Source organism: Winogradskya consettensis (assembly GCF_018332715.1).
GTDB classification, from domain to species: domain Bacteria; phylum Actinomycetota; class Actinomycetes; order Mycobacteriales; family Micromonosporaceae; genus Actinoplanes; species Actinoplanes consettensis.
Genome location: NZ_BOQP01000004.1, coordinates 169935 through 285277, shown reverse-complemented (window position 1 = coordinate 285277; position 115343 = coordinate 169935). Strand labels below are relative to the sequence as shown.

Genomic DNA, 115343 nt, shown 5'->3' with positions numbered 1-115343 from the left:
TGCGCAACCCGCTGTACCTGATGTTCGCGGCGATGAGCCCGATGATGGTGTTCGCCAACTGGTTCACCAGCCGCCGCCAGGGCCACCGCGGTCATCGCGAGCAGCTGAACGAATACCGGCGGCGCACCGCCGCGGTGGAGGCCGAGATCACCGAGGCGCTCGTCCTCGAACGCCTCGACCGCCGGATCGACGCGCCCGACCCCGCCGAGTTGCTGATCGTCGCGACCGGCCCGCGGGCCCGCCTCTGGGAACGCCGCCGCACCGACCCCGACCACCTCGTCGTCCGGGTGGGCACCGCCGACCTGCCCAGCACGATCACGGTCGAGGAGGCCGGCGTCGTCGAGCGTCGCGCCGAGCCACGCCGGCTGCGCGACGTCCCGGTTGCTGTCTCCCTCGCGCAGGCTGGTGTCGTCGGCGTCGCCGGGCGCGACGACTGGCCCCGGCGTCTCGTACGCTGGATGGCCGGTCAGCTGGCCGTCGTGCAGAGCCCCCGCGACGTGCAGCTGTACGTGCTCACCGACCCGGCGGCCGGACCGTTGTGGGAATGGGCCGCCTGGCTGCCGCACACCCGCCCGGCCCTCGGGCAACAGGCGCTCAACCTCGTCGGCACGGACGCCGAGACGACCGCCCACCGCATCGCCGAGCTGATCGAGCTGATCGGGGCGCGGCAGCGGGACCGCGCCAACGCCGGTCCCCGGGCGGTGTTCACCGAACCCGACGTGGTGGTGGTGCTGGACGGTGCCCGGCGGCTGCGTGCCCTGCCCGGCGTCGTCTCCATCCTGCTGGCCGGCCCGGCGGTCGGTGTCTACTTCATCTGCGTCGACATCGACGAGCGCACGCTGCCGGAGGAGTGCACGACCGTGGTGGCCGGCGGGGACGGGCTGCGGACGACCGTACGCCGGCAGCGCGCGGAGCAGGTCGACGATGTGCGTGTCGACCAGGTGATCGACGACTGGTTCGCCATCACCGGGCGGCGCCTCGCGCCGGTGCGCGACGTCAGCGACAGCCACGGCGAAGCCGCCCTGCCGGCATCCGCGCGCCTGCTCGAGGTGCTGAACCTGACGGACCCGTCACCGGCGGCGCTCGCCGGCCGGTGGACCGCCGCCCCGCGCAGCACCCGGGCCGTCGTCGGCTACACGATGGACGGCCCGTTCGCGCTCGACCTCGTCCAGCACGGGCCGCACGGACTCGTCGCCGGCACCACCGGTTCCGGCAAGTCCGAGTTCCTGCAGACCGTGGTCGCGTCGCTCGCCGTCGCGAACCGTCCCGACGCCATGAACTTCGTCCTGGTCGACTACAAGGGCGGCGCGGCGTTCAAGGACTGCGTCGACCTCCCGCACACCGTCGGCATGGTCACCGACCTCGACACCCACCTGGTGGAACGCGCACTGACCTCGCTGGGGGCGGAGCTGATCCACCGTGAGCACCTGCTCGCCGCGGTCGGTGCCAAGGATCTGGAGGACTATCTCGACTACGCGACCCGGCGTCCGGTGCCGGAGCCGATCCCGCGATTGCTCATCGTCATCGACGAGTTCGCGTCGATGGCCCGGGAGCTGCCCGACTTCGTCACCGGCCTGGTCAACATCGCGCAGCGGGGTCGCTCGCTGGGTATCCACCTCATCCTGGCCACGCAGCGCCCGTCCGGCGTGGTGTCGGCGGAGATCCGGGCGAACACGAACCTGCGGGTGGCCCTGCGGGTGACCGACGCGGGGGAGAGCACCGACGTCATCGACGCCCGGGAGGCGGCGAGCATTTCCGCCGCGAATCCGGGACGTGCGTACGCCCGCCTCGGCCACAGCTCGCTCATCCCGTTCCAGACCGGCCGGGTGGGTGGTCGCCGCCCGCGCAGCACCGCCGACCGTACGCCCGCCGCGCCGTTCCTGCGCCAGGTGAGCTGGCAGGACCGCGGCCGCCCGGCGCCACAGCCACCCCGACCGGCCGCCGAGACCGACGAGGCCACCGACCTGTCCGTGCTCGTGGCGGCGATCCGGCAGGCCAACACCCTGCTCGGCGTCGCGGCACAGCGCCGACCGTGGCTGCCCGCGTTGCCGTCGGCGACCGTCGTTGATCTGCCTGCCGAGCGGGACCCGGCCGAGCGGGGCCGCGACGAGCGGGGCGAGCCGTCGTTCGCCTGGGCCGTGCAGGACCTGCCGCGCAGCCAGCGGCAGGAGCCGATGACGATCGACCTGTCCACGTTCGGCCACCTGCACATCGCCGGCGCACCCCGCTCCGGCCGGTCGCAGGCGCTGCGCACGATCGCCACCGCCGCGGCCTCCGCGACCAGCGTGGCGGATCTGCACCTGTTCGCGCTCGACTGCGGCAACGGCGCACTGCTGCCGATCAGCCGCTTCCCGCACTGCGGGGCGGTGGTGCAGCGTTCCGACACCGAACGCGCCGTGCGCCTGCTCACCCGGCTGCACGCCGAGGTGCAGCGCCGGCAGCGGTTGCTGGGCGAGGGCGGGTTCGCCGACCTGACCGAACAGCGCACGACCGTCCCGGTGGCCGAGCGGCTGCCGCACATCCTGCTGCTGCTCGACCGCTGGGAGGGGTTCATGGGGACCCTCAGCGAACACGACGGCGGGGCGCTGACCGAGCTGATCTACACGCTGCTGCGCGAGGGGGCGAGCGCGGGCGTCCATCTGCTCATCACCGGCGACCACACGCTGCTCAGCGGCCGGATCAGCTCGTTGTGCGAGGAGAAGGTCGTGCTGCGCCTCGCCGACCGGACCGACGCCACCATGGCCGGGCTGAATCCCCGCAAGATCCCGGAGAATCTGCCGCCGGGACGCGGGTACCGTGCCGTCAGCGCGATCGAGGTGCAGGTCGCGCTCGTGGCCGCGGACCCGTCCGGTCCCGCGCAGGTCGCCGCGATGCAGACGCTCGCGGGCCGGCTCACCGAACGCGAGGCCGGCGTACCGAAGGCGCTGCGCCCCGGCCGGATCGCCGTGATGCCCGCCCAGCTGACGTACGACCAGGCCTGGGCAGCCGTCGACCAGCCCCGCCCCGGCTGGGCGCTGATCGGCGTCGGTGGCGACGAGCTCGAAGCGGTCGGCATGGACCTGCTCGGGGACCAGCCGACGTTCCTGATCGCCGGCCCGTCGAGGTCCGGGCGCAGCACCGCGCTCGGGGTCATGGCGGAGTCGTTGCTGCGGTGCGGGACGGAGCTCGTGATCGGTGCCCCGCTGCGCTCGCCGTTGCGGGAGCTGGCCGGGCGGCCCGGCGTACGGGGAATCGTCACCGACGACAACCCGGACGCGGACACGCTCGCCGCGTTGGTGGATCCGGGCGCCGGACCCGTCGCGCTCCTGATCGACGACGCCGAGGGGTGGCGCGACTGCGCCGCCCGCGACTGGCTGCGCCAGCTCATCCGGCAGGCCGCCGGCCGGAACCGGGCCGTGATCCTCGCCGGGGAGATCGCCGCGGTCGCGATGGGCTTCTCCGGCTGGCAGGTCGAGGTCAAGAAGAACCGGCGCGGTGCGCTGCTCTCCCCGGCGACCCTGGGCGCCGGCGACCTGATCGGCGTGCGGCTGACCCGGGCGAACCTGGCCGAGCGCGTCGTACCCGGCATCGCCCGCGTGCACCTGGGCGACGGCACCCTGCGAACCGTCCAGATCCCCCTGCTGGAGCCGGCCGTGGCCGGCCGGCCTTGATCCCCCTGCTGGAGCCGGCCGTGGCCGGCCGGTGAACCCGACGACAAGTGAAGCGGTGATGTGATGCCCGACCTCGTGGTCAAGGACCTGGACGGGCTGGTCAGCAGCCTCAACGAGCTGATCGGCCAGTTCGAGGGCGCGCTGGACTTCCAGGACGACGAGAAGGACCAGTGGGGCCAGTTGAACGCGAATCTGTCCATGGGTGACTTCGCGGACAACTGGACCGTGCACCGCAACAAGCTGGTCGAGGAGATGAAGAAGTTCCGCGACAAGGTCAAGGAACTCGACGAGACCTGGACCGAGGCGGAGAAACAGATGCGAGAGAGCATGGATCAGAAGTGAGCGACGGCCGCATCAAGACCCTCAAGCGCGCCGACGTCGCCGAGATGGACGCGGCGCAGAAGCGCTATCAGCACATCTCGCAGACCATCGACGACGCGGTGCAGGGGCTGCAGAAGATCGTCGACAGGGGCAGCGAAGGCCTGGTGGGCCAGTGGGTCGAACCGCTCAGGACCGACGCGACGTCCATCAAGGACAGTCTGAGCAAGGTCGCCGTGCGCTACCACGACGTCGCCAACGAGATCGAGCGGTACGAGCCCGAGCTGCAGCACGCGATGGACGAGGTCACCGCCGCCGAGAACGACGCGGAGGACGGCAAATCGGCCAACTACAAGGCGCTGGGGATGCCGGACCCGCAGGAGGGCCCGGACGGCACGGTCTCGCCGGAGGAGCAGCAGAAGGCCACCGACAAGCAGCGCGCGGTGGACGAGGCGTCAGGTCAGCTCAAAGCGGCCACGAACCGGCTGACCGCCGCACTGGACGCCCTCGACGTGGCAGGTAAACGCTTTGGCGACGCGGTGAACAGCAAGATCTACGACGACGGGCTGAGCGACTCCCGCAACGACAAGATCATGGCCGTGTTCAAGAAGATCAGTGACATCTTCGCGATCATCGCCCTGGTGCTGACCGTGCTCGCGTTTGTCATACCCGGGCTGAACGGGGTCGCGATGGCCGCGCTGGTCGCCGGGGCCGTCCTGTTGGTCTCCGACTCCGTGCTGCTCGCCAATCACGAGGGCGAGGTGCTCAGCGTGGCTCTCGACGCGATCGGGCTCGGCATCGGTGGCCTGGGCGCACGCCTCACCAAAGCCGGCAGGGCCGTCGACGACTACAAGAACATGCTCCGCGGCAAGGTTCCGCCCATCGGCAAGCCGCGTGGGGAACCGGGTGGCGATTCGGGGCGTTCCGGTCCCAGGTCCTCGCCGTTCAAACCGCCGAAGATCGGACCTCCCGGCAAACCGCCGGAGATCACGGGGCCCTCGGGACTGCGGCCACCGCCCCTGCCGAAGGGCCTCGGACAGCTCCCCAAGGTGGTGGAGGTCATGGGTCGCACGTTCGACATCGGTGTCGGCCTGGTCCTCGGGGCCATCCAGGCGACGCACAACCCCGTGGTCGGTGGTCACTGATGCCGGAGCAGACCCTGACGGTGTCCTGGTGGTGGGACTGGGTGCCGGCCGCGGGCGGCGACACCGATGAGCGTACGGCGTGGACCGCCGCCCTGTCGGCCCTCCTGGACGGCTGGGCGGGCGACGGGACGAGCGCGGTGCTGGCCGCCGACCTGCTCGCCCGCGCCGATCAACTGGCACCGCACTGCCGCCTGGTCTGGGGCATGGGGTTCCTCGGCGACGACATCCGCTGGATGCCCGTGATCGCGCTCGTGGAATTCCGCGAGGCGTTTCCCGGCGACTCCGCGTACCTGATGGGTGCGGTCGGCGCGGAGGGCTTCGCCGACGACGTGCGTGAGCCGAACGTCGAATACGTGTCCACCCGCCACGGGGACGGCGTACGCGTGATCGCCCTGGCCCGCACCGAGGAGAACGGGCTGCACGGCCGGGTCGACGCGGCACTGCGCCTCGAACGTGCGACGGGCGACCTCGACATCCTGGTGACCACGCGCGTCAACGGGCTGAGCCGGCTCGCGGTGATCGGCGACGGGATCGACGCGCTGCTGAACGTGATCGCCGACGATTCGCCGGCCCTCGCGGCGGGGGTGCTGTGATCGACATCGAGCTCGTGCTGCCCGCGGGATGGGCGTACATCCCGACCGCTCCCGGCCTGGCCCGGCTGCGGGAGCGCGCGATCAACGGCATCGTCCGGCACGCCCTGCCCGACACGCTGCCGCGGGACAAGGCCGGACCGTGGCGGCGGGTCCTGCGCGCCGACCTCACCCGGGCGACCGACGAGGCCGAACGGCAGGGGGCCCGGGCGGTGGTGCTGCCGGTCACGGAGATGTACGGCATGCGCCTGCCCGGCACGCTGGTGCTGTCGGTGATCGAGGACGAGGGCGACGACGTACGCGACCCGCGGCAGGTCCTCGACGGCATCCTCGCCGACGCCGGAACCGACGGGACGGCGCTGGAGGTCGGCGGCTGCCCGGCCGCGCGGATCAGCCAGGTGATGGACAGCGATGCGATCGGGCGCAGAGCCCCATCCGTACGCGTCAGCTACTTCGTCGCCGCCCCCGGAGCCCCGGGCACCTGGGGGTTGCTGACGTTCACGGTGCTCAGCGACGGCGATGTCGAGGCCGATCCGGTGCGGGCGATCGTGCTGCTGTTCGACATGGCCGTGAGCACCCTGCGCTGGTCCGATCGGGTCGACGTCCCGACCGAGGACGAGTTGCTCGCCAACCTATGAGAGGAACGTTTGTGGCCCGTCCCCCAAGAAGGAACCGGTGGGCGTGGGTGTTGCTGGGTGCTGGCCTGGCGCTCGCCTGCGTGCTGGCCGCCGGTGGGTTCGTGGCACGGCAGGCAGCCGGTGCCACGCCGCCCCTGGCGGGCGCCCGGCTCTCCGCGCCCGACCTGAGGATCGTCGTCAGCGCGTCGGCGTCGTGCCCGGCACTCACCCCCGCCCGGCTGGCCGGTCAGGTCATGGCCGCATCGGGCTTCGGCATCCGCCCGGTGACCGGGATGCGTGCCGGTGGCCGCACCGGGGTCGCCGCGCTGACGCCCGCGCAATGGCAGCAGAACAAGCCGTGGCCGGATGCCGATCCGGCCGACCGCGAGGCGGGGATCACCGCGCTGGCCCACCTGACCTGCCAGGAGATCGGCAAGGTACGCGCAGCGCGAACCGCCGGCGACCCGTGGCGTCTCGCGCTCGCCGCGCAGCATGTCGACGGCGACTACGTGGAAACCGTTGAACGGTACGCCGCCTGGTATGCGCTGCAGCCCGTGCTGGAACGTCGTGCCGTGCCGCCCGTACCGGCCATCGCCGTCCCGGAGCAGGACGTGGCAGCCGTCGTCACTGCGGGCTCTGTCTGCCCGGACCTGTCACCGGCCCGGATCGCGGCGCAGATCATGGCGACGTCCGGTTTCGACGCCGCCAAGGTCGGCGCGACCGGTGAACAGGGCATCGCGCAGTTCCTGCCGCAGGTCTGGGCGGCGAACGCGGGGGAGCAGGACTCACCCTGGACGCCGTCCGTGGCGATCCCCGTGCTCGGCCGGACGATGTGCAAGCTCATGCAGGACGCGGGCGGACAGTACGGTCCGGCGCTCGCGGCCTTCACCGGCGGCACCGGCGCCATGGCGGCCGCGCTGCTGGACGACGTGACGACAGCGGAGAAGGAGTATGCCAAGGACAAGCGCCTGAGCGCGCCGGCGTCCCCGGCTCCCGTGGAGACCGAGACGCTGCGGCCGATCGCTCCCGCGCCGGCCACGACCGCACCGGCTACGACTGCACCGGCTACGACTGGGCCGGTCACGACTTCCCCGGGGCAGCAGGATCAGCAAGCGGGCGGGACACAGGGCGACCAGCCGGCCGTCAAGGACGTCGACGGCGGTCCCGGCGGCGACTTCGGGCCGTACCACGTCCGCAACCTCACCACCCGTGACTGCATCGCCGTGCCCGGCAACGGCACGCGGGACGGCCCGGTGATCCAGATCGGGTGTTCGAATGCGGACGACTGGACGTTCGAGCCGCGCGGCACCGATGGCGACGGCTACGAGCTCTACTGGATCCGTAACGCGCAGGACCATTTCTGCGTCGACCCGCCCGGTGCCGGGAAGGTCGCGTCGAGCACCTCGCTCAACGAGACCGGCTGCTCCGACAAGGACAACCAGTTCTTCCGGCTGGAACCACAGGTCGCCGTGGCCGGGACTCAGTACTACTGGCTGCGCGACGCGGCCGCCGACATGTGCGTCGACGTTCCCGGCGCGGGCACCGGTGGTGCCGGCGCGCGGCTGGCGCTCGTCCCGTGCAAATCCGGCGACGACCACGAGTGGGCACTCCTGGAGAAAGCGCAATGGTGAGATGACCGTACGCAGAACAATGCTGATCGCCGTGCTCGCGCTGGCGATGACCGGGGTGGCAGCGGTCCCCGCCGGCGCCGCACCGCCCTCCGGCGAAGCCGTGAACCAGATTTCCTACACGGTCGGCGAGGCTTTCCCGGGCGAGCCCGAGAACCTCTGGCAGATCGCGGAGCGCTTCCTGGGTGACGGTAACCGCGCCGGAGAGATCCTCGCCCTCAACGCCGGCCGGATCCAGCGCGACGGTGGCCGGCTGACGGATCCGAGCCGGTTGCACACGGGGTGGGAGCTCGTCCTGCCGTGGGACGCGGCCGGCGAGGGGCTGCACTCCGGCGCGCTGACGGCGTACCCCTCGGATTCTGATTGTGGTCAGGCCGTGGACGGGACGCAGCTCACGCCCCCACTGAGCCAGGCCTGGGAGAAGTCGGACGGCGCGGGCGTCACGGTCGCGCTTCTGGGATCCGGTGTGGACGGTGCGGCTGCTGGGCTGGCCGGCCGGGTCACCCCCGGAGCCGACGTCGTCGCGGGCACCGGTCGCGGCGACACCGCTTGTGAAGGCTCCGGCACCACGCTCGCCGGGATCGTCGCCGGCGACCGGTCCGGCGTGGCACCGCAGGCCCGGATCATGCCGATCAGGGCGGGCGACGACGTCATCACCTCGGACCGGGCGGCGACGGCCATCGCCGTCGCTGCCCGGTCCGGCGCACAGGTCATTCTCGTGGGTGCCGACATCGACGGGGCCGACCCGGGGGTGCGCGCCGCGGTCGGTGCCGCGATCGCCCGGGATGCCGTCGTCGTGGTGCCCGCCACGGTGCGACTCGAACCGGCCGACGGACTTCTGAGCGTGGGTGCGGACGGCGGCGACCCACCCAGCGACTCGTCGGAGCTGCTGGCCCCCGGTGCCGGCCCGGCGGCGTTCGTGGCGGGCACGGTCGCGCTGGTCCGCTCGGCCCACCCCGAACTGCATGCCGCCGAGGTGACCCGCCAGGTGCGGGCCACGGCCGCCGGCGGGGTGGTGAACCCGGATGCGGCCGTCACCGCGCCGCTGCCCGCCGGGGTGGGCGTGAACGCGCCGTGGAAGACGTCGTCCGGTGTGCTTCCGGCGCTGAGCGGCGTACTGCTCGGGGCGGGTGCGTTCCTGGCGGTGGTCGTGGTGCTGGGATTCGTGCTGTATCTGCTGCTGGGCGCGAGTTTGAGCCGCCGCCGCGCCGACCGGCGGGCGATGGCTGCCCGTGCCCGGCTGACCGGCGACGGCGACGACCCGTTCTGGCAGCCGCCGGGTCCCGCCCGGCAGGGATGACCGGCCCACGGGCGCCGGTCGCCATCGAGACCCGCGATCTCGTCAGTGGTCACGGGCTGGCCCAGGCTCTCTCGCAGGCGCCACAGGTGCAGCTGACGGACTGGGCTCAGTGCGACGTCCTGATCCTGCTCACCGACCGGGCCGACGAACGGCTGCTCGCCCTGATGCGGGAGCGTTTCGCGGCCCGGTCCGGGGAGATCAGCTGCATCGTCATAGCGGACGAGATCACCGGGGAACAGCTGTCGGTGGCGGCGGCCCTCGGCCTGATCGCCCTGCTGCACCGGGCCGCGGCCGACCCCGATCGGGTCCTCGAGGCCATCGCGCTGACCCGGTCGGTGCGGCCACCCCTGCCGGCCGTGACCCTGCCGCTGCTCCTGCAGCGGTTCGAGGCAGCCGCCACAAGTCCCCTGGGCGACCTTGAGACAAAGGTGCTGCTCCTCTACGCCGACGGGCTGAGCAGTGCCGAGGTGAGCCGGCGGCTCGGTCTGCCCCGGTCGCGGGTCACCAAGATCGTGCTCGAGGTACGGGGCCGGCTCAACCTCCGCAGCCGTACGCACGCCGTCGCGTACGCGGTCCGCAGTGAGCTCTCCCGGTGAGGCTTGCAATCTAGTAGACCAGTCGTCTACTGTTCGGGACGTGGCCAACGCGGCTCATAAGTGAGCGAAGGGGTTCTGAGATGAACGTTCTGCTGGTTCTGACCTCGCACGACGAGCTGGGCACCACGGGCCGCAAGACCGGCTTCTGGCTGGAGGAGCTCGCGGCGCCGTACTACCGGCTCAAGCAGGCCGGCGCCACGATCACGCTGGCCTCGCCGAAGGGTGGCCGCCCGCCGCTCGACCCGAAGAGCAACGAGCCCGGCTCCCAGACCGACGACACCCGCCGGTTCGAGGCCGACCCCGAGGCGGAGGCCGCGCTGGACTCGACCGTTGTGCTGAGCACGGTCGACCCCGCCGACTACGACGCGGTGTTCTACCCGGGCGGGCACGGCCCGCTGTGGGACCTGGCCGAGGACACCGACTCGGTCGCGCTCATCGAGACCACGCTGCGGACCGGTAAGCCGGTCGCGCTGGTCTGCCACGCGCCGGGGGTGCTGCGTCACGTCACCAACGCCGACGGCACCCCGCTGGTCCAGGGGCGCCCGGTCACCGGGTTCACCAACAGCGAGGAGGACGGCGTCGGCCTGACCGACATCGTGCCGTTCCTCGTCGAGGACGAGCTCAAGGCCAAGGGCGGCGTCTACTCCAAGGGCGCCGACTGGGGCTCCTACGTCGTCCGCGACGGACTGCTGATCACCGGCCAGAACCCCGCCTCGTCCGCCGAGGCCGCCGACGTCCTGCTCACCGTGCTCGCCTCCGCCTGATCATCCCGCTCGAGACAAAGGAAACCACCATGCCCTACATCGCTGTCAGCAACGGCGTCGAGCTGCACTACGAGGACTTCGGCACCGGTGACCCGGTCGTGCTCATCCACGGCTGGCCGCTGTCGGGCCGCAGCTGGGAGGCCCAGATCGCGCCACTGGTCGCGGCCGGCAAACGCGTCATCACGTACGACCGCCGCGGCTTCGGCCAGAGCAGCCAGCCCTGGGACGGCTACGACTACGACACGTTCGCCGCCGACCTCGACGGACTGCTCACCACGCTCGACCTGACCGGCGTCACCCTCGTCGGATTCTCCATGGGCGGCGGCGAGGTCGCCCGTTACCTCGGCAGCTACGGCAGCGCCCGGATCGCCCGCGCGGTGTTCGCCGGTGCCGTCCCGCCGTATCTCCACAAGAGCGACGACAACCCCGGCGGCGGTCTCGACGACGCCACCATCAAGGGCTTTCAGGACGGCGTCATCGCCGACCGGATCGCCTTCGTCGACGGCTTCGCGCAGAACTTCTTCACCGCCGGCGGCAAGCAGAAGGTCAGCGACGCCCAGCTGCGCTACGCCCAGGAGCTCGCCCACGTCGCATCCGCCAAGGGCACCCTCGACAGCATCGCCGCGTTCAGCTACACGGACTTCCGTCCCGACCTTGCCAAGATTGACATCCCGACCCTGGTCATCCATGGCGACAGTGACGCCATCGTCCCGATCGAGGTCAGCGGCGCCCGCACCGCGCAGGCCATCCCCGGCGCGAAGCTGGTCGTCATCAAGGACGGCCCGCACGGCATCAACGCCAGCCACCCCGCCGAGTTCAACGAGGCCCTGATCGGTTTCCTGAACAGCTGAGGCTCTCAGGAACGCGAACTCCGCGGGGCAGGGCGGCTGCCCGAAGGTCCTGCGCACCGGACTGCGGAACCTACAGTTACGTCCGCACCGGGAATGTGTCCACGGGCGAGACCGAGTCGCCGTTCGCCTACTTCTTCACCATCACGGACCCCGGCCCGGTCGAGCTCTGCCTGGACGGCCCGGACGGCTCGGACATCGGTCTCGTCCTGACCCGCCTCGACCCTGCGGGCTCGACGCCGGTGGCGACCGCACCGTCCGCCGGTTCCGACAAGACGTTGACGTACTCAGGACCGATCGCGGCGTATCAGGCGCTGGTCACCGGCGTCACCGGTGGCGGCTCCTACACCCTGGGGCTGAACCTGCCCTGATCGGCAGGTCATGAGCGGGACCGCTGGGGAGTTCCCCGGCGGTCCCGCTCATGGGTGGCTGCCTGCGCGACGATCATTCCGGCGTTGCGGGATTCTGCCTGGAGCCAGGCACGCGCGGCGGGTCCCATGTCGAGGGCCAGCGGTGACGGTGTGAACGTGCCGCTCGTGGCGAGGGCGGACATCGTCGCAAAATAGCCGGCGGTCCGGCGCAGGACCGCGTCGCGGGTCCGCTGCTCGTCGGACTCCAGCGACCAGCGCCGGCAGGTGAATCTGATGAGGTCCAGAAGACGGTAGCGGCCCGGGCCGTTCTCCTCGACGAGGTGCACCTCGCGGAGCTGGGTCATGAGGTGACGGGCCCGGTTGTGGGACACGTCCAGGGCGTGGGCCACCGTGTCGAGCGACATGTCGCGCAGGTCGAGACCGGCGAGGAGCCGGATCGCCTGCTGGGTGCCGGGCTGCAGCTGCGTGTACGGCCTGCGGATGAGCCGTTCGACCTCGGCGAAGTCCCCGCCGTCACCGAACTCGTGGCGGAACCGGCGTTCGGCGTCGGCCGCTGTCGTCCGGGGATCGGCGGCCAGACTGCCCGCGACGATACCGAGCGCCGCCGGATGGCCCGAGAACAGGGCGATGAGCCGGTTGACCGGTTGCGGATCCCGGCTGAGCCGCCCTGCCTGCGTGGACTGTTCGAGGAACCGCCACGCCTCATCCGGCGGGAAGACGCCCACGGTGGTCGTGTGCAGCCCGGGGATGCCGTCGAGCCTGCGCCAGCCGGTGATGATCGCCGCGCTACCGGGGCTGTCCGGCAGCAGCAGCTCGACCTGGGCGCTGCTGGCGGCGTCGTCGAGGACGACCAGGACGCGCCGCTGTGCCAGCAGGTTGCGCCACAGCTGGGTGCGGCAGCTCGTCTGCGGGGGAACGGCGCCTTCCTGAACGCCGAAGTGGCTGATCAGGTGCTGGAGCGCGGTGGCGGGGTCGATGGGCCGGTCCCCGCTCCCGCCGAGGTCGATGAAGATCTGCCCGTCCGGGTAGTCGTCGCGCACCAGCGTGCTCACGTGGACCGCCAGTGCCGTCTTTCCCGTACCGGCGAGGCCTTCGATACCGATCAGGACGGGCTTGTCAGGGCTTCGCAGCAGGCCGGTCAGCTCGGCCACCAGTGCCTCACGGCCGACGAAGGCCGGGGTCTGCGGTGGCAACTGCCGTGGCTCGGCCTCCGGCGCCGGTAGCTGCTGCGCCGGTGTCAGGGTGGGATCGCCCTCCAGCATGCGCTGGTGCAGTTGCTGCAGCTCCGGCATGGGTGCGACACCGAGCTCGTCGTCGAGCAGTTCGAGGACGGTGCGGTACGCGGCGAAGGCCTCGGCTCGTAGCCCGGACTGGTAGAGAGCGAGGATGTGGAGCTCGCGCAGGCGTTCGCGGAAGGGGAATTCCTTGATGGCGCCGGTGATCTCGGCGATGACGTCGGTGTGGTGGCCCGAGTCGAGCTCGGCGGCGAACCGCGTCTCCAGAGCCGCGGCGCGCAGATAGGTGAGCCGGGCTCGCTGGGTCTCGGCCCAGGCACCGGTGAGACCGGCCAGCGGTTCGCCACGGAAGAGTTTGAGGGCCTGGCGTGCCTGCTCCGTCCGGTCACCGACGGGTGCGGTGACCAGTGTGTGGAAGCGTGCGAGGTCCAGCGTCTGCGGGCTGGTGCGCAGCAGATAGCCGCCGGCTGCCGTTTCGATGGCGGCACCGGCGGGCTCCAGCACGGCGCGCAGCCGGGAGACGTACGTGCGGACCGTCTTGGTGGCTCCCGCGGGTGGTTCGCCATCCCACAGCGCCTCCACGATCTCGTCGGTGGAGGTGACCCGGCCCTCGTTGAGCAGAATCACGGCGAGCACGGCGCGTTGCTGTGGCGTACCCAGATGCAGTGGCTGGTCCCAGGCCCAGGCTTCCACGGGACCGAGAACGCCGAACGACACATTGCTTGCCATGCACGGAGTATGACCTCGCACAACGGCGGTGCCGGAGACAGCCGATCGCTTGTGGTGCCGGACACCCGACGGTTGTCATCCCCGCATCCGACGGGCGACATCCGCGCGGTGGTGTAGTCGTCGCGTCATGGAACGGGCAATCGAAGCAGGAATCTTGAGCAATCAGCGCACCGCGCCCACCAGGGCGACACACGTCGGCAGTCTGCTGCGTCCCGCGGAGCTCCTCCGTGCCCGGCAGGACCACGCCGCCGGCCGGATCGACGCCCAGACGCTGACCGCGGCCGAGGACACCGCCATCCAGGTGATCCTGGACGTGCAGCGCGACAGCGGCATCGGCCCGTACACCGATGGGGAATACCGCCGTAACGACTTCATGAGCCAGCTCACCGGGGGCACGGACGGCTTTGTCGCGCAGGCCCCGACCCTCGACTGGAACGCGGCCGGGGACGAGCGGCACCCCGACGACGCGATCCTCAATCTCATCGGCGGCAAACTGCTGCACCGGGACCGTTTCGCCGAGCGTGAGGCCACGTTCCTCGCCCGGCACGCACCGGGACCGTTCAAGGTCACCATTCCCGAGGTGACGAACTTCGTGGTGGCCAACTGGCAGGCGGGCGTGAGCGACGAGGCCTACCCGACCCGCGCGGACCTCGTGGACGACCTCGCCGCGGTCCTGCAGAGCGAGGTCGAGGCGCTGGTCCGCGATGGCGTGCGGCACATCCAGATCGATGCTCCCTGCTTCACCAGTTTCGTCAACGACAAGCTCATCGCCGTTTTCGAGGCCGAGGGACTCGACCCGCGGGACCTGCTGCGGCGCTGTGTCGAGGCCGACGCCCGCATCGTCGCCGGGCTCCGCGAGCAGGGAGTGACCGTCGGCATGCACATCTGCCGGGGCAACTACCGTGGACAGTGGTTCAACGAGGGCACGTACGACGGCATCGCCGAGGACGTCTTCGGCGGTATCCCCGTCGACCACTGGCTCCTGGAGTACGACACCGACCGGGCCGGCAGTTTCGCCCCGATCCGGCACGTGCCGGCGGGCACCACCGTCGTCCTGGGTCTGGTCACCACGAAAACCGGTGCCCTCGAGAACCCCGATGACCTGGTGCGCCGCATCGATGAGGCGAGCCGTCACCTGCCGTTGGACGCCCTCGCCCTCAGCCCGCAGTGCGGTTTCGCCTCGGAGGTCCAGGGCAACCCGCTCACCTGGGACGACCAGCGGCGCAAGCTCGACCTGGTCGTCAGCACCGCCCAGCGTGTCTGGGGCTGAGCATGAGCATTTCCCTGGTCATCGAATCAGGCGGGTACAGCCTGACAACGGCGGACGGTGCCGGGGTGACGCAGGCGCAGCGGCTGCGCCACGATGTGTTCGCCGCGGAATACGGCACCCGGTTGCCCAGCCTGAGAAATGGGCTCGACGTCGATGAATACGACCAGCACTGCGACCATATCGTCGTACGCCACGACGCGAGCAACACCGTCGTCGGCACCTATCGCATGATGACGGCGGAATGCGCGGCTCTCGTGGGCCGGCGTTACGGGGAGCGGACTTTCGATCTGGGCCCGCTGCGCCCGCTCGACGCCGACCTCGTGGAGACCGGCCGGGCCGCGGTGCACCCGGAGCACCGCAACGGGGCGGTCATCGGCCTGATGTGGGCCGGCATCGCCAAATATCTGAGCCTGACGGGCCGGCGATGGCTCGGCGGATGCGCCTGGGTGCCCGGCGGCGAGGACGCGGGGGAGCGCGCCGCCGCGATCTGGGCGGCCACCCGCGACAGGTATCTCGCCCCGCCCGGGCAGCGGGTCGAACCCCGGCTGCGGGCGCTGGAGCACGGCCGGGCCCCGGGGGCCCCGGGGGCGCCGTCCGCGGTTCCGCCGTTGCTCCGCGGCTATCTGCGGCTCGGTTCATGGATCTGCGGGGAACCCGCGTACGACGCCGAAGCCGGGATCTACACGTTCTACGTCCTGCTGTCGGTCGACCAAATGAACCCGCGCTACCGCCGGCACTTCTTCGGCGACCAGCTTTCCGCATAACTCGTACAGGAGAACAGTTGTCCATCTGGAACATGCTCACCGGGCGGCCGGCCAGGACCGTCGCCGGGGGAGCGCTCGTGGTCGACGGCCTGATCGGCATCGACACCCCCGGTCGTAAGCGGGGCGGTCTGCTCGGCTCGTTGCTCGCGGGTCTGATCGGGATTCTGTTCGTGGGACTCGGTTTCTACATTCAGCACCGGTCACAGCCGTACGCGGACGGGACGACGGTCACCGGCCAGGTCGCCTCCGTCAAGGCCAGCACCGACGACAAGGGCAAGCAGATGTATTTGCGCGTCGTGCGGTTCGCGTCGGGTGACGGCCGGCAGGTGGAATTCGCGGAGCAGGGCTCGAGCAGCAGGCGCGCCGAGGTCGGTGACCCGGTGAAGGTCTCGTACCGTGCCGCTGACCCGTCGCAGGCGCGCATCATCGGCGAGGATTCCTGGATCCCGCTGACCATCATGGGGGTGGGCGCACTGGTCGCGATCGTCGGCATTCTGACCTTCATCGTGCGGCTGGTGACCCTGATCGCGGGTATCGTCCTGCTGGCCAAGCGGTAGGGCGCTGTCCATCGGTGGCGAGGGCCCGGCTCAACTCCGCCCGGAGCTGGGCCGCGTGCGGGCCGGCCGCCTCGGCGACGAGCGACAACGCCTCCCGGTAGACCCCGGGCGCCTCGCCGCCCCGGCCGGCGCGCTCCAGCATGGTGGCGAACGACTGCAGGGACTCCGCTGCCAGGACCGGGGCGCCGTTGCGGCGGTAGAGCTCAACGGCCCGGCGGTAACTGTGCTCACCCTCGGCGGTCTCCCCACCTCCGAAGTGGGCGTGGCCGAGGGTGTCCCAGATGGCCGCCAGCCGGGTCGGATTCAGGTGCGGGGCCATGGCGAGAGCCGCCCGGGCGTCGGCCACCGCGTCGGCGTACCTGCCCAGTTTCGCGTTGGCCCAACTGGTCGCGTTGAGTGCACCGGCCCGCTCGGCGGGGTCGGCGCCGGGCCCGCTGAGCGCGAGCGTCAGCCGGTAGTGGTCGAGGGCGGCCGCCCAGTCGCCCTGTTCGGAGAGCGCGAACGCGGTCAGGACGTGGGTGCGCACCACGGCTTCCCGGTCGCCGGCCGTCTCGAAGATGGACAGGGCGCACCGCAGCCAGATGTGCGCCTGCGGGTAGCGGCCCAGTTTCGACTCGGCGATGGCCAGCCCCCACATGGACCGCGCCTGGGCGACCGGTTCGCCACCGCGGACCGCGGCGGCGTGCCCGGCCTCCTGCGACGTCTGCAGGTGATGCCAGAGGCCCTGCCGGTTGAGGTAGTCGCGGATCACCCAGGACAGTTGCCAGGCGTGCCGGTCGAAGCCGTGCAGGGCGGCCGCTTGCAGCGCGGCCAGCAGGGCGGGATGTTCGGCGTCGAACCACGCGACCGGATCGGCGTCCGGGTCGATCACGCCGGGTGCGGGCTGCTCCGGGACTATGGGCTCCTGCCGCCTGAAGAGCCGCGAGTTCGCGTTCCGGGCGGCGTACAGGTAGTGGTCGAGCATGCGGTGGAGGGTCGCCTGTCGCTGCTGCGGGGGGTCGAGGGCGATGGCCACCTCGTTGCCGTACGCCCGCACGAGGTCGTGGGTGGTCCAGCGGCCCGGCCGGTCCTCGGTCAGCAGTGCCGCGGCGACCAGCTCGGCGAGCAGCCCGCGGGTCCCGGGCACCGGTCGCGCCAGCATGCTGGCGGCCGCGTCGGCGCTGAGGTGCGGCCCGGGGTGCAGACAGAGCCGCCGGAACGCTTCGGCGGCGTCATCACCGAGCGAGCGATAGGACCAGGAGAGTACGGCGGCCACGTCGAACGCCGCGTCCGGCTGGCGGAAAGCGGACAGCGTGCCGGACGTGGCGCGGAGGTCGTCGGCGATCGCGGACAGCGGCAGGTGGGTGCTCGCGGCGGCCCGGGCGGCGACCACTGCCAGCGCGAGCGGCAACCGGCCGCTGAGATCGAGGATGTCCCGGGCAGCGGCGGGCTCGGCGCGGACCCGGTCGGCGCCGGCCCGGGCGGCGAACAGGGCGAGCGCCTCCTCGTGCTCCGGTGGCCGCAGCACGAGCATCGCCGCGCCGGTCCGGACGACCAGGTCGGGCACGGTTCCCCGGCTCGTCACGATCACGAGGGAGTTTCCGGTGCCGGGCAGCAGATCCAGGACCTGGTCCGCGGTGGCCGCGTTGTCCAGCAGGATCAGCATCCGCAGGTCCGCCAGCAGGCTCCGGAACAGTGCGGCGCGGGCCGCGAGCTGCCCCGGGATCTTCGCCGCCGTCACCCCGAGCGCCTGCAGGAAGCCGTCGAGCACGTCGGCCGGCGACAACGGCTCCCCGTGCGGGACGTAACCGCGCAGATCCGCGTAGAGCTGGCCTTCTGTGTGCCGGGAGGCGAGCCGGTGGGCCCAGTGCAGGGCTGTCGACGTCTTGCCGACGCCGCCCATGCCCGCGATGACCACGATCGCCGGCCCCGTCCCGAACGCCGCGAGCAGCTCGTCGGCGCGGCGCAGCTCGCTGTCCCGGCCGTTGAAGACGGCGGGTGCGGGAGGCAGCTGGGCGGGGCGGGCCGGCCACCCAGGCTCGGGCGGGGCCTCGCCGTCGGGTCGGGGGAGATCCTCGGGGTCGGGTGCGAGGGACGGGTCGTTCTGCAACATGCGGCGGTGCAGTTCCTGCAGCGCGGGCATCGGTTCGATGCCGAGTTCCTGGGCGAGCAGCCGTTCCACGGCGCGGTAGGCGGCGAGCGCCTCGGCGCGTAGCCCGGTCTGGTGCAGGGCGAGAACGTGGAGCTCGTGGAGCCGCTCGCGGAGCGGGAACTGCCTGATGGCCGCGGGGAGCCCGGCGATGGCCGCGGCGTGGTTGCCGGCGTCGAGCTCGGCCGTGAACAGCGTTTCGTAGGCCGCGGCTCGCAGGTAGGACAGCTGGGCCCGATGTGTCTCGGCCCAGACGCCGTTGAGCCCGGCCAGCGGTTCGCCGCGGAAGGTCTTCAGGGCCTGTCGTGCCCGGTCGGCCCGGTCGGCGGGCGAGGCGGGCGCGGGGAGCGGGGCGGTCAGGTTCCGAAAGCGCGCCAGGTCGAAGGACTCCGGGCCGGTTCGCAGGAGGTATCCGCGGGCCACCGACTCGATGGTGACGCCCGCCGGGGTCAGCACGGTGCGCAGGCGGGAGACGTAGGTGCGGACCGTCTTGACGGCTGCGGCCGGGGACTTCTCGGCCCACAGCGCCTCGATCAGCTCGTCGGTCGACGTCACCGCTCCCTCGTTCAGCAGGATCGCCGCGAGCACGGTGCGTTGCTGCGGGGGCCCGAGCCGGAGCGCGTGTCCGCCGGTCCAGGCCTCGACCGGCCCGAGAACGCCGAAGGACACTTTCGTAACCATGGCGCAGAGTATGACTCGGTCATGCCAGTGCGACCATGGCACCTGCGTAGGTAGACGACTGGTCTACTGAGTGTTAGAGTCGCGCTCATGCCAGCCGCCCGGGAAGACACTCGTCACCGCATCCTCGACAGCGCGCGGCGGATCGTCGCGAGCAAGGGCTATGCCGCGGTGGGCATCAACGAGATCCTCGGCGACGCGAGGGTGCCGAAGGGCTCGTTCTACCACTTCTTCGAGTCGAAGGACGCCTTCGGCCGGGCGATGCTCGACGACTACTTCGTCGAATACCTGGCGGAGATGGATGGTTTTCTGGCCGGACCCGGCCTGACGACGGCCCAGCGCCTGATGAACTACTGGGCCAGTTGGTACGACAACCAGAGCTTCAACGACTGCCAGGGCAAGTGTCTCGCGGTAAAACTGGGCGCCGAGGTCCCCGACCTGTCCGAGCCGATGCGCCTGTCGCTCGAGGCCGGGACGGGCGAGATCATCAACCGGCTGGAGGGCGCGATCGCCGCGGGCGTCGGGGACGGCTCGGTCACGGTGGTCAACGACCCCCGCGCGACAGCCCAGATGCTCTACGACATGTGGATGGGCGCGAGCGTGATGGCCAAGATCCGCCGCGACCGCGTCCATTTCGACTCCGCCCTGACTGCCACCCGGCAGATCCTGCACATCGCCTGAGACGTCAGCGGAAGACGAGCCCGCCGCCCACTTCGAGCACCTGCCCGGTGAGCGCACCCGAGCCGTCCGACGCGAGCAACCGGACGGTGGCCACCAGATCTTCCGGGATCAGCTCCCGCGGAACCGCCTGGGTCGCCACCAGATCGGTCCGGCCCCGCCCCGCCGCGCGATCGGACTCCTCCAGCTCGTCCTCTCCCTCGGTGCGGATAGCGCCGGGGGAGAGCGCGTTGACGGTGACACCGCGCGGACCGAGAGCCCGCGCCAGCGACCGGGTCAGGCCGATCAGCGCGGCCTTGCTCGACACGTACGCCGGCCCGGACGGCCCGCCGAGCAGCACCGTCGGCGACACGACGTTGATGATCCGCCCCCACCCGCGACCGGCCATCCCCGCACCGAGCGTCTGCGCGAGCAGCATCGACGCCGTGACGTTGACCGCGAACGTGGCCAGCCACTCGTCGATGCTCAGCTGATCGATCGGCACGTTCGAGGCCCGGGCCGCATTATTGATCAGTACGTCCACCGCGCCGGCCTCACCCGCCAGCTCGCCCACCGCGGCGGGATCGCCCAGGTCGGCGTCGAGTGTCCGGGTCTGCGCCCCCAGCACGCGGCACAGCCGGGCCACCCCCTCGGTCTGCTCAGCGGCACCGAAATGGTGCAGCAACAGGGTCACGCCGGGCCGGGCAAGACCGATGGCGAGGGCGGCCCCGATTCCCCGCCGGGCTCCGGTGACAAGAATGCGCTGATCCATCTCCCCATCGTCACCGAAACCCGCCGGGTCCGCCTCAGATCAGGTCGAAGGATTCCCGGGGCCCGATCGCCGTCCGATTGGCGATGAGAGCGTCGGCGCCGGCGTTCTCCGCGCACGCCGAGGCCCTCAGCGGTGACCATGGCCGAGCCGCCGGACTTCATACAGGTTTGAGAAAAAGTCGCCGGCGGTTGTTGCTCGGGCACTGTGACATGTCATGTAATACCGCGGTGAGAGTTCTGATCGTGCGGCGGGCGGCCGGGGCGCGTTCGTTGCTGGGTGCCGCGGCCGCGGTGGCGTTGCTTGCTACCGTGCTGCTGACCGGGCTTGTCGCGTACGGCCGGGAGGTCGTGGTCGCGGGCGCCGCCGACACCATAACGTCGGGCGGCCCGGAGCGGAGTTCCGTGCTGGTTCGCGGGGCGGGGTTCACCGCGCACGACCCGGCGGTCCGGGCTCGGCTGGCGCCCGGGTTCGCGGGCCGGGACGTCCGGGTCTCGGCGGCCGCGTACGCCTCCGGGTTCGCCCTGGCCGGCGGGACCGGCGCCGCGGTGCCGGACCAGGCCGGGGTGGTGTTCGCCGACGTCGTCCAGCTCGATGACCTGCCCGGGCACGCGGACCTGGTCGCCGGATCCTGGCCGCGGCCGGGGGCGACGCCGGTCGAGACAGTGGTCGGGGTGGCCGCGGCCGAGGTGCTCGGTGTCGGGCCCGGCGGGCGGATGCCGGTTGTGGACCGGCGTACCGGCCGGGTGACGCCGCTGGTGGTCAGCGGGGTGTGGCGGCCCCGGGACCTCGCGGATCCGTTCTGGCGGCTCACCCCCGACGTCACGTCCGGGGTGGTGCCCGGCTCGGCGACCTACGGGCCGCTGGTCGTGGATCGGGCCGGCTTCACGAGCCGCTTCGCTTCGGACGCGTCGGGGGCCTGGCTGGCCGCGATCGACCTCGACGGCGCCGGGCCCGCAACCGTACGCGAGGTCGCCGCAGCCGTCGGCGCCGAGCGGGACGTGCTTCCGGAAGAGACCGGGCTCGGCACTTCCGCGAGTGTGGAGAGTGGCATCGACACCCTCGCCGACGCCCTCCTCCGCGCGGACCTCGTGGGCAGATCCGCGCTGGTCACCCCGATGCTGCTGACCGGGCTCCTCAGCGGGCTGGCGCTGGTGCTGGTCGCGGTCCTGCTCGTCGAGCACCGGCGCCCCGACTCGGCGCTGCTGCGAGCCCGTGGTGCCGGCACCGCTCAGCTCGCCGGGCTGGCCGCCGCGGAAGCCACGGCACTCGTGCTGCCCTCCGCGCTGCTGGCGCCCCCGGCCGCCGCCGCAGCGGTGCACGTGGCGGGCGCGTACGGGTATCTCGGTCTGCACGGCGCGGGTGGCATGCGGCCGGCCGGCGTGCTGTGGCTGGTGGCCGGGCTCGCCGCACTGGGCTGCGTGGCGGCGATGACGGTTCCGGTCCTGCGCCGCGGTACGTACACGAGCGAGCGCCCGCCCCACCGCTCGATGCTGCACCGCTCCGGGGCCGACGTCGCGCTGTTCGTGCTGGCCCTGCTCGCGTGGCTGCAGCTGCGGCAATACGCGTCCCCGCTGTTCTCCGGCGCCGGCGGCCTCGGTATCGACCCGTTGCTGGCCGCGGCGCCGACCCTGAGCATCCTCGCCGGTGCCACGCTGGCGCTGCGGTTGCTGGCCCCGGCCACCCGGCTCGCCCAACGCCTGCTGGGCCGCGAGCCGGGGTTCGGTTCCGTGCTGGGCATGTGGCAGGTGAGCCGCCGCCCGCACGCAGGCCCGGTGTTCCTGCTGGCTCTCGCGGTCGCCGCGGGCACGGCGGGCTGGTGCCTGGCAGCCACCGCGGCCCGATCGGTCACCGACCAGGCGGACCACGCCGTCGGCGCGGACCTGCGGCTCGAGGAGATCACCGGGACCGCTCCGGCCGGCCGCGAGCGGCAGCTGGCCGTGCTGCCCGGCGCCCGTACGGTGCTGCCCGGCTGGCGCGAGAGCGTCCGGCCCACCACCGGTGACGAGTCGGCCGCGCTGGTCGCGGTGGACGGTGCCGAGGCCGGAAAGGCGATCACCGTCCGGGACGACCTGTACGACGGCGGCGCCGATGCGCTCGCGTCCACGCTGACCGCCCGCCGGGCCGATGCCCCCGCCGTGGCGCTGCCACCGGGCCGGCGGTTGACCGGGCGGCTCACGCTGACCGGGATCTCGGGCAAGCCGCTGCTGTCGGCCGTGCTGATGGACGACGCCGGGACATTCGTGCCGGTGCCGCTGTCCGAAGGCGACTTCAGCGTGCCGCTTCCGGACAACAAGGGGCTGCGGCTCGCGGGGTTCACCGGCACCACGGACGCGGTCAGCGGCGCGAAGGTCGGCTGGCGGATGTCCGGCCTGGCGGTCGACGGCGCCGCGGTCGCGCTGGACGGCGGGTGGGCCCGGGCCGGAAGCCGGAGCTCGCGGAGCACGGGCCGCGGTGGCAGTCTCGCCGTCACCGTGCCGGCGGCGTACTCCGGGCGCACCGGGTTTGCCCTGGTCCGGCCCGTGACGCCGGTAGCCGTCCCGGTGGTGACCACCGAGGAGGCCCGCCGCCGGCTCCAACTTGACCGGGGGAGCTTCGCCACGCTGCGTATCAGTGGCGGGGAGGTCCGCGTCCGGCTGGCCGGCACCATCACCACGGTGCCGGGCAGCGACGACCCGGCCGCGTTCCTCGCGGACCTGCCGACGCTGCGGGACTACCTGTGGTCCACGGCGGGGATCGTGCATCCGACGGCGGAGTGGTGGGTGACCGCTGACGCGCGTACGCATGACGGGACGGCAGCAGCCGCCGCCAAGCTGGGCGGGCTGCACGTCCTGGACCGGCGGACCGTCGCGGCGTCGTCCGGAAGCGACGCGTACGGCGTGGGCGGGCGCACCGCTCTGCTGGCCGCGGCGATCGGTGCCCTGCTGCTGGCCGCCACCGGAATGCTTCTCGACATCCGCACCACGACCCGGCGGCGGCTCAGGGAACTGGCGGTGCTGCACACCCTCGGTGCGGGACCACGGGTGCTGACCCGCGCGCTCCTCACCGAGCAGGCGTTCCTCGCGGGCGTCGGTGTGCTGGCCGGCCTGGCTGTCGGGGTGGCCGTGACGGCGACGGTGGCGCCGCTGCTCGTGCTCACCCCGCAGGCCGCGCGCCCGGTCCCGGAACCGGCGCTGGTGCTCGACTGGTGGGGTGCGGGCGGAACGGTCGTGCTGCTGCTCGGCCTGGCTCTCGGGCTGAGCGCGCTCGCGGGAGCCGCGCTGCCCCGGCGGCTCGCCGGCGCCCGCCTCTACATGGGAGCGGATGGGATGGGAGCGGACCGGTGAAAGGGCACAAACTGCCTCCCGCCACTTCTAACGTATAGCGCAGAGGGGGGCTTGCGGCAAGGCCCGGTCCGTGGCGCAGAATTGTCGGCCGGGGCTTTCACCTGCGGAAATGGGGCTTTGCGTGAGTGTGTACCTGCTGGATCTGCACGGGGTGGACGCGACCCGGGTCGCGGTCGCCGGGGGCAAGGGTGCGAATCTGGGGGAGTTGTCGCGGATCGAGGGCGTCGAGGTGCCGCCCGGTTTCGTCGTGACGACGGAGGCGTTCCGGCGGGTCCTGCCGTCGATCGGGGACCGGATCGATCGGCTCGGCGTGGATTCCGTCCGCCGGATCATCGAGAGCACCCCCATCCCGGACGATCTCGCGGCGGCGATCACGGCGGCGCTGACCCCGCACGCGTACGCGGTGCGTTCCAGCGCCACCGCCGAGGACCTGCCGACGGCCTCGTTCGCCGGTCAGCAGGACTCCTACCTGAACGTCATCGGTCCGGAGGCGGTCCTCGAGCACATCAGACGGTGCTGGGCCTCGCTGTTCACCGAGCGGGCGGTGAGCTATCGCAATCACCACGGCATCGATCACCGTACGGTCAGCATGGCAGTCGTCGTGCAACGCATGGTCGCGGCGGAAGCGGCCGGGGTCCTGTTCACTGCGGATCCCGTCACGGGCAACCGCAGGGTCGCCACGGTGGACGCCGGGTTCGGGCTCGGCGATGCGCTCGTCTCCGGCCTGGTCAATCCCGACGGCTACCGGATCCGCGACGGGGAGATCATTTCCCGATCGGCAGCCGCCGCGCAGCCCGCGCTGACGGATGCGCAGGTCCTGCGGCTCGTGCGGATCGGGCGGCAGGTCGAAGCGCATTTCGGCCGCCCGCAGGACATCGAGTGGTGCCTCGCCGGCGACGAGTTCCAGCTCGTGCAGAGCCGGCCGGTCACCACGCTGTTCCCCGTCCCCGGAACCCCCGACGGCGAGAACCACGTCTACCTCTCGGTCGGGCACCAGCAGATGATGACCGACGCCATGAAGCCCCTCGGCACGTCGATGTGGCAGCTCACGGCGATGGCGCCGATGCTCGAGGCCGGTGGGCGGCTGTTCGTCGACGGCACCCGGATGCTGGCGTCGCCGGCGGGCCGGGCCGGCTTCCTGGAGATGGCCGGCCGGATCGATCCGCTGACCAGGGACGCGCTGGAGACGGTCCTCGACCGTGGCGACTTCGTTGCCGGAGCGCCGGACGCCGGCCCCGCGCGCCCGGCCAGGGGCGGGCCCGCCACCCCGGTCGAGACCGATCCCGCCATCGTCACCGAGCTGATCGAGCGCAGCCGGACGGCCCTCGCCACCCTGCGGCAGGAGATCGCGGCCAAGTCGGGTCCGGCGCTGTTCGACTTCCTGCTGGAGGCGTTCGAGGAGCACAAGCGGCTCCTCAGCGATCCCCTGAGCATCCAGGTGATCATGGCGGGGATGGAGACCGCCTGGTGGCTCGACGACAAGCTGCGGGAATGGCTCGGCGAGACGAACGCCGCGGGCACCCTCACGCTGTCCGCGCCCGGCAACATCACCGCGGAGATGGGGCTGGAACTGCTCGATGTCGCTGACGTGGTCCGCGCGTACCCGGAGACGATTGAGCTTCTGCAGGGGGACGACTTTCTCGACAGGATCGGGGACGTTCCGGGCGAGGCCATCAGGGCCTATCTCGACAAGTACGGCATGCGCTGCGCCGGCGAGATCGACATCACCCGGCCACGCTGGAGTGAACAGCCCGCCACGCTCGTGCCCGCGATTCTCGACAACGTCCGGAACTTCGAGCCGGGTGCGGCCGGGCGGCGTTTCGAGGAGGGGCGCAGAAAGGCCTACGAGAAGGAATTGGAGGTCCTGGCGCGGCTGCGGGAGCTGCCCGACGGCGAGGAGAAGGCAACCGAGACCAAGCGCATGATCGACCGGGTACGCACTTTCATCGGCTACCGCGAATACCCTAAGTACGCCATCGTCAGCCGCACCTTCGTCTACAAACAGGCCCTGCTCGCCGAGGCCGACCGCCTCGTCCGCGCCGGCGTGCTCCCCGACCGCGAGGACATCTTCTACCTCACATTCCAAGAGCTCCACGCCACCGTACGCACACAGCACGCCGATCCCACGCTGATCGAGCAGCGCAGAGCCGACTTCCGCGCCCACCGGGCCCTGACCCCGCCCCGGGTCATCACCTCGGACGGCGAAGCCCTGAACGGCGCGTACCGCCGCGACGACGTCCCGCCCGGTGCCCTGATCGGCCTCGCGGTCTCCGCCGGCACCGTCGAAGGCCGCGCCCGCGTCATCCTCGACCTCGCCCACGCCGACCTCGCCCCCGGCGACATCCTGATCACGACCTACACCGACCCCAGCTGGTCCCCCCTCTTCGTCGGCATCACCGCCCTGGTCACCGAAGTCGGCGGCCTGATGACCCACGGCGCGGTCATCGCCCGCGAATACGGCCTCCCCGCCGTCGTCGGCGTCGCCCGCGCGACCCAGCTGATCCAGGACGGCCAGCACATCCGCGTCCACGGCACCGACGGCTACGTCGAACTCCTGGACCGCTGACGGGTCCCCTTGCTATTCGGAGTCTGGACTCCGTATTATTCGGAGCGAAGACTCCGCTTAGAAGGGTATCCATGATGCGCACCCCCGAAGACACCTTCCGTGCCATGCTCGACGGCGCCTGCCGGCTGCAGAACGGCGATCGTGACCAGGTCGACGAGCTGGCCGGCTTCTACGCCGAGGAAACCGATGTGCGGCACCCGATGGCCCCGCTCGGCGACACCCCGCTGCTCAGCCGCGAAGCACTCCGGCAGCACTTCGCCGCGGCGGGGGCGGCCGGCCTGGCAGGCTTCCGCGTCGAGGATGTGCGCGTTCATCACACCGCCGACCCCGAGGTGGTCATCGGCGAGTTCACCTACCGCGGCGAGGGAGACTGGGCCGCGCCGTGCATCATCGTCTTCCGGATCCGCGACGGGGTGATCGTCGAGTCACGCGACTACATCGACCATCTCGGGCTCGCCCGCGCCACCAACACGCTCGACGTCCTCTGCACCCAACTGACGAGCGCTTAGGGCAACATCCGGTTACGGCTCACCGGACGTCGAGCAGCACCTTGCCCCGCACGCGGCGCTGGTCGAGCTCGAGCAGTGCCTGCGACGCCTCGGCGAGGGGGAAACGCCGCGCGAGCACGGGCTGGAGCCGCCCCGCCTCCAGCAGAGGCAGTAGCGCCACCCACTGCTCCTGGAGGAAGGCGGGTTGCCTCATCCAGAACGCGCCCCAGCCGACTCCCAGGACGTCGACGTTGTTGTACATGAGACTGTCGACCCTGACCTGAGGGATCTCGCCGCCGGTGAAGCCGATGACCAGAAGACGTCCCTCGGGGGCGAGGCTGCCCAGCGAGTCGGCGAACCGATCGCCCCCGACGGGGTCGACCACGATGTCAACACCCCGGCCCGCGGTCTTTTCCCGTACGGCCTCCGCGAAACCGTTCGCCAGGACAACCTCGTCGGCGCCGGCCGCCCTCGCCGTATCAATCTTGTCCGATGCGGACACGACCGCGATGACCCTGGCGCCGAGCGCGGCAGCCAGCTGCACCGCGGCGGTCCCGACGCCGCCGGCCGCACCCTGAACCAGAACCGTGTCACCCGGCTTCAGCCTCCCGCGGCGTACCAGGGCGAAGTGCACGGTTCCGTAGTTCATGGGCAGTGCGGCACCCGTCGAGAAGGACACATTGTCGGGAAGGGGAAAGACCGCGGCCGGGGCCGCAGCCGCCACCTCGGCGTACCCACCGATCCCGGTGAAGGCCGCTACCCGCTGACCCACCCTCAGAAGGCTGTTCGCCGGAGCGGATCGGACGGTCCCGGCGACCTCGGTGCCGGGAATGAACGGAAGCGCGTGCTGGACGTGGTACTCGCCATGACTCTGCAGCACCTCGGGGAAAGCGACGCCGGCGACGTGCACGTCGATGATGACCGAATCGGCGCTCGGAACCGGCTCGTCGACGTCGACGAGCTCCAGTGACGCGGGGCCGGTGAGGGCCGTGATCTGGATCGATCGCATACGGGACTCCTGTAACAGGGCGCAGAATGGGGAGCTGTCGACTTCTCAGGGTGAAGGCCCCATTGAGAATCGCTCAGCACTGACGTTTCGGTTCCCGTCAGGAACTGATCCAGCATGGTGCATCCACGATGGCTCCGGCAATAAGGCACAATTCTGTGCCATGGTTCCCTTGTGGTGCCACGGTTCCCTGAAGGTAACGACGACCGTGCCGATGCCGCTCCGATATCCCACCATGAGCGGGCCTTCACATTCAGCCTCGCGGAACGGTCCGCGACAACTTAATGCGGTGTTGCTCCTCAGATCCGGCCAATCGCGTCTGACAGAAGAACAGGTGCGCCCTAAGGTCTGGGCAGGGACCCTCGGTCGAGGACGTTGGCGTAGACGAGTTCGAGGGTTGTGCTGAGGCTGCGGACCGCGTCGGGGGAGAGGCCGTCGAAGAAGAGGCGGCGGACGAGTTCGACGTGGCCCGCGGCGGCGGCTTCGATGGCGCGGCGGCCCGGGGTGGTGAGTGAGACCTCGGTGACGCGGCGGTCGGTGCCGGCCGGGTCGGTGCTGATCAGGCCGCGGCCGGCCATGCGCTTGGTGTGGTGGGAGAGGCGGCTGCGTTCCCAGCCGAGGCGGGCGGCGAGGGCGGTGACGCTGAGGGTGTCGCCGGGGGAGTCGCTCAGGGCGTTGAGGACGTCGTAGTCCGGCAGCGACAAGCCCGATTCGGCCTGGAGCTGCCGGTTCATCTCGAAGGTCATCCGCAGCTGGACCCGCATGAACGCAAGCCAGGCGCGCTGCTGGTCGGCGTCGAGCCAGCCACCCGGCGGCACCGGCCCAGCGTTCACCGGACCGGTGTCGCGGTCGCCCGAGGAAGTCACCGGATCAGTATCGCCGGGTGTCCGGAGCAGGCTATTCGCGGGTTCCGGCCAGCGAGATCGGGGTGGCCCGCGTGGCGGAGCGGCTGGTCCAGACGCTGGTCGCGCCGACGACGAGGAATGCGCCGAGGGCGGTGAGCCAGAAGGCGCCCCACGGGATCACCATCGTGCCGGCGACGCCGCTGATGCCGATGAGGGCGGCCATGGCCGAGAGCCAGCCCAGGAGCAGGCCGGTGACGGTGACGACCGTTGATTCGAGCAGGGCGGTGCCGATGATCTGGTTGCGGGTGAAGCCGGTGAGCCGGGCGACGGCGAACTCGCGGCGGCGTTCCCCGGCGGCGATGACGACCGCGTTGACCACGCCGATCACGGCGTAGAGCGCGGCGAGGCCCATGACCACCTTCATGACGCCGGCGTTGAGGCTGTCCTGGGCGCTGTCGCTCTGCGCGATCCATTCGTCGAGCGTGAGCACCGGCTGCGGCAGTGATCGGGCGACGGCTGCGGGGTCGGCGCCCGGTTGGAGGCGGACGATGGACTGCGCGGGGCCGAGGGCCGCCGGCGGGACCAGGTCGCGGGGGAGCAGGTATTCGGGGCCGCCGTTGAGGGTCGGGGGGAGGACGGCCACGACGCGTGGGTTCAGGTCCTGGTCGCCGACGTGGATCCGTACGGTCGAACCGAGTTTGCCACCCGCCGCCGCGACCGTGGGTCCGTGCAGGTCGGCGTAGGAACCGGCGATCAGGGGGAGTTGGTGCGCCTGCTGGTAGGTGGCCGGGTCGACGGCGAGCGCGGGGAACTCGTCGGTCTCGGTGTCGCCCTGGTTGACCGAGGTGACCTTGATCATCAGGGGGTACTCCGTGGACGCGGTTGCTACGCCGGGAGTCAGGGGGGCGACGGGGCCGGCCGCGACGAGGTCTCCGCGTACGTCATCGGTCAGTTGATCGTGGGCTCCTTGGGAGAGCGTGGCGAACGTCCCGGCCAGGCCGATCAGCAGGGCTACCAGGATGAGCAGCGGAGCGGCGGTGGAGGAGTTACGGCGTATGCCGTCGCGGAGGTTGGCCCGGGCGAGGCGGCCGATCGTGCTGCTGCCCGCGAGCGTTCCGGTGAGCCGGCCGATCAGCGGCACGATGACGGGGCTGAGCGCGCTGAGCCCGAGGGCGAGGGCGACCATGGCGTTGATCGACAGCGGGATCGCGCCGTTGGGGTTGCTGACGGCGGTCGAGACCAGCATCAGCGTGAGGCCCGTGACGACCAGGAGGATCCCCAGGATCCAGCGTGACACGGTCATGACTTTCGCGCCGGCTCCGGTCTCCCGCAGAGCTTCCAATGGGCGTACGCGCGCCGCCCGGCGCGACGCGGCAAGCACTCCCGCCTGCGCGACCCCGATGCCGAGCCCCAGCGAGACCCACAGGATCCAGCCGTGCCACGCGGCGCTGAACGAGGCGGGCAGGAAGCCGAGGTTCTCCAGGAGCGCCGTCTGCGCGCTGAGCACGATCTGCCCGGCCGGGATGCCGAGGACCGTGCCCAGGACGCCGAGCAGGAGCGCCTCGGACAGCAGCAGCCGCCGGACCTGACCGCGGCTGCCACCGATGAGGCGCAGCAGTGCGAGGTCGCGGCGGCGCTGGGCGATGGTGAACGCGAACGTCGAGCTGACGATGAAGATCGCGAGGAACGCCGAGACGCCGAGCGCCAGGCCGAGGATCGCGATCGCCTCGCCGTAGCCCCCGGCGGACGCGACGATCAGCAGCGAGGACTGCACGATGGCCACGCCGAGCGTGACGGTGAGGATGGCGCCGACGAACAGTTGCCAGCGTTCCCGGAACGTGGCGATCGACAGGGAGAACATCAGGCCTCCAGGGCGGCGAGCCGGTCGGCGACCTCGCGGACCGAGGGGCGCACGAGACGGTCGACGATGCGCCCGTCGCGCAGGAAGACCACGGAGTCCGCGCGGGCCGCTGCCGCCGGGTCGTGGGTGACCATGACGATCGTCTGCTGCGCGTCGTCGACCATCGAGCGGAGCAGCCCGAGCACGGTACGCGCGGCGCCCGAGTCGAGCGCACCGGTCGGCTCGTCGGCGAACAGGACCGCCGGCCGGGTGATCATGGCGCGGGCGATCGCGACCCGCTGCTGCTGGCCGCCGGAGAGCTCGCGCGGCCGGTGTCCGAGCCGGTCACCGAGCCCGACGGTGGTGAGGATGGCGCGGACGTCGGTCATGGACACCTTGCTGCCGGCGAGCCGCAGCGGCAGGGCCACGTTCTGCTCGGCGGTCAGCGAGCTGACGAGGTTGAAGCTCTGGAAGACGAACCCGATGTCCTTGCGCCGCAGTTCGGTGAGGTCGCGCTCGGAGGCTGCGGCGAGGTCACGATCGCCGAGCAGCACCTGGCCGCTGGTGGGGCGTTCGAGGCCGGCCGCGCAGTGCAGCAGCGTGGACTTGCCGGAGCCGGACGGCCCCATCACCGCCGTCCAGGTGCCCCGCGCGAAGCCGATCCCGACCCCGTCGAGCGCCCGGACCCGGGCCTGCCCGCTGCCGTACTCCCGCACCACGTCACGAAGCTCGACCGCGGTGTCCGCCTGTGTCTGAAGCATGTCCATCGTTTCTCTCGTCCGTTCGGTCGAGAGAAACCTACGAATGAATGCGCCTCCGGGACGTCACCCGGCGGTGGGCACCTTGGGGTAGCTCGCACGGGGGACCCCGCATCTTGCGACCAATTTCGTCACCAAGATCGTTGACAATCCCCAGGTCGTGGCCCTGCGTGCCGGTCTTCCTCCTGGCGAGCGGGCCTATTTGAAGAATGGTCGACAGGGTATTTGTGAATCGCGTTCATTGGTTGCAATAATTGCCTTATGAAAAACGTTTTGCCTGGTGAGGGCGTGGATCAAGTGATGGATGGTATGTACACGGTGTTATGTAAAAATTGGTACTTGCGCCGAGGGTGCGACGGTTTATGCTCGGATGCAATTCACCATCATCAATCCCTGAGGTGAATCAGCCGTCCCTTTGATAGGAAGGCCAGTCCACGTGAGAACGAGATCCGCTCTCATCGCCACCGGCGTGACCCTCGCGCTGGTCACCGGCGGCGCGGCCACCTCCGCGTACGCCTCCGTCCCGGCACCCGGCCCGGCGCCGGCCGGCACCGCCCTCGCTCCGGCCGCGGCGGTGGCCGACACCACCCCGGCGATCGTCAGCGCGGCGAACGCGTTCCTCGCCACCCTGACCGCCGCCCAGAAGACCGCCGTCCAGTTCGCCTGGACCAACACCACCCAGAAGAAGAAGTGGTCCAACCTGCCCCAGGGTCTCTACACCCGCAGCGGCCTGATGTGGGGCAACCTGACCACGGCTCAGCAGAACGCCTGGCTGGCCGTCATGCAGGCCACGCTGAGCCCCGCGGGCTACCAGCGGGTGCGCCAGGAATGGGCCGCCGACGACAAGCTCGTCAGCGGCGGGGGACTGCTCTACGGCCAGAAGTACTACTGGATCGCGCTGATCGGCACCCCGTCGACGACCACCCCGTGGCAGTGGCAGTGGGGTGGCCACCACGTGACCGTCAACGCGACGGTCTCCGGCACCGAGGTCGCCCTCTACCCGAGCTTCATCGGCGCGCAGCCCGCGAGCTACACGGGCAGCACCGGCACCACGGTCAAGCCGCTCGGTGACCTCTGGTCGTCGGCGTACGCGCTGGTCAGCTCGCTGACGACCGCCCAGAAGCCGAAGGCGGTGCTCGGCAGCACGTACATCGATCTGCTGTACGGCCCCGGCCAGGACAGCCGGGCACCGAGCTACGACGGCATCGCCGGGTCGGCGCTCACCGCCGCGCAGAAGACGCTGCTGCTCACGCTGATCAGCGGCTACGGCACCCTGGCCAACGCCGAGGACGCCGCGTCCCGGCTGGCGGAGGTCCAGGCCACCCTCGACCAGACCTACTTCGCCTGGTACGGGCCGACCACGAACGCGGGCAGCGCCTACTTCCGGGTCACCGGGCCGCGCGTGATCATCGAGTACTCCCCGCAGGCGATGGGTGGTACCGCCGCGAACCACATCCACGGCATCTACCGCGACCCGCAGAACGACTACGGGGCAGCGATCACCGGATGACGACCACGGCCCCGGGCCGTGCACGGCGGGCGCCGGCGTGGTTGCTGGCGCCCCTCGTGGCGATGGCCCTCATAGTCCTCCCGGCGAGTGCCGCCTGGGCGCACCCGCTGGACATCTCCCGGCAGACCTCCTACGTCACGGTCGCCACGGACGCCGTGACCGTCGAGGTCGACCTCGCGGCCGGTGTGCTGGTGGCCCCGGCCTTCATCGCGGACCTGGACGCCGACAGCGACAAGACGTTCACCCCGGCCGAGGGCAGGCAGTACGCGCAGCGGCTGCTGGCGAAGGTATCCCTGCGCATCGACGACGCCCCGGTGCCGCTCACGCTGAGCGGGGTGGAACTCCCGACCTACCCCCAGGCCCGGGCCGGGTACGGCGTCCTGCACGTCACCGCCACTGCCCCGCTCGCACCGGCGGACGGCGGCCACACGCTGTTCTACCGCAACGGCTTCGCCCCGCAGAAGCCGCAGTACGAGGTGGCCGTCCTCGCCCCGAAGAAGGCTCCCGTGACGATCGGCGAGCAGCACCGGGACGAGGCCCAGCAGCAGGTCCGGACCACGTTCACCGTTCTGGGGGACACCGCGGTGGCGCCGCAGCGGGACAGCCACCCGTCGGGGTGGGGCGTCGAACGCCTGCTGTCGATGGTGGAGAACCCGTCCGGCTCGCTCGGGGTCACGCTGATCGCGCTCGTGCTGGCCATGGTGCTGGGCGCCTTCCACGCGCTCACCCCCGGGCACGGCAAGACGATGATGGCGGCCTACCTGGTCGGCAGCGGTGGCCGGGTCCGGGACGCGCTGACGCTGGGCGCCTCGGTCACCGTCACGCACACGTCGTCGGTCCTCGCCATCGGGGCGGTGGCGCTGCTCGCCGGCCACTTCGCCGTACCGCAGATGTGGGTGCCCGGCTTGGAACTGGTCTCCGGGGTCCTCGTGCTGGGTCTCGGGCTACGGCTGCTGTGGCAACGCCGGTGGAGCAGGACCCACGACCACGGCCACCACCACGAGCATGACCACGACCACGACCACGGGGCCCGGGATCATGATCACGGGGCCCGGCCGGGGATGGCGTCGGTGGTGGCGCTCGGCGTCTCCGGCGGCCTGGTGCCGTGTCCGGAGGCGCTGGGCGTCATGATCCTCGCGGTCGGCCTCGGGCACATTGCCGTCGGCATGCTGCTGATCCTGTCGTTCAGCGTCGGCCTGGCCGCCGTCCTGATCGGTATCGGCGTGCTCCTCGTCCGGGCCAGGACGGTCGCCGCGCTCTCCGGCCGGTTCAGCAGCGGAGCCCCGGCGCGCCTGGCCCGTCTGCTGCCGCCGGCCAGCGCGATCGTCGTCGTGGCCCTGGGCGCCGGCCTGATCGCGCGAACCCTGAGCGGCTCAGGCTGAGAGCGCAGGGTCGGTCAGAGCGCTCCCCGGGTCGCCGCCGCTCCCGCGAAGGCTTTCAGCGCGTCGAGCACGCTGGTCAGGTGGGCGCGCATGGCGAGCTCGGCGGCCTCGGGGTCGCGGGAGGAGACCGCGGTGATGATGGCGAGGTGCTCGGGCATCGAGACCGTGGGGCGGCCCGGGACCAGGGAGAGGCGGAACTGGTGGCGGACCATCTGGCCGTTGAGCTGTTCGATGATGCGGGTGGCGGAGTCGTGCTGGGCGATCGAGCGGACCGTGGCGTGCAGCTGGGCGTTGAGCTCGGAGTAGCGCAGCATGTCGGTCGCCTGGACGGCCGCCTTCATCGACTCGCCCAGGTCGTGCAGGAAGGCGATCTCCGCGTCGGTGACGCGTTCGGCGGCGCGCGCGGCGACCAGGCCCTCGACGACGCGGCGGATCTCGGTGATCTCGATGGCCTCCTGCACCGAGATCTCCCGGACCCGGGCACCGCGGTTCGGCTGGAGCTCGATCAGGCCCTCGGTCTCCAGCCGGGTGAGCGCGTTGCGGAGCAGGAACCTGCTCGTGGCGTACTGCTCGGTCAGCTCGGTCTCGATCAGCCGCTGGCGGGGGGCGAACTCCCCGCGCAGGATGGCTGTCCGGAGCGCCGTGTAGACGTCGCTCATGAGCGGGTTGACCCAGGTGTCGACATTCCGGGCGTACTCCTCGGTCTCTGTGGCGGCAGTTCTGCCATCGTATGCGGCGCTGTCCCGGTCAGCGGACCTCCGGGCGTTCGCCACGCTTCGCCGACTGGACCAGCTCGTACACGTGGGTGCGGATCTTGGTGAACTGGGGTGAGGAGCGGGTGGTGAGCTGGTCGCGATCGTCGGGCAGATCGACGGGGACGTCCTCGAGCACGACGGTGGGCCGGTTGGAGAGCACCAGGACGCGCTGGCCCAGGTAGACCGACTCGTCGATGTCGTGGGTGACGAACAGGACCGTGACGCCGAGTCGTTTCCAGAGCGTGCGGACCAGGTCCTCGAGGTCGGCGCGGGTCTGGGCGTCGACGGCGGCGAACGGTTCGTCCATGAGCAGGACGCTCGGCTCGTACGCGATGGCCCGGGCGATCGCGACCCGCTGCTGCATGCCGCCGGAGAGTTGCCACGGGTGGGCGTCGGCGCTGTCGGGCAGCCCGACGGCGTCCAGGGCCTCGGCGACCTTGGCCGCGCGGGCCGCCTTGGCGAGGCCCTTCTCCTTGAGCGGCAGTTCGACGTTGCCGCGGACGGTCAGCCAGGGGAAGAGGCTGCGGCCGTACTCCTGGAAGACCACCGCCATGCCGGCCGGGGGTTCGGTGACCGCGGTGCCGTCCAGCCGGATCTGCCCGCCGGAGAGGTCGAGCAGGCCGGCGATGCAGCGCAGCAGGGTGGTCTTGCCGGCGCCGGACGGGCCGACGATGCAGACCAGCTCACCGCGCCGGATCTGGAACGTCAGGTCACGGACCGCTTCGACGTCGCGGCCGGGGCTGCGGTACGTCTTGGCCAGCCCGGCCACGTCGAGGGCGATGGTGTCGCTCATGGGGTGCTCACCTTTCTCGTTCGGCGTCGCGCTGTCCGCGGTACCAGGCCAGTGACCGGTTCTCGACCAGCCGGAACAGCGCGGACAGGACCACGCCGAGCAGGCCGAGCAGGATGATGCCGGTCCACATCTGGGGGATCGCGAAGCTGCGCTGGAACTGCACGATCGAGGCGCCGAGGCCGCGGTTCGCGCCGAACAGCTCGCTGATCACCATGAGGATCACGCCGATCGACAGCGACTGCCGGGCGCCGGCGGCGATCCGGGGGCTCGAGCCGCGCAGCACGACGTGCCACAGCGTCGCGACCCGGCCGAGCCGGTACGAACGGGCCGTGTCGAGCAGCACCTCGTCGAGGGAGCGCACCCCTTCGACCGTGTTCAGCAGGATCGGCCAGAGGCAGCCCAGCGCGATCGTGAGGACCTTGCTGGTCGAGCCCGTGTAGCCGGCGAACAGCGCGATCACGGGGACCAGCACCGGCGGCGGGACGGCCCGGAAGAACTCCAGTACCGGTTCGCAGAGCGCCCGCAACGTACGCGAGCGGCCGATCGCGGTGCCGGCGGCCACCCCGACGAGCAGGGCGATCAGGTAGCCGCCGAGCAACCGGGCCACGCTCGGGAGCACGTCGTGCAGCCAGGGGTCGGCGGTCCAGGTCTCAGGGAAGGCCTCGACGATGGTGGACAGCGGTGGCCAGAAGAAGCTGGTGCTGCCGGCTGACGCGAACCACCAGAGGGCGATCAGGACGACGGGCAGACCGAGCGCGATCAGGACCCGCCGCGGGAGTTCGGAGATCTTCATGCTTCCCCCCGGACCGAGGTGTGCCAGCGCAGGACGCGTCGTTCGACCGCCCGGGTGCAGACATTGATCAGTACGCCGAGCAGCCCGACGACCAGCACCAGTGCGTACGTCTCCGGCACCGCACCCGAGCTCTGTGCGACGCCGATCGACTTGCCGAGCCCCGGGACGCCGATGATCAGCTCGGCGGTGATCTCGAGGATCAGCGCCACCGACGCGGCCAGCCGGAAACCGGTGACGACGTACGGCATCGCGGTCGGCCACACCACGGACCGGATGATCGCCCACCGCGAGAACCGGTACGACCGGGCGGTGTCCCGCACCACCGGGTCCACGTCGGCTACGCCGTACAGCACCTGGACCAGCACCTGCCAGAACGCGGCGTAGACGACCAGGATCAGCGCCGACTGCGGGCGGCTGCCGTAGATGAGCACCACCAGCGGGATGAGCGCGACCGAGGGGATGGGGCGCAGGAACTCGATGGTGGACGCGGTGACCGCGCGCAGCAGCGGGATGCTCCCGATCACCACACCGACGACGATGCCCGCGACCATCGCGATGGCCAGCCCGGACGCCCAGCCGACGAGGGTCTGCCCGAGCCCGGTCCAGAACTCGCCCTCGGTGAGCTGTTCACCCAGTGAGCGGGCCATCGTGCTGAACGGTGGCAGGAACCGGCTGTCGACCACGCCGAGCCGGGGGAGGGCCTCGACGACGGCGACGGCGATCAGACAGCCGAGCAGGCCGAGCACCGGCTGCCGCCGGCGCCCGGTCGCCCGGACAGGCCTGAGCGCGGCCGGTCCGGGCATCGTGGGGGTCGTGGTCGTCACGGCAGCAGGGTGTCCAGGTTCGGCTGGTTGGTGATGAGACCGTCGGAGGTGGCCAGGTCGCTGAGCACCTGCACCGAGTTGCGGTCGACGTCGGCGGGCCACTTCGGCAGGACCAGGGATTTCTGGACGGCCGGGTCGAGCTTGGTGTACGTCGACAGGATCGCCCGCGCCTCGTCGAGGTGAGACGACGCGTACTCGAGAGACTTGGCCATCGCCGTGGTGAAGGCGGTGACCGTCTTGGCGTGCTCCGTGGCGTACTTCTGCGAGGTGAAGTACATGCCGACCATCAGGTTGGGGTCGGTGCCCGCGAAGTTGGCGGTCACCACCCGGTCGCCCTGGCTGGACGCGATGGTCAGGAACGGCTCCACGACCTGGCCCGCGTCCACGTCACCCTTGGCGACCGCGGCGGGGATGTCGGGGAACGCCAGTTCGACGTAGGTGATCGTGGACGGGTCACCGCCGGCGTCGCGTACCACCTTGTTGACGGTGGTGGTGTTGATGTTCTTCAGGGTGTTGACCGCGACCTTCTTGCCGGCAAGGTCTGCGGCGGTCTTGATCGGGCTGTCGGCCTTGACGATGACGCCGCCGAAGTCCTTGGCCTTGTCACCGGTCGAGGAGTTGCCGGCCGAGACCACCTTGAGCGGCAGGCCCTGCGAGCTGGCCAGCAGCAGGGAGACGGTGTTGCTGAACCCGAACTGGTACTGCTCGCTGACCACGCCGGGCACGATGGCCGCGCCGCCCTGGGCCGTCTCGATGGTGACGTCCAGGTTTTCGGCGGAGAAGAAGCCCTGCTTGATGCCGAGATAGATGGGGGCGACGTCGACGATCGGGATGACCCCGACCTTGATCTTGGTAGGGCCGCTGCCGGACTCCTCGTCACCGGATGATCCGGAGCCGCAGGCGGCGACGAGCAGGGCGGCGACAACGGGAAGGGCGGCAAGGGAGAGACGTCTGAGCCGGAACATGGGACCTCCTGCGCGAGCGCTCGAGAACCGGTGTGGCGGACGTTACACATATCGTCAACAAAATTGAAGCCAATCCTGGCCACGATTTGATCCGTCCGAAACATTGTTGACAAAGTTGCTGACAGCGGCTTACGTTTCGCCGGCCGGGACGGGCCTCCAATGATGGTCATAGATGCGTCCCGTCTCGGAAGAGCTGAGGACCTCATGTTTGACGAGGCAGCCGGAATTCGGTGTATGCAGATGCGCGGCGGGAGCTCCAAGGGCGCGTACTTCGTGGATTCAGACCTGCCGGACGAGCCCGCCGAACGCGACGACCTGCTGCTGCGGGTCATGGGCTCACCCGACGAGCGCCAGATCGACGGGATCGGTGGCGGCCACCCACTGACCAGCAAGGTAGCCGTGGTCGGCCCGTCCACCGACCCGCGTGCCGACGTCGACTATCTCTTTCTGCAGGTGGTGCCTGATCGGGCGATCGTCACCGCCGCCCAGACCTGCGGCAACCTGCTGGCCGGGGTCGGGCCGTTCGCCGTCGAGCGCGGGCTGGTCGCGGCCGGCGCGGAGACGACCGAGGTGCGGATCCGGATCATGAACCCCTCGGTGAGCTTCGCGTCGGCGCGGGTGCTGACCCCGGGTGGGCGGGTGCGCTACGACGGCGACACGGTGATGGCCGGGACGCCGTTCCCGGCCGCGCCGATCGACATCGCGCTCCCCGGGAACGACGCCCCGATCTACCCGACCGGGCGGCTCGTCGACCGGTTCGCCGGGGTGGAGGTCACCTGCGTCGCCGCGGGCATGCCGGTGGTGCTCGTTCGTGCGGGCGACCTGCAGCTGGCCGGTGATGAGGCACCGGACGAGCTCGAGGCCGACCAGGAGCTGCGGTCCATCGTGGAGGCGATCCGGCTCGAGGCCGGATCCGCCATGGGTCTGGGCGACGTCCGGGATGCCACCGTCCCCAAGATCACGGTTGTCTCGGCGCCGCGGCACGGCGGCACGGTCACCACCCGCACGTTCATCCCGCATCGCGTCCATACGGCTGTCGGGGTGCTCGGCGCGGTCTCGGTCGCCGCCGCTGTGCGTACCCCCGGCACGGTCACGGGTCCGGTCGCGGCACCGGACCGCATCGTGCGGGTCGAGCACCCGAGCGGCTTCTTCGACGTGAACGTCGCGCTCGACGAGGGCGGGGCGGGGACCCGGATCCGCCGGAGCACGGTTGTCCGTACCGCACGCAAGCTGTCCGACGGCCTCGTGTGGCCGCGCGCAAGAGAGGTGGGCGAATGAACCATGACCCGGATCGGCCGCGCGACATCGCGCACATCGGGCCGGTGGAGCTCTACACGCCGGTGCTGGAGGAGTCGCGTGGCTTCTTCGTCGATGTGCTGTCGCTGCGCGAGGTGCACCGCGACGACACGTCCGTCTATCTGCACACGTGGGACGACTACCAGTCGTGGACCGTGCGGTTGATCCAGCGCGAACAGGCGGGCATCGGGCGTACCTATCTGCGTGCCTCAGGTCCGCAGGCGCTGGAACGGCTGCCCGGTATCGACAAGCGGGTGTCCGATGTGTACGGCCTGGGCGAGGTCTCGCTCTTCACCGACCCGGACGGCCACGAGATGGGTGTCTACTGGGACACCGCCCGCTACGAGGCCGACGACACCGACCGGCCCGCGTTGAAGAACCAGGCGGCGGCCTATCCGGGGCGGGGCGCCAACGTGCGCCGCCTCGACCACGTCAACTACCTCACCGCCGATGTGCCGAAGACGTCCGCCTTCCTGGCCGACGTGCTCGGCGCGCGCTGCACCGAGCAGATCGTGAAGGACGACGGCAGTGCGCAGGCTGTCTGGTTCAACCTCGGGCAGAAGACGTACGACCTCGTCTACACCGAGGACTGGACGGGAGCGAACGGGCGGCTGCACCACATCGCGTTCGCCACGGACACCCGCGAGGAGATCCTGCGCGCCGCCGACGTCTGCCTCGACGCCGGTGTCCACATCGAGACCGGACCCCACAAACACGCCATCCAACAGACCTTCTTCCTGTACGTGTGGGAGCCCGGTGGCAACCGCATCGAACTCTGCAACTCCGGTGCCCGCCTGATCCTGGCACCGGACTGGGAAACGATCAGCTGGACCCGCGCCGAACGCGCCAAAGGACAGGCGTGGGGCCTCAAGACGATCGACACGTTCCACACCCACGGCACCCCGGTAGTTCCTCCTCCCGGAAGGTAACCCGCCATGCGCCACAGACCCGCTCCCCTCCTCCTCACCGTCGTCCTGACAGCGCTCCTCGCCGTCACCGGAACCGCCGCGTTCGCTTCCGGCCCCCGCGTCACCCCCGACGGCCTGGCCGATCTACCCGCGATCCCACCCGTGATGACCTGCGCGGACGTGACCGGGCTCGACCTGGGCGGCGTCACCGACGCCCCGGTCACGCTGAAGACCGCGACCGTGGTCACGACCGGCGCCGCGCCGTACTGCGAGGTCCGCGGCACGATCGCCCCGGCCAACACGATCGTGGTCCGGCTCCCCATCAACGGCTGGACCCAGCGTTACGTGCAGGCCGGCTGCGGCGGGCTCTGCGGCATGGCCAACCTGAACTACCCCCAGGCGTCCACCTGCCCGGTCATCGCCGACGGCACCGTCGCGGGCGCCACCACCGACATGGGTCACCAGGGCCAGAACGACGGCTCCTGGGCGGCCGGCAACCCGCAGGCACAGATCGACTTCGCCTACCGCGGCGTGCACGTGACGTCCCAGGTGGCCAAGGCGATCATCACGAAGTTCTACGGCCGCCAGCCGGTCTACTCGTACTTCGACGGCTGCTCGGACGGCGGCCGCGAGGCGCTGATGGAGGCGCAGCGCTACCCGCACGACTTCGACGGCATCGCGGCCGGCGCCCCGGCCAACAACATGGCCCTGCAGAACACCTTCCACCACGCCTGGAACGTCTACGCGAACCTCGACGCCGACGGCAAGTACATCCTGCTGTCGAACAAGCTGCCGCTGATCCACGCGGCCGTCCTCGCCGCCTGCGACACGATCGACGGTCTGCGCGACGGGCTGGTCGACGACCCGCGGCTGTGCCACTTCAACCCGGCGAGCATCGTCTGCACGGCGGGCCAGGACCCGGCGACCTGCCTGACCAGCGCCGAGGCGACCGTGGTCCGCAAGCTGCACGACGGCGCCACCGACGAGCACGGCAACCGCCTCGAGCCGGCGATCGCGCACGAGTGGAGCTCCGAGCTCGACTGGACGCTGTTCATCCCGGCCGCGCAGGGCCAGACCGTCGGCAGTGAGATGTTCGCGCTGTCCTACCTGCGCTACCTGGCCCAGCCGAACAACCCGAACCCGGCCTACAAGCTGTCCGACCTGAAGTTCACCGTCGCCTCGTTCTGGAAGACGATGCTGCCGTCGACGACGTACATGGCGGCGATCGACCCCGACCTGAGCACGTTCCAGCGCGCCGGCGGCAAGCTGCTGCTCTGGCACGGCTGGAACGACCAGCACATCTCCCCGCAGGGGACGATGGACTACTACGACACGATGCGGACGACGATGGGCGCGGCGACGGTCGACCGCTTCGCCAAGCTCTACCTCTTCCCCGGCGTCGCGCACTGCGGCGGCGGCGAGGGCCCGAACACGTTCGACATCCTCACGCCCGTGATGGCGTGGACGGAGAGCGGCCGGAAGCCCGCCAGGATCGTCGCCTCGAACATCGCCGGGGGCGCGGTCACCCGTACCCGTCCGGTGTTCCCCTACCCGGCGGTCGCCCGGTACGACGGCACCGGCAGCATCGACGACGCCGCCAACTTCGTGGCGTACACCCCGGAGAACCCGGTCCGCAACGACTACCGCTGGGTCGGCCAGGCGCTGTACTCCCACGGCTACCAGACCTGGCCCAGGGCGGTGGACGGCAAGCTCGTCATCACCCGGCACTGACCTCGAACCGCTCGGCCGGGGACCATTCGCACCGTGGTCCCCGGCCGGGTGCGTACCGTTGCCCTCATGCAGTCAGTGCGGCCGTGGCTCAAGGACCTGCTCGCCGCCGTAGCGGTGGCAGCGGTCGCCGGCACCGGCGCGCTCACCGGAGCGGGCACCGAGCTCGGGGTGCCGCTGGCCGCCGACCTGAGCGCCGCCGGGCTCGCCGCCGTCGCGGTCGGGTTCAGCCGGGTCCTCCCGGCACCGGTGCTCGTCCTGTCGGCCGTCGCGGAGATCGGCTATCTGGTCGCCGGCTGGTCCGCGCCCGCGCTGATCGTCGCGGTCACGGTCGCGCTCTACCGCCTCGCGATGCACCACAGCCCCCGCGTGACCTGGACCCTGGCGATCGTGTGCGGCATCGGCGGCTGGGCCGGTTCGGTCCTCGGGACCCGGGCCGGGTGGTGGATGCTCCCGAGCCTGAGCTACCTGGCCTGGGCGGGCATGGCCGCGGCGGCGGGGTACGCCGTCCGCAACCGGCGCGCCTACATCGCCGAGGTCGAGGAACGCGCACGCAGGGTCGAACGCGACCGGGAGGACGAGGTACGCCGCCGCGTCGCGGACGAACGCCTGCGCATCGCCCGGGAGCTGCACGACGTCGTCGCCCACCACATCGCGGTCATCAACGTGCAGTCCGGGGCGGCGACGTACGCGCTCACCCGCCGGCCCGAGGCCGCCACCGCCCCGCTCGCGCACATCCGCCGGGCCTCGGCGACCGTACTGAAGGAGCTGACCTCGATCGTGGGGCTGCACCGCCAGCCGGGCGACGGCGAACCGGACCACCAGCCGCACCCGGGACTCGACCGGCTCCCGGCGCTGATCGAATCGTTCGCCGCGACCGGGGTCGACGTGCGGCTCACCCGGCTCGGCGATACGCGTACGCTGCCGGCGGTGACCGACCTGGCCGCGTACCGGATCGTGCAGGAGGGGCTCACCAACGCCCGCAAACACGGCACCGGTCCCGTCCGGGTCACCGTGACGTTCACCCGCACCGAGCTGTCCCTCGACCTCACCAACGGCGTGCCGCCCGGACCACGATCGCAGGGTTCCGGGTACGGGCTGATCGGCATGCGCGAACGGGCAGCGGCCGCCGGCGGCACGGTCGACGCGAGCTTCACCACCGACGACGAGTTCGCGGTCCGGGCGGTCTTCCCCGCGCCGGCCCGCAGCGAGGAGCAGCCGTGAGCATCCGTGTCGTCCTGGCCGACGATCAGACCCTGATCCGCGCCGGCTTCCGGCTCATCATCGACCTCGCCGACGGCATGGAGGTCGTCGGCGAGGCCACCGACGGGCGCCAGGCCGTGGAGCTGGCCCGATCGGCGCGCGCCGACGTCGTACTGATGGATATCCGGATGCCGGTGATGGACGGCCTGGAGGCGACCCGGGTGATCGCCGCCGCCGAGGATCTCGCCGGGGTCCGCGTGGTCGTGCTGACGACGTTCGAGGCCGACGACAACGTCCTCGCCGCCCTGCGCGCCGGGGCCGGCGGATTTCTCAGCAAGGACGTCGAACCCGAGGAGCTGATCCGGGCGATCCGCGTCGTCGCGGCGGGCGAGGCCCTGCTGACCCCCCGCGCGACCCGCGGGCTGATCGACCGGCTCATCGCCCCGGAACGGGAACGCCGGCCGCTCGTGCCGCCCGCGCTGGCCATGCTCACCGACCGGGAACGCGAGGTGCTGCGCCTGGCGGCGCTCGGCCGCTCGAACGAGGACATCGCCGAGCAGCTCACCCTCTCACCCCTCACGGTCAAGACCCACGTGAACCGTACGATGACCAAGCTCGGCGTCCGCGACCGCGCGCAACTCGTCGTCATCGGCTACCAGAGCGGCCTGGTCCGTGCCGGCGATCAGCCCTGACCCTTACTGCCATCGTGGTAGCTCTGCTGCCGGCACCCGGGCTCGCCGGGGCCGCACACGCAGGTCAGGGCGCTGCCGGTACCGCGGTGGCAGTAGTTGCGGTGACGGCTGAGGGACGACGACAGCGGGCTCCGTTGCCGGAAGGCTGGAGACATGACGAACCTGTCCCGCCGCACCCTGCTCGGCGCCCTCGGTCTGATCCCCGCCGCGGGACTGCTTGCCGCCTGCGACTCCGACCCCGCGCCCACGACGACCGGTTCCCTCGTGTTCGACAAGACGAAGTACACGTCGAAGACGACGACCGTCACCACGGCGGCGGGCGAGGTCGAGGTCGAGTACCGGCTCTTCAGCAAGATCCCCTACGTCGCCAAGCCCGTGGATGTCGACTATCAGAGCCTGACCATCGCCGTCCCCGTGACCATTGCCGGGAAGGCCGTCGACGCGTCCGACGCGCCGATCCTGTTCGAGATCCCGGTCGGCGGCTACATGTCGGCCAAGGCCACCGACGACCCGTTCGCCGCCGGGGGCGGGATGCCGGGCGGTGGCATGCCCGGCGGTCTTCCCAGCGGTATGGCCGGTCTACCGAGTGGTGGCCCCGGCGGGATGGGCGGTCTGCCGAGTGGCATGGCGGGTCTTCCCAGTGGTGGGCCGGGTGGGATGGGTGGGTTGCCGACCGGAGCCGGGAGCAGCGGCCAGAACGCGTCAGCCGCGCTGGCAGCCGGCTGGGTGGTCGTCCAGGTGGCCGCGCGTGGCCGGGACAACAAGACCGGCGACGGCAAGAACTTCGGCACGGCGCCGGCGGTCATCGTCGACCTCAAGGCCGCGATCCGCTACCTGAAAGCGAACAAGGGCACGGTCCCCGGCAACACGGACAAGATCGTCTCTGACGGTACGAGTGCAGGCGGCGCAGTGTCCACACTGCTCGGTGCCTCGGGCGGCAGCGACCTTTACACCCCGTACCTCACCGCGCTCGGTGCGGCCGACGCCGACGACACGATCTTCGCCGTCGCCGCGTACTGCCCGATCACCGATCTCGAGAACGCCGACGGCGCCTACGAGTTCCTCTGGGGCAGCCTCACCAGCCAGGCGACCGGGAAAACCGTGGACCAGGGCATCGCGAAGGAATTGTCGGACGCGTTCACGGCGTACCAGAAATCTCTGCATCTGACCGGCGTCGACGGCAAGGACCTGACCGCCGACCGTTACCAGGATTACCTGCTCACGACCTACCTGCAGCCAGCCGCCACCAAGTACCTCAGCGAACTGTCCGCAGCCGACCGTGCGAAATACCTTTCCGCCAACGCCGGCATCGCCTGGTCCGGCGGGAAAGCGGTTTTCACGTTCGCCGACTACCTCAAACACCTCGGCACCCGCAAAAAAGCTCAGCCCGCGTTCGACGCGTTCGATCTGAGCGCCGGCGAGAACAACGAATTCGGCTCGGCCACCACCGACACCCGCCACTTTACGGAATTCAGCCTGAAGAACGACACCAGCGGTAAGTCGGGCACCGCCCTCGACAGCGACATCCCGCAACTGCTCACCCTGATGAACCCGATGTACTTCCTCACGGAGAAGAACGCGGGCCGCGCCAAGAACTGGTTCTTCCGCGTCGGCACCAGCGACACCGACACCTCGCTGACCGTCCTGAGCAACCTCGTCGCCGGTGTCACCGGTCTGGGCGACACCGTCGACGCCCTGATGTACTGGGACGCGGGCCACGCGGTCAATCAGGACGCCGACAAATTCATCGCCTGGGCCGGCAAAGTCACCGGTTATACGGCGGGCTGACCGAAATCAGCGTCCCGTGGGCGGGATGGTCGAGGCGTGGCCGTTCAGCTCGTTGCGTTTCTCACGCTTCGCCGTCTGCTTTTCCTTGATGGTCTTACCCTTTTTCTTGACGTTCGCCTTGCTCGTCGAGTCCTTGGACATGATCGAACCTCCCGGAACGGGTGGATGAACGTGCGGCGTCGTGTGCCGACCATACGCCTGTTCCGGGAAATGCCCGCCTTTTCAGTCCGCGTTGGGGTTGCCGCTGAGATTGCTGGTCCGCTTGATCGAGCGGGCCGGCTCGGGCTCCGCGGGCCAGAATTGCAGCAGATAATGGTCGGCCACGGGCTCGCCGCCGTCCCGGTTGTTCAAGGCGAAACCGTCGTGCATCCCGGTCGCCGAGCAGCGGACCCGGTAGTCGCGCTCCGTGAGCTCCAGATCTCCCGCCACCTCGCCGTTGAAGCTCTTCAGCTGCGTCCTCTCCGCCAACGGCCGGTACGAGACCTCGACGATCTCCTCCCACGACCCGTCCACCCCGGGGGCGCTGTCGTGCAGCTCGACGGTGACGCCGACGCCCCCGTGCCGCATGCCGGTCGCGACCAGCAGCTCTCCCGGGGTGTTCGCCCCGCAGAGCCCGACACCCTCCTGACCGGCGAAGGACTCGAACAGCTCGCACTCGCTGAAATCGTCGCTGCCGACGACGAACTGGCCGTAGTCGGCCAGGACCTCGCCCTTGAACAGAACACGCACCGCTTGGATCGACACCCGGCGATTATGTTCTCTCAGGGCACCAGGGCCGGGGCGGCACGCCACTGCTCCGATCCGAAGACCTCGTAGCGGATGCGCTCGTCGGGCAGCCCGCGGCGATGCAGGGCGGCGCGGACGGCCTGCATGAACGGGGCCGGGCCGCAGAGGTAGACCTCGGCGTCGGGGTGCAGGGGGATCAGGTCCGGGTCGATGAGTCCGGCGTGTGCGGTTGTGGAGCCGGCGTGCTCCTCGTACCAGACGAGGGTGCGGAAGCTGGCCATCCGCGAGCCGTGACCGGTCATGTCGTGGCGCAACGGGTGCCGGCCCGGGCTGCGGTCGGCGTGCACGGCGGTGACGTCGCGGGTGGGCTGGGTGCGGGCGACGTGGTCGAGGATCGCGGCCATCGGTGTGATGCCGACCCCGGCGCTGATCAGCACGATCGGGGACGGGCCGTCGTTCAGGACCAGGTCACCGTACGGTTGGCTGAGGCGCAACCGCTCGCCGACCCGGACCCGGTCGTGCAGGTGTCCGGAGACCACGCCGTCGGGCCGTCCGCCGGTGCCGCGGACCCGGCGGACCGTGATCCGCAACGTCCCCGCCGCGGGGGCCTGCGAGAGTGAGTATTGCCGCAGCTGGTCGGCGACGGCGACGGTGACGTACTGACCGGGCCGGAATGCCGGAGCCGGGCCGCCGTCGGCGGGGGCAAGGATGAACGAGACGACGTCCTCGGCCTCCTCGACGCGCGCCGCGACGACGTATTCGCGCCACGGGTTCGTGCTGTCGACGCCGGCTTCGCCGTAGAGCCGGGCCTCGCGGCCGATGAGCCGGGCGGCGAACAGCCAGTAGACCTCGTCCCAGGCAGCGGCGATCTCCGGGGTGACGGCATCCCCGAGCACGGCGCCGACCGCCCGCAGGAGATAGCGACCGACCATTGTGTACTGATCGGGGCGGATCCCCAACGCACAGTGCCGCTGCGCGATGCGCTCCACGATGTGGTCGAAGACAGCGGCGTCCGGGCCGGCACCGACCAGGTGCGCGGCGTAGGCCGCGACTGCCCCGGCCAGCGCGGACTTCTGCTCGCCGGTCGCCTGCGCGCTCCGGCTGAACAGCGTGAGCAGCTCAGGATTCTCCCCGAGCATCGTGTCGTAGAAAACGCTGGAGATCTCCTCGAGATGCTCCCCGACAACGGGAAGCGTCGCCTCGACGATCGGCGTACTGGACGTGGAGAGCACGGGTTCCTCCTGGATGCTCGGCAGGATTCGACCGTATCGTAAACAGGTATCTCATAGTCCTGTTTATGGCAACCCTCACAACGACGGCGTGTACGCCTTCACGGTGTACCGATTCGTCACGAAGAGCCGGCCCCGGTGGCGACCACGTGCTCGGTGGCGGTGCCGAACATGCGCGCGGTCCTGCCGGAGGCGGGGGAGAGGATCAGCAACGCCGCACCGCTCGTCGGCCGCGCGCTCACCCGTCCGCACCGCGCACCCTCCACAGGGTCTTCCCCGTCGCGGTCGAGATGGCGCGCAGGCCTGCCGCGCTGGTGGCGTCGTGGAACTGCGGATCAGCCAGGAGGGCGTACGCCCGGAGCTGTCCTGCCGTAACGATCTGCCGCCCCAGCGGCGGCACCACCTCGGTCTCGACGGCATCCGCCACCGGGCCGCCCTCTTCGACGGCCACGCCGAACACGGCCCGGAGTTTGTCCGGCCGGTCCTGGCGAACCACCGTCACGTTCCCCCTGGAGCAGTCGTCATGACCATCCGAGTGCTGATCGCCGACGACCACGAGTTCTTCCGGTCCGGGTTCCGCGCGGCCATCGAGACCCGGGATCGCCCCGTCGGCGAAGCCCTCGGAGCTGGACCGGCTGACCACCCGGGAGCGGGAGATCCTCTGGTGGCTCGGCAAGGGCTACGGCAACGCCGGGATCGCCGCGTCGCTGCACGTCAGCGAGGAGACGGTGAAGTCCCACGTGTCCCGGGTCCTCGCGAAACTCGCCCTGCGCGACCGGGTGCAGGCGGTCATCTACGTGTACGAGAACGACCTGCTGGACCGCGGTGGCCTCGGCGGCGCGGACCATGGCGAGCGCGGCCCGGTCCTTGACGCTCCCGCCCGGGTTGAGGAACTCGGCCTTGAGATGGAACGCCGCGGCGATCCCCGCGGTGACGCGGGTGAGCCTGATCAACGGCGTGTTACCGACGGATACGAATCAACGCACTCGCGTCAGCGCCTGGGTCACGAAGGACACCAGCACGACCCCGGCGACCGTACCGAGCGCCACCAGGGCCGCGCCGATGGGCCAGAGGCCGTCACCATCGGGGTCCTGGGACGCGGAGACGATGAAGCTGGCGGTCACCGCCGCGGGAATCACGAACGTCGCCAGCCAGGCCCGCCGGGCGCGACCCGCGGCGAACGCCAGCACGCCGACCACCGCGGCCAGCCCGAGCACCTGCCACGCCGACCAGGGCCCGGTGATCGAACCGGTCGCCGGGTCGAGGTCGCGCTGGGTGTCCCAGCCGAGCAGCGCCCAGTAGGCGCCACCCGACAGGACCGCGAGACCGGCAGCCCAGCCGAGCGTACGAACGGGAACGGTGAGGTCGGCGCGCATCGGGCTCGCTTGTTCAGTCATGCCGATGAGTCTTGTCCTCCCCGCCGCCCCCGGCATGAGTATCCCTACTCGTCTTCGCGATCTCGGCTGTCACGTCGTCGGCTGCCGCGTCGTCGGCGGAGCGGCTTCGCCGAGGTCAGCGTGGTCGCCGAGCCGAGCCGAGCCGTGCCGGACCCGGGGCGCGCCGACCGCGTCATAGCCGAACTCCTCGGCATGCCGGGTCGACGACAGGGCCTGGGCGAAGCGCTCGTCGGGCCGGATCTCGCGCCCGGTCACCGGGTTCTCGAGGTGGGGCGGGATGTCGAGGACCTGGAATCTCACGCGTTCACCTGGTCCCTGTCGAAATACTTGACGAGGGCGTTGACCGCTTCCCGCCCGGCCCGGTTGGCGCCCACTGTGGACTGCGACGGCCCGAACCCGATGAGATGCACGCGCGGTTCGCCCGCCACCTGCGTGCCGATCAAACGGATCCCACCGGTGTCGTTCCGCAACCCCAGTGGATCGAGGTGGGCGAGGGCCGCCTTGAACCCGGTGGCCCACAAAATGACGTCGACCGAAGTGAAAGACCCATCTGCTTCGCGTACGCCATAGGGCTCGATCGCCGTGAACATCGGCCGCCGTTCCAGCGCCCCACGCTCCTTGGCAGCGAGGGCGTACGGCGTCCACAACAGCCCGGTGTAGGAGACGACGCTGCCGGTGGGCCGCCCCGCCTCGACATCCGCGACGACTTTCGCGATCGTCTCCCGGCCGGCCTCGGCGTTGAACTCGTCGTCACGGAAAACGGGCTCGCGGCGCGTGTACCAGAACGTCGTCGCCGCGCGCGAGATCTCCTCGAGCAGCTGCACCGCGGAGATCCCACCCCCGACAACGGCCACGCGCCGCCCGTTCAAGCGCTCGGCCGCCACGTAGTCGTGAGTGTGCAACTGCAGCCCGGCGAACGTCTCCTGCCCCGGATAATGGGGGAGCACCGGATTGGTCCACGTGCCCGTCGCATTGATGACCGCCCGCGCTGACCAGGATCCGTGGTCGGAGTCGACTATCAGGGTGTCGCCGGGCCCCGGCCGTACCTGGAGAACCTGCACCGGACGCACGATCGGAAGCTCGGTGGTCTTCTCGAAGTCCGCGAAGTAACGCGGCACGGCGGTGCGGCTGGGCTCCCCGGGATCGAGCGGCGGCTTAGGAAACCCGGGCAGATCGAAGATCCCGTTGACGGTCGCCATCCGCAGCGACTCCCACCGGTTCTGCCAGGCCCCACCCGCCGCGGACGCGGCGTCCAGCACCACGAAGGTCCGCTCGCCCCCGGGCTCCACCAGCGCACTGACAAACCCACGCCGCTTCAGGTGATAACCGGCCGCAAGCCCCGACTGCCCACCCCCGATGACCACCACGGTCGCCTGTCGCCCGCTCATGCGCGCCTCTCGCTCCCGCCAACATCGCTGCCATGGACGCTATCCCCACCGCAGCCCCGCCGTCACAGTGTCGCGCAGCACGTCGCCGGGGCGATTAGTGGTATTTTCCGGACATCATCCCTCCCCCGCGAGGTTGCAGTGCTCACGTTCTACGTTGAAGATCAGAACCATGCCCGCGTACGACGGGTCGCGGACGACGCCGCCAACTCGTTCCCGCAGCTGGCACGGGCACGGGCGGCGGCGGGCTCACGGGTGCTCGACGTGGTCGATCCCTACGCGGACGCCATGTTCAACTTCATCCAGCTCGACCGGCTCATCGTCGAGCTCAAAGAACTGCTGGCCGAGGAGTCTCTACCCGGCGCCCAACGGGCCAAGGCCGAAGAGGTCCTGGGCGCCCCGACCGAAGCACGCGAGCTGAGCGGCTATCTGTTCATCGTGGGCGACTGAGGCACCCCTGAAATCCGATTGGTGGCTGATGGGAAGCGAGAGCGGACTCGTCGGGGATCGTGAAGGGTATCGTCGTCTCCGGGCCTATGCGTCGGCCACCTTCGATCTGTCGACGCGGTTCCCGGACATAGTCTTTCGCAGGCCTGGCCCGGTGACCCTTTTCTGTCAGTTCGACTCAGTTCTCGGCGAGGACTTCTGGCCCGCCCTCAGCGAACTGGCCCGCCTGCACGATGACGATGACGATGACGTGATCGTGATCGTCATCGAACCGGATGGCGAGGATCATCATTTTCCCCGCTATGGCTGGTGGCCGGCTTTCTCGATGAGTACGGGCGCGGGTATTGATGATTACTCACGCGTCATACTCGAACCGCCGACTGGCGCCGGTCAGGCGTCTTTCCTCTTGAGCGGTGACATTGTGGCCGTGACCGGCCCATCGGGGAAATGGGGAATCTGGGGTGAGCGCGACGCGGAGTTGGCCGCCGTGCAAGCCAGCGTTGCCTCGGACGTCTTTCAGCGCTGGGGTGAGGAGTTCGGGCCGTTCCTACCCGCCGTCGAAGCCGTCACCGAATACCTCCCGCCCAATTTCAACGTCGAGGTCGATCCGCTCGCTTATGTAACCACCTTGGTGGCGAGCTACCAGCCCGACAACTCTCCGTCCCGACGGTGATGCTACTGGCGTTGTAGCATTGGCGCATGCTGTACGCGATGCCGGCGCTGGATGCTGCGGACCTCCGGGTTCTGGGTGAACTGGGTGAGATGCGTGCCGAGCTTCAGGCGCAGCTGCGGTCCAAGCCGCACTGGGAGGGCCAGCTGCGGCGGAGCCTGTTCGCGGCGGCGATCCAGGGTTCCAACACGATCGAGAACATCACGATCAGCAGTGCTGACGCGCGGGCGTTGGTGGAGCGCGCTCCAATGTCCGCTGAGGCCGGCGACGAGACGCAGCAGGCGGTCATCGGCTATCGGGACGCGATGACCTATGTGCAGCAGGCGCCGTTGATGGGCTTCTTCGATTATTCGGAGATGCTCCTGTCGGCACTGCACTTCATGATTACGAAGTATCAGCCCGCGAAGTGGCCGGGACGCTACCGCGCCGGTGGGATCTACGTGACGAGCAGTGACCCGCTGGAGCCTGCGTACACCGGGCCTGACGCTGACCTGGTTCCCGGGCTCATGGGCGAGCTTGTCGAGTGGCTGCGGGACGGTGACCTCGATGCTCCGGCGTATGCACGAGCGGCGATGGCTCATCTCAACCTGGTGGCCATCCACCCCTGGCGGGACGGCAACGGGCGCACGGCGCGGGCGCTGCACACGCTGGTGCTGGCCCGGGTGGGGGAGTTGGCTCCGGAGTTCTCCTCGATCGAGGAGTGGCTGGGCGAGCAGACGAACACCGTCCTCTACTACGAGGCGTTGCGGTCCACGCAGGACGGCACGTTCCAGCCGGAGCGGGACGCTCACGCGTGGCTCAGGTTCGTGTTCGGCGCGCATCATCGGCAGGCGCAGCGCGTGAAAAGGCGCCACGACTGGACCGTGCTTCTGTGGAACGACCTCGCCGGACTGGCTGCTGAGAGGGGGCTGCCTGAGCGGGTGGTTTCCGCGCTCTATGGTGCCGCGGTCGGCGAGGTCCGGCGTACGACCTATCAGCAGGACGAAGGACTGAGCCGGGACCAGGCCATCCGTGACATCCAGGCGTTGACGCGTGCCGGGCTGCTGGTGCCGCGCGGTAATGCGACCACGCGGGTCTACGTGCTCGACGGTGCCGCTACGGACGTCGCCGAGGCCGCGGCCGCCGCAGTGCGCGGGACCGGCCGCGACCCGTACGCGAAGGGGTGATTCAGCGGCTGGCCAGGCCGGCCGCGCCGAGAACCTCGTCGGCCTCTACTTCGGGGACCGTGAGTTCTGGCCGGCGGGTGCGGGGCAGCGCCAGGCCGACCATGACGGCGGCGATGGCCGCGAGGATCGCGCCGGTTACGAAGACGGCGACGAACTGGGACTCGTGGGGCAGTGGAACCGGGCCCGGGATCGGGTTGCGGGTGACCATGGTGACCACGAAGGCGGTGCCGAGGGACATGCCGATCGAGCGGGAGATGGAGTTCACGCTGTTCGCGATGCCGGTTTCGGCGGGTTCGACGTGGGCGATCAGGAGTGCGGGCAGGGCGGCGTACCCAAATGTCACTCCGGTGTTGACCATGAGGGCTCCGACGATGATCTCCCAGGTCGCGGAGTGCAGGACGGTGAGCATCGCGAAGCCGGCGCCGGCCACCGCGGCCGCGATCACCAGGGTTGACTTCGCGCCGAAGCGGACGACCAGGCGGCCGCCGAGGGGTGCGGAGATCACGCCGCCCGCGGTGCCGGGCAGCAGGTAGACCAGGCTGGCGGCGAGCACCGACGCGCCGAAGCCGTAGCCGGCGAGGTCGTGCGGGGTTTGGACGAGGGCCGAGACGGACAGGAACACCGCGAACATCGAGAAGCCGAGGAACAGGCCGGTCGCGTTGGCCACCACGAGCGGGCGGTGGGTGAGCATCCGGGTGCTGATCAGCGGGTGGGTGGTGCGGCGTTCGAAGAGGACGAAAGCGGTGAGTACGACGACCGCGCCGGCCAATGAGCCCAGCACGCGGGCCGATCCCCAGCCCCAGCCGTTGCCTTCTTCGAGGGGGAGGATCAGCAGCACCAGGCCGAGTCCGAGCAGGGCGGCGCCGGTCCAGTCGAGGCTGCCCGTGGCGGCGCCCGCGCGGCGGGGGAGCAGCCACACGCCGGCCATGCCGATCGCGGTCAGCGCGGTGGCCAGCCAGAACAGGCGGTGGTAGTCACCGCCGTGACGCATCAGGAGGCCGGTGACCACGAGGCCGAAGCCGGCGCCGACCGAGAGCATGCCGCTGACCAGGGCCATCGCACCGGTGAGTCGTTTCGGGTCGAGCTCCTCGCGGAGCATGCCGATGGCCAGGGGAAAGAGTCCGAAGCTGGCGGCCTGGGCGACCCGGCCGGCGAGCAGCAGCGGGAGGCTGGAGGTTGTGGCGGCGAGCACCGAGCCGAGCAGGACGACGGTCAGCACGCCGAGCATCACCGGGCGGCGGCCGAACAGATCGCCCAGGCGGCCGAGCATCGGGGTGAACACCGCGGCGGCGAGCAGATTGGCGGTCACGACCCAGCTGGCCGCGCTGGTGGAGACGCCCAGGTCGGCCTGGATATTCGCGACGACCGGGACGACCAGGGTCTGCAGCGCCGACACGAGCAGCACCGCGTAGGAGGCGACGGGTAGCGCGAGGCGCGCTCTGTTGGTCATGGGACCGAACGTAGACGCGTAGCCGAGCATTATCAACGTCGTGTCGAAAATAAAAGATGGAGCGTCGATTCCGCCCGATGGACTGTAGAATCGGCGCCGTGCCAGCCATCAACAGCCGCCGCGCCCCCACGAAGGGCGACCAGCGGGAGCAGTCCCTGATCGATGCCGCACGAGCGGTCTTCCGGGACAAACCGATCGGCCAGGCCACCATCGACGAGCTGGCCGGGGCGGCCGGCATCGCCCGGTCCGGCTTCTACTTCTACTTCGAGTCCAAGCAGGCGCTGCTCGCCGCGCTCGTCGACCAGCGGCTCGCCGAGGCCGACGACGAGACGGCCGAGTGGCTCGCCGCCGAGGGCCTCGGCCGCGACGAGCTGCGCCGCGGCCTGGCCGCGGGGCTGGCGAGATGGAAGGTCGACGGGCGCTGGCTGAGCGAGGCCTTCATCTCGCCCGATCCGGGCCCCGAGGTGATGCACGTCCGCGCCCGGTTCGTCGACGAGGGCTGCACGCTGTTCAGCAAGCGCATCCAGCGCGACGCCCGGGCCGGCCTGACGGTGGGCGGCTCTCCCGACCTGATCGCCAAGATGGCCGTCCACCTGCGCGGCATCATGTTCGCCGACGTCTACGCCAATCCCGGCGCCTACGACGAGGACGAACTGATCGACACCCTCACCGACGCGATCCTGCGCCTCGTCTACGGCGCTGACCCCACCGAAGCCGGGCGCTGACCCGGCGTCACCGTCGTTTCAGGACCCCGAGAGGGGTAGCCCTTTGGTCGTATGAAGGCACGCGTGTACGCCTCAAGTCGTACACGAGAAGCCATCTTTTGTGCGGACGCCCGCGGGCCGTTCCGTTCCTAACGTGGGAGGCGTCCTCGAACGCCGACCGCCCTGGAGCGTCCCTTGTCCCCACCTCTGCTCGCCGCGGAAGATCTGAGTAAGTCGTTCGGTGTCACCCGGGCGTTGAACGGGGCGTCGTTGCGGGTCTCCCCGGGCGAGGTGCTGGCGCTCACCGGGCCCTCGGGGTCCGGCAAGTCGACGTTGTTGCACTGCCTCTCCGGGATCCTCGCGCCGGATTCCGGGCGGGTGCGCTACGACGGCCGGGAGCTGACGACCCTGACGGACCGCGAGCGCAGTGCCCTGCGGCGCCGGGAGTTCGGGTTCGTGTTCCAGTTCGGTCAGCTGGTGCCGGAGCTCACCTGCCAGGAGAACGTCGAGCTGCCGCTGCGACTGAGCGGGGTGCGGCGGGCCGGAGCGCGGGGGCCGGCCGCCGAGCTGCTCGCCCGGCTGGGGGTGAGCGAGGTGGCCGGCAAACGTCCTGGGCAGGTGTCCGGCGGGCAGGGGCAGCGGGTCGCGGTGGCCCGGGCACTGGTCACCGGTCCACGCGTGATCTTCGCTGACGAGCCGACCGGGGCGCTCGACTCCCGCAACGGTGAGCAGGTGATGGGCCTGCTCGTCGCCGCCGCGAGGGAGCGGGGGAGCGCGGTGGTGCTGGTCACGCACGAGACCCGCATCGCCGCGTTCGCCGACCGGGAGGCCGTCTTCCGTGACGGAGCCGCCGTCGAACGGCAGGGCGCGCGGTGAGCGCCGCCGGTGATCTGGCTCTGGGCGTGCGGCTGAGCGTCGCCGGAGGCCGTTCCGGCTGGCTGCGGCTGACCCTGATCGCGGCGGGGGTCGGGTTCGGTGTCGCGATGCTGCTGCTCATGGCGGCCGCCCCGACGGCGAGCACGAACCGTCAGCAGCGGCTGGCCGACCGGGCGATGGGTGTCACCGCCGAGCGGGCCGGGCCGGGCACGCTGCTGGCTCTGACCACGCAGACCCGGTTCCGTGACGAGGCTGTCCGGGGCAGGATCCTGCGGCCCGAGGGTGACCGCGCGCCGGTCCCGCCCGGGGTCGACCGGGTGCCGGCGGCGGGGGAGATGGTCGTGTCACCCGCCCTGGCAGCGCTCATCAACGGGCCCGGTGGTGCGGTGCTGGGCGATCGGTGGTCCGCCCGGGTGGTCGGCGTCATCGGTCCGCGGGGGCTCTCGGGGCCCGACGAGGTCTACTTCTACGTGGGTTCCGGCACGCTGACCCGGGACGACGGGGCCGCGCGGATCACGTCGTTCGGCGGTGGGGCCGCGCCGGTGACCGACCCGGCGATCGTGGTGCTCGTCGTGATCGGGTCGGTGATCATGGTGCTGCCGGTCCTGGTGTTCGTGACGACGGCTGTGCGGTTCGGCAGTGAGAGCCGGGAACGTCAGCTCGCCGCGGTCCGGCTCGTGGGCGCGGACGCCGCGATGACCCGGCGCATCGCCGCCGGTGACACCCTGATCGGCGCGGTGCTGGGGCTCGGGGCCGGCGGGCTCGGGTTCCTCGGGCTGCGCCGGGTAGTGGGGGGTCTGCTGCCGGTTGACTTCAGCCCGTACCCGTCGGATCTGCGGCCTGTCCCAATCCTGCTTCTCTTGATCGTGGTGCTCGTGCCGGTGGGGGCTGTGCTGGTGACGCTTGCCGCGTTGCGCCGGGTCGTCATCGAACCGCTCGGTGTGGTGCGGCAGAGCGGGGCGCGGCGGCGCCGGATCTGGTGGCGGCTGATTCCTCCGGCCGTCGGTGCGGCTCTGCTCTATCCCCTGCTCGATGATCCGGCGGGGTCGGAGGCGCAGCTCGCCGCCGGAGTGGTGCTCCTGCTGATCGGTGTGGTGGTGCTGCTGCCCTGGCTGGTGCAGGCGGTGGTGCGGGGGCTCGGCGGTGGCAGCGTCGCGTGGCAGTTGGGGATCCGGCGTCTGCAGCTGGACAGCGACACCGCGGTGCGGTCCGTCTCGGGCATCGCCGTGTCGGTGGCCGGGATCATCGCCATTCAGGGGATCCTCGCCGCATCCGTCGCGGCGAACAACGGTGTGCAGCCGCCGGACGACCGCTTCCAGGCGGTGGTCTACACCAACGGCGCTGACGGGACCGGCTGGGAGGCCGCCCTGGTCGGCACGCCGGGGGTCCGGCAGGTGCGCACCTCCGGTTACGCCGAGCTACGCCAGGACGGCGACGATCAAGCAGGCGTCACCGTACGCGTTGGCGACTGCGACACACTGCGTCAGTACGCGCCGTTGCCGTCCTGCACGGACGGTGACAGTTTCGCCGGCACCATGTCCGGCTGGTACCAGACCACGGTGCTACCGCCCGGCGCGAGCGTGGGGGTCTACGGCACCGACGAGAAGAAGCCGTTGTCGCGGTGGGAGGTGGCTGCCGGCCTGCCGGTTGTCGAGCAGTACACGAGCGACGCGGGGCCCGTGGCGTTCCTGGCGACGCCGTCGGCGCTCGGGATCCGGGGCGGGCTGCCCGTCGACGCGTACCTGCTACGGCTGGATCCCGCAGACCCGGACGCGATCGAACACGTCCGCAACACCATGATCCGGCTGGATCCGGCGGCGCCCCTGCAGCTGTTCGGCGACGACCGGGTCGGTAACCAGTTCGCCGGCGCGCGGCAGGTCGCTCAGGCCTGCGCGGTCCTGCTGCTGCTGTTCATCGGCGCCAGCATGCTCGTCAACGTCACCGAGCAGTTGCGCGAACGGCGCCGGCTGCTGGCCGTCCTGGCCGCCTTCGGCACCCCGCGGCGCACGCTGTCGGCGGCGGTTCTCTACCAGGTCGCCGTCCCGGCCACGGTCGGACTGCTGCTGTCGGTCATCGTCGGCAGCAGCCTCTCGGCGGTCCTGCTGGCGGCCACCCATGGGCCCGTCGACCTCGACTGGCCGGTGATAGCCGGGATCACCGCCGCGGTCGCCGCGATGGTCGTAGCGGTCACCGCGGGTAGCCTGCCATTGTTGTTCCGCCTCCTTCGGACACAGGAGTTGCGTAGTGAATGACCTGCTCGGATTCATGTTCTCGCGGCGCCGAGTCTCGCCGGCCGACCTGCTCGTGTCGGGCTCGGTGGCCGCGCTGGCCACCTGGTGGTGGCACCGGTCCCCGCTGAGCGGCCTGCTCTTCGGCGTGCTGGCCGGGTTGCTGCTGCTCGCCCGGCGCCACCGTCCGCTCATCGTGCTCGCCGCGGTGATGGTGCTGACCGTGCTGACGGCGAACGTCGAGGTCGGCGGAACGAAACTGCACGAGGGCATGCTGCTGCTCACGGTGGGCATCGCGATGTACGCGGCTGTCGTGCACGCGGCGACCCTGCGTGGCGTGATCGCGGGCGGCCTCGGCGGGCTGCTGTTCGCGAGCCTGCTGCTGTCGGCACACCCCAACACCGACGCCGGCTGGCAACCGGTCCGGCTCGGTGACCTCGTGCACAACGCCGCGACGATGCTCGGTTTCGCTGCCGTCGTCTGGGTGGCCGGGCTGACCGTGCGGTTCGCCCGCGAGCGCCTCCGGAGCACGGAACGGGAACGGGACCATGTGGCCCGGCTCGCGGTGGCCGAGGAGCGCACACAGATCGCCCGGGAACTGCACGACATCGTCGCCCACTCCCTGTCGGTGATCGTCCTGCAGGCGAACGGGGCGGCGTACGCGTTCGACCACGATCCGGGCCGCGCCCGTGAGGCGTTACGGACGATCGGCGCGACCGGCAGCGACGCGCTGGAGGAGATCCGGCAACTCGTCGAGTTGCTCCGGGGTGCGGGCGACGGCTCGTTCGACCGCAACCCGGTCGCGCTGGACCAGATCGGCGCCGTGGTCCAGCGGGCCCGGGACGCCGGCCTGACCGCTGAGCTGATCGTCGACGGTGCGCCGCCCGAGGTCCCCAGCGCGGTGGCGCTGGCGTTCTACCGGATCGTGCAGGAGTCGCTCACGAACACCCTGAAGCACGCGGGCCCGGCACCTACGGCGACCGTGCGGGTGCAGAACCGGCCGGACTTCATCCAGATCGACGTGACCGACACCGGGACCACCATCGACATGGAGAACTACGGCGGGCACGGGCTGATCGGCATGCGCGAACGGGTGTCCCTGCACGGGGGCAGCTTCGACGCCGGCCCCGGCCCGGACGGCGGCTGGCGGGTCCACGCCCGCATCCCCCTCACCGCGGACCGGACGGTGCCGGCAGACCGGGCGGTGCCGGCATGATCCGGATCCTGCTCGTCGACGACCAGCACCTCATCCGGGCCGGTCTGCGGATGGTCCTCGACTACCAGGAGGACATGACCGTGGTCGGAGAGGCCGGTGACGGCGCCGAAGCACTGCGGCTGCTCCGGACAACCCCGGCCGACGTCGTCGTGATGGACCTGCGGATGCCCGTGCTCGACGGCGTGTCCGCGACCAGGCAGATCTGCGCGGCCGGTCCGCTGCCGAGGGTTCTGGCGCTGACCACGTTCGACACCGACGACGACGCGTTCGCCGCCCTGCAGGCAGGGGCCAGTGGCTTCCTGCTCAAGAGCGTGCCGCCGGAGGAGTTGCTCAACGCGATCCGCGTGGTCGCCGGCGGCGAGGCGGTGGTCGCACCCCGGGTCACGCGCCGGATGCTGGACCGCTTCTCCGGGCGCCTCGTGGCCGCCGGTGCGACGGCGGCGGACCTGCCCGGCCTGACCGAGCGCGAGCGCGAGGTCATGCTCCTGGTGGCGGAGGGGCTGTCGAACGCCGAGATCAGCACCCGCCTGCAGGTGGCCGAGGCGACGGTGAAGACCCACGTCGGCCGGATCCTGGCGAAACTCGGGCTGCGCGACCGGGTGCAGGCGGTGGTCTACGCGTACGAGTCGGGGCTGGTCCGGCCCGGCAACGGGTAACGCCCTCGATCTCCTGGGGTTCCGGGCGGAGCTCGGGTTGCCGCCCGCCCGCCACGGCTCCGGCGGCGGTGCGGCTGGGGCTGGGGCTGGCGGGATCGGTCGAGCTGCAGGCGTACAGCAGGCATCTGGTCCCGGAGCTTGCGGACCGGAGTGCTCGGCGGCCGCTGGTGGGGTTCATGAGGCTGTCGGCCGCGCAGCGGGCCGGGGTTGATCCGGGCTGCGTGCCTGGCTGGACGCGGGGGAGGCGCTGGTCTACTTCGGAATCGGCAGCATGCCGGTGCATCACGGTGGGGCGGGGTCGACCGCGGCGTCGCTCGGGGCGGGACTGCCCACCCTGGTCTGCTCGGTGTTCTCGGACCAGCCGTTCTGAGGCGGGGTCGTGCGCGGCTCGGCGTGGGTGACACCTTCCGCTTCACCGAGCCTTCGGTACGCCGTCTGGTGCGCGCTGCCGAGCCGCTGCTCGGTGAGGATCCCGCACGCCGGGCGAAGGTGCTGGCCGGGCGGCTGGCGACGGAGAACGGCGCGGCGGTCGCGGCGGCGATCGTGGAGAGGAGCGCCGTGTGATCCGGGATCGGCGGGCCTTCGACGCCTGGGGTGGGACGTGGCCGGGCAGTTGTTATTGATTTGATTAACGTCAATGTTGAGCGGGGTGATGTTGATCTTTATGGTTCGCTATTGTCGGCGTCGGAACGGGGCGCTCGGGGGTGGCCGGAGTGGGTGGACAATGGCGGGAAGTGGCCGGGGGATCGGCGGGCCGGGTGGGCGATCTGATCCTTGCTTACCGGCAAAGGTTGGGGCTTACGCAGGAGCAGCTGGCGGGGCGCAGCGGGCTGAGTGCGCGCATGGTGCGCGACCTGGAGAGCAACCGGGTCACCACGCCGCGGGCGCGGTCGTTGCGGCAGCTCGCGGCGGCATTGGAGCTGTCCGCCGAGGAGATCGCCGGGCTCGGGCCGCCGGTGCTGCGGATCGGGGTGCTCGGGCCGCTGGTCGTCACTCGCGGCGGTCAGCAGGTGACGGTGGAGAACGAGGATTCGCGCCGGATGCTTGCCCGGCTCGCATTGCGCCCGAATGCATTCCTTCCGTTTGACGAAGCAGCCGCAAAGGACGAGGAGAACGCGCAGGAGCTGAGCCGGAAACTCGGACCGGGAGTTCTGCATGTCGAGCAGGACGGCTGTCTGCTGCATGTCGAGCGGGAGGGTGTGGACGCCGCGCGGTTCGTCGACCTGCTCGAGGCCGGGGACGCCGCCCAGGCCCTGCGGTGCTGGCGTGGTCCGATCGCGGTGGAGCTGGGCGGCGACGCCCTGGCCAAGGATCTCGGGCGGCGCCGGGTGGCCGCCGCCATCGCCTGTGCCCGGGCGGACGACACCGATGTGCATCGTGACCTGATCGCCGAGGTCGCGGCCGCTGAGCCCCTGCACGAGCCGTTGCACGCCGAGCTGATGCTCGCGCTGGGTCGCGCGGGGGACCGGGCGGGGGCGCTCCGGGCGTACGGTCGGATCAGCCGGCGCCTGGCCGCCGAGCTGGACGTCGCACCGGGTGACCGGCTGGCCGCCGCCCATCGGCAGGTCAGTGATCCATTGCGGGCCTGGGTGACGCCGGCGCAGCTACCCCGGGTGCCCGAGGGGATCGTCGCCCGGCCGGAGCTGAGCGCGGCCCTCGACGCGGGCGCGGAGGTGTGCGTGGTGACCGGGCCGGAGGGGATCGGCAAGTCAACCGCCGTGCTCGACTGGGCGCACCGGGTGAAAACGTCCTTTCCGGATGGTCAGATCTACGTGGCGCTGGGGCACCAGGTGGCTCCGGAGCGGGCGGTGCTCGGTGCGCTGGGGGTGCCCGCGGAGCTGATTCCGGCGAATGCGGCGGCGCTCTACCGCAGCGTGCTCGCGGGCAGAAAAGTGCTGGTGGTGCTGGACGGCGCCACCTCCGCCGCGCAGGTCCGGCCGCTGCTGCCCGGCGGCGCGGGCTGCCGGACCGTGGTGACCAGCCGGGAACCGTTGCCGGAGCTGCTGGCCACCGAGACGGCCGGCCTGGTCACGGTGGGGCCGCTCACGCCGGGGGAGGCCCATGAGGTTCTCGTGCGGCGGGTCGGTGCGCGGCGGGTCGCCGCCGAAGCCGGTGTCGTGTCCCGTTTCCTCGCGGGGTGCGGCGGATCGCCGTTGGTCATCGCCGCGGCCGCCGCCCGCGCCGCCACCATGGCGTCCGCGCCCCTGTGCACCGTCCTGACCACCGCGCCCGCCCGCCACGGCCCTGACCTGCGAACGGGCCTGGCCGCGGCCCGGCACCTCGACCCGCATCGGGCACCGCTGCCCGCCGTCGAGGAGGTGCACACCGCTGACGAGGCGCGTGCCTGGTTCGCCGCCGAGCACGACACCCTGCTTGCCGGTCTCGGCAGGGCGGTGACCGCCGGCCGCGACGGGGACATCCGCGGGCTGGCCTGGCTGCTGCGTGATCATCTGGACCGCGGCGGGCACTGGTCGTCATGGCTGGCCGTCGAGCAGGCCGCGCTGGCAGCTGCCGTCCGCCAGCACGACGAGGCGGGGCAGGCGACGGTGCTGCGCAATCTGGGGGAGGCCTGCGCCCGGCTCGGCCGGGACGACGAGGCCGCGGGCTGTTTCCGCCGCGCCACGCAGCTGAGCCTGGCGCTGGGGGACGGGATCGGGCAGGCGCACACGCTGCTCGTGTCGGCGCCGCTCAGCCCTCCCCGCGAGGCGCTGGAGCAGACGCTGACCGCGCTCGGGCTCTTCCGCCGGGCCGGGAGTGCGGTCTTCGAGGCGCGGGCGCTGGCCGGGGTGGGCGGGGCGAACGCGCGACTGGGCCGGCACGTCGCCGCGCTGGCCCACTTCCACCGGGCCCTGGCGCTGAACGACGGGCTCGACGATCCGGCCGGGCGGGCCGCCATGTTGGCCGGCATCGGCGGTGTGCACCGGCGGATGGGTGACTACACCGAGGCGGCGCGGTGCCTGACCCGGGCGCTGGAGGCGCACCACGCCGCCGGGGACCTGCTCGCGGAGGCAACCGTGCGGGCGGAGCTCGGCGACGTCCATCACGCGACCGGGCGCCGGCAGGCGGCGGCCACGGCGTGGCGGGCGGCCGCTGCGGCGCTCGACCGGCTCGGCCACCCGGATGGCGCCCGGATCCGCAGCAGGCTGACCGCCCACCGGGTGCGCCGCAGGCCGGCGACCGACCGGCAGTTGCGAGCGGCAGTTCCCGCCAGCGACCCGGACGGCCCCGCCGCGCATTGACCGGGATCGCTCCGCAGAGGAATCTCGGTGCGCCAGATCAGGCCGAGCCATGGGGGAGCGGTTTTGCGTTCACGGCTGATCACGGCGGCTGCCGCCGTCGTACTCGTCATCTCCGGAAGTCCCGCACAGGCGCAACCCGCCCGCGAGCCCAGCCCACAGCCACCGGCGGGCACCGTCCTGCGGCCACCGGCGGTCCAGGGCCGCGAGCTCGCCGCGTCGCAGCCGCCACCGGCCGGGGTGCTGCCGGCCGCCGACCGCCCGGTGCCCGCGAAGGCGATCCCGGCCGCACGCCGCGCCAAGGAGCTGACCGGGCGGCGCACCGCGACCACCAAGACCTATCAGCTGGCCGACGGGCGGCTGCAGACCGAGACCAGCCGCGAGCCGGTGCACTACCGCGACGGCAAGGGCCACTGGCAGGACATCGACACCAGGCCGGCCGCCACCACGGCGGCCGGCTACCGCTACGCCGCGACGAAGAACACGTTCGGCAGCAGCTTCGGCGACCGCACCGACCGGCTGCTGAAGTACACGCTGCCCGGCGGGCACGGCCTGACCATGGGCCTCGACGGCGCTGCCCGCGCGGCGAAGCCCACCGCCGACGGCGACACCGTCACCTACGCGGGGGTCGCGGGCACGGCCGACCTCGAGTACGAGCTGACCCGTACGGCCACCAAGGAGAAGATCGTCCTGAAGGCGCCCCCGGCCGGGGCGGCGAGCTGGACGTTCACGCTGGACCTCGACAAGGTCCGGGCGGTTCCGCAGGCGGACGGCTCGGTGGCCTTCTACGCCACGGACGGCGTCGGGCCGGCGCTGTTCACGATGCCCAAGCCGTACATGTATGACAGCAAGCCCGACCCGCAGTCACCGACCGGCACCGCACTGAGCCAGGCGGTCACCCAGCGGGTCACCCAGGCCGGCGGCCGGACGCTCGTGACGATCACCGCGGATCCCGCGTGGCTGAGCAGCCCGGAGCGCACCTACCCGGTGGTGGTCGACCCGACGATCAAGCTGCAGCCCACGATCGGCAAGGCGCAGGACGTCATGCTCGCGTCGGACACGCCCACCACCAACTACGACAACGTGTGGCGGCTGTCGGCCGGCGTCAACACCGCGGGCACGTTCCGGTCGCTGACGAAGTTCGACCTGTCGCAGATCCCCGCCGGCGTCCAGCTCGACTCGGCGCAGCTGCAGATGTACTACGACCAGACGTTCGGTGGCGCCGACGACTTCGAGCCGGTGTTCGAGGCCCGCAAGGTCACCGCCGCGTGGGCGGAGAACACCGCCACCTGGAACACCACGGCGGCGAGCTTCGGCGAGGTCGGTGACAACACCGAGCGGGTCGACGACGTCAACACCGCGAAGATCGTCAAGGTCGGCCCGTGGAGCGGCGCCGCCAGCGGGGACAAGTCCCAGGCGATCAACGGCACCTATCTGATCAACTCCGACACCAAGACCGGCGACTCGGTCACCTGGGTGCCACGGCTCACCGAGTCCGGACAGTACGAGGTGCAGGTCCACTACGTACCGGGCAGCAAACGCGCCACCAACGCCCCCTACACCGTCTCCTACGACGGCGGGACGGCCGTGCGCCCGGTCAACCAGACCGGGGGCAGCGGCAACGGCACCTGGCTGTCGATCGGCACGTACCCGTTCAAGGCCGGAACCACGCACAAGGTCACGCTCGGCGACGTCGCCGGCAAGGAGGTCGTCGCCGACGCCGTCCGGTTCGTCAAGCGCGCCGAGGCGACCAAGGTGCTCAGGCAGACCAACGTGTGGCACTCGTTCAGCGTCCGCTCGATCGTGCAGAAGTGGCTCGACGGCGAGGCCAACAACGGCTTCATGGTCAAGGCCAAGGACGAGACCAAGGTGTGGGGCGGCCCGCGCTACGAGAGCGGCGACTTCTCGTACGGCGGCGAGGACGACCACGGCCCGAAGCTGATCCTCACGTGGGGCCGCCCCGGTGTGAGCATCAACCCCGTGACCACCGTCCGCGCAACGGGCGCCGACCTGTCCTGGACGACGTACGCGGACCCGTCCACCTCACCCGACGACGACCTGCTCGAATACGAGGTCCACGCGAGCAAGGAGCAGAACTTCTGGCCCTCGGCGGCGACCCTCGTCGCGCCCGTCCGGGCTGGGCGCACCACGTACAACGACACCCACGCGGCACCCGGTGACCAGCTGTTCTACACCGTGGCGGTGCGCACCCGGGACGGTGCGCTGCTCCCGTCGCCCACCGAGATGGTGAAGCTGCCCGCGGCGGGGCAGGTCGTCAAGTTCTTCGGCGGCGCCGACGACAACACCCTGACCAGCGCGAAACCCACGAACAACTGGGACACCCTGGACTCCGGCGGCGAGCTGCAGATCGGCAACAAGGGCACCACGTACGGCACGAGCCGCGCCGTCGTGAAGTTCCCCAGCATCACCGGCCTGCCACCCAGGGCGAAGGTGCTCGACGCCGAGGTGGGCCTCTGGGGCTGGTACGCCGAGGGCGCCAACGCCGGCGCGACACCGTACGAGCTGCGCGGGCTGACCCGCGACTTCAACGAGACCACCTCGACGTGGAACAGCGCGCAGAGCGGCACCGCGTGGACCACCGCGGGCGGTGACTTCGAGACCACGGTGCAGTCCACGGCGGCGTCGATCAGCGGCGACCCGGGCTGGACCCAGTGGGACGCCGGGCCGCTCGTGCAGCGCTGGGTCGACACGCCCAGCACCAACAAGGGCGTGGTCATCAAGGTCGCCAACGAGGCCGGCAACGAGCAGCGGTCGCTGTTCCTGTCCGCCGAGGCTCAGGAGCCGGCGCTGCGTCCCCGGCTGCGCGTCGTCTACACCGCGCCGGACAGCACGAGCACCTACTACGCGCCCACCACGCCGGGCCGGATGATCCCCGCCGACCAGTACCTGGTGCCGGTCACGCTGACCAACACCACCGGCGCGGTCTGGTCGCCCGCGGACTGGGTGGTGTCCTACCGCTGGCAGCGCCAGGACGGCACCGACGTCACGACCGCCGGGAACCGCATCGAGACGCCGCTGCCCTCGGCGCAGGCACCGGGCGGCGTGGTCACCGTGACCGCGACCGTCAGGGCACCCGACTCCGGCGACGACGGTGACCGCCGCGAGCCGTACGTCCTGAAGTGGGAGCTGCGCAACAAGACCACCGGGCAGTGGCTGTCGCAGACCACGACCATCGAACCGCTCGACCAGAGCGTCGCCGTGGAGGACCCGACCTCCGACCAGCTCGGGCTCGAGAAGTTCTATCACTACGCCGGGGGCGGCGCGGGTGCCGGTGCGACCGTGATGGTCAACCAGTTCTCGGGCAACGCGGTGGTCGGCTACAACCCGATCAGCAACCCCAGCCAGGGGGTGTCGACGTTCGTCCGGCTGACCTACAACAGCCAGGACACCTCCACCTCGTACGCCGGCCTGGGCTGGTCGCTGTCGACCTCCAGCGTCGTACGTCTCGGCTCGCCCCTGGAATTCCGCGGCGGCACCACCACCTGGCCGCAGCAGGTCGCGATGACCGACGGCGACGGCACGACGCACCTGTTCAACCTCGACAAGCACGACAGCACCAACACCGCCGACTGGCGATACGTCCAGCCGTCCGGTGTGCACATGTATCTGCAGCGCACCAACAGCGGCGACACCACGCAGGCGTGGACGATGACCCGCCCGGACCGCAGCCAGTTCGTCTTCGACGAGCAGGGCTTCCAGACCGCGGTCCGCGAGCGCAACGGCAACAAGCTGACCTTCACGTACGAGCGCCGCACCGTGAACAACCGCACCACGAGCGTGCTGCGTTACCTGACCGACCCGGCGAACCGCCGCACGCTGACGCTCGACTACTACGCGGCCGGGGACAGCTATGAGGCGTACGTCGACGGCACCAAGCAGTCGCTGACCGACCTGCAGAACCCGGCGATCATCGACCAGGTCAAGGCGATCACCGACATCAGCGGCCGCCGGGTGTCGTTCGTCTACAGCGACGCCGGGCTGCTGCGCGAGGTCGCCGACGCGGCCGACCCGTACAAGATCAAGACATTCGCGTTCGCCTACGACGAGTCCGAGGGCTCGACGAACGCGCGCCTGACCAAGGTCACCGACCCGCGGGCGTCCAGCGGCACCAAGGTCGCCTACAACGAGCCCGGCGACGCGTTCCAGCAGGGCAAGGTCAACACGGTCACCGACCGGCTCAACAAGCCCATGTTCTTCGAGTACGCCGACCCGGACGGCACGGCCAGCGGCGCGGTCACCTCGACGGTCACCGATGCCAAGGGCCGCATCACCGAGAACGCCATGGACGGCTACGGCCGGGTCACCCGGATCACCGACGCCAAGCAGCGCACCACGCTGCTCGGCTGGGACGCCGACAACAACGTCACCCGGCTCGACGAGCCCGGCGGCGCGGTGACCACCTGGCGCTTCGACCAGACCACCGGATATCCGCTGGAGATGCGTGACCCGGAGGCCAACAAGAACAACACCCCGTCGACGCGGATGGGCTACCAGTTCGGGCTCGCCGGGCACACCGCGGACCTCACCGAGAAGGTCTCCGCGGAGGGGCGGCGCTGGCTGTTCGCGCACGACGCGGTCGGCAACCTGACCTCGGTGACCGACCCGAAAGGCACGGCCACCACGACCGCCGGTGACTACGCGACCAGTTACACGTACGACAGCGCCGGGCGCATGCTCACCACGACGGACGCCAACGACAACGTCACCGGGTTCACCGACTACGACGTCGTGGGTTACCCGAAGACGATCACCGACGCGCTGACGAACGCCACGAAGTACACGTACTCCTCGACCGGCGACGTCCTCACGGTGACGGACGCCAACACCAAGACGTCGACCTACACGTACGACGGGTTCCGGCGGCCGCTGACGACCAAGGTTCCCAAGGACGCCACGGCCGGGCGGTACATCACCACGCCGGCGCCGAGCTACGACGCCAACGACAACGTGCTGCAGACGACGTCGCCGACCGGGGCGAAGACGACCGCCACGTACGACGCGCTCGACCGGCAGAGCACGGTCGCCACACCCAAGGACACGACGACCTCCGACGCGCCGACCACGAGGTACGAGTACGACCAGGTCGGCAATCTCAGCCGCGTCACCGAGCCCAAGGGCACCCTGACCCCGGCCGACACCCAGGACTACGTCACCAGCTACGTCTACAACGAGCTGAACCAGGTCACCGACGTCGTCGACGCCCTCAACGGGCGGGTCAGCGCGACCTACGACCTGGCCGGCAACGTGGTCGCGCAATACGACCAGCGCAAGAACGCCACCGCGGACACCACGGACTACACGACGAAGTTCACCTACGACCTGAGTCACCGGCTCAAGACGACCATCGACGCCAAGGGGTTCACCACCGGCCAGGAGTACGACAAGGACGGCAACCCCACCGAGTCGTACGACCAGGACGGCAACCGCACGTACACGAAGTACGACGAGCGCAACGCCGTCGTCGAGAAGCGCGTGCCGTACTCAGCAGGCGTCTACCGGACCACCCGCTACGGCTACGACGAGGTCGGCAACCAGAACCGCGCCGAGAGCCCGCGCGGCGTCGACACCACCGGGGACACCGAGGACTTCACCACCGTCACGCTCTACGACAAGCTCAACCGGGCGAGCGAGGTGCAGCAGCCGTACGACAAGGCCGACACGAAGTTCAAGACGCCGGCGGTCACGAAGTACACGTACAACAAGGTCGGGCAGTTGGAACGGGTCTCCGCCCCGCCGTCGGAGAACGAGACGGTGCGCAACGACACCGTGCAGACGTATTTCGACAACGGCTGGGTCAAGACCTCGCAGGACGCGGCGTGGAACATCACCACGACGTACGACTACGACGACAACGGCTCGCAGACGTCCCGGGCGATCAGCGCGACCGGGGCAACGACGCGGCAGATGACGTGGACGTACTTCCCCGACGGCAAGCGCAAGTCGACCAACGACAACGGCGCCGGCTCCGGGACCCCCGCCAAGGACTTCGCGTTCTCCTACGACGTCAACGGCAACCTGACCCAGATGCTCGACAACACCTCGGGCGCGGCAATCGGGACGTACGCCGTGGGCTACGACGGCGTCAACCGCGTCGCCGGTCTCGAGGAGAAGAACGGCTCCACGGTCAAGAACACCACCACCTTCGAGTACGAGCCGAACGACCTGCTCAAACGGCGTACCCATGACCTGCAGGTCTCCACGTACACCTACGAGCCGCAGCGTGACCTGGTCGCTCAGATCAAGAACGCGGAGACGCTCGACGACCCGAAGCCGAAGTACACGAAGTACGCGTACACCAGGCGCGGTGAGGTCGACACCGAGACCAAGGGCAACAACAACGTCGTCACCAGCGACTACTTCCTCAACGGCGCCAGCCGCAGCACGGTGGAGAAGAAGTCCGACGGCACGGTGGTCAACCAGCACACCTACGAGTACGCCGCGAACGGTCAGAAGTCCAAGGACGTCCAGCACAAGCAGAACGCCGACAACAAGACGGCCTACCTGGACACGACCAGTACATACGCGTACGACCCCCAGGACCGGGTCCGCACGGTCACCAAGACCGGCAGTGGGGCGTCGACCGAGAGCTACGTGCACGACGCGAACTCCAACGTCGTCAGCCAGACGGTCGGCGGGACGACCACCGCGTACACGTACAAGAAGAACCGGCTCGAATCCGCGGCGGTCGGCAGCGCCACGGCGAGCTACGCCTACGACCCGTACGGGCGGCTCAAGACGATCACGTCGGCCGGCACCACGCTGGAGAGCTACACGTACGACGGCTTCGACCACGTGGTCAAGAACGTCAAGAACCCCGGCGACAAGACCACTGACTACAAGTACGACCCGCTCGACCGGATGTCCACCCGCACCTACGGCGGCAAGACCACCACGTACGCGTACCTCGGCCTCACCAAGGACGTGTCCGCGGAGCTCGAGGGCACCAAGGTCGTCAAGTCCTACCAGCGCGGCCCCGGCGGCGGCCTGCTCTCGCAGATCAAGACGAACGCCGACGACACCAAGGAAGACTCCTACACCGGTTACGACGGCCAGTCGGACATCGAGCAGATCACCGACGACAAGGGCGACGGCCGCGCCACGTACGGCTACACCGCCTACGGCAAGAACGACACCGCCCAGTTCACAGGTGCCGACAAGCCCGACGCGAGCAACCCCGAGAACCCCGACAAGGTCCCGTACAACTCCTACCGTTTCCAGAGCAAGCGCTACGACCAGGCAAGCGGCGACTACGACATGGGGTTCCGCGACTACGACCCCGGCATCAACCAGTTCCTCTCCCGCGACAACTACAACGGCGCCCTCGCCGACCTCGGCCTCGCCGCCGACCCCTACACCGGCAACCGCTACGCCTTCGCCGGCGGCAACCCCATCTCCAACGTCGAACTCGACGGCCACAACTTCCTCACCGACGCCGCCGACGCCATCGGTGACGGCATCAAGAACGTCGTCAGCGACGCCAAGAAACCAGCCAAGGAATTCGGCTCGGCGTTCGTCGATCACGTCAAGGGCAGCGTCAAGGAGGGTCTGAACACCTACGCGGAGCTCGACGACTGTTCCTCCGGTGACAGTGACAGCGCCTGCAAGAGCCTCGAGAACAAGGCCAAGCAGGCGGGCGAGCTGTTCGACAAGATGGAGGACTGCGGCTACGGCGGCAGCAAGGGCGCCTGCGGCCAGGTCGAGAACGCCGCCGGTTGCGGCAAGGGCACCTCCGGCGCCACCTGCGCCGGCAACCTGACAGCCCTCGGTGTCGAAGCCTTCGTCGGCAACAAGCTCGGCAAGGGACTCACCTCCCGCACCGGTGCCAACTGCCTCAGCAACAGCTTCGCGGCAGGGACGCTGGTCTTGATGGCCGACGGCAGCACCAAACCCATCGAGGACATCGACGTCGGCGACAAGGTCCTCGCCGGCGCCCCGGAGGAGAACGACACCGAAACCGAGCCGGTCACCCGCACGATCACCGGCACGGGCGACCGCGACCTGGTCACCCTGACCATCGACACGGATCACGGCAGAGCCCGCGTCACCGCCACAGCGGCACACCCGTTCTGGAACGCCGACAGGTCCGACTGGATCGACGCGGCCGAACTCCGGTCCGGCGACCACGTCACCACCTCGGACGGCAAGCAACTCACGATCCGCACCACCCGGCACTGGACCAGGCATACCACGGTCCACAACCTGACGGTCCAGGACATCCACACGTACTACGTCCTGGCCGGTGACACCCCGCTCCTCGTCCACAACTGCGGGAGGGGCGCGCCGGACCTCGCCAAGCGCACCGACATGGCGAACAGTGGCATGCGCAAGCCGAGTGCCAAGGCAGAGACCACCAAGTCCGGGCAGGAATACCAGAAGCATCAGCTCGACGCGAACATCGGGCCTCGCGGCGATCGCTTCCTACCCACCGTGAAGGGTCCCAAGAACCTCGAAACCGCCGGCCAGAAGCTGCTCGACGACATCACCTTCCACCCGCAGGGCCTCGAAGATGTACCGTCCGGGGGGCAGCATGCCGGTACAGGTACCCGGATCATTCGACCAGACGGGGTGGGAGCGGTGTTCGACAGCGGTGGCCAGTTCTCCTACTTCGGCAAGTTCAGGTACGAACCTTGACCGGCCCCATCCTGCGCACCGACCTGGCGCGGATCGCTGAGCTGCGATCCGCGCTGGTCGGGGAGCGTCTGGAAGACGTGGCCTACGGCCAGAGCGCCTACGCGGGATACGCAGATCCTCAGGACGGCGACATTCACCAGGTCGACTTCGCGTTGCTGCTGCGCCTCCCGTCGCAGGTCATCACCATCACCTGGGCACGGGACGACAGGGTCGAGGGACTGTCGACGTCGGCCACGGAGCCGCACTACGACGGCGATGACACCGTTCTCGTGCCGGCGACGTCAACGGCATGGGCGGTGGTGATCGGCCAGACCATCGCGTCCGTGGACCTCGGCTGGCAGATCAGCGAGACCGGTGTTCCGGAAAGCCTGTGGGGACTCCGGCTCGGGTTCCCCGGGGATCGGCGGGTGGTTGTCGCCCTCGGTGAGATCGGTCCGGATGCCGCGGCCTGGTACCACCCGGACACGCTGGTCGTCCTGTTCGACGAGAAGGATTTGACCCGGTACCGAACCCTTGGCGGGGCAACGCCGGTCACCGGCCCGATCCTGTTCGAGGATGCGTCGTGACGCCGGTGGGTCCCGCCGGACCGAGGAGTTCCGCGTGATCGGTCTACAGCTGCGCACCGAGCTGGGTGAGATCGTGACGCGGGGAACGTCTGGAGGGGTCCACTGGTCGGAGGCGTTGTCGCAGATCGATCAGCAGAGGTTTCCGTGCCTCGGGGGTCTGCTCCCCTATGCGGACACCGTCTTCAACGAACGGCAGGTCGGAAAGCTCCTGCTGGAGGTCGCAGACCGATCCGTGCGTGACATCGTGGGCGAGGAAGCAGCGTCTGAGATAGAGGTGCTCTGCAGGCAGGTCGAGGAGGGGTCTCACCTCTATCTATGGTTCGTGGGTGACTGAGGTGCACAATCCGCGACCGTTGGTGGAGAGATGATCACGGGCGAGACGGGCTTTCGGTAGGCGTGAGTGTCAGTGGGGCTCAGGCGGCGGCGTTCTTCCGGGAGATCGTGCAGCATCGGACCGTGTGGTGGGTCAGGGATGACAGTGGCAGCCCGACGCCCCGGCGGGTCTTTCCCTACTGGTCGTCGCGGGCACGGGCGCAGCGCGCCGCTGCGTTGTGGGGGCTGGAGTTCCGGGTGGTTTCGATGCCGTTGGAGCATTGGCGGGATGCGGCCTTGCCCGATCTGGCCGAGGATGACTTCCGGGTCGGGATCAATTGGAGTGGGCGGCGGTTGACCGGGTGGGATTTCACCGTCGATGAGGTGATCAATCGACTGAGCCACGCCGAGGGGGCTTGACCAGGGGGTCCGGGTCGCGTTGGGTGCTGGTATGACGCCAATGGAGGTGCCGCGGCGGGTGTGGTCGTTGTTCGAGCCGCTTCATGCTGTTACGTATTTTGCTCCGGCGGCTCGGGCGGCGTTCGTGGATGCCGGGCTGCGGGGGTTCTGGCGGGGATACTTTGCGGGCAGGGCGGCGCCGTTCGGGGCGGTCGGGGCCGGGCCGGTCGTCGCGGCGTTTTTCGGGTTCGCGCCGGGGATGGTTGCCCGGGCGTTGCCGGACGTGTGGAGCAGGGCCAGCCCGGAGGCGGTCCTCACAGCCCGGCTCGAGGGGGCTCGCGCGGCGCTCGGTGATCTTCTGGAGGGCGCCGAGGTGGCTGAGGTTGCCGAGCTGCTCTCCGCCGCGGCCGACGAGGTGGAGCTGCCCGGGCGGGTGCTGGGTGCCGCCAACGCCGACCTGCCCCGGCCCGAGGACGCACTGGGCCGGTTGTGGCAGGCGGCGACCGTGCTGCGGGAGCACCGCGGTGACGGACACGTGGCGGCGCTGCTCACCGCCGGGGTGGATGGCTGCGAGGCAGTGGTCTGGCGGGCGGTGCTGGACGGCGGGGAGCTGCCCGCGAGCATGCAGCAGGCCCGCGGCTGGACCGATGAGCAGTGGCAGGCCGCGCTGCACCGGCTGGCGGACCGGGGCTGGATAGCCGGCGACGGCACGGCCACCGCTGCTGCGCGGGAAGCGTATGCACAGGTTGAAGCGCTCACCGACCGGCTGGCCGCCGGGCCGTGGGAGCGGCTCGGTGAGGATGCCACCCGCCGGTGTGTCCAGTTGCTGGGACCGTTGGCGGAGCGGACGTGGGTCGTGCTGCCGAAGGACAACCCGATTCCGCTGCGGCCGTTGCCTCCTGTCTAACGATAGTCCATTGTCGATGGATGGTCAGTGAACTCGCCAAGAGCTACGACCCGCTCGGAGCGCACTCCGACGACCCCTACCCGTTCTACGCTCAGGCTCGCCGTGACGAGCCGGTCTTCTATTCGCCGCGGCTGGATGCCTGGGTGGTCACGCGGTTCCGGGACGTCGAGGCGATTCTCAAGGATCCGGAAGGGTTCTCGTCGGTCAACAGTCTGCGGGCGATCCGGGAGCTGTATCCGGCGACGCTGACGGTGCTGGCCGATGGCTTCCCGATGGTGCCGGACCACGTGACGTCCGACGGGGAGGTGCACCGGCGGCTGCGGCAGCCGTACACCAGGCATCTGACCGCGAGCGGCCGGGTCAAGGGTATGGAGCCGGACATCCGGGAGCGGGCCGATGCCCTGGTGGATTCGTTCGTCGGTGACGGTGGTGCCGATCTGGTCACCCGATTCGCGGCGCCGCTGCCGGCCGTGACTGCCGCCGCGCTGTTCGGGTTCGCGCCGGAGGATGTGGCGACGGTCAAGGCCGGCAGTGAGGCTTCGTTCTCGCTCGGCGATGTCGATCTCGCCGAGGACGACGAGGTGGAGGCCGCCAGGCGGGTGGTCAACTTCAAGAACCTCGTCGCCGGGTACGTGCGCCGTCGCCGCGACGCCCCCGAGGGTGATCTGATCAGCGATGTCGTGGCCGCGCTGGCGCCGGCGGACGGGCCGCTGGACCGGGACCGGGAAACCGAGCTGGTCACGACGATCAGCAGCACGTTCGGGGCCAGCCACATCACCACCGCCGACCTGATCGGCAGCGCGATACGGCTGCTGGCGGCGCATCCGGAGCAGTGGGAGCTGCTGTGCCGGGAGCCCGCGCTGATTCCGAACGCCGTCGAGGAGGTGCTGCGGTTCGAGACGCCGATCCCGACGATGTTCCGCCGGGCCACCCGGGTGGTCGAGCTCGGCGGTGCCGAGATTCCGCAGGGTGCCGATGTGCTGGTGGTGTTCTCCTCGGCCAACCGGGACGAGGACCGCTACCCCGACGCCGATCGCTTCGACGTGACCCGCAAGCCGTCACGCCACTTCTCGTTCGGGGCGGGCCTGCACACCTGTGTCGGTGCCGCGCCGGCTCGCGTGCAGGGCCGCATCGCGCTCCAGGTGCTGACGGAACGCCTGCCCGGACTGCATCGCACGACCGACCGGCACATTCCACTTCGGAGATCGATCAATGTACGCGGCCCGCTCGAACTCGAGTTCCGCTGGTGACCGGGGTGCCCGGGATGAGAAGAGCACTGGTGGCGATCGTCGCGACCGCCCTGCTCGCCGCGTGCGTCAGCAACGACGCGACCGCGACCGGGGAGGTCTCGGATCCCTCGGCGGCGGCCGGGGCGGGGACGCTGCCGGCCGGTGAGCCCGATGTGAACGGCGACGGCAAGGTGGTCGTCGGGGTGCTCAGCCCCGGCGATATCAACGACAACGGCTACTACGAGAGCTTCGTGGTCAAGGCCGAGGCGTTCGCGCGGAGCAAGGGCTGGACGGTGATCAAGCGGGGCAGCGTGCCGATCGCCGACGCGCTCAACGCCGCGCGGGCGCTGTGCCAGCAGAAGGTCGACCTGGTGGCCATCGGCGCGACCGAGCTCAAGGACGCCATCCCGGCCTCGGCGGAGTCGGTCTGCGCGAAGACCGCCTGGTACGTCCCGTCGTCGGCGAACATCCCGCAGACGCCGGAGATCATGCTGTCGACGGACGACCCGAACCAGTCGATGCTCGTCGCCGGGTATGCCGCCGGGTTGCTCATGCAGGAGCGCGGTGTCACCAGGGCCGGCTTCGTGACCGGGCCGGAGGCAGACTTCACCGTGGTGGCGTCGACCGCGTTCAAGGCGGGCATGCGCGAGCTCATCCCGGACGCGACGCTGGTGACCACGTACGCCGGGGATTTCAACGACTCCGGTAAGGCGAGGGAGGCCACGCAGGCACAGATGAGCCAGGGAGTCGGGGTGCTCTACCCGTACCTGGGTGGTGCCACCGACGCTGCCACGGCGCTGGCCAACTCGAAGAAGCTCATCACGCTCACGCCCGGCACCGATCGGTGCGCGTCGACCGGCCCGACGTTCGACGTCTCCGTGCTGTTCGATCCGGGCGACTACTTCGAGGTCGCCCTGACCCAGTTCGCCGCGGGGCAGCTGCGGATGGGTGTGACCCGGACGTGGCAGCTGGGCGTCGATCCGTACCCGACGGTGAAGCTGTGCCACGGCACCGCCGAGCAGAACGCGAAGCTGGCGGCGTTCAGCGCCGACATCGGCGCCAAGAAGATCGATCCGGCGGCGGAAGTAAAGAAGCTCGGCGCCTGAGCATGAGCGCCCTGACGCTGAGGGCCGTCTCCAAGCGGTACGGCACCGTCATCGCCTGCGACGGCGTGGATCTCGACATCGACCCGGGCGAGATCCACGGGCTGCTGGGGGAGAACGGCGCCGGCAAGTCCACCCTGATGCGCATCCTGTTCGGCCTGGAGACCCGCGACGCCGGCACCGTCCTGCGCGACGGCGAGCCGGTGCGCATCGCCGGCCCGCAGGACGCGGCGGCGCTCGGGCTGGGCATGGTGCACCAGCATTTCAGCCTGATCGACCCGCTGCCCGTCTGGGAGAACATCATCCTCGGCGACACCGGCCGCATCCGGCGGGCGGCGGCCCGGGCGGAGATTCTCGCGATCGCCCGACGGTACGGGCTGCCGATCGACCCGCTGGCCATCGTCGGCACGCTGTCAGCCGGTGAGCGGCAACGGGTCGAGCTGATCAAATGCCTGCGCCGCGACCCGGGCGTGCTAATCCTCGACGAACCGACGTCGGTGCTGACCCGCGCCGAGTCGGCCGAGCTGTTCGCCGTGCTGCGGCGCGTGGTGCGCTCGGAGCGACGGGCAGTCGTACTGATCAGCCACAAGCTCGCGGAGATCACCGCGGCAACCGACCGGGTGACCGTGCTGCGCCGGGGCCGCGTGGTCTTCCGCAGCGCGACCCGGGACACCGACGTCGTGGAGCTCGCCCGACAGATGGTCGGGCGGGACGTCTCGCTCGGCGCCGAGGCCGCGGCGCTGGGACTGCTCCCCACCGGCCCCGGCACGGTGCCCGACGTGGCCCGGCAACCGGCGATGCGGCTGCGGGGACTGGTGGTCCGGCCGTTTCTGAACGGCGTCGACCTCGACGTGCGGCCCGGGGAGATAACCGGGTTGTACGGCGCCGAGGGCAACGGGCAGACGGTGCTCGGTGACGTGCTCAGCGGGCTGGTCGTGCCGGACACGGGGATTGTCGAGCTGGGTGGCGTACCCGTCGCCTTGAAAAGACCTGGAGCGTTGCACCGGGCCGGGCTGGGCATCGTGCCGGAGGACCGGCACCGGGCCGGGGTGGTGCTCGACCTGAGCGTCGCCGCGAACCTGGTCATGAAGGACCCGGTGGTCAACCGGCGCCGGCTGCGCCGCACCGCCGAGCGGCTCGCCGAGGAGTTCGGCATCGTCGGGGCCTCGCTGGACGCTCCGCTGCGTACGCTCTCGGGCGGCAACCAGCAGCGCGTCGTCCTGGCCCGCGAACTCTCCGCGCACACGAAGGTCCTGGTCGTCGCGCAGCCGTCGCACGGTCTCGATGTCGGCGCCGCCGAGGATCTCTACGCCCGCCTGCGGTCGTGCGCGCGTGACGGGGTGGCGGTGCTGCTCATCTCCACGGAGATCGAGGAGGTTCTCGGGCTGACCGACCGGATCGCGGTCATCGCCTCCGGCCGCATCGCCGGGGAGCTGCGCACGGCGGACGCCACCACGGAACGGCTCGGGCTGCTCGTCGGTGGCGTGGCACGGTGATCCGTACCGTAGCCGCCCTGGTCGTGGCCCTCGCCCTGTCGTCCCTGCTCATCACCGTCACCGGCGGCTCCCCGCCGGCGGCCCTGCAGGCACTCGTCCGGGGCAGCCTCGGCGACGCCACCGCCGTCAGCCTCACCCTGCTGTACGCCGCCCCGCTGCTGCTCATCGCGGTCGGCGCCTGTGTGAGCGCCCGCGCCGGCGTGTTCAACATCGGCCAGGAGGGTCAGGTGCTCATCGGTGCGCTCGCCGGTGCCGCCGTGGGACTGCGCCTCGCCGTCCCGGGTCCCGCGCTGGTCGTGGTCGTCCTGTTGGCGTCCGCGCTCGCCGCGGGTCTCTGGGCGTGGCTCAGCTCGCTCATGCACCGGCTGCGGGGCGTCGACATCGTGGTCAGCACGCTGCTGATGGCGTTCCTCGCGCAGCAGGTCGTCGCGTTCGCGGTGAACACCCCGTGGCTGCTGCAGGAATCGCGACTGGGCCGGGCGACCGTGCTCCCGCAGACGAACAAGCTGCCCGCGGACGCCCTGCTCGGCTCGATCGGCCACTACCCGGGCCTCCAGATCAACGCGGGCCTGCTGATCGCCGCGGTGCCGGCGATCCTGGTCGCGGTGGTCCTGGCCCGCACCCGCTGGGGTTTCCGGATCACCATGCTGGGGCTCAACCCCCTGGCAGCACAGCATTCCGGGGTCCGGGTGGGAGCGCTGAGCGGCGTAGCACTCGCCATCTCCGGGGCCCTCGCCGGACTCGCCGGGGCCGTACTGCTGACGAGTCCACTCAGTACGAACCGCCTCCAGCCGGGCACCTCCCTCGGCATCGGCTGGGACGGTCTGCTGGTCGCGCTGGTCGCCCGGAACCGGCCGCTGCTCGCGATCCCGGTCGCGGGGCTGTTCGCGGTGCTGCGCTCGGGCGGGAGCTTCCTGGCGGCGACCGGCGTCCCGTCGTACCTCGTCGATGTGGTCAAGGCTCTGCTGGTCCTGGCGTTCGTCGCCCCGCCGGCACTCAAGCGGTGGTCCTCCGCATGAGCCTTGCCGGTGACATCGAGACCGTCCTGTTCAGCGGGGTGCGGCTGGCTGCCCCGCTCGCGTTCGCCGCCTGCGGGGAGTATCTCGCCGAACGCGCCGGCACGCTGAACATCTCCGTCGAGGCCATGATGCTGGGCGCGGCGTTCGGGGCGGTCGCCGTCGCCGGCCTCACCGGCAGCGGCCTCGCCGGGCTGCTGGCGGGCATCCTCATCGGCGCGCTCATCGGCCTGGTCCACGGCGTGCTCGCCCACGGCCTCACGGTGAACACGTTCGTGGTGGGCCTGGTTCTCAACGCGCTCGTTCTCGGCCTGACCAGCTATCTGATCGCGACCGCGACGCCGCTGAGCCGCCCGCCCGAACGCTGGCCGCTGTTGTCGCTGCTAGTCATCATCCCGTCGACGTGGTGGCTGGTCGACCGCAGCCGCTGGGGCCTGGAACTACGCGCGGCCGGGGAGAATCCGCAAGCCGCCGCCATGACCGGCATCCGGGTCAACCTCCGGCGCCGGCAGGCCCTGCTCTGGTGTGGAGCGCTGTCCGGGCTCGGCGGCGCCTACCTCGCGGTGGGGGAGGTCGGCTCGTTCAACCAGAACATGACCGCCGGCCGGGGCTACCTCGTCATCGCCGCGGTCATCTTCGGCGGCTGGCGGCTCGCCCGGACCCTGGTGGGCTGCGCGCTGTTCGGCCTCGCCGACGCACTCCGGCTGGCGTTGCCCGCGCTGGGCGTCACCGTGAACTCGCAACTGCTGATCTCGGCGCCGTACCTGTTGGCCCTGCTCGCGATGCTGCTGTTCGCGAGCCGCCACAACCAGCCCCACGCCCTGGGCCGGCCCTCCCCCCGCAGCGGTGTCTGACGTCACTATCCATCGGGAATCATCGATGCCTTGCTCCGGTTGTGGGGGACACGAGAGGCCGGAGGGGCCGGCCCGGACGCAAGGAGCCAGCAATGAACGAGAAGAAGGTCATCGCGATCGTCGGCGCTACCGGTGCCCAGGGCGGCGGTCTGGCTAAGGCGATCCTGGCCGACCCGGGCAGCGAATTCACCGTCCGCGCGCTGACCCGCGACGTGACCTCGGAGAAGGCGCAGGAGCTCGTGAAGCTCGGCGCCGAGGTGATCGAGGCCGACAACTACGACGCGCACAGCCTGGTGAAGGCGTTCACCGGCGCGTACGGCGCGTTCCTGGTCACCAACTTCTGGGCGCACATGTCCGCGGACAAGGAGCTGGAAGAGGCCGCGAACCTGGCCGCGGCGGCGAAACAGGCCGGTCTGCAGCACGTGATCTGGTCGACGCTGGAGGACACCCGGGACCGCATCCCCGTCCACGACGACCGGATGCCCACGCTGCAGGGCAAGTACAAGGTGCCGCACTTCGACGCGAAGGCCGACGCGGACGCGCTGTTCACCGACGCCGGTGTGCCGACCACGTTCCTGCGCACCACGTTCTACTTCGAGAACTTCGCCACGGGCTGGGGTGCGACCCGCGGCGACGACGGGGTGCTGACGCTGTCGCTGCCCATGGGGGACAGCCGGCTCGCAGGGATCGCGGTGGAGGACATCGGGCGGACGGCGTACGGCATCCTGAAGGCCGGCACGGACTACGTCGGCCGGACCGTCCACATCGCGGGTGAGCACCTCACCGGCGAGCAGATCGCCGCGAGCCTGACCCGCGCGGTCGGCGAGCCCGTCGTCTACCGGCCGCTGACCCACGACGCCTACCGCGCGCTCGGCTTCCCCGGCGCGGACGAGGCCGGCAACATGCTGCAGTACTACACCGAGCACGACGGTTACTTCACCGGCGTCCGCGACATCGAGGCGGTCCGCAGGCTCAACCCGGACCTGCAGACCCTCGACGCCTGGCTCGCCACCAACGCCCACACGATCCCGCGTGACTAGAACTGCTTCGTCTGCAACCCGGTGCGGCCCCCGGCGGTGACGAGCTTGCCGTTGTCGACGCTCAGGATGCCGAAGGTGCCGCGTAGCTCGAACTGACCGGAGTCGCCCGCGGGGATGACCTGCCAGACCTGGGAAGCCTTCCCGGGCCGGCAGGTCTCCAGCTTCAGGGCGGCTCCGGCGGTGTCGGCGACGCACGAGCCGGCGCCGAGGTCCTCGTTCCAGAACGGTGGCTTGATCACCACACGGTTGCTCGCCGCCACCGGGGCCGGTTTCAGCGCCATCATCGTGGAGTCGGTGCTGGTGGTGCCGGTGAAGTCGACCACGCCGTTCTTTCCCACCTGCAGGAAACGGTCGGCGCCGTCATCGGCGACGTCGATCAGGACGCCGGAGCCGGTGGTGATGCCGAGCTTCTTGAGCTGCGACAAATCGGACTCCACCGTCGGATTGCTGGTCGGCGCCGCGGTCGTTCTGGCCGGCGTGGCGGTGGTTGGCTCTGTCGCCGCCGTAGTGGCCGGAGGTTCAACGGGAGCGGCGGTCGCCGGTGCTGCTGTGGACGGGGCCCCTGCCGACGGGGCCGTCGCCGACGGTGCGGTTGCCGGTGGGGGAGTGCTGCTGCAGGCGCCGAGCGTGGCGACGATGACGCCCATTGCTCCGAGTCCGGTGACACGGGACATGCTCATGATGTTTCCTCCTTGAGAGATGCTTTTTCCAGCTGGCGGTTGCGGGCGCGAAGCTCGTCGAGCTCGGCGCGCAGCTTCTGCAGCACGGGAGCGAGCTCGTCCTGCGTCCAGCGCGGGGTGATGTGCTGCGGGCAGTTCCAGTCGTAGGCGTGGACCTCGACGGTGATGACCCGTTCGACGTGCGCGCGGTAGTCCGGCGTGCTGACCCGGTCGAGCAGGGGCAGAGCGTCGTCGTGGCGGGCGTCGATCGTTGTCGCCTCGCCGAGGATCTTGAGTCGCTGCCGGTGTGCGTAGTCCATGAGGAACAGCGAGACGCGGGCGGACGCCTTGAGGTTGCCGACGGTCACGTACTGGCGGTTGCCCCGGTAGTCCGCCCAGCCGAGCAGGCTCGGTCCCAGCACCTTCAGGAACCCGGGTGGCCCGCCGCGATGCTGCACGTACGGCCAGCCGTTCTCGCCGACCGTGCCCAGGTAGAAGCTGTCGCGCTCGGCGATGAACGCCGCCTCGTCGTCCCCGAGCGCGGCGTCGGTGTCCCAGCCCGCGATCAGCCGCCGCATCGCGGAATAGCTGCCGTATTCGCGCTGGGCGGCCTCGACGGACGGCGTTTCCAGGGCGGTCAGATAGCGGTGCGGCATCTCATCCTCCAGGTCTCGGTACCGGCCTGAAGTCAAATGGCTGCCACTTGACGATCTGTGCATTGCGGCTTCCCGCAACGGTGTGCCGGGCCACCCTGAACCGGCGCTATGGTCCTGCGATGGTTCCGCCGCCCGACGTCTCCGCGCTCAAGGCTCATCTGCGGCCCGAGCAGATCCTCACCAGCGCCACTGAGTTCGAGGCGCTGATCACGCCCTGGAACGGCGCGATCACCCACCGCCCAGCAGTGGTCGTCCGCTGCGAGACGGTCACCGATGTGCAAGCCGTGGTGGCCTTCGCCGGATCTCAGGGCATCCCCCTGTCCGTACGCGGGCGCGGGCACGACTGGGCGGGCCGTGCGCTGCGGGACGGCGGCATCACCATCGACCTGGCCGCCCTGAACTCCGTGCGGGTGGACCCGGTGACCCGGCAGGCCGTCGTCGGTGGCGGCACGAGCATCGGCGAGCTGTTGTCGGCGACCGGGGAGCACGGGCTGGTCGCGGTCACCGGCACGGTCGCCTCGGTCGGGGTGGTGGGCCTGGCGACGGGTGGCGGCTACGGACCGCTCAGCGGACGGTACGGGCTGGCAGCCGACAATCTGACCGGCGCCGACGTGGTCCTCGCCGACGGGTCGCTGGTCACCGCGGACGACGACCTCCTGTGGGCGCTGCGCGGTGGTGGCGGGAACTTCGGCGTCGTGGTCTCCGCGCGCTTCGACGTGCACCGCGTCCCCTCGATCGTGGCCGGCACCGTGATGTATCCGCTCACGCAGGCCGCACAGGTGCTCTCGCGGCTGCGGGAGACGGAGTTCCCCGACGAGCTGTACGTACTGTCCGCGTTCCTCAGCGGCCCGGACGGCACACCGCTCCTGCTGGTCTCGGCGACCTGGTGCGGCGACGCGGCGACCGGGCTGGCCGAGGACGGGCCGGTCCATGCCCTCGCCCGTCTGGGAACGCCGGTCATGGCCGAGGTGGCGGAGCAGAGCCTCGCCGGATCGGCGGCCGCGATGAGTGCCGGTTTCCCCTACGGCCGGCACGTCGACCTGCGGACCCGCTCGGTGCCCGAGGTGAGCGACGAGATCGTCGACGTGCTGACCGAGCACTTCGCTCGCGTGCCCTCGCCGTTGTCGACCGTGGCGCTGCACGCTTTCGGTGGTGCTGCGGCCCGGGTCGCCCCGGACGCGACGGCTTTCGGGCTGCGTACCCCGCACCGGCTGATCGAGATGATCTCCCTCTGGCCGGACGCGAGCCGATCCGCGGAGAACCGGCGGTGGACCGCCGATCTCGACGAGGCCCTGCGCCCCTTCGCGCTTCCCGGCGGTTACGCCAATCTGCTCGGCCCCGGTGCCACGGACCAGATCCCGTTCAGCTTCGGCGCCAATGCCACGCGCCTGCGATCGATCAAGGAAAAGTACGACCCGCGCGGCGTGTTCACCGCCATTCCACTTCCGTGAGGGACGCTGTGATGCAGCGCACCTGAACAATGGCGTCGTCGCGACGATCACTTCTCAGCAGCAGGTCCATCGTGGACACGCTATTCGAGGAGTGATCGTGGCACTCGTATCTCGCGCCACCCTGGAATCCCTGGCCGGCTCGCTGATCGCAGCGGCAGCGCCCGCACCCGCACCCACCGAGGAAGCCGCGCCCCAGGCCGCGGCTGTTCCCACGCCGCCGGTCGGTGGGCTGATCGTGCTCGGCTCGTTCGGCATCGTCGGCGCGGGTCTCGTGGTGTCCTGGTTGCTCTGGACGGTCAACGGCAGTGCGGCCGTGATCCGCCCCTCGGACACCAGCACCGTCTTCGCGGGGTTGCTCGTCTTCGCCGCCGCGGTGGAGCGGCTGCTGGAGCCGTTCGCGCGGTGGATGCCGGGGCGGGCCGCGCGTGCGGCGGTGGAGCGGGCCCGGGCGTACGCCGTCAACCAGGCCGGCCAGCTCAGCCATCAGGATCTCGTGGCGGTCGCGGAGGCCGAGGCGCTGGCCGCCCGCTCCCAGGCCGTTCGCACGGTGCTGCTGTGGGGTGTGGCGACCGCGGTGGCCACGGTGATCTCGTCGCTGTGCGGCTTCTACGTCCTGCACGGCATCGCGGCCGCGGGCTGGGACGCGGTGCCCGTGTGGGCCGACGCGCTGGTGACGGGGGTGCTGGTCGGCAGCGGGACGAAGCCGGTGCACGACCTGATCACCCGGGCGCAGGTCAAGGCCTGATGACCCTCGACATTGCGACTCGTACGGGAGGTTCACATGGTTGTTCTCGGAAATCGGCCGAGGCGGTTGCGGGAGGCCGCCCGGGTGCGGCGTGGTCTCATCCTGGCGTGGTGGACGTTCACGATCACGTTCGTCTTCCTGCGGGTACTCACGCTGCTGATCCATCTGAAGGTGCGCGGTTTCGGTGACGTCAGCCTGGGTGGCGTACATCTGCATCACTATGTCTGGGGGATTTTGATCCTGATGGCGGTGGGGTTCGGCGGGCTGGTCAACCGCTCGTCGCGGTTCAACATGGTCGCGGGCGCGGCGTACGGCGTGGGGCTCGCGCTCGTCATCGATGAGGCCGCGCTGCTGATCGAGCTGCGCGACGTCTACTGGTCGGGCGAGGGCTGGGGGAGCGTCGCGCTGGCCATCGTCCTCATCGGTGTCACGGGGAGCATCCTGGTCCTGCGCCGCTCCGCCCGGGAGGACGACTGAGCCCGGCCAGCAGGGTGTCGGCGCGCCGGGCGAAAAGGTGAGCCTCCGACTCCAGGGAGCGTGCCCGGGCCCGCTCGGCTGCGGCCCGGACGACGGCGACGGGTTCGCCGCGGGCCAGCAGCAACTCGGCGCGGAGCAGCAGGAGCAGGCCCTCGGCGTAGCGCTGACCGTGGGCGTCGAGGAACTCGCCGGCGCGGTCGAGGGCGTGGGCGGCGTCGTCCGGGCGGCCGGCGGCGAGCCACATCTCGGCGAGCAGGGCGTACCAGGTGGCCACGTTCGAGCGGGGCGGGTCGAGCAGGACCGTGGTGATGACGGTTTCGGCCTCCGTCGCGGCGCCGGCGGGGTCGTCACCGGTCATCGCCCGTGCCCAGGACCGGGCCAGGCGCAGGTAGGCGCCGAAGAAGGTGTACGAGAAACCGGGATCCTCGGCGATGCCCCGCTCCGCCGCGCGCAGCGCCCAGGCGGGGTCGGCGGCCATCGCGGCGATTCTCGCGGAGAAGGCCGTCCGGACCGTGACCGCGTACGGGTCGCCGCCCGCAACCGTCTCCAAAGTGTCGAGCAGCGCCCGCGCCGCGGCCACATCGCCGTGCAGGGCGGTCGTCTCCGCGAGCATCCCGGCCGACATCAGCCGCAGGTCGTGCCGCAGCGGGTGGTCGTCGCGCCGGGCCAGGTCGTCGAGCATGGCCCGGTTCGACTGGCTGAGATAGCGGAACGCCTCACCGACGTTGCCGGTGTCCCACTGATGGATGCCCCAGGCGTGCAGGCCGTACGCGCGAACGACCGGGTCGCCGGACGTCTCGCCCTGCCGGAGCATCCGGTGCGCGAGCCTGCGGCTGTGATCGAGCTGCGCGGCCTGGGAGTGCGCGGCTCTGCGGGAGAACAGGAATTCGGTGGCCTGCCGCTCCCGGCCGAGTCCGCGCGCCAGGTGCTCGGCCCGCTTCAACAGCCCGGGTGCCGCGGCGCTGTACCCCGAGCGCATCCCGGCGACCATCGCCAGCTGCGACAACGCGGTCAGCTCCACCTCCGCCAGGCCCGCAGTCCGCGCTATCCCCGCGGCCGACTGCAGGTGCCGCTCGGCGGACTCGAACGCGGACTTGGCGGCCGCGTGGTGACCCGCCCGGATCAGCGCGGCTGCCGTGCGGGCGGGATCGGCCAGCGGGCCGGCGGACCACAGGTGGTGCGCGAGGCGCTCGTCGTCGTCGCGGTCGGCGTGTTCCAGGGCGGCGGCGATCCGGAGGTGCAGCCGGGTCGCCAGGTGCCTCGGGATCATGTCGGCGACCGACTCGCGTACCAGGTCATGGGTGAAGCGGAACGGGGTGAGCAGGCCGGCGGCGCGCAGTGTCCCCATGCGGGCGTGGCATGTCCCGCTGTCGAGACCGGCGGCGTCGGCCAGCAGGCTGATGTCCAGGTCGGGGCCCAGCAGCGCGGCGATCCGCAGCAGCCGTTCGGTGTCGGGGTCGAGCCCGGTCATCCGCTCCCGGACGATGTCGCGCACGGTGGACGGCACCCGGGTCCGGATCGCGGTGTCGTCGGTGAGCAGCCGGGACAACTCACGGACGAAGAACGGGTTGCCGGCCGTACGGGTGTGGATGTCCCGTACGGTCTCCGGATCGGGATCGGCCCCGGTCTCGTGGCGGACGAGCGCACCGACCTCCGATCGGCTGAGCGGTTCGACGGGGATCCTGCCGTGATCGATCGCGAGGATGCGGGCGAGGCGCGCGTCAGGGGCGGGCGCGCGATCGCGGAACGCACCGACGACCACGGTTCCGCGCGGCAGCCGGGTCGCCAGATGCTCGAAGAGGCGCAGCGAGGCGATGTCGGCCCACTGCAGATCGTCGATGACGAGCAGCACGGTACGCGCGGCCGCCACCTCGCCGATGGCCGCGACGACCTGTTCGAAGAGCCGGAACTGGGTCCCCTCGTCCGGCGGTGTCAGCGCGGGACTCTCCGCGGGCGGTGCCACGATCCGGCCGAGCTCGCCGGCGATCCGGCTGTCCCGTGCCGTGGCGGGCAGGGCGTCGAGCACGGAACCGACCGCCTGGACCCAGGGCCACATCGCGGGCATGCCGTCGCCGTGGAGACAACGACCCCAGGCAACCACCACGCCACGGCCCTCGGCTTCCCGCGCACTCTCCTGCAGCAACCGGGTCTTCCCGCCGCCCGGCTCACCCTCGACGAGCACCAGCCGGGAAGCGCCGCCGGCCGCCGCATCGAGGGCCTGCCGCAGGACCCCCAGCTCGGCGGCCCGTCCGACCAGGACACCGTCGGTGTCAGCGGCCTGCACCCCCTGCTGCGCGGCCAGCAGCTCCGGCCCGGGATCGATGCCGAGTTCCTCGATCAGCCGGGCCTGGACCGCAGCGAACGTGGACAGCGCCTCGGCCCGTTTCCCCGCCGCGGCCAGCGTGGTGATGAGACTCGCCTGCACCGGTTCGTTCAACGGTGCCATCGCGGCGGCCAGGCGCAGCGCCCGGAGGATCCGCTGCGGCCCGCCCATCGACACGGCGAGCCCGGCGGCGGCCACACAGGTGGAGAGGAAATCGTCGTTCAGCGCGGCGAATGCCGATCCGCGGTCCAGCCCGTCGCCCGCGGGTCCGTGCCAGAGCTCGAGCGCGTCCACATAGGCGTCGAGCGCCGCCGCGGTGCGCCCGGCGGTGACAGCGGCCTCTGCCAGCCGGACGTGGGCCCGGAAGGCGGCGAGATCGAGGGTCTCCGGGCCGGCCGTGAGCAGATAGCCGGTGCCCCGGCGCAGCAGGTACGAGCCGGGGTCGCGGGCGGGGAGCTCCGGTTCCAGCAATCGCCGCAGCGCACCGATGTACTTGTGGAGGATGTTCAGGGCGCTGGTGGGCGCGGCGTCGCCCCAGATCAGATCGATCAGCTCGGCCGTGGTGAGCGGCCGGTCCTCCCGGGCGAGAAGCAGGGCCAGCAGGTACGCCGGCTGTCCCGTGAGCGCGACCGCCCCGGCGTCGTCGTGCCACACCCGCAGCGGGCCGAGGATCCGCAGCCGCACCGCCACGTCTCCACCACTCCCCGCACTCGGTTCGTACCGCCGTCATGGATTAGATCAAGATCTGGCTCGCGACGCGAACGGCTCGGAGCGAGCGGCAGTCAGGTCCAGGATCCGGACAGGCAGGTCCGCGGTGACACCCGCCCCACCCCTACCGCCGGTCGCTGTTGCCGTGATCTTTTTGTTACCTCAGCGGTGAAATCAGCGGCGTCGCGCAGGCGTGTCCGGGGTGTATCTACCGACCCCCAGGGAGCCACCATGCGCACGATCATCACCGGAGCAGCCGCCCTCGCCCTCCTCTCAGCCTGCGCGAACGCCACCCCGACGGCATCCGCACCCGCCGCCTCGACTGCTCCGACCTCGCCCGCCGCGGCGATCGCAACGGAAATGGCGACCGCGGCGGCGACCCCCACCAAGGCAGCGACCAAGGCAGCGACCAAGACAGCGACCAAGACAGCGACCAAGGCGGCCACCAGGGCGGCCACGTCGGACCTCAGCCAGCTCGAGCGGCTCGGCATCGATGTCGGCGAGGGAGTGCTCATCGATGTCGCTGACGACGGCGAGGACCGTTACCTGCAGGTCGGCAGGAACGGCGTGGACTTCACCGGCACGAGCAGGACCGACTCGACGATGATGGCGCTCAAGGCGGCACCGGTGAGCGCGAAGAACCGCGTACTGATCAAGCCGCCGTTCTTCAACGAGGACCTCGGCAAGGGCAGCTGCGTCGCCGATACCAAGGGTGCCGCGCTGGCGCTGGAGACCTGCCAGGCGGGCCGTGCCGCGCAGATCTGGACCGTCGTCCCGGGCGGGGATTCCGGCCAGTTCGAGCTCAAGGGTGCGTACGGCATCGTTACGGTCGACAACGGGCGGATCACCACGGGCGGGTCCGGTCGCACGGGCCTGCAGACGATCCCGTTCTCGAGCTGACACCACCCGGCGAAGGCCGAGACCACCAGGAGTTCCCCTGTCCATGCGTGATTCCGACGACTTCGACGCGTTCTACGCGACCTCGTCGCGGCGTGTGCTCGCGCACGTCACGATGATGGTGGGCAGCAGGGCCGACGCGGAGGACTCCGTGGCCGAGGCGTACCTGCGTGCCTGGAACCGATGGCACAGGATCAGCCGGTTCGACAACCCCGAGGCCTGGGTGCGCCAGGTCGCCTACCGCCACGCGGTGAGCGCCTGGCGCAAGGCCGTCAACCGGTTGCACGCCCATCGCAGCGACAACGCCGACCGGCACGTCGAGGGACTGAGCCCGGATCACGTCGCCATCGTCGCGGCGCTGCGGCGCATCCCGGCGGACCAGCGCCGGGTGATCGTCCTGCATCATCTGGCGGGGCTCAGTGTGGCCGAGATCCACCGCGAGACCGGCATCCCGGCGGGTACCGTCACCACCTGGCTGGCCCGGGGGCGCCGTGCCCTGGCCGCCCAGCTGACCGACAGCGAGATGTTCGAGACGGGTCAGGAGCGCCGCGATGTCTGACGATCGGATCCAGCAGGGCCTCGAGGCGTACTCCGACCACCTCCAGCACACCACGGCCCCCGCGCCCGCCCGGGAGATCCGCCACCGCGCGGCCCGCCGGCGCCGCAACCGGGCGGCTGGTGCCGCGTTCGTCGCCGTCCTGATCGCGGCGGGCGGCCTCGGAGTGCTGGTGAACCGCGGTCCCGAGCGACCCGATCACCCGGTCGCCCCGGCATCGCCATCGCCATCGCCGTCCTCGTCGGCCCCCGTCACCTCCAAGACCCGCACCAGCACGGTGACCTCGAACGTCAAGCAGCTCCGGAACCTCGGCGTCGACCTGAACGTCGGTGTGCTGATCGACGTCGCCGACGACGGGGTGGACCGGTGGATGCAGATCGGCGCGGGCGACGTCGTCGACTTCACCGGCTCGGTGAAGGACCCGTCCACGGAGATGATGCTGAGCCCGGCACCGGTCTCCGGCACGAACCGGGTGGTGATCGTGCCACCGGCACGGCCCGGGATGTGCGTGGCGGCCACCCCGGAGGTGACGCTGACCCTGCGGACCTGTCAGGACGGTGCCGGGGCGCAGACCTGGCGGGTCGTGCCGGCGGGCGACTCGGGCCAGTTCGAGCTCGAGGGTGAATACGGCATCCTCGAGGTCGAGGGGAGCCTGGTCGCCGACGGTGGCAGAACCGGCATGCAGACCATCCGTTTCACCGATTGAGGTACGTCACCCGAGCTCGCGGAGGAAAGCCTGCGTGCGGCGGGCGAACAGGTGCGCGCCGCGCTCGCTCGACAGCCGCTGGGCCCGCTCGGCAGCCGCCCGGACGACGGTGACGGGCTCGCCACGGGCCCGCAGCAGCCGGGCCCGGATCAGCAGGATCAGGCCCTCGGAGTACCGCTGGCTGTATTCGTCGAGGTAGCCGCCGGCCCGGTCGAGCGCCGCGGCCGCCTCGTCGAGTGCCCCGGCTGCCAGGTGCATCTCGCCGAGCAGGCCGAACCACGTGGAGACACACGAGCGTGCCGGGCCGAGCAGGTTCGCGGCGATGATCTCTGCGGCCTCCGCCGCGGCACCGGCGGGGTCGACGCCGGTCGTGGCCCGCGCCCAGCACCGGGCCAGCCGCTGGTAGGTGCCGAGGAAGACGAACGAGAAGCCGGGATCCACGGCGAGGCCCCGCTCCGCGGCCCGCAACGCCCGGGCCGGGTCGTCGACGAGGGCGGCGATCCGGTCGGCGAAGGTCGCCCAGATCGTGATGAGGTACGGATCGTCGCCGGCCGCGGCCTCGAGGGTGTCCAGCAGGGCCCGCGCCTGATCGACGTCCTGGTGCATGGCGGTCAGCTCGGCGAGCATCCCGGTCATGAGCAGCTGCAGATCGTGGCGGACCGGGTCGTCCTCGCGGCGGCCGAGGGCGAGGATCGTCGGCCGGGACCGGCTGAGACAACGGTAGGCCTCGCCGATGTCGCCGAGGTTCCAGCGGTGGATGCCCCACGCCTGCAGGCCACAGGCGAGGACGAACGGGTCGCCGGAGGCTTCGCCCTGGTCGAGCAGCCGGCGGGCCAGGGGGGCGCTGCGGTCGTACTCGAGGGCCTGGTTGTGGGCCGCCCAGCGGGAGTAGAGCAGCGCCGCGGCCTCGGCGTGCCGGCCGAGATCCCGGGACAGCTGCTCGGCGCGCTCGAGCAGGTCGGGCGAGGAGAAGCCGTACATCGACCGCATGCCGACGACGGCGGTGAGCTGGGACAGGGCCGCGAGCTCCAGCTCCGGGAGGTTCGCCGTCCGGGCCAGCTGGGCGGCCGACCGCAGCAGCCGCTCGGCGGTTTCGAGGGCGGACTTGCCAGCCGCCCGCCGGCCCGCGCGAGTGAGGGCCCCCGCGGTCCGTGCCGGGTCGGCGAGGGGCCCGGCGGACCACAGGTGGTGGGCGAGGCGCTCGGCGGCGTACTCACCGGCCGGGTCCGCGGCCTCCAGCGCGTCCGCGACGTGCAGGTGCAGCCGGGTGGCGTGCCCCGGGGGCGTCGACTCCGACAGGGCCTCGCGGACCACGTCGTGGGCGAACCGGAACGAGAACGGGTCGTCCGGCCGGGGTTCGAGCATGCCGAGGGCCTCGACCGGTTCGAGCCGGGCGAGGCAGGCACCCACGTCGAGGCCCGCGGCCCGCGCGAGCACGCCGATCTCGACGTCACGTCCGATGAACGCGGCGGTGCGCAGCAGGTCCCGGGCAGTGTCGTCCAGCCCGGCCATCCGGTCGAGGACGACGTCGCGCACGGTGGACGGCACCCGGCTCCGGGCTACGGTGTCGTCGGTGAGCAGCCGGGACAACTCACGGACGAAGAACGGGTTGCCGGCCGTACGGGTGTGGATGTCCCGGACGGTCTCCGGATCGGGATCGGCCCCGGTCTCCCGGCGGACGAGCTCGGCCACCTCGCCCGGTCCGAGCGGGCCGAGCCGGAGCCTGCGGTGGCCGGGAACCCTGCTGGCCGCGGCGAGCATGCGGGCCAGTTCGGAGCCGGGCAGGGGAGCGCGGTCGCGCAGCGCGGCGAGGATCGAGCTGCGGCGGGGCATCCGGGCGGCCAGATGGGCGAGGAGGGCGAGCGAGCCGGCGTCGGCCCACTGGAGGTCGTCGATGATCAGCAGGACGGGCCGCTGCGCGCAGGCGTCGTCGAGCACGGCGACGACCTGCTCGAACAGGCGGAACTGGGTGCCGTTGTCCGGCAGCACCGCCGTGGCGAGGATGTCGCTGCCGCCCTCGGCCAGGCGGCCCAGCTCCCCGGCGAGCCACTTTTCCCGGGCGGTGGGTGGCAGCTGATCGACGACGGCGTTGATGATCTGGATCCAGGGCCACATCGACGGCGTTCCGGCGCCGTCCAGGCAGGCGCCTCGGACGACGAGGGCGCCCCGGCGTTCCGCCTCGGCGGCAGCCTCCCGCAGGATGCTGGTCTTGCCCACGCCGGGCTCGCCCTCCACGATGCCGAACGCGGTCCGGCCGGCCAGCGCCGAGACGACCGTCTGCCGCAGCACGGCCAGCTCCTCGTCCCGCCCGACCAGGCCCGCGATGCCCGATGATCCGCCGCCGGGTTCGACAGCGCCGGGTTCGACAGCGCCGGGTTCGACAGCGCCGGGTTCGACAGTGCCGGGCTCGACAGCGCCGGGTTCGACAGCGCCGGGCTCGACAGTGCCGGGCTCGACAGGGCCGGGTTCCACAGGGCCGGGTTCCACAGCGCGGGGACCGGCGGCGGGCGGGTTGCCGGAGGCGGTGACGGGCCGGCGGGGCGCGGCGGCAGGTTGCGGGGCGCGGGTCAGCACCCGCCAGTGCGCGGCCTGCAGCGCCGGGCCGGGACGGACGCCGAGATCCTGGTCCAGCCGGGAGCGGACCTGCTGGAACACCGACAGTGCCTCGGCCTGGTTCCCGGCTGCGCCCAATGTGGAGATGAGCATCGCCTGGACGGGTTCGTGCAACGGCGTCATCGAGGCGGCCAGGTGCAGCGCGGGGAGGACCTGCTTCGGCCGGCCCAGGGACACGGCGAGCTCGGCCGCGGCGATGCACGCGTCGTAGAACTCGTCGTCCAGCGCCGCGAAGGTCGCCATCGCCCGCGCCGTGAGTGTGAGCCCCGCGCCGGCCCGGCCGTGCCACAGCGCCAGGGCCTGCACGTAGTGGCCGAGCGCGGTGTCGTCGTGATCGTGGCCGCGCGCTGCCCCGGCCGCCTCGACCTGCTCGCGGAAGACCGCGAGGTCCAGCATGCCGGAGGTGGCGGCGAACAGATAGCCGTCGCCGTGGCGGTGCAGCCAGCTGCCCGATGCGCGAGCCGGCAGCCCGGGCTCGAGCACCCGTCGCAGGGAGCCGATGTACTTGTGGAGAACGTTGAGAGCGCTCGCGGGCACGTCGTGGCCCCAGATCAGATCGATCAGCTCGGCGGTGCCGACCGGGCGGTTCCGGTGGACCAGCAGCAGGGCGAGCACATATGCCTGCTGGCGGGGGCCGAGGTCGAGCTCGGTGTCGCCGTGCCAGGCCCGGAGCGGGCCGAGGATCCGCAGGCGCAGGGCACCGCTGTTGTCCGCCATGACGTTCAGTGTCGTCCATCAGCTGTCGCCGCGACCAGGCGGTCCGGCGACGGCAGTAACAAGGAAGAAATAATCAACTACGGGGCGTTACTGTCCCCGGCATGCCCGCCGCGTTACGTCTGCAGATCATGGGCCCGATGCGGGTCTGGCTGCACGGTGTCGAGCTCGACACCGGCCCGCACCAGCAGCGCTGCCTGCTGGCGCTCCTGCTGGCCCGCGCCGGCCACCCGATCAGCATGCCCGAGCTGATCGGGCTCCTCTGGGGCACGGAACCGCCCGCCAGCGCGGTGAACGTGATCCACAAGTACGTCGGTGTGCTGCGCCGGCTGCTCGAACCCGCCCTGGAACCGCGATCCGCCGGGTCGTACCTCGTCCGGCACTCCAACGGCTACTGCTTCGCGCCCGGCGCCGGCACGCTGGACCTCGCGGAGTTCCGTGAACTCGTGGACGCGGCGGAGGCTACGGGCCTGCCGGACGAGGACGCGCTCGCCCGGTACGCCGACGCACTGCGCCTGTGTCACGGTCCGGCGGGGGAGGGCCTGACCCTGACCGCCGGTGGCGCGGCCGTGCTCGCCGCCGTCAACGCCGAGTTCTGCGCCGCGACCGTCGCAGCCGCGGACATCGCCCTGCGCGGGCGGCAACCGTCCCGGATGCTGAACCCGTTGCGTCTCGCGGCGGGAATGGCACCGCTGCACGATCCGGTCCACGCGAGCCTGCTGATCGTGCTCGCCGCCACCGAACAGGACGCCGGGGTGCCCAGGGACGTGCCCGTGGCGCATCCCGCGCAGCTTCCGCCGGACCTGCCGCTGTTCACCGGGCGTACGGCCGAACTGGCGGCCCTCGGCGACCTGGTCGCCGGGATCCGCGAGACCGGCCGGACGGGCCCGCTGGTGGTGGCGGCGAGCGGCACCGGTGGTGTCGGCAAGACGGCCCTCGCCATCCACTTCGCGCACCGGGTGGCCGGTGCCTTCGCCGACGGGCAGCTCTACCTGGATCTGCGGGGTGACCGTGAGGACGGCACGCTGCCCACTGCCGATGCCCTGTTGTGCTTCCTGTACGCCCTCGGCGTGACCCGATCGGCCATCCCGGAGCTGTACGAGGCCCGGATGGGCCTGTACCGCACCCTGACCGCGGGCCGGCGGATCCTGGTGATGCTGGACAACGTCCGCGATTCGGCCCAGGTGCGCCCCCTGCTGCCGAACTCGTCGCAGAGCCTGGTGCTGGTGATGAGCCGTCGTCCGCTGCTCGGGCTGGCCGCGTTCGACGGGGCGTACCTGCTGCGGGTCGGCCTGCCCGACGCGGCTGCCGCCCGGGAGCTGTTCGACCGCAGGCTCACCCGCCGGGCCAACCGTGCCACGGGCGGCCCCGCGGACCGCGAGACCCTCGACGAGATCATCGGCTGGTGCGGCCGGTTACCGCTGGCGCTGGCGATCCAGGGCGCCCGGTTCAGCGCCCGGCCCGCGCTGACACCCCAGGTCGTCGCCGCCGAGCTGCGCGACAGTACCCGCCGGTTGGGCGCTTTCGACTGCGGCCCGGGTCTGAGCGATCCGCGCGGCGTGCTCTCCTGGGCGTACCGTCAGCTCAGCCCCGCCACGGCGGCGCTGTTCCGGTTGCTGTCGGTCGTGCCCGGCCCGGGTGTCACGCTCGCGGCGTGTGCCAGCCTGGCAGGCAGCCCCGCCGGCCGTACGCTGGCCGAGCTGGACGAGCTGACGGACCTGGCCCTGGTCACCGAGGACGAGCGGGGCCTGTTCAGCACGGGATCACTGGCCGGGGCGTACGCCGAGGAGCTCTTCCGCGCCGTCGGGACGCCGGCCGACAAGCGGGCCGCGATCAGCCGGCTGCTGCAGCACCACCTGCACAGCAGCTACCACGCGCAGTCCGCGCTCGGGCGCGAGCGGCTGCCGTTCACGCCGCCCCCGTTGCTGCCCGGCGTCGTCCCCGAACGGCCGGGAGCGCCCTTCGCCTGGTTCAGCTCCCGCCGGGCAGAGCTGACGGAAGCCGTACGCGTAGCCGCCGAACTCGGTTACGGCATCGCCGCCTGGCAGCTCGCGCTCTGCCTGCACCCGTTCCTGGAGAGCGCCGGCCTGCTCCAGGAACGCGACGACGTTCTCGGGTGGGCCCTGGACGCGGCCCGCCGTGACCGTGATCCGGCCGGCGAGGCCCACATCCTGCGCGTCCAGGGCACCTGAGCGAGGCCTATTCGTACAGGTCGAGGTAATGGCTGTAGAGGAAGGCCTTCTCGTCGCCGAGACCGGCCGGGTCGACGGCGTCGTGGCCGATCTTCGTCGCGGCCGGGATCTCGTAGTGCCTGAGGGTGAGGCCGTTGGTCGCGGCGATGTCGCCGGGTAGTTCGCGGGCACGGTCGAGGTCGATGAACGTGTCGTTCTCGGCGGTGACGACGGCGACGTTCGTCAGGTTGGGCAGCTTCGTGCCGGTGTCGGTGATCGCGGCCAGGCGCAGGTACTGCGACAGGGCGGCGAACGAGAAGTTGTTGCTGTTGAAGTGGTCGGGGACGAGCCGGAAGCCGAAGAGCACCGTGAACGGCTTGATGATCGCGGCCGGGGCCTGGCCGGCGGCCGGGCGGTAGAACGGCGAGATCGCCAGCAGGTGCCGCACCTGCTCGGGGCGGGTGGTGGCCAGATAGGTGGCCAGGACGCCGCCGCCGGAGAGCCCGACCACCCCGGCGTCGCTGCCGAGGGCGGACGTGATGTCCATGGAGGTCGCGGCGTAACTGGCGAGTTCCTGGGCCGTCAGCTCGGCGTGCGCGAGCGGGTCGACCGTGCCGTGCCGCGGGGCGAGGGGCACGAAGACGTTGTAGCCCTGCTGGTAGTACAGGTCGGCCAGCTCGGCGAACTGGGCCGGGCAGTCGGTGTAGCCGTGCAGCATCAGCACGGCCTTCTGCGTGCCCTCGCCGTGCAGCAGCGACCGGGAGCGGCACTCGGGGCGGATGCCCGGGTTCGCCTTCTCCTGGTCGGCCTGCTCGGTGATGAGCGCGGTCGCGGCGGTGTAGCTCAGCTTGACCGGCGCGGGACGCAGGTCGTCGGAGTCCAGCGGCCACAGGTAGAGCGCGGCGAGCGACCCGAGGATCAGCACGAGAACGCCGGCGAGGACTCTGATGACGATTCTGGTCACGAGAGCTCCGTCGGCTCGTCGAACGCGACGACCGCCGGGACACGCTTTCTGGTTCTCATGGGTTCCTCCTTGAAACGTCGCGAATGTCCACGGAGGAGCGTTCCAAGGCCCTCTTTTTTTCCACTGGACCGCCGGGAGGCGTGCGATTCAGCGACTGTTCACAACGTCGCGCCGGCCGCGGCCGGGACGGTTACGGCGCTGCCGAGGGCGACAGATAGCCCAGCTTGATGGCGCGGGCGGTCAGGTCGGCCTTGTTGGCGGCATTCAGCTTCAACCGGACCCGTTTGATGTACGTCTCCGTGGTCGCCTCGGTGACACCCAGCCGCTCGCTGATCATCGCGTTGGTGAGCCCGTCGGCGACGAGCCGCAGCGTCTCGATCTCGCGGTTGGCCAGCCGCACCGCGTGCGCAGGCGGGCCGCCGAACACGTCGCCGGCCAGCCCCGGGCTGACATAGATACTGTCCAGGGCGGCCGCCTCGACGGCGAGCCGGAGGTCCGGCCCGGTGGCGTCGGCGAGGATCAGGGCGCGGGCGCCGGCCCGGATCGCGTCCGGCAGCGGCGGCGGGTCACCCGGCCGGCAGACCAGGACCGTACGCGTCCCCGCCGGCAGCATCGACCAGTAGCGTTCGTTGAGTGATCCCGCGCGTAACCGGGTGATGTCCACGATCGCGACAGGTGGCCCGTCCGGTGGGGGAGCCAGCTGGGTGATCGAGGACAGCTCGAGGCCGACGGTGAGATCCGGCAGCCCGGCGGCCAGGGCGGCCAGACCGGCCCGGGTGACGTCGGACGGTGACACCACGGCGATGGTCAGCGTGCTCATGAGTTCCTCCCCATAATTCGAGGGAACCGTAACCGCAGCTTGTTGAAGGACTCTTACCTGCGACTCCTGCTCGAATTCCGATTGAACTCGGCGGCCGGGGAGCCGTCTGCCGAGCGTGAAAAAAGATCGCAGAGCCTGGAACTGGCTCCTTGTCGTTCCCGTCGTGGTACCGCTGGTGACCCTCTTCTTCAACGCCGATGAGCCCCGGCTGGCCGGTTTCCCGCTGTTCTACTGGCTGCAGCTGGCGTTCGTCGCGCTGGTGGTGATCGTCACCACGGTGGTCTACCAGCTGACCGTGCGGGCGGAGGCGAAGTCCGATGTGGCGTGACCACCTGACCCAGATCATTGTCTTCGCGGTGCTGTTCCTGGGGGTCAGCGCGCTCGGCTTCTTCGCGTCCCGGTGGCGTCGCACCGGTTCGCTGGACCATCTCGACGAGTGGGGCCTGGGCGGGCGTCGCTTCGGGGGCTGGATCACGTGGTTCCTGCTCGGCGGCGACATCTACACGGCGTACACGTTCGTCGCGGTGCCGGCGTTGCTGTTCGCGGCCGGTGCGATGGGCTTCTACGCCGTGCCCTACACCGTGATCGTGTACCCGCTGGTGATGTTCGCGCTGGTGCGGCTCTGGTCGGTGTCGTACCGCCACGGTCTGGTGACACCGGCTGACTTCGTGCGTACGCGCTACAAGTCGCCCACCCTCGCTTTGCTCGTGGCCATCACCGGCATCGTCGCGACCATGCCGTACATCGCGCTGCAGTTGGTCGGCATCGAGGCCGCGCTGAAGACGATGGGCCTGGTCGGCGCGTCCGGGTTCGGCCGGCACCTGCCGATCATGATCGCGTTCGCCATCATCGCGGCGTACACGTACTCCAGCGGGTTGCGGGCGCCGGCGCTGATCGCGTTCGTGAAGGACGGGCTCATCTATCTCGTCATCATCGTCGCGGTGATCTACCTGCCGTACAAGCTCGGCGGCTGGGGGCACATCTTCGACGCCGCCCAGGCGAAGTTCGAGGCATCGCCGGCGCCGAACGACGGGATCCTGCTGAACGCGAACAACCAGCTCAACTACATCACCCTCGCGCTGGGGTCGGCGCTGGCGTTGTTCCTCTACCCGCACACCGCGACCGGGATCCTGGCCGGCCGGGACCGCAACGTGATCAAGCGGAACATGGCGGCGCTCCCGGCGTACTCGCTGGTGCTCGGTCTCATCGCGCTGCTCGGCTACGCGGCGATCGCGGCCCACACGACACCCGTCCTCAAGGACAACAACACCATCGTCCCGGCCCTGTTCGACGGGGTGTTCCCGGCCTGGTTCGCGGGGGTGGCGTTCGCGGCGATCGGCATCGGCGCGCTGGTCCCGGCGGCCATCATGAGCATCGCCGCGGCGAACCTGTTCACCCGCAACATCTACGTCGAGTTCTTCGCCCGCGACGCGAGCGCGGCCAGGCAGGCGAAGGTCTCGAAGCTCACGTCGCTGCTGGTGAAGTTCGGGGCGCTGCTGTTCGTGGTGCTGATCAACCCGCAGTTCTCCATCGACCTGCAGCTGATCGGCGGCGTCATCATCCTGCAGACGCTGCCGTCGGTCGGCATCGGCCTCTACACCCGCTGGTTCCACCGGGGTGCGCTCATCGCCGGCTGGGCCGCCGGTATGGGCGCGGGTCTGTGGATGCTCTATCTGGTCCCGAACCCGGCCACCGACCACGCGCACTTCGGCGGTTCGGCCATCGCCCTGAGCAAGCTCGGCCTGGACACACCGAAGACGCTGTACGTGGGCTTCCTCGCCGTGGCGCTGAACCTGATCGTCTCCACGGTGCTGACCCTGGTGCTGCGGGCGGCGAACGTCCGCGACGACGGCGACGACACGTCGCCGGAGGACTACGTGGCCGACCGGTCCACGGAGCGTAGTTCCTTGGCGGCGGTTGCCAGCGAGAGCTCGGGGGTGGCGGCAAGCCGAGCTGCCAGCTGAGCCAGGGCCAGCGGCATCCGCCCGCACAGCTCGACGATCTCGTCCAGCACCTCGCCGTCCGGGTCCTCGTGGATCCGGTCGGCGAGGCGCCGCTCGAGCAGCTCCCGGGCGTCCGCCGCGTCGGGGGCTTCCACGCGCAGCAGGTGAGCACCCGCGTGCGCGGCGAGGTCCAGGAGCGCGGGCCCGCTGGTGACCAGGACGAGGCTCCCGGCGGAGCTCGGCAGCAGCGGGCGGACCTGCCCGGCGTCGCGGGCGCCGTCCAGCAGCAGGAGCATCCGTTTGCCCGCGGTCAGGCTCCGGTACGTCCCGACCTGTGCGTCGAACGTGTCGGGGGCGTCGGGGGTGCGGACGCCCAGGGCGTACAACAGCGATCTCAGATTGTCGCCTGGATGGTCCTGTCGCAGGTCGAGGTAGAGCTGCCCGTCGGGGAAGTCGGCGGCGACGAGGTGCGCGAAGCGGACGGCCAGCGTCGACTTGCCGGTGCCCTCCGTTCCGTTCAGCGTGATCACCAGCGGGCCCGGCTGCCCGCCCGCTCGCAGCGCCACGGCGTGCCGGTCCAGCGCCGCCAGCTCACTGGTCCGGCCGGTGAACAGCGGCAGGTCCGGTGGGAGCTGGGCCGGGTGGACCAGCGGCTGCGCCGGGGTCGCCGCACCGGGCGGCAGGACGTCCTGGGTGAGCACCCGCCGGTAGGCCTCCTGCAGCCCGTGGCCCGGGTCGATGCCGAGCTCGTCGGCGAGCAGCCCGCGGACGCTGCGGTAGGCCGTCAGGGCCTCGGCCTGGTGGCCCGCCGCGGCGAGCGTGGTCATGAGGCTCGCCTGGACGAGCTCGTTGAGCGGGTGGAGCTCGGCGGCGCGCCGCAGCGGAGCCAGCAGCCGGGCGGGGCGGCGCAACCGGACCGCGATCTCGGCGGCTGCCAGGACCGCGTCGTTGAACTCGCTGTCCAGGCCGGCGAACATGGCCCGCGCCGACGAGGTGTCGGCGAGCCCGTCGGCGACCCGGCCGTCGCCGAGCCGCAGGGCCGCGGCATACCGGTCCAGAGCCGCGTCGAGCTCGTCGTTGTCCGCGTGTGTCGTCGCCTGCGCGACCAGCCGCCGGAAGAGGACGAGATCGAGCATCTCCGGCGCCGCGGTGAACCGGTACCCGTTGCCGTGCCGGACCAGGTAGCGGCCCGCCGCCCGTGGGGGCAGACCGGGTTCGAGCAGGCGGCGCAGCACACCGACGTACTTGTGGATGACGTTGACCGCCGTCGGTGGCGAGTCGCCGCCCCAGAGCAGCTCCATCAGCTCGTTCATGCTGATCGGGTGGCCCTCCCGGGCGAGCAGGAGAGCCAGCAGGCACCGTTGCTGGTTCGGCCCGGCGTCCACTTCGGAGCTCCCGCGGATGATCCGCAGGGGTCCGAGGATCCGGAGGTGCACTGTCATGCGGAAGACCGTAGGCGGCCCCGCGGGCGCTCAGACTACGTCAGATGACGTAATGACCCGGGCCAGTTCCGCGCGCGAGCTGACGTTGATCTTCGGGTAGATGCGGTACAAATGGGTGCTGATCGTTCTCGGGGAGAGGAACAGGCGCGTACCGATCTCCCGGTTGCTGAGACCTTCGGCGGTGAGCCGGGCGATCTGCTGTTCCTGCGGGGTGAGGACGGCCAGCGCGTCCATCGGCTTGCGCCGGGTCTCCCCGGTCGCGCGCAGCTCGGCCCGGGCCCGGTCGGCCCACGGCGTGGCCCCGAGCGAGTCGAACGTGTCCGCGGCGGCCCGCAGCAGCGGCCGGCTCTCGGTGAGCTTGAACGAGCGGCGCAGCGCCGATCCGTACGTGAGCTGTAACCGGGCCCGGTCGAACGGCCAGCCGGTCAGGTCCTGCGCGAGCGCTGTCTCGTAGTCGCCGGTGAGCACCGCGCGGGCATAGCCGAGCCCGACCAGCAGTGCCGGTGACTGGCTCCGCGCGGCGATCGGTTCCATCTCGGCGACCACCGGGCGCAGCTCGTCCAGAAAACCGCCGAGGACCGCTGCCTCGGCCAGGAATCCGAGCAGGTGGAGGCGCTGATGCGGCAGGTGGGCGCTGTCCGCCGGGTCGTAGACGCGGATCAGCTGCCGGAACGCGTCGTCCGCGTGCCCCTCGGCGAGCGCGGCGACACCCCGGGCCCGCTGCACCAGTGCCAGCATCGGCAGCCGCCGGGCGGCGGTGAAGATCTGCTCGGCGACGTCGGCCCGCCGGCGGGCGGCGGCGACGTCCCCGCTGAGCGCCTCGGCCAGGGCCGCGATGAGGCCGCCGCCCAGGGCCCACATCAGCTGTCCGGTCTCCTGCGCCAGCGCGATGCACTCGGCGGCGAGCGGCAGGGCCGTCCGGGCGTCGCCCAGCCCGGCATGGGCGCCGGCGCCGGCGTTGAGCGCCACGGCCAGTGCGCCGATCCGGCCCTGTGCCCGGAGCTCGGCCGCGCTGGAGAGCGCGAACGCCCCGGCGATCTCGAAGGCGCCCGCGGCCCAGGCGGCGATGGACAGGTCGCAGCGCACGCCCGGGGACAGGCCGGTCCGGTGGACGAGCTGCCGCAGCCGGTCCAGCCCGTCGGCGCCCCGGCCGGCCGGGGCGATCGTCAGCAGGACCCCGCTCAGGCGCGGGTCGTCGCCGCCGTCGCCGAGGGCCAGGGCGACGTCGGTGAAACGGTCGATGACGTGTGCCGGAGCGTTGGAGTAGTAGATGCGTAAGGCGATCTCGGCCAGCGCGTCGATGGCGAACCCGGCGTTGTCGTCGCGGCGCATGGTGTCGATCAGGTCGGCATAGGCCAGCAGCTGCTCGGCCCCGGACCACGCCTTGGACGAGAACGACTCGCGCATCATGGCCAGCCGGGCCTGGTCGGCCGGGCGCAGCGCGCTCACGTCGACGTCCTCGAGGATGCGCTGGGCGCTCTGCGAGTCACCCTGCTCCCGCATCAGCGTGCACGCCATGATCTGGCGCCGGCCCCGCGCTGCCGGGTCCTGGCTCAGCTGGATCGCCCGGTTGACGGTGGCGGCGGCGACCGCGACCGTCTGCTGCTGCGTGGCACCGAGGGCGAGGTCGGTGAGCTCCCGGGCCAGTGCCTCGTCCGGGCCCGGTGCTGCCGAGGCGCGGTGCCAGAGCCGGCGTCCCGGGCTGCCCGACAACACCTCCGCGAGCGCCTGGTGCACGCGCCGGCGCTCGCCCGCGGCGGCCTGCTGGCGCAGCGCCGATCGCAGCAGCGGGTGCCGGAACCGCAGGTCGTAGTGCTCGTCGACGGTCACCAGCCGGGCCGTCACCGCGGGCTGGACGGCGTCCGCGGGCACCTCGGCGCCGGTCAGCACCCGCATCGCCGCAAGGATCTCGTCGAGGCTGTCACCGTCGAGCAGCGCCGCGACCAGCAACAGCCTGCGGGTGTCCGGCGGCAGGTCGGCGACCAGGCCGTCGAAGGTACGTTCCACACGTACGCTCAGCGGCAGGCTCGACGGCAACAGGGCCGAACCTCCGGAACGCGCGACCGCGGACCCGAGCTCGACGATGCCCAGCGGGTTTCCGGCGGCCTCGTCCAGCACCCGGCCGTGCAGTGCGGGAGCCAGCCCGGGCGCGGTCCGGTCGAGCAGCATCGCGGAGTCGGCGGGGGACAGCGGTTCGAGCCGCAGCTCGGGGAGCCCGGCAGCTGCCAGCCGCCGGTCGATGTCCTCGCCCTCGCGCACGGCCATGAGCACGGCGATCCGGTCCGACTCGAGCCGCCGGCACAGGAACGTCAGCGTCTCCCAGGTGGCGGCGTCCAGCCAGTGCGCGTCCTCGATCACGAGCAGCACCGCGCCGTCCGGCTCACCGAGCAGATCGAGGACCTCGACCGCCATCCGGTACGGCGAGCTCGTGTCCGACGCCGCCGGGCGCAACGGGCGGAGCAGGAGGTCGAGGCCGGCGTACGCGATCTGCACCTCGGCCTGCACGCCGGTGACCCGCAACACCCGCATCCCGCGCGCACGCCCCGCACGGGCCGCGTGCTCCAGCAGTGCCGACTTGCCGATCCCGGCCTCGCCCCGCAGCACCAGGGCACCGCCCCGCCGGTCGATCGCGTGGTCCAGCAGCGCATCGAGCGTGGTGATCTGGTCGTCGCGCCCGACTATCTCCGCCATGGTCCCATTTTGCTACGGCGAGATCGTTTCCTCGACGTCCAGAGATCTTCAACTCCTTCCCGACAGAATCACTTGATGCGCGTACGCCTCATCAGTCTTGTTGTCTTTGTGCTCGTGCTGGCGGCGACAGCCCTGGGGGTGGTGCTGGGCCGGCCGCACGACGAGCCGGTGTCCGAGGCCGTGGCCGTGGCCCGTGACCTGTTGCCGCCGGCGGCGTCGGTCGCGGCGATCGAGGACTCCGGCGCGGTGGGCACGGGATATCACCGGACGTTTCCCCAGTACGTGGGGGAGCTGACCGTGTGGCTGGCGTGCACCGGCGAGGGGCAGGTCACGCTCGCGGTGTCGGCGGTCCCGGCCGCCGAGACCGGGTCGGTCAAGCCGCGCGACGTGGCCCGTACCACCGCGATCTGCGCTGCCGAGCCGGTCCGGACGGACTTCTTCGGCGACCCCTTCACGGCGAGTCTGGTCTTCGACCTGGCCGGCACCGGACCGGCCGAGTTCGCTTTCCGGGTCACCAGCGACACGGGTGACCCGGTGTCCGTGCAGGACTACCAGCAGGTCGATCTGCACGGGGCGTTCCACCTCGACGACGGCGGTGACGAGGGCTACAGCGTCGGTGGCGCGATCGGGCCGGGCAGCGAACCGGACTACTACGGCCCGCTGCAGGAGCACGGCGATTTCACCGTGGCCGCGGCGTGCACGGGCCTCGGGACCCTGGAACTGCGGGTGGGGGATCACAGGGAGCAGGTCCGGTGTTCCTGGAAGCCGCAGCGGCACGACTCGAAGCTGAGCTGGCACACCGGTAAGGCGCCGGAGATCTACGCGCAGTACACCTCGGCATCCAAGGCGCCGGCGAACTGGGCCGTCTACTTCCTGCCCTGATCGTCCTCGCCGGGCAGGTCACCCGGCGACGCCTCGACGTCACGCCAGAAGTCGATGAACATCCGCTCCATCCGCAGCCCCGCCTCCAGCGTGGCCCGCTGCGGCGACCCCGGCCGGAGTCCTCGCGAGCCCATGATCTCCAGATAGTCCGCGAGCTGCTGCTCGTGGGCCTCGAGCTGTTCCCTGGCGAGCTGGACGATCGGGCCGGTGTCGGCCACGTCGGTGGGCTGGAAGAACAGTCGCAGCAGCCCCTCGTCGTGGATCTCGGTGCCGGCCCTCGTCGGCGTGGACAGCCATCGGTCCAGTTCCTGGCGCCCCTGCCCGGTGAGGCTCAGGAGCCGCCGCCGGCGTCCGGCGTCCTCCTGGCGTTCGACCACGAGCCCGCGGCGGACGAGCCGGTCGGCCTCCGCGTAGAGCTGCGAGCGCGGGAAGACCCAGAAGTGCCCGATGCTCTGGCGAATCCGCTGGTCGAGCTGGTAGGGGGTGGTCTCGTCCCGCTCGCTGAGCAGGCCCAGCACCACGTAGGCGCTGATCGGAAGGGCGGTCGCCATCGGATCTCCCGGTTCAGACGGTCTGCATCTCAATATTCCAGATCAGACGGTCGGAGTTGTACTGTCGGGAACGACTCTGGAGGATGACCGTGAACAACGCAAGTACGACCGGCCGGTACCGCGAGGGCAACTACGCACCCCTGGCCGAGGAGGTCAGCACCACCGACCTGCCGATCACGGGGGAGTTGCCGCGCGAGCTGAACGGCCGCTATCTGAGGATCGGGCCCAACCCGCGCGACGGTGAGGTCGATCCGGTCACCCACCACTGGTTCCGCGGCACCGGCATGGTCCACGGGATCCGGCTGCGCGACGGCCGTGCCGAGTGGTATCGCAGCCGCTTCATCGACAGCGAGAAGGGCTCACCGAACACCAGCGTCGTCAGCCACGCCGGGCGGCTGCTCACCCTCATCGAGGCCGGCAAGCCCCCGGTCGAGATCAGCCCCGACCTCGCCCGGATGGCGATCTGGGACTGTGACGGCGCCCTCAGCCGCGGATTCACCGCCCACCCGAAGATCGACCCGGTGACCGGCGACCTGCACGCGATGACGTACAACCCGCGGTTCGGCGAGGTCCGTTATGTCGTGCTCGGGCCCGACGGCAGGGCCGCGCACACCGCCGACATCCCGGTCGCCGGCGGCCCGATGGTGCACGACATGGCGCTCACCGAGACCCGCGTCGTCATCCTCGACCTGCCGGTCACCCTCGCCGCCGCCCTGCGTCGCGGCAGGGCGGGAAAGACCGTCTCCAACCTGCCCTTCACCTGGGACGAGCAGCACGCGGCCCGGATCGGGATCCTGCCCATCGCGGGTAAGCCCGACCAGGTCCGGTGGATCGAGGCGCCCCGCAGCTTCGTCTTCCACGTCCTCAACGCCTTCGACAACCCCGACGGCTCGCTGACCATGGACGTGGTGCGCTACGACGAGATGTTCGCGCGCGACGTCCTCGGCCCCGGCGACGCGACGCCGGCGCTCGCGCGCTGGCACGTGAACCCGGCCCTCGGCACCGTCAAGGAGGAGCTGATCAGCGACCACCGCGTCGAGTTCCCGCGGATCGCCCCCGCGCTGACCGGCCGGGCGCACCGCTACGGCTGGTTCGCCGGGTTCAGCGCGCACGGCCTCAAGATCACCGACGACGTGGAACGCGATCCCACCGACGGCTTCGGCACCGGGCCGCTGATCAAGGTGGACACGGGTACGGGAACAACCGTCACCCACGACTACGGGCCGGGCCGCGTCACCATGGAACCCGCGTTCGTCCCCCGGCCCGGTGCCGGGGGCGAGGACGACGGCTGGATCCTCTCGGTCGTGCACGACGCCACCGTCAACCGCGCCGAGCTCGTCGTCCTCGACGCCGCCGACCTGACCGCCGCCCCCATCGCCCGAGTCCACCTGCCCAACCGGATCCCCTTCGGTTTCCACGGCAACTGGGTCGCCGACGGCCCTCGTCCACAGATCCTCCAGTGACGGCGCTTACCTTTGCGGCCGTGTCCGATTCCGCTGTCGTGTCCCACCGGCTCCGGCTGGAGATCCTGGGCGCGCTGCGGGTCTGGCTCGACGGCACCGAGGTCGACGCCGGGGCGCGCCAGCAGCGCTGCCTGCTGGCCATGTTCCTCGCGCACGAGGGCCGGCCGCTGGGCGTCGCCGAGCTGATCGGCATGCTCTGGGGCGACGACCCGCCGGCCAGCGCCGTCAACGTGATCCACAAATATGTCGGAGCCCTGCGCCGGTTGCTGGAGCCGGGGCTGGAGACCCGTGCGGCCGGCTCGTACCTGCGGCGGCACGGCAGCGCCTACCTGTTCTCGGCCGGTTCCGCGGAACTCGATCTCAGCACCTTCCGGGCGACGGTCGCCGCGGCCAGGGAGGACGTCGCCGCCGGCCGCGACCGGGCCGGTCTCGACAGGTACGCCCAAGCGCTGCGACTGTGGCACGGCACGGCCGCCGACACCCTGGCCGACAGCGCGGCAGCCACGGCGACCTTCGCCAAGATCGACAGTGAGTTCTTCGACGCGGTGATCGCTGCCACCGCATTGGCGGTCCCTGCTCACCAGGGCGCCCGGATGCTGGCCCCACTGCGGCTGGCAGCGTCGGTGGGCCGGTTCCACGAGCCGGTGCACGCGGCGCTCGTCACGGCCCTCGCGGCTGCCGGGCAGCAGGCCGCGGCGCTGAGCGCGTACCGGGTGATCCGAGAGCGGCTGACGGGCGAGCTGGGGATCGACCCCGGCCCGGAGCTGCAGGCGGCGCATCGGCGGGTGCTCACCCAGACCACCGTGCCCGCCGACTTCCCGCCTCCCGCGCAGTTGCCGCACGATCAGCCCATGTTCACCGGCCGGGCGACGGAGCTCGCGGTGCTGGCAGAGATCGCCGGGACGCGGGACGCGGCCGATCACACCGGGCCACTGATCGTCGCGCTGGACGGTGTGGCCGGGGTGGGGAAGTCGACGCTGGCCGTCCACTTCGCGCACCGGGTCGCCGGTGACTTCGCCGACGGTCAGCTCGCCCTCGACCTGCGCGGAAACCGGAGCGACGGTGACGGCCTCACGGCCGGGGAGGCCCTGGCGACCCTGCTGTACGGGCTCGGCGTCCCCACCCACGACCTGCCCGAGTCGTACGACGCCCGGCTCGGCGCCTACCGCAGCCGCACCGCCGGCAAGCAGATCCTCCTGCTGCTCGACAACGTACGTGATGCCGGGCAGGTGCGCCCGCTGTTCCCCGCCTCACCGGGGAGCATGGTGCTGGTGACCAGCAGGCGGTCCCTGATCGGGCTGGCCGCCCACGACGGTGCGCACCTGCTGCGGGTCGACCCGCCGGACGCCGCCTCCGCCCGGGAGCTGCTGCGCCGCCGGCTCGCCGCCGCGCCGAACCGGGTCGCGGAGATCGACGCGGCCGCCACCGGGGCGCTCGACTCGATCCTGGCCAGTTGCGGGCGCCTCCCGTTGACGCTGGCGATCCTGGCGGCCCGGCTCAGCGGCGACCCGCGGCTGTCCCTGGCGGCCGTCGCGGCCGAACTCGCGGTACGACCTGCGGATCCGGCAGCGGCCAGATCCAGTTCGCGTCCACACATCGGTCAGTAGCCGCCCCTAATTTGATCGCCATAGTCTCATCCGCCAAGGCGAGGTCGTACGAACAATGAGCAGAACAGTTGTCTTCATCCATGGTCTCTGGATCCATTCCGTGGCCTGGCAGCCATGGCAGGAACTCTTCGCCGGAAAGGGATACGAGACCCACGCGCCGGGCTGGCCCGGTGACAAGGACACGGTTGCCGAGACCCGGCTGCACTCCGAAGGCGCGGGTGTCGGCGTCGACGAGATCACCGATTCCTACGCCAAGTTCATCGCCGGGCTCGACAGCCCGCCGATCGTCGTCGGTCACTCCTTCGGCGGCCTGATCGCCCAGAAGCTGCTCGACGCCGGGCTGGCCACGGCAGCGGTGGCGATCTCCCCGGCACCGATCAAGGGCATCAAGATCCTCCCGCTGAGCCTGCTGCGGTCCAGTTTCCCGGTGCTGTCACGGCCGGGCAACAGGAACAAGGTCGTGCCGCTGACCGAGAAGCAGTTCGCCTACGGGTTCGGCAACGCGCTGCCGCCGGCCGAATCCGCGGAACTGTACGAGCGCATCGCCATCCCCAGCCCGGGCCGCCCGCTGTTCGAGGCCTCGTCGGCGAACTTCACGAAGAACGCCCCGACCGCGGTCGACACCACCCGGGCCGGACGGGGTCCGCTGCTGCTGCTGGCCGCGGACGAGGACCACACGGTTCCCGCCGCCGTCGTCGCGGCCGCCTACCGGCTCTATGCGAGCTCCCGGGCGCGTACGGACATCATCAAATACGACGACCGGGGTCACAGCGCCGCGTTCGACCACGGTTGGCGTCAGCTGGCCGACGACAGCCTCGCCTGGCTCGACCGCCAGAGCCTCTGACCGTTGCGTACGACCGTAGGGCTCGCATTCGCCGGAATGCGGGCCCTACGGTCGTGAGAGCTGTCAGAGATTGGCGATCAGGAAGGCGCGGATCAGGGCGGCAGCCTCGTCCAGTGCGCTCTCCAGCAGGAAGTGGCCGCCCTCGAGGAGATGGATCTCGGCGGTCGGCAGGTCGTCGGCGAACGCGAGAGCACCGGGTGCGGCGAAGATCGGGTCGCTGCGGCCCCAGACCGCCAGCAGCGGCACCTGATGCTCGCGGAAATAGCGGTGCACCAACGGATACAGCGCCAGGTTCGACGAGTAGTCCCGGCACAGCTGCAACTGGAGGAGGTCGTAGCCGGGCCGCGACAACACGGCGTGGTCGTGCTGCCAGGTGCTCGGATCGACCAGCGATTCGTCGACGACGCCGGTCAGGTACTGCCAGCGGATCGCCTCCAGCGTGAAACCCTGCCGGATGGCCGCCTCGGTCTCGGCGTTCTGCTCGTTCCAGTAGTCCCAGACCGGCTGGAAGTAGGACTTCACAAAGCCTTCCTGGTACGCGTTGCCGTTCTGGCTGATGATCGCGGTGACGGCCGAGGGGTCGCGGACGGCGAGCCGCCATCCGATGGGGGCGCCGAAGTCCTGGACGTAGAGCGCGTACCGGTCGGCGCCGAGCTGCCCGAGCAGTTCCGCGGTCAGATCGGTGAGCGCGTCGAACGTGTAGTCGAACCCGCTCACCGGTGGAGCGTCGGACTCGCCGAACCCCAGATGGTCCGGGGCGATGATGTGCCACCGGTCGGCGAGCAGTGGGATCAGGTTGCGGAACATGAACGAGCTGGCCGGGAAACCGTGCAGCAGGACCAGGGTCGGTGCGGTGGCCGGACCGGCCTCGCGGTAGAACAGCCGGTGGCCACGGACGTCGGCGTAGCGGTGATGAATTCTCGTCATGCCCGCAATTTATTGAGCCGTAGTGGATAACCGCTGAATCGTCTTCTCAGCGTCCGCGCAATGAGCTACATTCATCGGCCATGACCCCCCGTTTCGCTTGGCTGAGCGGCTTTTGGAGCCTGCTGGCCGGCGCCGTGCTCCTCATTGTTCTGCTCATTTTCCTGCACCCGGTGATCGACCCTGAGGATTGCCCGAACTACGGCGGCAACGGCAATGCGAGCGCCTTCACCGACTCGGGCTGGGACCTGTATCTGCCGGTGGTGGCGCTCGGCTGGGTGATCGTCGTGCTGGCGGAGCAGGCCCTGCCCGTGACGTGGCGCGGCCGCAGCGGCACCGAGGTCACGGTCCGCGCGGGTGCCGCCGTCCTGGGCGCGACCATGTTCTCCTGCTGTGCGCTGCTGCCGTTCCTGACCGTCTGCCGCTGAACCGCTTCCATCAGAGCGCGAAACGCCCGAGCGGAAGCGCTCGGGCGTCCTGCGGTCGGCGATTATTTGCTGACGGACCTCAGTGCTTCCTCGATCACGTCCGCGACCTCGCGGGGGTGCGCCAGCATCACCAGGTGCGAGGAGTCCAGCTCGATCGTCTTCGCACCCGCACGCTCGTAGCCGAAGCGCTGGACGTCGGGGTTGATCGCGTGGTCCGCGGTGGCGACGACGGCCCAGGAGGGTTTGGTCTTCCAGGCGGCCACCGGTGCCGGCTCACCGAACGCGAAGGCGGCGAGCGGGCGCTGCGAGACCGCGAGCACGCGAGTACGGGCCGTGTCGACGTCCGAGGCGAAGATCTCGGGGAACTTCTCGACGTCCACCGACACGTCGACGCCGTCCTCGCCACCGGGCACGGGGAACTTCGTGTAGACCAGCGCGGTGGCCAGGGCGGCGTCGGCGAAACCGCTCTGGATCTGGCCCAGGCTCTCGCCCTCGTCGAGCGCGTAGCCGGCGAGGTAGACCAGGCCCGCGACGTTGTCCTCGACGCCGGCGACGGTGATGACCGCGCCGCCGTACGAGTGACCGACGAGCAGGACCGGGCCCTCGATCTGGCGTACGACCGAGGCCAGGTAGCCGGCGTCGGAGCTGAGACTACGGTTCGGCCCGGCCGGCGCGACGACGCTGATTCCCCGGCTGAACAATTCAGGAATGAGTGCGCTGTAACTGGAGGCGTCGGCGAAGGCGCCGTGGACAAGGACAACGGTGGGGGTGGACATTGGTGCTCCCTCAGGCTGTTCGTCGGTGGTCATGAATCACCGTAGGAAGCGGCAGTGAAGAAACACTGAATGGCTCGGACCGCGGTTTACGCCGTTTGCCCGGCGTGTAATGGGGATCGATCGCCAGCCGCAGGGCCCGCAACGCGTAGTGGGACCGGGATTTCACGGTGCCCGCGGGAACACCCGCGCGTGCGGCGGCCTCCTCGATGGTGCGGCCCTCGACATAGAGCTCCCGCAGGACGGCCTGGTGCGGCGCCGAGAGCTTGCCGAACGCCTCGGTGAGTGCCCGCGCCGCCACCGCGGCGTCAGCCGCGTCGGCGATCGTCGTGACGTTGGCATCGATGAGGCTGACCTCGGTGGGCCGGGCCTCCCGCATGCGGATCATGTCGATGTGGACCCGCCGGGTGACGGTCAGCAGCCACCGGCGGGCCCCCTCGGCGTCCCCGGGGATCGAGCCCACGTTGCGCCAGACCCGCAGCAGGGTCTCCTGCACGACGTCCTCGGCCCAGTACCGCTCGCCGCGGGTCAGGCTCATCGCGAACCGCAGCAGGGTCGCGGCGTGCTGATCGTGCAATGCGATCATGACCGCTTCGACGTCCCGCTCATCCTGGCTGTGCCGGCGGGCGGCCGGCTGGTCAACTTGCTCGATCATGCCCGGCAGCCTATGGAGACCACTCTGGACAATTTCTTCCTTAACAGTGGGGTACGGCTGAATTCGCCCTGGGCATCCGTCGGTCATCAATCGTCAAGAGCCGGGAACTACCGTCGCGCGAATGAGTTCGCCTGTCGCCTGTCGCCTGTCGCCTGTCGCCGATGTCGCCGAAGCCGCAGCTCAGACCGACTGAACGTCGCCTTCACAGATGATTCAGTGCGGTTTCCTACCTTCCTTGGGCGAGGAGAAACAGAGGGCTTCATGGGCGGGCAGAGAGAGCAGGGGAGGGCACGATGTCACAGCAGCTTTTCGGCGCGGTTGGCGAACAGGTACGCCTCCCGTTCGACCGACAGCGCCCAGGCTCGCTCCGTGGCGGCCCGGACCACCGTGGCGGGCTCGCCACGGGCCTGGCTCAGCTTGGCGCGGAGCAGCAGGATGAGGCCCTCGGAGTAGCGCTGCCCGAACGTGTCGAGGAAGTAGTCAGCTCGGTCGAGGGCCGCCCCGGCCTCGTCGAGGTCCCCGGCCGCCATGTGCATCTCGGCGAGTAGACCGTGCCAGGTGGCGACGCAGGTACGCGTCGGGTTCAGCAGGTTCGCGGAGATGAGCCGCTGGGCCTCGGCCGCGGCGCCGCGGGGGTCCTGCCCGGTGACGGCGAGCGCCCAGCAGCGGGCCAGCCGCTGGTAGGTGCCGAGGAAGACGAACGAGAAGTCGGGGTCCGCGGCGATGCCCCGGTCGGCGGTGCGCAGCGCCCATTCGGGATCACCGGCGATCGCGGCGGTCCGGGCGGAGAGGGAGGCCCACACCGTGATCGCGTACGGCGCGGTGGCGGCGACCTCCGAGCGGTCGAAGATGGCGCGCGCCTCGTCGAGGCGGCCGTGCAGCGCCGTTGTCTCCGCGAGCATGCCGTCGTACAGCAGGTCGAGGTCGTGCCGGACGGGGTCGTCGCCGCGCCCGGCGTACGACAGCTCGCTGGCCCGGGTCAGGTAGCGGAACGACTCGCCGATGTTGCCGATGTGCCACTGGTGCAGGCCCCAGGCACGCAGTCCGTACGTGCGGACGACCGAGTCGGTGGAATCCTGCCCCTGGTCGAGCAGCCGGCGGGCGGCGGGGCCACTGCGGTCGAGCTCGATGAGCGTGGCGTGCACGAGCCAGCGCGAGAACAGGAAGCCGGCGCCGTCCGCCTCCCGGCCCAGGTTCCGGGCCAGCTGCTCGGCGCGTTCCAGGACGTCGAGGGTGCTGGCGCCGTACCCCGACTGCATGCCGACCGCCGCGGTGAGCGCCAGGGCGGTCAGCTCCAGGTCCGGCAGGCTCGCCGCCCGGGCGATCCGGGCCGCCGACCGCAGGTGCCGCTCGGCGGCCTGGACCGCGGATTTGGCGGCCGCCCGGCGCCCCGCCTGCAGGAGCGAGGTCGCGGTCCGGGCGGGATCGGCCAGCGGTCCCGCGGACCACAGATGGTGGGCGAGGCGTTCGGCGAAGGAATCGTCGCCCTGGTCGTTGTGCTCCAGCGCGTCCGCCACCCGCAGGTGCAGCGCGGGTGCCGTGGGCCGGGGCGTGGTCCCGACGACCGACTCGCGGATCAGGTCATGGGCGAAGCGGACCGAGAACGGGTTGCCGGGTGTCGACCCGAGCAGGCCGAGCGCCTCGACGGGTTCGAGGCGGTTCAGGGTCGTCTCGTAGTCCAGGCCGGCGACCCGGGTGAGCAGGCCGAGGTCGATGTCGCGGCCGATCAGCGCGGCGATCTGCAGCAGCCGGCGGGCCTGGTCGTCGAGTCCGGCCATGCGGTCGCGGACGACGTCGCGCACGGTGGTCGGCACCCCGGCCCGGGCCACGGTGTCCCGGGTGAGTGCGCCGGTGTCGGCGAACAGCCGGGACAGCTCGCGGACGAAGAACGGGTTGCCGGACGTGCGGGAGTGGATGCTGCGGGTGGCGCTGCGGCCGAGGTCCTGCCCGGTCTCGCGGCGGACCAGCTCGGCGACCTGGTCGGGGTCGAGCGGGCCGAGCTTGATCCGCCGGTGGCCCGGCACCCGGCTCGCCGCGGCGAGCGTCCGGGTCAGATCCGGGCTCGGCAGGGGCGCGACGTTGCGCAACGCGCCGATGACGACGGTGTTGCCCGGGAGCCGGGTCATCAGGTGCGCGAACAGGTGCAGGGAGGCGACATCGGCCCACTGCAGATCATCGATGATCAGGACCAGGGCGCGGTCCGCCGCGGCCTCGGCGATGGCGCTGACGGCGCGTTCCTGCAGTCGGAACTGGGTGTCGTTCTCCGGCATCGCCGGGCCGGCGAGGGCGTCGCCGCGTGCTTCCACGAGGCTGCCGAGCTCGGTCGCGAGCCACTTCTCGCGCGCGGCGGCCGGGAGTCCGTCCAGGATCGTGCCGATCACCTGCACCCAGGGCCACATCGACGGTGTCCCGTCGCCGTCGAGGCAGTGGCCCCAGACCACGAGTACGCCGTGCCGGTCGGCGACGGCGGCGGCCTCCTCGAGCAGACGGGTCTTGCCGGCACCGGGCTCGCCCTCGATGATCGCGAGCCCGGTGCCACCGGCGAGCGCCAGCTCGACCTTTCTCCGCAGCGCGGCGACCTCCTCGTCCCGGCCGACCAGGCTCCGCACCGGCGAGGGCCTGGTGACGGGAGCGGAGACCGGAGACGGGGGGGACAGTGGGGCCGCAGGTGTCGCCGGTGCCTGCCGCAGTTCCTGGTTCAGCACCCGTTGCTGCGCGGCCTGCAACGCGGGCCCGGGGTCGATGCCGAGTTCGTCGGCGAGCTGGGCGCGCACCCGGCTGAACACCAGCAGCGCCTCCGCCTGCTGCCCGGACGCGGCGAGCGTCGTGATGAATCCGGCCTGTACGGGTTCGTGCAGGGGCGCCATCGCCGCGGCGAGCTGGAGGGCCCGCAGGACACGGCCCGGCCGTTCCAGGGTGATCGCCAGCTCCGCCGCGGCCACACTGGCGTCGAAGAAGGCGCCGTCGAGTGCGGCGAAGGTCGGGATCGCGGTCGTTCCGTGCCGCAGCCCCTCACCCGCGGGGCCGTGCCAGAGGTCCAGCGCGGCGATGTAGTCGTCGAGCGCCGCGTCGTGACGCTGTTCGGCCGCCGCGCTCCTCGCCCGGTCGTGCAGCTCGCGGAACGCCGCGCTGTCCAGGACGCCGGGATCCGCGGCGAACAGGTAACCGGCCCCGTGCCGGCGCAGGTAGGAGCCGGCCTCGCGGGCCGCGAGCTCCGGCTCGAGCAGCCGGCGTAGCCCGCCGATGTATTTCTGGATGACGTTCAGCGCGGTGGTCGGGGCGTCCTCCTCCCACATCAGGTCGATCAGCTCACTGGTGCTGATCGTGTGACCGGCCCGGGCGAGCAGGAGCGCCAGCAGGTACGCCTGCTGGCGCGGCCCCGCGTCCCGCTCGACACCGTCACGCCAGATCCGCAGCGGACCCAGAATCTGCAGTCGCAGCGAGCCGCGGGGTTCACCGAAGGTGACCACTCCTACAACACCCCCCGAAAAACCGTGGAATCGATGACATCAACGTGCAGGTACGGCGTGCGCGAGGCGGGACCGGCGCCGATGAAGCAGAACAGGCGGCGGCCCGCGGGGGCATGCTCCTGAACGCCGTACCGAGGGATTCGCCCGAATTGTTCGGTGTGGAGCAAGTT

General features: G+C 70.9%; 96 protein-coding genes and 2 pseudogenes (2 of these 98 cut by a window edge). 62 read left to right on the top strand and 36 right to left on the bottom strand.

What is annotated here, in order from left to right; all coding sequences use genetic code 11:
• The 11 genes from Aco04nite_RS05005 to Aco04nite_RS04955 all read left to right on the top strand — a co-directional run.
• Window positions 1-3650 carry the 3' portion of an FtsK/SpoIIIE domain-containing protein gene (locus Aco04nite_RS05005; protein WP_244875765.1) on the top strand. 754 nt of this gene lie to the left of the window's left edge, so only the last 3650 of its 4404 coding nucleotides appear in the window; its start codon lies off the left edge, out of view; it ends in the stop codon at window positions 3648-3650.
• A 63-nt stretch (window positions 3651-3713) separates the two neighbouring features.
• Window positions 3714-3992, top strand: a complete 279-nt coding sequence (locus tag Aco04nite_RS05000; protein ID WP_212995967.1) for a hypothetical protein — start codon at window positions 3714-3716, stop codon at window positions 3990-3992.
• The gene (locus Aco04nite_RS04995) at window positions 3989-5113 is read left to right on the top strand and encodes a hypothetical protein (protein WP_212995966.1); all 1125 of its coding nucleotides are present in this window, start codon (window positions 3989-3991) and stop codon (window positions 5111-5113) included. The genes Aco04nite_RS05000 and Aco04nite_RS04995 overlap by 4 nt, the downstream gene beginning before the upstream one ends.
• Window positions 5113-5706, top strand: coding sequence for a hypothetical protein (locus Aco04nite_RS04990; RefSeq protein WP_212995965.1), 594 nt, complete (start codon window positions 5113-5115; stop codon window positions 5704-5706). Before Aco04nite_RS04995 ends, Aco04nite_RS04990 begins: the two co-directional genes overlap by 1 nt.
• Window positions 5703-6341 (top strand): hypothetical protein, encoded by a 639-nt coding sequence (locus Aco04nite_RS04985; RefSeq protein WP_212995964.1) that lies wholly within the window; start codon window positions 5703-5705, stop codon window positions 6339-6341. Before Aco04nite_RS04990 ends, Aco04nite_RS04985 begins: the two co-directional genes overlap by 4 nt.
• A gap of 47 nt (window positions 6342-6388) precedes the next feature.
• Window positions 6389-7951, top strand: coding sequence for an RICIN domain-containing protein (locus tag Aco04nite_RS04980; protein ID WP_212995963.1), 1563 nt, complete (start codon window positions 6389-6391; stop codon window positions 7949-7951).
• Window position 7952: 1 nt separating this feature from the next.
• A complete protein-coding gene (locus Aco04nite_RS04975) occupies window positions 7953-9248 on the top strand; it encodes a type VII secretion-associated serine protease mycosin (protein WP_212995962.1) in 1296 nt (431 codons plus the stop codon).
• Window positions 9245-9844, top strand: coding sequence for a helix-turn-helix transcriptional regulator (locus tag Aco04nite_RS04970; protein WP_212995961.1), 600 nt, complete (start codon window positions 9245-9247; stop codon window positions 9842-9844). Before Aco04nite_RS04975 ends, Aco04nite_RS04970 begins: the two co-directional genes overlap by 4 nt.
• 80 nt (window positions 9845-9924) lie before the next feature.
• On the top strand, window positions 9925-10608 hold the full coding sequence (locus Aco04nite_RS04965; protein WP_212995960.1) for a type 1 glutamine amidotransferase domain-containing protein: 684 nt from the start codon (window positions 9925-9927) through the stop codon (window positions 10606-10608).
• Between the two features lie 29 nt (window positions 10609-10637).
• Window positions 10638-11459, top strand: a complete 822-nt coding sequence (locus tag Aco04nite_RS04960) for an alpha/beta fold hydrolase (protein WP_212995959.1) — start codon at window positions 10638-10640, stop codon at window positions 11457-11459.
• 95 nt (window positions 11460-11554) lie between these two features.
• On the top strand, window positions 11555-11827 hold the full coding sequence (locus tag Aco04nite_RS04955) for a hypothetical protein (RefSeq protein WP_212995958.1): 273 nt from the start codon (window positions 11555-11557) through the stop codon (window positions 11825-11827).
• 8 nt (window positions 11828-11835) lie between these two features.
• Here the strand turns inward: Aco04nite_RS04955 and Aco04nite_RS04950 are convergent, their stop codons facing one another.
• Window positions 11836-13791: an AfsR/SARP family transcriptional regulator gene (locus tag Aco04nite_RS04950; RefSeq protein WP_212995957.1), complete on the bottom strand. Its 1956-nt coding sequence runs from the start codon at window positions 13789-13791 to the stop codon at window positions 11836-11838.
• Window positions 13792-13945: 154 nt separating this feature from the next.
• Between Aco04nite_RS04950 and Aco04nite_RS04945 the strand changes: the two genes are divergently transcribed.
• From Aco04nite_RS04945 to Aco04nite_RS04935, 3 genes are read left to right on the top strand one after another with little or no spacing between them, the layout of a single operon-like run.
• Window positions 13946-15061 (top strand): cobalamin-independent methionine synthase II family protein, encoded by a 1116-nt coding sequence (locus Aco04nite_RS04945; protein WP_212995956.1) that lies wholly within the window; start codon window positions 13946-13948, stop codon window positions 15059-15061.
• A 2-nt stretch (window positions 15062-15063) separates the two neighbouring features.
• Window positions 15064-15825: a GNAT family N-acetyltransferase gene (locus tag Aco04nite_RS04940; RefSeq protein WP_212995955.1), complete on the top strand. Its 762-nt coding sequence runs from the start codon at window positions 15064-15066 to the stop codon at window positions 15823-15825.
• 17 nt (window positions 15826-15842) lie between these two features.
• The gene (locus tag Aco04nite_RS04935) at window positions 15843-16382 is read left to right on the top strand and encodes a DUF3592 domain-containing protein (protein WP_212995954.1); all 540 of its coding nucleotides are present in this window, start codon (window positions 15843-15845) and stop codon (window positions 16380-16382) included.
• On the opposite strand, the gene Aco04nite_RS04930 is transcribed toward Aco04nite_RS04935, so the two are convergent.
• Complete coding sequence (locus Aco04nite_RS04930; protein ID WP_212995953.1) at window positions 16327-19191, bottom strand: AfsR/SARP family transcriptional regulator; 2865 nt, start codon at window positions 19189-19191, stop codon at window positions 16327-16329. The genes Aco04nite_RS04935 and Aco04nite_RS04930 overlap by 56 nt on opposite strands.
• Window positions 19192-19278: 87 nt before the next feature.
• On the opposite strand from Aco04nite_RS04930, the gene Aco04nite_RS04925 reads away from it, so the two are divergent.
• Window positions 19279-19869: a TetR/AcrR family transcriptional regulator gene (locus Aco04nite_RS04925; protein ID WP_212995952.1), complete on the top strand. Its 591-nt coding sequence runs from the start codon at window positions 19279-19281 to the stop codon at window positions 19867-19869.
• A gap of 4 nt (window positions 19870-19873) precedes the next feature.
• Here Aco04nite_RS04925 and Aco04nite_RS04920 read toward each other — a convergent pair whose 3' ends face one another.
• Window positions 19874-20617 carry an SDR family NAD(P)-dependent oxidoreductase gene (locus Aco04nite_RS04920; protein WP_212995951.1) on the bottom strand — a complete coding sequence of 248 codons (744 nt, stop codon included), beginning with the start codon at window positions 20615-20617 and terminating at the stop codon, window positions 19874-19876.
• Window positions 20618-20844: 227 nt separating this feature from the next.
• Between Aco04nite_RS04920 and Aco04nite_RS04915 the strand changes: the two genes are divergently transcribed.
• The 3 genes from Aco04nite_RS04915 (at window position 20845) to Aco04nite_RS04905 (ending at window position 27015) form a co-directional block, all read left to right on the top strand.
• Window positions 20845-23940: an FtsX-like permease family protein gene (locus tag Aco04nite_RS04915; RefSeq protein WP_212995950.1), complete on the top strand. Its 3096-nt coding sequence runs from the start codon at window positions 20845-20847 to the stop codon at window positions 23938-23940.
• A 121-nt stretch (window positions 23941-24061) separates the two neighbouring features.
• Entirely contained in the window at window positions 24062-26506 is a 2445-nt protein-coding gene (gene rph, locus Aco04nite_RS04910) for a rifamycin-inactivating phosphotransferase (protein ID WP_244875761.1), read from the top strand.
• A gap of 74 nt (window positions 26507-26580) precedes the next feature.
• Window positions 26581-27015, top strand: coding sequence for a nuclear transport factor 2 family protein (locus tag Aco04nite_RS04905; protein ID WP_212995948.1), 435 nt, complete (start codon window positions 26581-26583; stop codon window positions 27013-27015).
• Window positions 27016-27034: 19 nt separating this feature from the next.
• Here Aco04nite_RS04905 and Aco04nite_RS04900 read toward each other — a convergent pair whose 3' ends face one another.
• From Aco04nite_RS04900 to Aco04nite_RS04885, 4 genes are all read right to left on the bottom strand, one after another.
• Complete coding sequence (locus tag Aco04nite_RS04900) at window positions 27035-28003, bottom strand: NADPH:quinone oxidoreductase family protein (protein ID WP_212995947.1); 969 nt, start codon at window positions 28001-28003, stop codon at window positions 27035-27037.
• 338 nt (window positions 28004-28341) lie between these two features.
• Window positions 28342-28866 (bottom strand): MarR family winged helix-turn-helix transcriptional regulator, encoded by a 525-nt coding sequence (locus tag Aco04nite_RS04895; protein WP_244875760.1) that lies wholly within the window; start codon window positions 28864-28866, stop codon window positions 28342-28344.
• Window positions 28867-28897: 31 nt separating this feature from the next.
• Window positions 28898-30706: an FtsX-like permease family protein gene (locus tag Aco04nite_RS04890; protein WP_212995946.1), complete on the bottom strand. Its 1809-nt coding sequence runs from the start codon at window positions 30704-30706 to the stop codon at window positions 28898-28900.
• Window positions 30706-31446, bottom strand: coding sequence for an ABC transporter ATP-binding protein (locus Aco04nite_RS04885; protein WP_212996036.1), 741 nt, complete (start codon window positions 31444-31446; stop codon window positions 30706-30708). The genes Aco04nite_RS04890 and Aco04nite_RS04885 overlap by 1 nt, the downstream gene beginning before the upstream one ends.
• 433 nt (window positions 31447-31879) lie before the next feature.
• On the opposite strand from Aco04nite_RS04885, the gene Aco04nite_RS04880 reads away from it, so the two are divergent.
• Complete coding sequence (locus Aco04nite_RS04880; RefSeq protein ID WP_212995945.1) at window positions 31880-32953, top strand: DUF3500 domain-containing protein; 1074 nt, start codon at window positions 31880-31882, stop codon at window positions 32951-32953.
• A complete protein-coding gene (locus Aco04nite_RS04875; RefSeq protein ID WP_212995944.1) occupies window positions 32950-34335 on the top strand; it encodes a HoxN/HupN/NixA family nickel/cobalt transporter in 1386 nt (461 codons plus the stop codon). Before Aco04nite_RS04880 ends, Aco04nite_RS04875 begins: the two co-directional genes overlap by 4 nt.
• Before the next feature lie 14 nt (window positions 34336-34349).
• Here Aco04nite_RS04875 and Aco04nite_RS04870 read toward each other — a convergent pair whose 3' ends face one another.
• From Aco04nite_RS04870 to Aco04nite_RS04850, 5 genes are all read right to left on the bottom strand, one after another.
• Complete coding sequence (locus tag Aco04nite_RS04870) at window positions 34350-34994, bottom strand: GntR family transcriptional regulator (RefSeq protein WP_212995943.1); 645 nt, start codon at window positions 34992-34994, stop codon at window positions 34350-34352.
• A gap of 88 nt (window positions 34995-35082) precedes the next feature.
• Window positions 35083-35883: an ABC transporter ATP-binding protein gene (locus Aco04nite_RS04865; RefSeq protein WP_212995942.1), complete on the bottom strand. Its 801-nt coding sequence runs from the start codon at window positions 35881-35883 to the stop codon at window positions 35083-35085.
• A 7-nt stretch (window positions 35884-35890) separates the two neighbouring features.
• Complete coding sequence (locus Aco04nite_RS04860; RefSeq protein WP_212995941.1) at window positions 35891-36676, bottom strand: ABC transporter permease; 786 nt, start codon at window positions 36674-36676, stop codon at window positions 35891-35893.
• Window positions 36673-37500: an ABC transporter permease gene (locus tag Aco04nite_RS04855; RefSeq protein ID WP_244875758.1), complete on the bottom strand. Its 828-nt coding sequence runs from the start codon at window positions 37498-37500 to the stop codon at window positions 36673-36675. Before Aco04nite_RS04855 ends, Aco04nite_RS04860 begins: the two co-directional genes overlap by 4 nt.
• The gene (locus Aco04nite_RS04850; protein WP_212995940.1) at window positions 37497-38465 is read right to left on the bottom strand and encodes an ABC transporter substrate-binding protein; all 969 of its coding nucleotides are present in this window, start codon (window positions 38463-38465) and stop codon (window positions 37497-37499) included. The genes Aco04nite_RS04855 and Aco04nite_RS04850 overlap by 4 nt, the downstream gene beginning before the upstream one ends.
• Window positions 38466-38627: 162 nt before the next feature.
• Between Aco04nite_RS04850 and Aco04nite_RS04845 the strand changes: the two genes are divergently transcribed.
• From Aco04nite_RS04845 to Aco04nite_RS04820, 6 genes are all read left to right on the top strand, one after another.
• On the top strand, window positions 38628-39743 hold the full coding sequence (locus Aco04nite_RS04845; RefSeq protein WP_308161616.1) for a PrpF domain-containing protein: 1116 nt from the start codon (window positions 38628-38630) through the stop codon (window positions 39741-39743).
• Window positions 39740-40690 (top strand): VOC family protein, encoded by a 951-nt coding sequence (locus Aco04nite_RS04840; protein WP_212995938.1) that lies wholly within the window; start codon window positions 39740-39742, stop codon window positions 40688-40690. The genes Aco04nite_RS04845 and Aco04nite_RS04840 overlap by 4 nt, the downstream gene beginning before the upstream one ends.
• 6 nt (window positions 40691-40696) lie before the next feature.
• Window positions 40697-42400: a tannase/feruloyl esterase family alpha/beta hydrolase gene (locus Aco04nite_RS04835; protein WP_212995937.1), complete on the top strand. Its 1704-nt coding sequence runs from the start codon at window positions 40697-40699 to the stop codon at window positions 42398-42400.
• A gap of 66 nt (window positions 42401-42466) precedes the next feature.
• Complete coding sequence (locus Aco04nite_RS04830; protein ID WP_212995936.1) at window positions 42467-43621, top strand: sensor histidine kinase; 1155 nt, start codon at window positions 42467-42469, stop codon at window positions 43619-43621.
• Window positions 43618-44292, top strand: a complete 675-nt coding sequence (locus Aco04nite_RS04825; RefSeq protein WP_212995935.1) for a response regulator — start codon at window positions 43618-43620, stop codon at window positions 44290-44292. Before Aco04nite_RS04830 ends, Aco04nite_RS04825 begins: the two co-directional genes overlap by 4 nt.
• A 153-nt stretch (window positions 44293-44445) precedes the next feature.
• Complete coding sequence (locus tag Aco04nite_RS04820) at window positions 44446-46080, top strand: subtype B tannase (RefSeq protein WP_212995934.1); 1635 nt, start codon at window positions 44446-44448, stop codon at window positions 46078-46080.
• 6 nt (window positions 46081-46086) lie between these two features.
• On the opposite strand, the gene Aco04nite_RS49505 is transcribed toward Aco04nite_RS04820, so the two are convergent.
• From Aco04nite_RS49505 to Aco04nite_RS04805, 5 genes are all read right to left on the bottom strand, one after another.
• Window positions 46087-46221 (bottom strand): hypothetical protein, encoded by a 135-nt coding sequence (locus tag Aco04nite_RS49505; protein ID WP_280519305.1) that lies wholly within the window; start codon window positions 46219-46221, stop codon window positions 46087-46089.
• Window positions 46222-46302: 81 nt separating this feature from the next.
• On the bottom strand, window positions 46303-46824 hold the full coding sequence (locus tag Aco04nite_RS04815; protein ID WP_212995933.1) for a hypothetical protein: 522 nt from the start codon (window positions 46822-46824) through the stop codon (window positions 46303-46305).
• 17 nt (window positions 46825-46841) lie between these two features.
• Window positions 46842-48038 carry a globin domain-containing protein gene (locus Aco04nite_RS04810; protein WP_244875756.1) on the bottom strand — a complete coding sequence of 399 codons (1197 nt, stop codon included), beginning with the start codon at window positions 48036-48038 and terminating at the stop codon, window positions 46842-46844.
• Between the two features lie 116 nt (window positions 48039-48154).
• Window positions 48155-48277: a hypothetical protein gene (locus Aco04nite_RS49500; RefSeq protein WP_280519304.1), complete on the bottom strand. Its 123-nt coding sequence runs from the start codon at window positions 48275-48277 to the stop codon at window positions 48155-48157.
• Complete coding sequence (locus Aco04nite_RS04805; RefSeq protein ID WP_212996040.1) at window positions 48274-48678, bottom strand: hypothetical protein; 405 nt, start codon at window positions 48676-48678, stop codon at window positions 48274-48276. The genes Aco04nite_RS49500 and Aco04nite_RS04805 overlap by 4 nt, the downstream gene beginning before the upstream one ends.
• Here Aco04nite_RS04805 and Aco04nite_RS49910 point away from each other — a divergent pair.
• Window positions 48635-48772: pseudogene (locus Aco04nite_RS49910) on the top strand (helix-turn-helix domain-containing protein); the annotation flags it as partial. The gene Aco04nite_RS04805 and the pseudogene Aco04nite_RS49910 sit on opposite strands and share 44 nt — an antisense overlap.
• A gap of 90 nt (window positions 48773-48862) precedes the next feature.
• Here the strand turns inward: Aco04nite_RS49910 and Aco04nite_RS04795 are convergent.
• From Aco04nite_RS04795 to Aco04nite_RS04780, 4 genes and pseudogenes are all read right to left on the bottom strand, one after another.
• A pseudogene (locus Aco04nite_RS04795) lies at window positions 48863-48988 on the bottom strand (hypothetical protein); the annotation flags it as partial.
• Window positions 48989-49012: 24 nt separating this feature from the next.
• On the bottom strand, window positions 49013-49432 hold the full coding sequence (locus Aco04nite_RS04790) for a hypothetical protein (protein ID WP_212995932.1): 420 nt from the start codon (window positions 49430-49432) through the stop codon (window positions 49013-49015).
• Between the two features lie 69 nt (window positions 49433-49501).
• Window positions 49502-49732: a hypothetical protein gene (locus Aco04nite_RS04785; RefSeq protein ID WP_212995931.1), complete on the bottom strand. Its 231-nt coding sequence runs from the start codon at window positions 49730-49732 to the stop codon at window positions 49502-49504.
• Window positions 49729-50820: an NAD(P)-binding domain-containing protein gene (locus Aco04nite_RS04780; RefSeq protein ID WP_212995930.1), complete on the bottom strand. Its 1092-nt coding sequence runs from the start codon at window positions 50818-50820 to the stop codon at window positions 49729-49731. Before Aco04nite_RS04780 ends, Aco04nite_RS04785 begins: the two co-directional genes overlap by 4 nt.
• A gap of 138 nt (window positions 50821-50958) precedes the next feature.
• On the opposite strand from Aco04nite_RS04780, the gene Aco04nite_RS04775 reads away from it, so the two are divergent.
• Genes Aco04nite_RS04775 through Aco04nite_RS04765 form a run of 3 tightly spaced genes read left to right on the top strand, consistent with a single transcriptional unit; the run spans window position 50959 to window position 53100 of the window.
• Window positions 50959-51267: a hypothetical protein gene (locus Aco04nite_RS04775; protein WP_212995929.1), complete on the top strand. Its 309-nt coding sequence runs from the start codon at window positions 50959-50961 to the stop codon at window positions 51265-51267.
• Between the two features lie 28 nt (window positions 51268-51295).
• Window positions 51296-51937, top strand: coding sequence for a hypothetical protein (locus Aco04nite_RS04770; protein WP_212995928.1), 642 nt, complete (start codon window positions 51296-51298; stop codon window positions 51935-51937).
• Between the two features lie 26 nt (window positions 51938-51963).
• Window positions 51964-53100, top strand: a complete 1137-nt coding sequence (locus tag Aco04nite_RS04765) for a Fic family protein (protein WP_212995927.1) — start codon at window positions 51964-51966, stop codon at window positions 53098-53100.
• A gap of 1 nt (window position 53101) precedes the next feature.
• Here the strand turns inward: Aco04nite_RS04765 and Aco04nite_RS04760 are convergent, their stop codons facing one another.
• A complete protein-coding gene (locus Aco04nite_RS04760; protein ID WP_244875755.1) occupies window positions 53102-54550 on the bottom strand; it encodes an MFS transporter in 1449 nt (482 codons plus the stop codon).
• 98 nt (window positions 54551-54648) lie between these two features.
• Here Aco04nite_RS04760 and Aco04nite_RS04755 point away from each other — a divergent pair, with 98 nt between their 5' ends.
• The 18 genes from Aco04nite_RS04755 (at window position 54649) to Aco04nite_RS04670 (ending at window position 81040) form a co-directional block, all read left to right on the top strand.
• Window positions 54649-55275: a TetR/AcrR family transcriptional regulator gene (locus Aco04nite_RS04755; RefSeq protein ID WP_212995925.1), complete on the top strand. Its 627-nt coding sequence runs from the start codon at window positions 54649-54651 to the stop codon at window positions 55273-55275.
• A gap of 174 nt (window positions 55276-55449) precedes the next feature.
• Window positions 55450-56130 carry an ABC transporter ATP-binding protein gene (locus tag Aco04nite_RS04750; RefSeq protein ID WP_212995924.1) on the top strand — a complete coding sequence of 227 codons (681 nt, stop codon included), beginning with the start codon at window positions 55450-55452 and terminating at the stop codon, window positions 56128-56130.
• A complete protein-coding gene (locus tag Aco04nite_RS04745; protein WP_212995923.1) occupies window positions 56127-58382 on the top strand; it encodes an FtsX-like permease family protein in 2256 nt (751 codons plus the stop codon). Before Aco04nite_RS04750 ends, Aco04nite_RS04745 begins: the two co-directional genes overlap by 4 nt.
• A complete protein-coding gene (locus Aco04nite_RS04740; protein ID WP_212995922.1) occupies window positions 58375-59574 on the top strand; it encodes a sensor histidine kinase in 1200 nt (399 codons plus the stop codon). Before Aco04nite_RS04745 ends, Aco04nite_RS04740 begins: the two co-directional genes overlap by 8 nt.
• The gene (locus Aco04nite_RS04735; protein WP_212995921.1) at window positions 59571-60230 is read left to right on the top strand and encodes a response regulator; all 660 of its coding nucleotides are present in this window, start codon (window positions 59571-59573) and stop codon (window positions 60228-60230) included. Before Aco04nite_RS04740 ends, Aco04nite_RS04735 begins: the two co-directional genes overlap by 4 nt.
• Before the next feature lie 393 nt (window positions 60231-60623).
• Window positions 60624-60794 carry a hypothetical protein gene (locus Aco04nite_RS04730; protein ID WP_212995920.1) on the top strand — a complete coding sequence of 57 codons (171 nt, stop codon included), beginning with the start codon at window positions 60624-60626 and terminating at the stop codon, window positions 60792-60794.
• 140 nt (window positions 60795-60934) lie between these two features.
• On the top strand, window positions 60935-63469 hold the full coding sequence (locus tag Aco04nite_RS04725; RefSeq protein ID WP_308161614.1) for a BTAD domain-containing putative transcriptional regulator: 2535 nt from the start codon (window positions 60935-60937) through the stop codon (window positions 63467-63469).
• Between the two features lie 63 nt (window positions 63470-63532).
• On the top strand, window positions 63533-72118 hold the full coding sequence (locus Aco04nite_RS04720) for a DNRLRE domain-containing protein (protein ID WP_212995918.1): 8586 nt from the start codon (window positions 63533-63535) through the stop codon (window positions 72116-72118).
• On the top strand, window positions 72115-72684 hold the full coding sequence (locus Aco04nite_RS04715; protein WP_212995917.1) for a hypothetical protein: 570 nt from the start codon (window positions 72115-72117) through the stop codon (window positions 72682-72684). Before Aco04nite_RS04720 ends, Aco04nite_RS04715 begins: the two co-directional genes overlap by 4 nt.
• A gap of 34 nt (window positions 72685-72718) precedes the next feature.
• Window positions 72719-73018 (top strand): hypothetical protein, encoded by a 300-nt coding sequence (locus tag Aco04nite_RS04710; RefSeq protein WP_244875753.1) that lies wholly within the window; start codon window positions 72719-72721, stop codon window positions 73016-73018.
• Between the two features lie 62 nt (window positions 73019-73080).
• Window positions 73081-73416 carry a DUF2750 domain-containing protein gene (locus tag Aco04nite_RS04705; RefSeq protein WP_212995916.1) on the top strand — a complete coding sequence of 112 codons (336 nt, stop codon included), beginning with the start codon at window positions 73081-73083 and terminating at the stop codon, window positions 73414-73416.
• 31 nt (window positions 73417-73447) lie between these two features.
• Window positions 73448-74302, top strand: coding sequence for an SCO6745 family protein (locus Aco04nite_RS04700; RefSeq protein WP_212995915.1), 855 nt, complete (start codon window positions 73448-73450; stop codon window positions 74300-74302).
• 20 nt (window positions 74303-74322) lie between these two features.
• On the top strand, window positions 74323-75552 hold the full coding sequence (locus Aco04nite_RS04695; protein ID WP_212995914.1) for a cytochrome P450: 1230 nt from the start codon (window positions 74323-74325) through the stop codon (window positions 75550-75552).
• Window positions 75553-75566: 14 nt separating this feature from the next.
• On the top strand, window positions 75567-76637 hold the full coding sequence (locus Aco04nite_RS04690) for a BMP family ABC transporter substrate-binding protein (RefSeq protein ID WP_212995913.1): 1071 nt from the start codon (window positions 75567-75569) through the stop codon (window positions 76635-76637).
• A gap of 2 nt (window positions 76638-76639) precedes the next feature.
• Complete coding sequence (locus tag Aco04nite_RS04685) at window positions 76640-78130, top strand: ABC transporter ATP-binding protein (protein ID WP_212995912.1); 1491 nt, start codon at window positions 76640-76642, stop codon at window positions 78128-78130.
• Entirely contained in the window at window positions 78127-79149 is a 1023-nt protein-coding gene (locus Aco04nite_RS04680; protein ID WP_212995911.1) for an ABC transporter permease, read from the top strand. The genes Aco04nite_RS04685 and Aco04nite_RS04680 overlap by 4 nt, the downstream gene beginning before the upstream one ends.
• Window positions 79146-80000 (top strand): ABC transporter permease, encoded by an 855-nt coding sequence (locus Aco04nite_RS04675; protein WP_212995910.1) that lies wholly within the window; start codon window positions 79146-79148, stop codon window positions 79998-80000. Before Aco04nite_RS04680 ends, Aco04nite_RS04675 begins: the two co-directional genes overlap by 4 nt.
• 92 nt (window positions 80001-80092) lie before the next feature.
• Window positions 80093-81040 (top strand): NmrA/HSCARG family protein, encoded by a 948-nt coding sequence (locus Aco04nite_RS04670; RefSeq protein ID WP_212995909.1) that lies wholly within the window; start codon window positions 80093-80095, stop codon window positions 81038-81040.
• On the opposite strand, the gene Aco04nite_RS04665 is transcribed toward Aco04nite_RS04670, so the two are convergent.
• Together Aco04nite_RS04665 and Aco04nite_RS04660 are read right to left on the bottom strand one after the other, a co-directional pair.
• A complete protein-coding gene (locus Aco04nite_RS04665; protein WP_212995908.1) occupies window positions 81037-81720 on the bottom strand; it encodes a hypothetical protein in 684 nt (227 codons plus the stop codon). The two genes, Aco04nite_RS04670 and Aco04nite_RS04665, sit on opposite strands and share 4 nt — an antisense overlap.
• A complete protein-coding gene (locus tag Aco04nite_RS04660; RefSeq protein WP_212995907.1) occupies window positions 81717-82355 on the bottom strand; it encodes a pyridoxamine 5'-phosphate oxidase family protein in 639 nt (212 codons plus the stop codon). Before Aco04nite_RS04660 ends, Aco04nite_RS04665 begins: the two co-directional genes overlap by 4 nt.
• Window positions 82356-82474: 119 nt before the next feature.
• Between Aco04nite_RS04660 and Aco04nite_RS04655 the strand changes: the two genes are divergently transcribed.
• From Aco04nite_RS04655 to Aco04nite_RS04645, 3 genes are all read left to right on the top strand, one after another.
• Window positions 82475-83806 (top strand): FAD-binding oxidoreductase, encoded by a 1332-nt coding sequence (locus tag Aco04nite_RS04655; RefSeq protein WP_212995906.1) that lies wholly within the window; start codon window positions 82475-82477, stop codon window positions 83804-83806.
• Window positions 83807-83903: 97 nt separating this feature from the next.
• Complete coding sequence (locus tag Aco04nite_RS04650) at window positions 83904-84551, top strand: hypothetical protein (RefSeq protein WP_212995905.1); 648 nt, start codon at window positions 83904-83906, stop codon at window positions 84549-84551.
• A gap of 36 nt (window positions 84552-84587) precedes the next feature.
• Window positions 84588-85028: a hypothetical protein gene (locus tag Aco04nite_RS04645; RefSeq protein ID WP_212995904.1), complete on the top strand. Its 441-nt coding sequence runs from the start codon at window positions 84588-84590 to the stop codon at window positions 85026-85028.
• Here the strand turns inward: Aco04nite_RS04645 and Aco04nite_RS04640 are convergent.
• Window positions 84979-88041: an ATP-binding protein gene (locus Aco04nite_RS04640; RefSeq protein ID WP_212995903.1), complete on the bottom strand. Its 3063-nt coding sequence runs from the start codon at window positions 88039-88041 to the stop codon at window positions 84979-84981. The two genes, Aco04nite_RS04645 and Aco04nite_RS04640, sit on opposite strands and share 50 nt — an antisense overlap.
• A 249-nt stretch (window positions 88042-88290) precedes the next feature.
• On the opposite strand from Aco04nite_RS04640, the gene Aco04nite_RS04635 reads away from it, so the two are divergent.
• Genes Aco04nite_RS04635 through Aco04nite_RS04625 form a run of 3 tightly spaced genes read left to right on the top strand, consistent with a single transcriptional unit; the run spans window position 88291 to window position 90218 of the window.
• Window positions 88291-88959 carry a hypothetical protein gene (locus tag Aco04nite_RS04635; protein WP_212995902.1) on the top strand — a complete coding sequence of 223 codons (669 nt, stop codon included), beginning with the start codon at window positions 88291-88293 and terminating at the stop codon, window positions 88957-88959.
• Between the two features lie 43 nt (window positions 88960-89002).
• Window positions 89003-89515 (top strand): SigE family RNA polymerase sigma factor, encoded by a 513-nt coding sequence (locus Aco04nite_RS04630; protein ID WP_212995901.1) that lies wholly within the window; start codon window positions 89003-89005, stop codon window positions 89513-89515.
• On the top strand, window positions 89508-90218 hold the full coding sequence (locus Aco04nite_RS04625) for a hypothetical protein (protein WP_212995900.1): 711 nt from the start codon (window positions 89508-89510) through the stop codon (window positions 90216-90218). Before Aco04nite_RS04630 ends, Aco04nite_RS04625 begins: the two co-directional genes overlap by 8 nt.
• 6 nt (window positions 90219-90224) lie before the next feature.
• On the opposite strand, the gene Aco04nite_RS04620 is transcribed toward Aco04nite_RS04625, so the two are convergent.
• On the bottom strand, window positions 90225-93548 hold the full coding sequence (locus tag Aco04nite_RS04620; protein ID WP_244875751.1) for an ATP-binding protein: 3324 nt from the start codon (window positions 93546-93548) through the stop codon (window positions 90225-90227).
• A gap of 101 nt (window positions 93549-93649) precedes the next feature.
• On the opposite strand from Aco04nite_RS04620, the gene Aco04nite_RS04610 reads away from it, so the two are divergent.
• Window positions 93650-95737, top strand: a complete 2088-nt coding sequence (locus Aco04nite_RS04610; protein WP_212995899.1) for an AfsR/SARP family transcriptional regulator — start codon at window positions 93650-93652, stop codon at window positions 95735-95737.
• 7 nt (window positions 95738-95744) lie between these two features.
• Here Aco04nite_RS04610 and Aco04nite_RS04605 read toward each other — a convergent pair whose 3' ends face one another.
• Window positions 95745-96680, bottom strand: coding sequence for an alpha/beta fold hydrolase (locus tag Aco04nite_RS04605; protein WP_212995898.1), 936 nt, complete (start codon window positions 96678-96680; stop codon window positions 95745-95747).
• A gap of 190 nt (window positions 96681-96870) precedes the next feature.
• On the bottom strand, window positions 96871-97500 hold the full coding sequence (locus Aco04nite_RS04600; RefSeq protein WP_212995897.1) for a helix-turn-helix transcriptional regulator: 630 nt from the start codon (window positions 97498-97500) through the stop codon (window positions 96871-96873).
• Between the two features lie 106 nt (window positions 97501-97606).
• Here Aco04nite_RS04600 and Aco04nite_RS04595 point away from each other — a divergent pair, with 106 nt between their 5' ends.
• Together Aco04nite_RS04595 and mctP are read left to right on the top strand one after the other, a co-directional pair.
• Window positions 97607-97828: a DUF3311 domain-containing protein gene (locus tag Aco04nite_RS04595; RefSeq protein ID WP_212996031.1), complete on the top strand. Its 222-nt coding sequence runs from the start codon at window positions 97607-97609 to the stop codon at window positions 97826-97828.
• Window positions 97818-99464 (top strand): monocarboxylate uptake permease MctP, encoded by a 1647-nt coding sequence (gene mctP, locus Aco04nite_RS04590; RefSeq protein ID WP_212995896.1) that lies wholly within the window; start codon window positions 97818-97820, stop codon window positions 99462-99464. Before Aco04nite_RS04595 ends, mctP begins: the two co-directional genes overlap by 11 nt.
• Here the strand turns inward: mctP and Aco04nite_RS04585 are convergent.
• Window positions 99374-100885, bottom strand: coding sequence for an AfsR/SARP family transcriptional regulator (locus Aco04nite_RS04585; RefSeq protein ID WP_212995895.1), 1512 nt, complete (start codon window positions 100883-100885; stop codon window positions 99374-99376). The two genes, mctP and Aco04nite_RS04585, sit on opposite strands and share 91 nt — an antisense overlap.
• Window positions 100886-100915: 30 nt before the next feature.
• Window positions 100916-103576 (bottom strand): AAA family ATPase, encoded by a 2661-nt coding sequence (locus Aco04nite_RS04580; protein ID WP_212995894.1) that lies wholly within the window; start codon window positions 103574-103576, stop codon window positions 100916-100918.
• 75 nt (window positions 103577-103651) lie between these two features.
• Between Aco04nite_RS04580 and Aco04nite_RS04575 the strand changes: the two genes are divergently transcribed.
• Complete coding sequence (locus tag Aco04nite_RS04575; protein ID WP_212995893.1) at window positions 103652-104458, top strand: hypothetical protein; 807 nt, start codon at window positions 103652-103654, stop codon at window positions 104456-104458.
• Here Aco04nite_RS04575 and Aco04nite_RS04570 read toward each other — a convergent pair.
• Window positions 104443-105009: a PadR family transcriptional regulator gene (locus tag Aco04nite_RS04570; protein ID WP_212995892.1), complete on the bottom strand. Its 567-nt coding sequence runs from the start codon at window positions 105007-105009 to the stop codon at window positions 104443-104445. The genes Aco04nite_RS04575 and Aco04nite_RS04570 overlap by 16 nt on opposite strands.
• A gap of 89 nt (window positions 105010-105098) precedes the next feature.
• Between Aco04nite_RS04570 and Aco04nite_RS04565 the strand changes: the two genes are divergently transcribed.
• Genes Aco04nite_RS04565 through Aco04nite_RS04555 form a run of 3 tightly spaced genes read left to right on the top strand, consistent with a single transcriptional unit; the run spans window position 105099 to window position 108923 of the window.
• Window positions 105099-106472: a carotenoid oxygenase family protein gene (locus Aco04nite_RS04565; protein WP_212995891.1), complete on the top strand. Its 1374-nt coding sequence runs from the start codon at window positions 105099-105101 to the stop codon at window positions 106470-106472.
• 20 nt (window positions 106473-106492) lie between these two features.
• A complete protein-coding gene (locus Aco04nite_RS04560; RefSeq protein WP_212995890.1) occupies window positions 106493-108079 on the top strand; it encodes an AfsR/SARP family transcriptional regulator in 1587 nt (528 codons plus the stop codon).
• A 55-nt stretch (window positions 108080-108134) separates the two neighbouring features.
• The gene (locus Aco04nite_RS04555; RefSeq protein WP_212995889.1) at window positions 108135-108923 is read left to right on the top strand and encodes an alpha/beta hydrolase; all 789 of its coding nucleotides are present in this window, start codon (window positions 108135-108137) and stop codon (window positions 108921-108923) included.
• Between the two features lie 63 nt (window positions 108924-108986).
• On the opposite strand, the gene Aco04nite_RS04550 is transcribed toward Aco04nite_RS04555, so the two are convergent.
• Window positions 108987-109850, bottom strand: a complete 864-nt coding sequence (locus Aco04nite_RS04550) for an alpha/beta fold hydrolase (protein WP_212995888.1) — start codon at window positions 109848-109850, stop codon at window positions 108987-108989.
• A gap of 80 nt (window positions 109851-109930) precedes the next feature.
• On the opposite strand from Aco04nite_RS04550, the gene Aco04nite_RS04545 reads away from it, so the two are divergent.
• Complete coding sequence (locus Aco04nite_RS04545; protein WP_212995887.1) at window positions 109931-110275, top strand: hypothetical protein; 345 nt, start codon at window positions 109931-109933, stop codon at window positions 110273-110275.
• 62 nt (window positions 110276-110337) lie between these two features.
• Here the strand turns inward: Aco04nite_RS04545 and Aco04nite_RS04540 are convergent, their stop codons facing one another.
• The 4 genes from Aco04nite_RS04540 to Aco04nite_RS04525 all read right to left on the bottom strand — a co-directional run.
• Window positions 110338-111051, bottom strand: coding sequence for an alpha/beta fold hydrolase (locus tag Aco04nite_RS04540; protein WP_212995886.1), 714 nt, complete (start codon window positions 111049-111051; stop codon window positions 110338-110340).
• A 10-nt stretch (window positions 111052-111061) separates the two neighbouring features.
• Complete coding sequence (locus Aco04nite_RS04535) at window positions 111062-111703, bottom strand: sigma-70 family RNA polymerase sigma factor (protein ID WP_212995885.1); 642 nt, start codon at window positions 111701-111703, stop codon at window positions 111062-111064.
• Window positions 111704-111999: 296 nt separating this feature from the next.
• Complete coding sequence (locus Aco04nite_RS04530) at window positions 112000-115173, bottom strand: BTAD domain-containing putative transcriptional regulator (protein ID WP_244875750.1); 3174 nt, start codon at window positions 115171-115173, stop codon at window positions 112000-112002.
• 2 nt (window positions 115174-115175) lie between these two features.
• Window positions 115176-115343 carry the 3' portion of a hypothetical protein gene (locus tag Aco04nite_RS04525; protein WP_212995884.1) on the bottom strand. The gene runs 24 nt beyond the window's last position, so 168 of the gene's 192 nt are visible here — the last part of the coding sequence; its start codon lies off the right edge, out of view; the stop codon is at window positions 115176-115178.

Excerpts from the sequence above, each read along its gene's own strand:
- Aco04nite_RS04990 (WP_212995965.1), top strand. The coding sequence starts at position 5,113 with ATGCCGGAGCAGACCCTGACGGTGTCCTGGTGGTGGGACTGGGTGCCG.
- Aco04nite_RS04770 (WP_212995928.1), top strand. The coding sequence starts at position 51,296 with ATGGGAAGCGAGAGCGGACTCGTCGGGGATCGTGAAGGGTATCGTCGT.
- Aco04nite_RS04665 (WP_212995908.1), bottom strand. The coding sequence starts at position 81,720 with ATGAGCATGTCCCGTGTCACCGGACTCGGAGCAATGGGCGTCATCGTC.
- Aco04nite_RS04630 (WP_212995901.1), top strand. The coding sequence starts at position 89,003 with ATGCGTGATTCCGACGACTTCGACGCGTTCTACGCGACCTCGTCGCGG.
- Aco04nite_RS04970 (WP_212995961.1), top strand. The coding sequence starts at position 9,245 with ATGACCGGCCCACGGGCGCCGGTCGCCATCGAGACCCGCGATCTCGTC.
- Aco04nite_RS04675 (WP_212995910.1), top strand. The coding sequence starts at position 79,146 with ATGAGCCTTGCCGGTGACATCGAGACCGTCCTGTTCAGCGGGGTGCGG.
- Aco04nite_RS04580 (WP_212995894.1), bottom strand. The coding sequence starts at position 103,576 with ATGGCGGAGATAGTCGGGCGCGACGACCAGATCACCACGCTCGATGCG.
- Aco04nite_RS04620 (WP_244875751.1), bottom strand. The coding sequence starts at position 93,548 with ATGGCGGACAACAGCGGTGCCCTGCGCCTGCGGATCCTCGGCCCGCTC.
- Aco04nite_RS04550 (WP_212995888.1), bottom strand. The coding sequence starts at position 109,850 with ATGACGAGAATTCATCACCGCTACGCCGACGTCCGTGGCCACCGGCTG.
- Aco04nite_RS04845 (WP_308161616.1), top strand. The coding sequence starts at position 38,628 with ATGGTCATAGATGCGTCCCGTCTCGGAAGAGCTGAGGACCTCATGTTT.
- Aco04nite_RS04790 (WP_212995932.1), bottom strand. The coding sequence starts at position 49,432 with ATGACTGAACAAGCGAGCCCGATGCGCGCCGACCTCACCGTTCCCGTT.
- Aco04nite_RS04660 (WP_212995907.1), bottom strand. The coding sequence starts at position 82,355 with ATGCCGCACCGCTATCTGACCGCCCTGGAAACGCCGTCCGTCGAGGCC.
- Aco04nite_RS04555 (WP_212995889.1), top strand. The coding sequence starts at position 108,135 with ATGAGCAGAACAGTTGTCTTCATCCATGGTCTCTGGATCCATTCCGTG.
- Aco04nite_RS04655 (WP_212995906.1), top strand. The coding sequence starts at position 82,475 with ATGGTTCCGCCGCCCGACGTCTCCGCGCTCAAGGCTCATCTGCGGCCC.
- Aco04nite_RS04535 (WP_212995885.1), bottom strand. The coding sequence starts at position 111,703 with ATGATCGAGCAAGTTGACCAGCCGGCCGCCCGCCGGCACAGCCAGGAT.
- Aco04nite_RS04690 (WP_212995913.1), top strand. The coding sequence starts at position 75,567 with ATGAGAAGAGCACTGGTGGCGATCGTCGCGACCGCCCTGCTCGCCGCG.
- Aco04nite_RS04975 (WP_212995962.1), top strand. The coding sequence starts at position 7,953 with ATGACCGTACGCAGAACAATGCTGATCGCCGTGCTCGCGCTGGCGATG.
- Aco04nite_RS04950 (WP_212995957.1), bottom strand. The coding sequence starts at position 13,791 with ATGGCAAGCAATGTGTCGTTCGGCGTTCTCGGTCCCGTGGAAGCCTGG.
- Aco04nite_RS04920 (WP_212995951.1), bottom strand. The coding sequence starts at position 20,617 with ATGGATCAGCGCATTCTTGTCACCGGAGCCCGGCGGGGAATCGGGGCC.
- Aco04nite_RS04900 (WP_212995947.1), bottom strand. The coding sequence starts at position 28,003 with ATGCGATCGATCCAGATCACGGCCCTCACCGGCCCCGCGTCACTGGAG.
- Aco04nite_RS04840 (WP_212995938.1), top strand. The coding sequence starts at position 39,740 with ATGAACCATGACCCGGATCGGCCGCGCGACATCGCGCACATCGGGCCG.
- Aco04nite_RS04695 (WP_212995914.1), top strand. The coding sequence starts at position 74,323 with ATGGTCAGTGAACTCGCCAAGAGCTACGACCCGCTCGGAGCGCACTCC.
- Aco04nite_RS04925 (WP_212995952.1), top strand. The coding sequence starts at position 19,279 with ATGCCAGCCGCCCGGGAAGACACTCGTCACCGCATCCTCGACAGCGCG.
- Aco04nite_RS04850 (WP_212995940.1), bottom strand. The coding sequence starts at position 38,465 with ATGTTCCGGCTCAGACGTCTCTCCCTTGCCGCCCTTCCCGTTGTCGCC.
- Aco04nite_RS04860 (WP_212995941.1), bottom strand. The coding sequence starts at position 36,676 with ATGAAGATCTCCGAACTCCCGCGGCGGGTCCTGATCGCGCTCGGTCTG.
- Aco04nite_RS04600 (WP_212995897.1), bottom strand. The coding sequence starts at position 97,500 with ATGAGCACGCTGACCATCGCCGTGGTGTCACCGTCCGACGTCACCCGG.
- mctP (WP_212995896.1), top strand. The coding sequence starts at position 97,818 with ATGTGGCGTGACCACCTGACCCAGATCATTGTCTTCGCGGTGCTGTTC.
- Aco04nite_RS04885 (WP_212996036.1), bottom strand. The coding sequence starts at position 31,446 with ATGCTTCAGACACAGGCGGACACCGCGGTCGAGCTTCGTGACGTGGTG.
- Aco04nite_RS04645 (WP_212995904.1), top strand. The coding sequence starts at position 84,588 with ATGGTTGTTCTCGGAAATCGGCCGAGGCGGTTGCGGGAGGCCGCCCGG.
- Aco04nite_RS04820 (WP_212995934.1), top strand. The coding sequence starts at position 44,446 with ATGACGAACCTGTCCCGCCGCACCCTGCTCGGCGCCCTCGGTCTGATC.
- Aco04nite_RS04540 (WP_212995886.1), bottom strand. The coding sequence starts at position 111,051 with ATGTCCACCCCCACCGTTGTCCTTGTCCACGGCGCCTTCGCCGACGCC.
- Aco04nite_RS04870 (WP_212995943.1), bottom strand. The coding sequence starts at position 34,994 with ATGAGCGACGTCTACACGGCGCTCCGGACAGCCATCCTGCGCGGGGAG.
- Aco04nite_RS04905 (WP_212995948.1), top strand. The coding sequence starts at position 26,581 with ATGCGCACCCCCGAAGACACCTTCCGTGCCATGCTCGACGGCGCCTGC.
- Aco04nite_RS04780 (WP_212995930.1), bottom strand. The coding sequence starts at position 50,820 with ATGAGCGGGCGACAGGCGACCGTGGTGGTCATCGGGGGTGGGCAGTCG.
- Aco04nite_RS04735 (WP_212995921.1), top strand. The coding sequence starts at position 59,571 with ATGATCCGGATCCTGCTCGTCGACGACCAGCACCTCATCCGGGCCGGT.
- Aco04nite_RS04700 (WP_212995915.1), top strand. The coding sequence starts at position 73,448 with ATGACGCCAATGGAGGTGCCGCGGCGGGTGTGGTCGTTGTTCGAGCCG.
- Aco04nite_RS04585 (WP_212995895.1), bottom strand. The coding sequence starts at position 100,885 with ATGACAGTGCACCTCCGGATCCTCGGACCCCTGCGGATCATCCGCGGG.
- Aco04nite_RS04610 (WP_212995899.1), top strand. The coding sequence starts at position 93,650 with ATGCCCGCCGCGTTACGTCTGCAGATCATGGGCCCGATGCGGGTCTGG.
- Aco04nite_RS04965 (WP_212995960.1), top strand. The coding sequence starts at position 9,925 with ATGAACGTTCTGCTGGTTCTGACCTCGCACGACGAGCTGGGCACCACG.
- Aco04nite_RS04635 (WP_212995902.1), top strand. The coding sequence starts at position 88,291 with ATGCGCACGATCATCACCGGAGCAGCCGCCCTCGCCCTCCTCTCAGCC.
- Aco04nite_RS04930 (WP_212995953.1), bottom strand. The coding sequence starts at position 19,191 with ATGGTTACGAAAGTGTCCTTCGGCGTTCTCGGGCCGGTCGAGGCCTGG.
- Aco04nite_RS04670 (WP_212995909.1), top strand. The coding sequence starts at position 80,093 with ATGAACGAGAAGAAGGTCATCGCGATCGTCGGCGCTACCGGTGCCCAG.
- Aco04nite_RS04685 (WP_212995912.1), top strand. The coding sequence starts at position 76,640 with ATGAGCGCCCTGACGCTGAGGGCCGTCTCCAAGCGGTACGGCACCGTC.
- Aco04nite_RS04625 (WP_212995900.1), top strand. The coding sequence starts at position 89,508 with ATGTCTGACGATCGGATCCAGCAGGGCCTCGAGGCGTACTCCGACCAC.
- Aco04nite_RS04830 (WP_212995936.1), top strand. The coding sequence starts at position 42,467 with ATGCAGTCAGTGCGGCCGTGGCTCAAGGACCTGCTCGCCGCCGTAGCG.
- Aco04nite_RS04760 (WP_244875755.1), bottom strand. The coding sequence starts at position 54,550 with ATGACCAACAGAGCGCGCCTCGCGCTACCCGTCGCCTCCTACGCGGTG.
- Aco04nite_RS04960 (WP_212995959.1), top strand. The coding sequence starts at position 10,638 with ATGCCCTACATCGCTGTCAGCAACGGCGTCGAGCTGCACTACGAGGAC.
- Aco04nite_RS04835 (WP_212995937.1), top strand. The coding sequence starts at position 40,697 with ATGCGCCACAGACCCGCTCCCCTCCTCCTCACCGTCGTCCTGACAGCG.
- Aco04nite_RS04570 (WP_212995892.1), bottom strand. The coding sequence starts at position 105,009 with ATGGCGACCGCCCTTCCGATCAGCGCCTACGTGGTGCTGGGCCTGCTC.
- Aco04nite_RS04940 (WP_212995955.1), top strand. The coding sequence starts at position 15,064 with ATGAGCATTTCCCTGGTCATCGAATCAGGCGGGTACAGCCTGACAACG.
- Aco04nite_RS04765 (WP_212995927.1), top strand. The coding sequence starts at position 51,964 with ATGCTGTACGCGATGCCGGCGCTGGATGCTGCGGACCTCCGGGTTCTG.
- Aco04nite_RS04890 (WP_212995946.1), bottom strand. The coding sequence starts at position 30,706 with ATGTTCTCCCTGTCGATCGCCACGTTCCGGGAACGCTGGCAACTGTTC.
- Aco04nite_RS04575 (WP_212995893.1), top strand. The coding sequence starts at position 103,652 with ATGCGCGTACGCCTCATCAGTCTTGTTGTCTTTGTGCTCGTGCTGGCG.
- Aco04nite_RS04865 (WP_212995942.1), bottom strand. The coding sequence starts at position 35,883 with ATGAGCGACACCATCGCCCTCGACGTGGCCGGGCTGGCCAAGACGTAC.
- Aco04nite_RS04875 (WP_212995944.1), top strand. The coding sequence starts at position 32,950 with ATGACGACCACGGCCCCGGGCCGTGCACGGCGGGCGCCGGCGTGGTTG.
- Aco04nite_RS05000 (WP_212995967.1), top strand. The coding sequence starts at position 3,714 with ATGCCCGACCTCGTGGTCAAGGACCTGGACGGGCTGGTCAGCAGCCTC.
- Aco04nite_RS04545 (WP_212995887.1), top strand. The coding sequence starts at position 109,931 with ATGACCCCCCGTTTCGCTTGGCTGAGCGGCTTTTGGAGCCTGCTGGCC.
- Aco04nite_RS49505 (WP_280519305.1), bottom strand. The coding sequence starts at position 46,221 with ATGTCCAAGGACTCGACGAGCAAGGCGAACGTCAAGAAAAAGGGTAAG.